107 protein-coding genes, 2 tRNA genes and 4 pseudogenes (2 of these 113 running past the window's edge) are annotated in these 110606 nt (G+C 62.8%); 63 read left to right on the top strand and 50 right to left on the bottom strand.

Annotated elements, in window-relative coordinates; translation table 11 throughout:
* A protein-coding gene (locus tag LHFGNBLO_RS29000) for an ATP-dependent helicase (RefSeq protein ID WP_258602695.1) crosses the window boundary here: on the bottom strand, positions 1-1249 show its 5' portion. It extends 830 nt beyond the left edge of the window; 1249 of the gene's 2079 nt are visible here — the first part of the coding sequence; its start codon is at positions 1247-1249; the stop codon falls past the left edge of the window.
* Positions 1250-1469: 220 nt separating this feature from the next.
* Entirely contained in the window at positions 1470-1640 is a 171-nt protein-coding gene (locus tag LHFGNBLO_RS28995) for a hypothetical protein (protein ID WP_258602694.1), read from the bottom strand.
* A gap of 115 nt (positions 1641-1755) precedes the next feature.
* Between LHFGNBLO_RS28995 and LHFGNBLO_RS28990 the strand changes: the two genes are divergently transcribed.
* From LHFGNBLO_RS28990 to LHFGNBLO_RS28980, 3 genes are all read left to right on the top strand, one after another.
* Positions 1756-1917 carry a hypothetical protein gene (locus LHFGNBLO_RS28990; RefSeq protein ID WP_258602693.1) on the top strand — a complete coding sequence of 54 codons (162 nt, stop codon included), beginning with the start codon at positions 1756-1758 and terminating at the stop codon, positions 1915-1917.
* 463 nt (positions 1918-2380) lie between these two features.
* Positions 2381-4141, top strand: a complete 1761-nt coding sequence (locus LHFGNBLO_RS28985; RefSeq protein WP_258602692.1) for a type I secretion system permease/ATPase — start codon at positions 2381-2383, stop codon at positions 4139-4141.
* 2 nt (positions 4142-4143) lie between these two features.
* Positions 4144-5460 carry an HlyD family type I secretion periplasmic adaptor subunit gene (locus tag LHFGNBLO_RS28980; RefSeq protein WP_258602691.1) on the top strand — a complete coding sequence of 439 codons (1317 nt, stop codon included), beginning with the start codon at positions 4144-4146 and terminating at the stop codon, positions 5458-5460.
* A 32-nt stretch (positions 5461-5492) separates the two neighbouring features.
* Here LHFGNBLO_RS28980 and LHFGNBLO_RS28975 read toward each other — a convergent pair whose 3' ends face one another.
* On the bottom strand, positions 5493-6521 hold the full coding sequence (locus LHFGNBLO_RS28975; protein ID WP_258602690.1) for a LysR substrate-binding domain-containing protein: 1029 nt from the start codon (positions 6519-6521) through the stop codon (positions 5493-5495).
* Positions 6522-6632: 111 nt separating this feature from the next.
* On the opposite strand from LHFGNBLO_RS28975, the gene LHFGNBLO_RS28970 reads away from it, so the two are divergent.
* The 4 genes from LHFGNBLO_RS28970 (at position 6633) to LHFGNBLO_RS28955 (ending at position 9187) form a co-directional block, all read left to right on the top strand.
* Entirely contained in the window at positions 6633-7466 is an 834-nt protein-coding gene (locus LHFGNBLO_RS28970; RefSeq protein ID WP_258602689.1) for a hypothetical protein, read from the top strand.
* Entirely contained in the window at positions 7460-8365 is a 906-nt protein-coding gene (locus LHFGNBLO_RS28965) for a DMT family transporter (RefSeq protein ID WP_258602688.1), read from the top strand. Before LHFGNBLO_RS28970 ends, LHFGNBLO_RS28965 begins: the two co-directional genes overlap by 7 nt.
* Entirely contained in the window at positions 8358-8576 is a 219-nt protein-coding gene (locus LHFGNBLO_RS28960) for a hypothetical protein (protein WP_258602687.1), read from the top strand. Before LHFGNBLO_RS28965 ends, LHFGNBLO_RS28960 begins: the two co-directional genes overlap by 8 nt.
* A 164-nt stretch (positions 8577-8740) precedes the next feature.
* Complete coding sequence (locus LHFGNBLO_RS28955) at positions 8741-9187, top strand: MucR family transcriptional regulator (RefSeq protein ID WP_319944185.1); 447 nt, start codon at positions 8741-8743, stop codon at positions 9185-9187.
* A 184-nt stretch (positions 9188-9371) separates the two neighbouring features.
* Here LHFGNBLO_RS28955 and LHFGNBLO_RS28950 read toward each other — a convergent pair whose 3' ends face one another.
* Together LHFGNBLO_RS28950 and LHFGNBLO_RS28945 are read right to left on the bottom strand one after the other, a co-directional pair.
* Positions 9372-10043, bottom strand: a complete 672-nt coding sequence (locus tag LHFGNBLO_RS28950) for a Crp/Fnr family transcriptional regulator (RefSeq protein ID WP_258602686.1) — start codon at positions 10041-10043, stop codon at positions 9372-9374.
* A gap of 295 nt (positions 10044-10338) precedes the next feature.
* Entirely contained in the window at positions 10339-10566 is a 228-nt protein-coding gene (locus tag LHFGNBLO_RS28945; protein WP_258602685.1) for a hypothetical protein, read from the bottom strand.
* Between the two features lie 636 nt (positions 10567-11202).
* On the opposite strand from LHFGNBLO_RS28945, the gene LHFGNBLO_RS28940 reads away from it, so the two are divergent.
* From LHFGNBLO_RS28940 to dapB, 4 genes and pseudogenes are all read left to right on the top strand, one after another.
* The gene (locus LHFGNBLO_RS28940; RefSeq protein ID WP_258602684.1) at positions 11203-13080 is read left to right on the top strand and encodes an ABC-F family ATP-binding cassette domain-containing protein; all 1878 of its coding nucleotides are present in this window, start codon (positions 11203-11205) and stop codon (positions 13078-13080) included.
* Between the two features lie 205 nt (positions 13081-13285).
* Positions 13286-14279: pseudogene (locus LHFGNBLO_RS28935) on the top strand (IS5 family transposase); the annotation flags it as partial.
* 187 nt (positions 14280-14466) lie between these two features.
* A complete protein-coding gene (locus LHFGNBLO_RS28930) occupies positions 14467-16572 on the top strand; it encodes a molybdopterin-dependent oxidoreductase (protein WP_258602683.1) in 2106 nt (701 codons plus the stop codon).
* 14 nt (positions 16573-16586) lie between these two features.
* Positions 16587-17363, top strand: a complete 777-nt coding sequence (gene dapB, locus LHFGNBLO_RS28925; RefSeq protein WP_258602682.1) for a 4-hydroxy-tetrahydrodipicolinate reductase — start codon at positions 16587-16589, stop codon at positions 17361-17363.
* Here dapB and LHFGNBLO_RS28920 read toward each other — a convergent pair whose 3' ends face one another.
* On the bottom strand, positions 17364-17537 hold the full coding sequence (locus tag LHFGNBLO_RS28920) for a hypothetical protein (RefSeq protein ID WP_258602681.1): 174 nt from the start codon (positions 17535-17537) through the stop codon (positions 17364-17366).
* Between the two features lie 430 nt (positions 17538-17967).
* Here LHFGNBLO_RS28920 and LHFGNBLO_RS28915 point away from each other — a divergent pair, with 430 nt between their 5' ends.
* A complete protein-coding gene (locus LHFGNBLO_RS28915; RefSeq protein WP_258602680.1) occupies positions 17968-18225 on the top strand; it encodes a hypothetical protein in 258 nt (85 codons plus the stop codon).
* 124 nt (positions 18226-18349) lie between these two features.
* On the opposite strand, the gene LHFGNBLO_RS28910 is transcribed toward LHFGNBLO_RS28915, so the two are convergent.
* Positions 18350-18493, bottom strand: a complete 144-nt coding sequence (locus LHFGNBLO_RS28910) for a hypothetical protein (RefSeq protein WP_258602679.1) — start codon at positions 18491-18493, stop codon at positions 18350-18352.
* A gap of 196 nt (positions 18494-18689) precedes the next feature.
* Between LHFGNBLO_RS28910 and LHFGNBLO_RS28905 the strand changes: the two genes are divergently transcribed.
* From LHFGNBLO_RS28905 to LHFGNBLO_RS28870, 8 genes are all read left to right on the top strand, one after another.
* Positions 18690-18881 carry a hypothetical protein gene (locus LHFGNBLO_RS28905; protein WP_258602678.1) on the top strand — a complete coding sequence of 64 codons (192 nt, stop codon included), beginning with the start codon at positions 18690-18692 and terminating at the stop codon, positions 18879-18881.
* A complete protein-coding gene (locus tag LHFGNBLO_RS28900; protein WP_258602677.1) occupies positions 18874-19119 on the top strand; it encodes a DUF982 domain-containing protein in 246 nt (81 codons plus the stop codon). The genes LHFGNBLO_RS28905 and LHFGNBLO_RS28900 overlap by 8 nt, the downstream gene beginning before the upstream one ends.
* A gap of 121 nt (positions 19120-19240) precedes the next feature.
* Positions 19241-21496, top strand: a complete 2256-nt coding sequence (locus LHFGNBLO_RS28895) for a PAS domain S-box protein (protein ID WP_258602676.1) — start codon at positions 19241-19243, stop codon at positions 21494-21496.
* Positions 21497-21503: 7 nt separating this feature from the next.
* A complete protein-coding gene (locus LHFGNBLO_RS28890) occupies positions 21504-21881 on the top strand; it encodes a response regulator (RefSeq protein WP_258602675.1) in 378 nt (125 codons plus the stop codon).
* A gap of 385 nt (positions 21882-22266) precedes the next feature.
* Positions 22267-22473, top strand: a complete 207-nt coding sequence (locus LHFGNBLO_RS28885) for a DUF680 domain-containing protein (protein ID WP_258602674.1) — start codon at positions 22267-22269, stop codon at positions 22471-22473.
* A 54-nt stretch (positions 22474-22527) separates the two neighbouring features.
* The gene (locus LHFGNBLO_RS28880; RefSeq protein WP_258602673.1) at positions 22528-22758 is read left to right on the top strand and encodes a DUF680 domain-containing protein; all 231 of its coding nucleotides are present in this window, start codon (positions 22528-22530) and stop codon (positions 22756-22758) included.
* A 55-nt stretch (positions 22759-22813) separates the two neighbouring features.
* Positions 22814-23020: a DUF680 domain-containing protein gene (locus tag LHFGNBLO_RS28875; protein WP_258602672.1), complete on the top strand. Its 207-nt coding sequence runs from the start codon at positions 22814-22816 to the stop codon at positions 23018-23020.
* A 230-nt stretch (positions 23021-23250) separates the two neighbouring features.
* On the top strand, positions 23251-23460 hold the full coding sequence (locus tag LHFGNBLO_RS28870) for a DUF680 domain-containing protein (RefSeq protein WP_258602671.1): 210 nt from the start codon (positions 23251-23253) through the stop codon (positions 23458-23460).
* Between the two features lie 146 nt (positions 23461-23606).
* Here the strand turns inward: LHFGNBLO_RS28870 and LHFGNBLO_RS28865 are convergent, their stop codons facing one another.
* The 5 genes from LHFGNBLO_RS28865 to purM form a co-directional block, all read right to left on the bottom strand.
* Positions 23607-24122 (bottom strand): SixA phosphatase family protein, encoded by a 516-nt coding sequence (locus LHFGNBLO_RS28865; RefSeq protein ID WP_258602670.1) that lies wholly within the window; start codon positions 24120-24122, stop codon positions 23607-23609.
* Between the two features lie 16 nt (positions 24123-24138).
* Complete coding sequence (locus tag LHFGNBLO_RS28860; protein WP_258602669.1) at positions 24139-24432, bottom strand: type II toxin-antitoxin system RelE/ParE family toxin; 294 nt, start codon at positions 24430-24432, stop codon at positions 24139-24141.
* Positions 24425-24712, bottom strand: a complete 288-nt coding sequence (locus LHFGNBLO_RS28855) for a type II toxin-antitoxin system ParD family antitoxin (RefSeq protein ID WP_258602668.1) — start codon at positions 24710-24712, stop codon at positions 24425-24427. Before LHFGNBLO_RS28855 ends, LHFGNBLO_RS28860 begins: the two co-directional genes overlap by 8 nt.
* Before the next feature lie 65 nt (positions 24713-24777).
* Complete coding sequence (purN, locus tag LHFGNBLO_RS28850; RefSeq protein ID WP_258602667.1) at positions 24778-25485, bottom strand: phosphoribosylglycinamide formyltransferase; 708 nt, start codon at positions 25483-25485, stop codon at positions 24778-24780.
* Positions 25482-26564, bottom strand: coding sequence for a phosphoribosylformylglycinamidine cyclo-ligase (purM, locus tag LHFGNBLO_RS28845; RefSeq protein WP_258602666.1), 1083 nt, complete (start codon positions 26562-26564; stop codon positions 25482-25484). The genes purN and purM overlap by 4 nt, the downstream gene beginning before the upstream one ends.
* Before the next feature lie 198 nt (positions 26565-26762).
* Between purM and LHFGNBLO_RS28840 the strand changes: the two genes are divergently transcribed.
* From LHFGNBLO_RS28840 to LHFGNBLO_RS28820, 5 genes are all read left to right on the top strand, one after another.
* Complete coding sequence (locus LHFGNBLO_RS28840; protein WP_258602665.1) at positions 26763-27320, top strand: CDP-alcohol phosphatidyltransferase family protein; 558 nt, start codon at positions 26763-26765, stop codon at positions 27318-27320.
* Positions 27292-28470, top strand: a complete 1179-nt coding sequence (locus LHFGNBLO_RS28835) for an AI-2E family transporter (protein WP_258602664.1) — start codon at positions 27292-27294, stop codon at positions 28468-28470. The genes LHFGNBLO_RS28840 and LHFGNBLO_RS28835 overlap by 29 nt, the downstream gene beginning before the upstream one ends.
* A gap of 5 nt (positions 28471-28475) precedes the next feature.
* Positions 28476-29177, top strand: coding sequence for a DnaA regulatory inactivator HdaA (gene hdaA / locus LHFGNBLO_RS28830; RefSeq protein WP_258602663.1), 702 nt, complete (start codon positions 28476-28478; stop codon positions 29175-29177).
* Positions 29178-29275: 98 nt separating this feature from the next.
* The gene (locus tag LHFGNBLO_RS28825; RefSeq protein WP_258602662.1) at positions 29276-29533 is read left to right on the top strand and encodes a type II toxin-antitoxin system Phd/YefM family antitoxin; all 258 of its coding nucleotides are present in this window, start codon (positions 29276-29278) and stop codon (positions 29531-29533) included.
* Positions 29530-29913: a type II toxin-antitoxin system VapC family toxin gene (locus tag LHFGNBLO_RS28820; RefSeq protein ID WP_258602661.1), complete on the top strand. Its 384-nt coding sequence runs from the start codon at positions 29530-29532 to the stop codon at positions 29911-29913. The genes LHFGNBLO_RS28825 and LHFGNBLO_RS28820 overlap by 4 nt, the downstream gene beginning before the upstream one ends.
* Positions 29914-30241: 328 nt before the next feature.
* On the opposite strand, the gene LHFGNBLO_RS28815 is transcribed toward LHFGNBLO_RS28820, so the two are convergent.
* The 5 genes from LHFGNBLO_RS28815 to LHFGNBLO_RS28795 all read right to left on the bottom strand — a co-directional run bounded on the left by LHFGNBLO_RS28815 (position 30242) and on the right by LHFGNBLO_RS28795 (position 37145).
* A tRNA-Pro gene (locus LHFGNBLO_RS28815) sits at positions 30242-30318 on the bottom strand.
* Between the two features lie 168 nt (positions 30319-30486).
* Entirely contained in the window at positions 30487-33159 is a 2673-nt protein-coding gene (locus tag LHFGNBLO_RS28810) for an EAL domain-containing protein (RefSeq protein ID WP_258602660.1), read from the bottom strand.
* Between the two features lie 314 nt (positions 33160-33473).
* The gene (locus LHFGNBLO_RS28805) at positions 33474-34661 is read right to left on the bottom strand and encodes a ZIP family metal transporter (RefSeq protein WP_258602659.1); all 1188 of its coding nucleotides are present in this window, start codon (positions 34659-34661) and stop codon (positions 33474-33476) included.
* Complete coding sequence (locus LHFGNBLO_RS28800) at positions 34658-35791, bottom strand: multicopper oxidase domain-containing protein (RefSeq protein ID WP_258602658.1); 1134 nt, start codon at positions 35789-35791, stop codon at positions 34658-34660. Before LHFGNBLO_RS28800 ends, LHFGNBLO_RS28805 begins: the two co-directional genes overlap by 4 nt.
* Positions 35792-35981: 190 nt before the next feature.
* The gene (locus LHFGNBLO_RS28795; protein WP_258602657.1) at positions 35982-37145 is read right to left on the bottom strand and encodes a flavin-containing monooxygenase; all 1164 of its coding nucleotides are present in this window, start codon (positions 37143-37145) and stop codon (positions 35982-35984) included.
* Positions 37146-37344: 199 nt separating this feature from the next.
* Between LHFGNBLO_RS28795 and LHFGNBLO_RS28790 the strand changes: the two genes are divergently transcribed.
* The 3 genes from LHFGNBLO_RS28790 (at position 37345) to LHFGNBLO_RS28780 (ending at position 39425) form a co-directional block, all read left to right on the top strand.
* Positions 37345-37650 carry an ETC complex I subunit gene (locus LHFGNBLO_RS28790; protein WP_015318428.1) on the top strand — a complete coding sequence of 102 codons (306 nt, stop codon included), beginning with the start codon at positions 37345-37347 and terminating at the stop codon, positions 37648-37650.
* A gap of 61 nt (positions 37651-37711) precedes the next feature.
* Positions 37712-37788, top strand: a tRNA-Arg gene (locus tag LHFGNBLO_RS28785).
* A 197-nt stretch (positions 37789-37985) separates the two neighbouring features.
* Positions 37986-39425, top strand: coding sequence for an FAD-binding oxidoreductase (locus LHFGNBLO_RS28780; protein ID WP_258602656.1), 1440 nt, complete (start codon positions 37986-37988; stop codon positions 39423-39425).
* 106 nt (positions 39426-39531) lie between these two features.
* Here the strand turns inward: LHFGNBLO_RS28780 and LHFGNBLO_RS28775 are convergent, their stop codons facing one another.
* The 6 genes from LHFGNBLO_RS28775 to LHFGNBLO_RS28750 all read right to left on the bottom strand — a co-directional run bounded on the left by LHFGNBLO_RS28775 (position 39532) and on the right by LHFGNBLO_RS28750 (position 45407).
* Positions 39532-40149, bottom strand: coding sequence for a LysE family translocator (locus tag LHFGNBLO_RS28775; protein ID WP_258602655.1), 618 nt, complete (start codon positions 40147-40149; stop codon positions 39532-39534).
* A gap of 127 nt (positions 40150-40276) precedes the next feature.
* Positions 40277-41083, bottom strand: coding sequence for an ABC transporter permease (locus tag LHFGNBLO_RS28770; RefSeq protein WP_258602654.1), 807 nt, complete (start codon positions 41081-41083; stop codon positions 40277-40279).
* Positions 41083-41916 carry an ABC transporter permease gene (locus tag LHFGNBLO_RS28765; protein WP_258602653.1) on the bottom strand — a complete coding sequence of 278 codons (834 nt, stop codon included), beginning with the start codon at positions 41914-41916 and terminating at the stop codon, positions 41083-41085. Before LHFGNBLO_RS28765 ends, LHFGNBLO_RS28770 begins: the two co-directional genes overlap by 1 nt.
* Positions 41917-41940: 24 nt before the next feature.
* Complete coding sequence (locus tag LHFGNBLO_RS28760) at positions 41941-43056, bottom strand: ABC transporter substrate-binding protein (RefSeq protein WP_258602652.1); 1116 nt, start codon at positions 43054-43056, stop codon at positions 41941-41943.
* 82 nt (positions 43057-43138) lie between these two features.
* Positions 43139-44233: an ABC transporter ATP-binding protein gene (locus tag LHFGNBLO_RS28755; protein ID WP_258602651.1), complete on the bottom strand. Its 1095-nt coding sequence runs from the start codon at positions 44231-44233 to the stop codon at positions 43139-43141.
* Between the two features lie 277 nt (positions 44234-44510).
* A complete protein-coding gene (locus LHFGNBLO_RS28750; protein WP_258602650.1) occupies positions 44511-45407 on the bottom strand; it encodes a LysR substrate-binding domain-containing protein in 897 nt (298 codons plus the stop codon).
* Positions 45408-45482: 75 nt separating this feature from the next.
* On the opposite strand from LHFGNBLO_RS28750, the gene LHFGNBLO_RS28745 reads away from it, so the two are divergent.
* The 3 genes from LHFGNBLO_RS28745 to LHFGNBLO_RS28735 all read left to right on the top strand — a co-directional run bounded on the left by LHFGNBLO_RS28745 (position 45483) and on the right by LHFGNBLO_RS28735 (position 48645).
* The gene (locus tag LHFGNBLO_RS28745) at positions 45483-47072 is read left to right on the top strand and encodes an amidohydrolase (protein WP_258602649.1); all 1590 of its coding nucleotides are present in this window, start codon (positions 45483-45485) and stop codon (positions 47070-47072) included.
* A 31-nt stretch (positions 47073-47103) separates the two neighbouring features.
* On the top strand, positions 47104-48036 hold the full coding sequence (locus LHFGNBLO_RS28740) for a dimethylarginine dimethylaminohydrolase family protein (protein WP_258602648.1): 933 nt from the start codon (positions 47104-47106) through the stop codon (positions 48034-48036).
* Between the two features lie 264 nt (positions 48037-48300).
* A complete protein-coding gene (locus tag LHFGNBLO_RS28735) occupies positions 48301-48645 on the top strand; it encodes a YqaA family protein (protein WP_413774654.1) in 345 nt (114 codons plus the stop codon).
* 226 nt (positions 48646-48871) lie between these two features.
* Here LHFGNBLO_RS28735 and LHFGNBLO_RS28730 read toward each other — a convergent pair whose 3' ends face one another.
* Complete coding sequence (locus LHFGNBLO_RS28730; RefSeq protein WP_258602647.1) at positions 48872-49111, bottom strand: hypothetical protein; 240 nt, start codon at positions 49109-49111, stop codon at positions 48872-48874.
* Between the two features lie 138 nt (positions 49112-49249).
* Positions 49250-49672 (bottom strand): MerR family transcriptional regulator, encoded by a 423-nt coding sequence (locus LHFGNBLO_RS28725; protein WP_258609938.1) that lies wholly within the window; start codon positions 49670-49672, stop codon positions 49250-49252.
* 70 nt (positions 49673-49742) lie between these two features.
* On the opposite strand from LHFGNBLO_RS28725, the gene LHFGNBLO_RS28720 reads away from it, so the two are divergent.
* Both LHFGNBLO_RS28720 and LHFGNBLO_RS28715 read left to right on the top strand, forming a co-directional pair.
* Positions 49743-51989 carry a heavy metal translocating P-type ATPase gene (locus LHFGNBLO_RS28720; RefSeq protein ID WP_258602646.1) on the top strand — a complete coding sequence of 749 codons (2247 nt, stop codon included), beginning with the start codon at positions 49743-49745 and terminating at the stop codon, positions 51987-51989.
* Between the two features lie 387 nt (positions 51990-52376).
* Positions 52377-53921 carry a tlde1 domain-containing protein gene (locus tag LHFGNBLO_RS28715; RefSeq protein WP_258602645.1) on the top strand — a complete coding sequence of 515 codons (1545 nt, stop codon included), beginning with the start codon at positions 52377-52379 and terminating at the stop codon, positions 53919-53921.
* Positions 53922-54001: 80 nt separating this feature from the next.
* On the opposite strand, the gene LHFGNBLO_RS28710 is transcribed toward LHFGNBLO_RS28715, so the two are convergent.
* On the bottom strand, positions 54002-54739 hold the full coding sequence (locus LHFGNBLO_RS28710; RefSeq protein WP_258602644.1) for a DUF4239 domain-containing protein: 738 nt from the start codon (positions 54737-54739) through the stop codon (positions 54002-54004).
* 274 nt (positions 54740-55013) lie between these two features.
* On the opposite strand from LHFGNBLO_RS28710, the gene LHFGNBLO_RS28705 reads away from it, so the two are divergent.
* From LHFGNBLO_RS28705 to LHFGNBLO_RS28695, 3 genes are all read left to right on the top strand, one after another.
* Positions 55014-55799 (top strand): ThuA domain-containing protein, encoded by a 786-nt coding sequence (locus tag LHFGNBLO_RS28705; RefSeq protein WP_258602643.1) that lies wholly within the window; start codon positions 55014-55016, stop codon positions 55797-55799.
* Between the two features lie 72 nt (positions 55800-55871).
* Entirely contained in the window at positions 55872-56930 is a 1059-nt protein-coding gene (locus LHFGNBLO_RS28700) for a Gfo/Idh/MocA family protein (RefSeq protein WP_258602642.1), read from the top strand.
* Between the two features lie 25 nt (positions 56931-56955).
* On the top strand, positions 56956-57357 hold the full coding sequence (locus tag LHFGNBLO_RS28695) for a GFA family protein (protein WP_258602641.1): 402 nt from the start codon (positions 56956-56958) through the stop codon (positions 57355-57357).
* Between the two features lie 19 nt (positions 57358-57376).
* On the opposite strand, the gene LHFGNBLO_RS28690 is transcribed toward LHFGNBLO_RS28695, so the two are convergent.
* A complete protein-coding gene (locus LHFGNBLO_RS28690) occupies positions 57377-58312 on the bottom strand; it encodes a hypothetical protein (protein WP_258602640.1) in 936 nt (311 codons plus the stop codon).
* Positions 58313-58649: 337 nt separating this feature from the next.
* Between LHFGNBLO_RS28690 and LHFGNBLO_RS28685 the strand changes: the two are divergent.
* The 5 genes and pseudogenes from LHFGNBLO_RS28685 (at position 58650) to LHFGNBLO_RS28665 (ending at position 64813) form a co-directional block, all read left to right on the top strand.
* Positions 58650-59389, top strand: a pseudogene (locus LHFGNBLO_RS28685) (IS5 family transposase).
* 148 nt (positions 59390-59537) lie between these two features.
* Positions 59538-60353: an N-formylglutamate amidohydrolase gene (locus LHFGNBLO_RS28680; protein WP_258602639.1), complete on the top strand. Its 816-nt coding sequence runs from the start codon at positions 59538-59540 to the stop codon at positions 60351-60353.
* Entirely contained in the window at positions 60350-62218 is a 1869-nt protein-coding gene (locus tag LHFGNBLO_RS28675) for a flavohemoglobin expression-modulating QEGLA motif protein (protein WP_258602638.1), read from the top strand. The genes LHFGNBLO_RS28680 and LHFGNBLO_RS28675 overlap by 4 nt, the downstream gene beginning before the upstream one ends.
* A 14-nt stretch (positions 62219-62232) precedes the next feature.
* Positions 62233-63279, top strand: coding sequence for a glutathione synthetase (locus tag LHFGNBLO_RS28670; protein ID WP_258602637.1), 1047 nt, complete (start codon positions 62233-62235; stop codon positions 63277-63279).
* Between the two features lie 286 nt (positions 63280-63565).
* Entirely contained in the window at positions 63566-64813 is a 1248-nt protein-coding gene (locus tag LHFGNBLO_RS28665; RefSeq protein ID WP_258602636.1) for a GGDEF domain-containing protein, read from the top strand.
* Positions 64814-65233: 420 nt separating this feature from the next.
* On the opposite strand, the gene LHFGNBLO_RS28660 is transcribed toward LHFGNBLO_RS28665, so the two are convergent.
* Positions 65234-65812: a CGNR zinc finger domain-containing protein gene (locus tag LHFGNBLO_RS28660; protein WP_258602635.1), complete on the bottom strand. Its 579-nt coding sequence runs from the start codon at positions 65810-65812 to the stop codon at positions 65234-65236.
* 357 nt (positions 65813-66169) lie between these two features.
* Between LHFGNBLO_RS28660 and LHFGNBLO_RS28655 the strand changes: the two genes are divergently transcribed.
* The 7 genes from LHFGNBLO_RS28655 to LHFGNBLO_RS28625 all read left to right on the top strand — a co-directional run bounded on the left by LHFGNBLO_RS28655 (position 66170) and on the right by LHFGNBLO_RS28625 (position 73028).
* The gene (locus LHFGNBLO_RS28655) at positions 66170-67366 is read left to right on the top strand and encodes an ABC transporter substrate-binding protein (protein ID WP_258602634.1); all 1197 of its coding nucleotides are present in this window, start codon (positions 66170-66172) and stop codon (positions 67364-67366) included.
* Between the two features lie 124 nt (positions 67367-67490).
* Complete coding sequence (locus LHFGNBLO_RS28650) at positions 67491-68363, top strand: branched-chain amino acid ABC transporter permease (RefSeq protein ID WP_258602633.1); 873 nt, start codon at positions 67491-67493, stop codon at positions 68361-68363.
* Between the two features lie 13 nt (positions 68364-68376).
* A complete protein-coding gene (locus LHFGNBLO_RS28645; RefSeq protein WP_258602632.1) occupies positions 68377-69387 on the top strand; it encodes a branched-chain amino acid ABC transporter permease in 1011 nt (336 codons plus the stop codon).
* An 8-nt stretch (positions 69388-69395) separates the two neighbouring features.
* Positions 69396-70181 (top strand): ABC transporter ATP-binding protein, encoded by a 786-nt coding sequence (locus LHFGNBLO_RS28640; protein ID WP_258602631.1) that lies wholly within the window; start codon positions 69396-69398, stop codon positions 70179-70181.
* The gene (locus tag LHFGNBLO_RS28635) at positions 70174-70938 is read left to right on the top strand and encodes an ABC transporter ATP-binding protein (RefSeq protein WP_258602630.1); all 765 of its coding nucleotides are present in this window, start codon (positions 70174-70176) and stop codon (positions 70936-70938) included. Before LHFGNBLO_RS28640 ends, LHFGNBLO_RS28635 begins: the two co-directional genes overlap by 8 nt.
* Before the next feature lie 5 nt (positions 70939-70943).
* Positions 70944-71690 (top strand): SDR family NAD(P)-dependent oxidoreductase, encoded by a 747-nt coding sequence (locus LHFGNBLO_RS28630; protein WP_258602629.1) that lies wholly within the window; start codon positions 70944-70946, stop codon positions 71688-71690.
* 69 nt (positions 71691-71759) lie between these two features.
* Positions 71760-73028 carry a flavin-containing monooxygenase gene (locus tag LHFGNBLO_RS28625; RefSeq protein WP_258602628.1) on the top strand — a complete coding sequence of 423 codons (1269 nt, stop codon included), beginning with the start codon at positions 71760-71762 and terminating at the stop codon, positions 73026-73028.
* A 100-nt stretch (positions 73029-73128) separates the two neighbouring features.
* On the opposite strand, the gene LHFGNBLO_RS28620 is transcribed toward LHFGNBLO_RS28625, so the two are convergent.
* The 11 genes and pseudogenes from LHFGNBLO_RS28620 to LHFGNBLO_RS28570 form a co-directional block, all read right to left on the bottom strand.
* A complete protein-coding gene (locus LHFGNBLO_RS28620; protein ID WP_258602627.1) occupies positions 73129-73887 on the bottom strand; it encodes a DUF4239 domain-containing protein in 759 nt (252 codons plus the stop codon).
* Between the two features lie 236 nt (positions 73888-74123).
* Positions 74124-74348 (bottom strand): annotated as a pseudogene (locus tag LHFGNBLO_RS28615) (polar amino acid ABC transporter ATP-binding protein); the annotation flags it as partial.
* Positions 74349-74465: 117 nt separating this feature from the next.
* On the bottom strand, positions 74466-75818 hold the full coding sequence (locus LHFGNBLO_RS28610; RefSeq protein ID WP_258602626.1) for a phosphatase PAP2 family protein: 1353 nt from the start codon (positions 75816-75818) through the stop codon (positions 74466-74468).
* A 244-nt stretch (positions 75819-76062) separates the two neighbouring features.
* A complete protein-coding gene (locus tag LHFGNBLO_RS28605; protein WP_319944184.1) occupies positions 76063-76821 on the bottom strand; it encodes an amino acid ABC transporter ATP-binding protein in 759 nt (252 codons plus the stop codon).
* 26 nt (positions 76822-76847) lie between these two features.
* On the bottom strand, positions 76848-77522 hold the full coding sequence (locus LHFGNBLO_RS28600) for an amino acid ABC transporter permease (RefSeq protein ID WP_258602625.1): 675 nt from the start codon (positions 77520-77522) through the stop codon (positions 76848-76850).
* Positions 77519-78196 (bottom strand): amino acid ABC transporter permease, encoded by a 678-nt coding sequence (locus LHFGNBLO_RS28595; RefSeq protein WP_258602624.1) that lies wholly within the window; start codon positions 78194-78196, stop codon positions 77519-77521. Before LHFGNBLO_RS28595 ends, LHFGNBLO_RS28600 begins: the two co-directional genes overlap by 4 nt.
* 131 nt (positions 78197-78327) lie before the next feature.
* Positions 78328-79116, bottom strand: coding sequence for an ABC transporter substrate-binding protein (locus LHFGNBLO_RS28590; RefSeq protein WP_258602623.1), 789 nt, complete (start codon positions 79114-79116; stop codon positions 78328-78330).
* A 98-nt stretch (positions 79117-79214) separates the two neighbouring features.
* Positions 79215-80378 carry a saccharopine dehydrogenase family protein gene (locus LHFGNBLO_RS28585; protein ID WP_258602622.1) on the bottom strand — a complete coding sequence of 388 codons (1164 nt, stop codon included), beginning with the start codon at positions 80376-80378 and terminating at the stop codon, positions 79215-79217.
* Positions 80375-80881 carry an Lrp/AsnC family transcriptional regulator gene (locus tag LHFGNBLO_RS28580; RefSeq protein WP_258602621.1) on the bottom strand — a complete coding sequence of 169 codons (507 nt, stop codon included), beginning with the start codon at positions 80879-80881 and terminating at the stop codon, positions 80375-80377. Before LHFGNBLO_RS28580 ends, LHFGNBLO_RS28585 begins: the two co-directional genes overlap by 4 nt.
* A gap of 578 nt (positions 80882-81459) precedes the next feature.
* On the bottom strand, positions 81460-82185 hold the full coding sequence (locus LHFGNBLO_RS28575; RefSeq protein ID WP_258602620.1) for a 3-keto-5-aminohexanoate cleavage protein: 726 nt from the start codon (positions 82183-82185) through the stop codon (positions 81460-81462).
* A gap of 234 nt (positions 82186-82419) precedes the next feature.
* On the bottom strand, positions 82420-83082 hold the full coding sequence (locus tag LHFGNBLO_RS28570) for a phytochelatin synthase family protein (protein WP_258602619.1): 663 nt from the start codon (positions 83080-83082) through the stop codon (positions 82420-82422).
* A gap of 146 nt (positions 83083-83228) precedes the next feature.
* On the opposite strand from LHFGNBLO_RS28570, the gene LHFGNBLO_RS28565 reads away from it, so the two are divergent.
* The gene (locus tag LHFGNBLO_RS28565; RefSeq protein WP_258602618.1) at positions 83229-83654 is read left to right on the top strand and encodes an OsmC family protein; all 426 of its coding nucleotides are present in this window, start codon (positions 83229-83231) and stop codon (positions 83652-83654) included.
* A gap of 52 nt (positions 83655-83706) precedes the next feature.
* Complete coding sequence (locus LHFGNBLO_RS28560; RefSeq protein ID WP_258602617.1) at positions 83707-84234, top strand: hypothetical protein; 528 nt, start codon at positions 83707-83709, stop codon at positions 84232-84234.
* A 38-nt stretch (positions 84235-84272) separates the two neighbouring features.
* On the opposite strand, the gene LHFGNBLO_RS28555 is transcribed toward LHFGNBLO_RS28560, so the two are convergent.
* Positions 84273-85526 (bottom strand): diguanylate cyclase, encoded by a 1254-nt coding sequence (locus LHFGNBLO_RS28555; RefSeq protein ID WP_413774653.1) that lies wholly within the window; start codon positions 85524-85526, stop codon positions 84273-84275.
* 304 nt (positions 85527-85830) lie between these two features.
* Here LHFGNBLO_RS28555 and LHFGNBLO_RS28550 point away from each other — a divergent pair, with 304 nt between their 5' ends.
* The 4 genes from LHFGNBLO_RS28550 to LHFGNBLO_RS28535 all read left to right on the top strand — a co-directional run bounded on the left by LHFGNBLO_RS28550 (position 85831) and on the right by LHFGNBLO_RS28535 (position 90352).
* The gene (locus tag LHFGNBLO_RS28550; protein ID WP_258602616.1) at positions 85831-86574 is read left to right on the top strand and encodes a 2OG-Fe(II) oxygenase; all 744 of its coding nucleotides are present in this window, start codon (positions 85831-85833) and stop codon (positions 86572-86574) included.
* Between the two features lie 120 nt (positions 86575-86694).
* The gene (locus LHFGNBLO_RS28545) at positions 86695-87840 is read left to right on the top strand and encodes an alpha/beta hydrolase family esterase (protein WP_258602615.1); all 1146 of its coding nucleotides are present in this window, start codon (positions 86695-86697) and stop codon (positions 87838-87840) included.
* Between the two features lie 166 nt (positions 87841-88006).
* Positions 88007-88504: a ferritin-like domain-containing protein gene (locus LHFGNBLO_RS28540; RefSeq protein ID WP_258602614.1), complete on the top strand. Its 498-nt coding sequence runs from the start codon at positions 88007-88009 to the stop codon at positions 88502-88504.
* Positions 88505-88729: 225 nt separating this feature from the next.
* Entirely contained in the window at positions 88730-90352 is a 1623-nt protein-coding gene (locus LHFGNBLO_RS28535; RefSeq protein ID WP_258602613.1) for an ABC-F family ATP-binding cassette domain-containing protein, read from the top strand.
* A gap of 93 nt (positions 90353-90445) precedes the next feature.
* On the opposite strand, the gene LHFGNBLO_RS28530 is transcribed toward LHFGNBLO_RS28535, so the two are convergent.
* Entirely contained in the window at positions 90446-91681 is a 1236-nt protein-coding gene (locus LHFGNBLO_RS28530) for an NAD(P)/FAD-dependent oxidoreductase (RefSeq protein ID WP_258602612.1), read from the bottom strand.
* A gap of 201 nt (positions 91682-91882) precedes the next feature.
* Here LHFGNBLO_RS28530 and LHFGNBLO_RS28525 point away from each other — a divergent pair, with 201 nt between their 5' ends.
* Positions 91883-92881, top strand: coding sequence for an AraC family transcriptional regulator (locus LHFGNBLO_RS28525; protein WP_258602611.1), 999 nt, complete (start codon positions 91883-91885; stop codon positions 92879-92881).
* Between the two features lie 212 nt (positions 92882-93093).
* Here the strand turns inward: LHFGNBLO_RS28525 and LHFGNBLO_RS28520 are convergent, their stop codons facing one another.
* On the bottom strand, positions 93094-94014 hold the full coding sequence (locus LHFGNBLO_RS28520; protein WP_258602610.1) for a hypothetical protein: 921 nt from the start codon (positions 94012-94014) through the stop codon (positions 93094-93096).
* 319 nt (positions 94015-94333) lie between these two features.
* On the opposite strand from LHFGNBLO_RS28520, the pseudogene LHFGNBLO_RS28515 reads away from it, so the two are divergent.
* Positions 94334-95889, top strand: a pseudogene (locus LHFGNBLO_RS28515) (serine hydrolase).
* A gap of 147 nt (positions 95890-96036) precedes the next feature.
* On the opposite strand, the gene LHFGNBLO_RS28510 reads toward LHFGNBLO_RS28515, so the two are convergent.
* Together LHFGNBLO_RS28510 and LHFGNBLO_RS28505 are read right to left on the bottom strand one after the other, a co-directional pair.
* Positions 96037-96468: a DUF5990 family protein gene (locus LHFGNBLO_RS28510; RefSeq protein ID WP_258602609.1), complete on the bottom strand. Its 432-nt coding sequence runs from the start codon at positions 96466-96468 to the stop codon at positions 96037-96039.
* A 278-nt stretch (positions 96469-96746) separates the two neighbouring features.
* A complete protein-coding gene (locus tag LHFGNBLO_RS28505) occupies positions 96747-97187 on the bottom strand; it encodes a cupin domain-containing protein (protein ID WP_258602608.1) in 441 nt (146 codons plus the stop codon).
* Positions 97188-97267: 80 nt separating this feature from the next.
* Here LHFGNBLO_RS28505 and LHFGNBLO_RS28500 point away from each other — a divergent pair, with 80 nt between their 5' ends.
* The gene (locus LHFGNBLO_RS28500; RefSeq protein ID WP_258602607.1) at positions 97268-98260 is read left to right on the top strand and encodes a LysR family transcriptional regulator; all 993 of its coding nucleotides are present in this window, start codon (positions 97268-97270) and stop codon (positions 98258-98260) included.
* Between the two features lie 129 nt (positions 98261-98389).
* Here LHFGNBLO_RS28500 and LHFGNBLO_RS28495 read toward each other — a convergent pair whose 3' ends face one another.
* Positions 98390-98665 (bottom strand): hypothetical protein, encoded by a 276-nt coding sequence (locus LHFGNBLO_RS28495; RefSeq protein ID WP_258602606.1) that lies wholly within the window; start codon positions 98663-98665, stop codon positions 98390-98392.
* Positions 98666-98754: 89 nt separating this feature from the next.
* Here LHFGNBLO_RS28495 and LHFGNBLO_RS28490 point away from each other — a divergent pair, with 89 nt between their 5' ends.
* Positions 98755-100428: a winged helix-turn-helix domain-containing tetratricopeptide repeat protein gene (locus LHFGNBLO_RS28490; RefSeq protein WP_258602605.1), complete on the top strand. Its 1674-nt coding sequence runs from the start codon at positions 98755-98757 to the stop codon at positions 100426-100428.
* A gap of 63 nt (positions 100429-100491) precedes the next feature.
* On the opposite strand, the gene LHFGNBLO_RS28485 is transcribed toward LHFGNBLO_RS28490, so the two are convergent.
* Positions 100492-100779 carry a hypothetical protein gene (locus LHFGNBLO_RS28485; protein ID WP_006201471.1) on the bottom strand — a complete coding sequence of 96 codons (288 nt, stop codon included), beginning with the start codon at positions 100777-100779 and terminating at the stop codon, positions 100492-100494.
* Between the two features lie 210 nt (positions 100780-100989).
* Positions 100990-101925 (bottom strand): hypothetical protein, encoded by a 936-nt coding sequence (locus LHFGNBLO_RS28480; protein ID WP_258602604.1) that lies wholly within the window; start codon positions 101923-101925, stop codon positions 100990-100992.
* Between the two features lie 265 nt (positions 101926-102190).
* On the opposite strand from LHFGNBLO_RS28480, the gene LHFGNBLO_RS28475 reads away from it, so the two are divergent.
* The 5 genes from LHFGNBLO_RS28475 (at position 102191) to LHFGNBLO_RS28455 (ending at position 105362) form a co-directional block, all read left to right on the top strand.
* The gene (locus tag LHFGNBLO_RS28475; protein WP_258602603.1) at positions 102191-102760 is read left to right on the top strand and encodes a nuclear transport factor 2 family protein; all 570 of its coding nucleotides are present in this window, start codon (positions 102191-102193) and stop codon (positions 102758-102760) included.
* Between the two features lie 47 nt (positions 102761-102807).
* Positions 102808-103047 carry a YgjV family protein gene (locus tag LHFGNBLO_RS28470; protein WP_258602602.1) on the top strand — a complete coding sequence of 80 codons (240 nt, stop codon included), beginning with the start codon at positions 102808-102810 and terminating at the stop codon, positions 103045-103047.
* Positions 103048-103070: 23 nt separating this feature from the next.
* Positions 103071-103601: a GNAT family N-acetyltransferase gene (locus LHFGNBLO_RS28465; protein WP_258602601.1), complete on the top strand. Its 531-nt coding sequence runs from the start codon at positions 103071-103073 to the stop codon at positions 103599-103601.
* A gap of 32 nt (positions 103602-103633) precedes the next feature.
* Positions 103634-104032, top strand: a complete 399-nt coding sequence (locus LHFGNBLO_RS28460; RefSeq protein WP_258602600.1) for a hypothetical protein — start codon at positions 103634-103636, stop codon at positions 104030-104032.
* 160 nt (positions 104033-104192) lie between these two features.
* Complete coding sequence (locus LHFGNBLO_RS28455) at positions 104193-105362, top strand: KamA family radical SAM protein (protein ID WP_258602599.1); 1170 nt, start codon at positions 104193-104195, stop codon at positions 105360-105362.
* Positions 105363-106534: 1172 nt separating this feature from the next.
* On the opposite strand, the gene LHFGNBLO_RS28445 is transcribed toward LHFGNBLO_RS28455, so the two are convergent.
* From LHFGNBLO_RS28445 to LHFGNBLO_RS28435, 3 genes are all read right to left on the bottom strand, one after another.
* Positions 106535-107989: a polysaccharide biosynthesis/export family protein gene (locus LHFGNBLO_RS28445; protein WP_258602597.1), complete on the bottom strand. Its 1455-nt coding sequence runs from the start codon at positions 107987-107989 to the stop codon at positions 106535-106537.
* A gap of 433 nt (positions 107990-108422) precedes the next feature.
* Complete coding sequence (locus LHFGNBLO_RS28440; RefSeq protein ID WP_258602596.1) at positions 108423-110318, bottom strand: CHASE2 domain-containing protein; 1896 nt, start codon at positions 110316-110318, stop codon at positions 108423-108425.
* Positions 110319-110324: 6 nt separating this feature from the next.
* On the bottom strand, positions 110325-110606 hold the 3' portion of the coding sequence (locus LHFGNBLO_RS28435) for a FecR family protein (RefSeq protein ID WP_258602595.1). Its footprint extends 249 nt past the window's final position; the window shows 282 of its 531 coding nt (coding positions 250-531); its start codon lies off the right edge, out of view; it ends in the stop codon at positions 110325-110327.

The following is a 110606-nucleotide window of genomic DNA, read 5'->3' as shown; positions in this document are numbered from 1 at the left end:
CCTTGACATGGGCGGCATCGAGGAACTTCAGCCCGCCGAATTTGACGAACGGGATATTGCGGCGCGTCAGCTCGATCTCCAGCGGCCCGCTGTGGTGCGAGGTGCGGAACAGCACGGCTTGCGCTGTCAGCGCCGTGCCGGCCTCGCGTTCGGAAAGGATAGCCTGGCAGACATAGTTCGCCTGCTCGGCCTCATCGCGGACGCTGACCAGCTTCGGCTTTTGCGAGGATTTGCGTTCCGACCACAGGTTCTTGGTGAAGCGCTCCGAGGCCTCGGAGATGACCGCGTTGGCGGCGGCCAGGATGGTCTCGGTCGAGCGGTAGTTGCGCTCCAGCATGACCACATCGGCGGCCTTGGCGAACTGCTTGGGGAAATCGAGGATGTTGCGGACCTCGGCGGCGCGAAACGAATAGATCGACTGCGCGTCGTCGCCGACCACCGTCAGCCCGGCCCCGTCCGGCTTCAGCGCCAAAAGGATCGAGGCCTGCAGCCGGTTGGTATCCTGGTATTCGTCGACCAGCACATGGTCGAAGCGCTGACCCAGATGCGCGGCAATTTCCGGTTCGGCGGCCATCTGCGCCCAGTAGAGCAGCAGGTCGTCGTAATCGAGCACGTTCTGCGCCTGCTTGGCTTCAACATAGGCGGCGAACAATTGCTTGAGCTGTTCGGCCCAGCCGGCGCACCAGGGAAACACCGAACCCAACACCTCGCCGAGCGGCGCCTGCGCGTTGACCGCGCGCGAATAGATCGCAAGGCAGGTGCCCTTGGTCGGGAAGCGGCTTTCCGTCTTCGAAAACCCCAGCTCGTGTCGGGCGAGGTTCATCAGGTCGGCGGAATCCTCGCGGTCGTGGATGGTGAAGGCCGGATCGAGGCCGATCTCCAGCGCATAGTCGCGCAGCAGCCGGGCCCCGATGCCATGGAAGGTGCCGGCCCAGGTCAGCGCGTCGGTGATGACAGAGGCATCGCGGCCCAACACCTCGCCGGCGATGCGCTGCACCCGCTTGGCCATTTCAGAGGCGGCGCGGCGGGAGAACGTCATCAAAAGGATGCGGCGCGGGTCGGCGCCTCTGACGATCAGATGCGCGACGCGGTGCGCCAGCGTGTTGGTCTTGCCGGAGCCCGCACCGGCGATCACCAGCAGCGGCCCGGCGACCGCGCCGTCGCCATGCTCGACGGCCAGGCGCTGCTGGTCGTTCAGCTTGGCGAGGTAGGCCGGCTGCAGGCTCGAATCACTGACGGCAAGGTTCATTGCCCATCAAGCATCGTTTCTGCTTTGTTCGCAACGGGTGAGGAGTGGTCCGCGTTAGCGGACGAAAAGCCAATTGCTTGGCTTTTCGAACGACGAACGGTGAAAGTTCGGTCCGCCTTCGGGCGGATTGAAACGTCCAGTGGACGTTTCAAAGGACTTGACGCCCGAAAGGGCTGATAGCGGCAGCGAAGGGCAGGACGAAGGCGGTGCTGCACTCGGATTAACGCTGCGGCTCAACGCCCATCGCCGCCGATTGCCGTCTCAGCGCCTCGCGATCGCCCTGCGACGGCACCAACAGCGGGTCGACCGTGTCCGGCACCTCGTCGATCACCTTTTTGGTGACTCGATAGGCTACGTAGACGAATGCACCGGCTAAAAGCAGACGGATCATGGTCGCAATTCTCCATTGATGGGACCAACCGGCAAGGCGGCGTTTGGTTCCCGCCTAAGCGAGGCCGCGCAACCAAATCGACAGCGTCTCGTTTCTCCAACGAGAGGAGGTTGCGATGAAAAAGCTCCCGATCTTGCTGGTAGTGGCGGCGGGGTTGGCTGTCGCGGCTTGCGACAACAACATTCCACCGACCAAAGCTCCAGTCGACCAAAACCCGCAGGCTGAGCCTGTACCGACGACTGGCAGCGACCAGCCCGGCACGCCACCGGCGCAGTGACGATCTCAGGCGGGGAAACGAAACCGGGCGAGGGAAGAAGGCCGGCGCCGCTTGGGAGGTTGCCTGATAGCGCCGGCCAGGCGGATATCAGGTCCGCCGCACAACAGACATAGCTGAGTCTTTCCCCTGCGTCATGCCACGATTGCGGGCGGTCGTCGGCTGTTCACAAATCGATCGCGTGAAGAGAGTATGAGTTTCCAGTTTCCAAGCCTGACGAATGCAGCCTGAACAACGTCAGGGAATTGAACTAAAATTTATCGAACGGTCAGTAAGATATTTTACCGCATCAAGCAAAGTTACCATCACGCATTGCGTGAAAGAATGCTTATTGTCCGAAGTATGCCGGAGTTACTTAAGGCAGGTCTAATATATGGCGATATTGTCTGTTCATTTCGGGCCTATGGTGGGAATGTTGCGGGATCGAGCCAAAAGAAAGGGACGGCCCTGAATGACGAGAACCGGCATGGCCGCTCTGTTTTCGAAGAGCATTTTCGACATCGGCTTGTTCTCGATGATCATCAATGTCCTGCTGCTGGTAATGCCGCTGTACCTGCTGCAGGTCTATGACCGGGTCCTGCCTGCCGCCAGTGTCGACACGCTCATCTACCTGTCTGTCATCGGCATTCTTGCGTTGGCATTCCTCGGTCTGTTCGAGATCGTCCGCTCGATCTATTCGCAGCGCGTGGCGGCTTCGATCGACAAGCAGCTGGCATCGCGAGCCTTCAGGGCCTCGCTATCGGGTCCGCGCGCCGATACGGGCGATATCCAGCCGCTGCGCGATCTTGCCACGGTGCGGGCCTTTGTCGGGTCGCGTGGCCTGATGACCTTGTTCGACCTGCCTTTCGCGCCGTTCTTCGTCGTGCTGCTTGGCTTCATTCACCCGGCTCTGTTCTGGCTGACGCTTGGCGGAGCGGTGATCATGATCATTCTGGTGCTGCTCAACCAGCTGATCAACGGCAAGAACGCGGCCGCGGCCTCGGAGCAGTCGGTGCGGGCCAATCTTGCCGCGCAGGCTTTTGCCCGCAACGCCGACACGTTGAAGGCGATGGGCATGAGCCGCAACGCCACCGAGGTCTGGGGCAGGTCCTTTGGCAGCGCGCTCAACGTCCAGGACCGCTCGGCCGCCGTCAATGCGGTGTTCAGCGGCATTTCCCGGTCAACCCGCATGCTGTTGCAGCTTGCCATCCTGGGTGTTGGCGCGTCGCTGGTTCTGGCCAGCGAGATGACGGCCGGCATGATCTTTGCCACCTCGATCATTTCGGGCCGGGCGCTGCAGCCGCTCGACCAGTTGATCGGCGGCTGGCGCCAGACCGTCGATGCGCGACGGGCCTGGCAGCGCTTGCAAAGGTCGTTGCCGGAAGGCGGCCACGAAGCGCAGAAGCTTCAGCTCCCAACGCCGACGGGAAAGCTCGCGGCGCGCGACCTGATCTTTGTGCCGCCGGGCTCGCCGCCGGGAACCGAGCCGATCATCAAGCGCCTGAATTTCGAAATTGGCGCCGGCGAGGAAATTGCCATAGTCGGCCCGAGCCGGGCCGGTAAGTCGACGCTGGCGCGGCTGCTGGTCGGTGCCATCCAGCCCAGCAGCGGCTTAGTGCAGGTCGATGGCGCCGATCTCAGGACCTGGGACCAGGATCAGCTTGGCCGCAGCGTCGGCTATCTCGCACAGGACGTGCAACTGCTGCCCGGAACGATTGCGGAAAACATCTCCCGTTTCGATCCGGCAGCTACCGACGAGGCCATTGTCGCGGCGGCACGGCATGCCCAGGTGCACGAGCTCATCCTGTCGCAGCGCGACGGCTACCAGACGCAGATCGGCTCCGCGAACGCTGCCCTGTCCGGCGGCGAACGCCAGCGGATCGGGCTGGCGCGGGCGTTTTACGGAAACCCCAGGATACTCGTTCTGGACGAACCCAACGCCAATCTCGACCGGGACGGTGAGACGGCACTCGAACATGCGCTGGAGCAGGCGCATGGCGATGGCACGACAGTGGTGATCATCACCCATCGCATGTCGATCGCCGCAGCCTGCAATCGCGTCCTGCGGCTTCGCAACGGTGCCATCGAGGCGTTTGGCCCCAGCGCCGATATTCTCGGCCAGAACGGTGAGGCCAGGGACAGGCCGAAAGCCGCTGACCCGGCGCCCCAGATTCAACTGGGCGCATTCAGCACCGGCAGTCAGGGCACCGGCCGCTGGACCCGGTCGCTCAAAGCCGAGCGGACCTGACCATGACCGCTATCGGCACCTGGGAAAAGTCTGTTCGCTCGGATACGCGATGGATCGCGCTCGGCGGCTACGGCGCAATCGCGCTGCTGGTCGGATGTTTCGGCTATTGGGCGGCGACCGCGCCGCTTTCGGGGGCAGCTGTCGCTCACGGCACCATCGCGGCCGCCGGCCGCAACATTCTCATCCAGCATCTCGAGGGCGGCATCATTAGGGATATCCGCATTGCCGAAGGCGATCGCGTGCTGGCCGGACAGGAATTGATCGTTCTCGACAGCACGGCGGCGAGGACGCAGGTCAACCGGCTGAAGAAGCAGTTTGTATCCCTGTCGGCAGCTGCCGAGCGGCTTGCCGCCGAAAGGGACGGTATGGATATGGTTCGCTTCGACCAACGCACCGAGGCCAGTGCGGCCGACGCCGAACTCGCTAAACTGATCGAAGAACAGAAGAAGGAATTCGATGCCCGTCTGGCCCGGTTCCGCTCGGAACAGGGCATTCTCCAACAGCGTGTTGCCACGCTCAACGAGTCTCTCGTCGGCCTCGGTGCGCAAAAGCAGGCGATCGAAAACCAGCTCGTGATCGTCGAAGATGAACTCAAGCGCAAGAAGACGCTGGTCGACAAGGGGCTGACCAACCATTTCGAATACACCCTGATCCAGCGCAATCAGGCTGACCTGATCGGGCAGGTCGGTTCGATTACGTCCGACCTCGCCTCGACGCGAAGCCAGATCGTCGAGGCGAAAGAGCAGATCGAGCGGGGCAAGACGCAGCGGGTCGAACAGGCGGTCAGCCAGCTTTCGGAAACGCGCACCTCCCTGGCCGACGTCGAAGAGCAATCCTTTGCCGCCGAGGCCATTCTGCGCCGCACGATCGTGAAATCGCCCAGCGACGGCATCGTCGTCTCCGCCGTCTACAATTCGCCCGGCAGCGTCATTTCGCCCGGCGAAAAGCTGATGGAAATCCTGCCGACCAGTTCGCAGGTGATCGTCGAGGCGCGGCTGAGCCCGCGTGATATCGATTCCGTCCATGTCGGCCAGAGCGCCCGGCTGCGGCTATCCGCGCTGAATACGCGGCTGACGCCGGAGGTCGCGGCGACGGTGACCAACGTGTCGGCCGACAGGTTGATGGATGAGAGCACCCACGAGCCCTACTATCGGGCGCGATTGCATATCGCCGAGAACCTTCCCGCCAACGTCGCCGTCGGCCAGCTCTATCCGGGCATGCCCGTCGAAGCGTTCATCAGCACCGGCGACCGCACCTTTGCCGAATATCTGGTGCGGCCGGTTCTGGACTCGTTTCAGCGGGCGTTCGTCGAGGAGTGATCTCAGGCAGTTCTTGCCGAAGAGGGCTGGGTTCAGCGGTCTTCCCGACCAAGGTGGGCTGCATGGATGGCACGAAGGTGTCCATTGCCTGACGGCTTTCGGTTTGAGACTCCCCGCCTTTCAGCGCCGATCTCGATATCCAGCTGGCTTTGCGTCAGCGCCGCCTCGGCCATCACCCAATGCTTGAACACCGCCACCTTGCGCGCGGCAAGGGTCTTGTCCGGGCAGACGAAATACCACCCGGCGGTGTTCGGGTGGTGCACCGCGAACGGAGCCACCAGGCTTTCGGCACGGATGTCGCTGGCCACGTAGGCGCGGTTGGCCACCGCAAAACCCATCCCGGCATTGGCCGCCTCGTAGGACATCATGCACGAATCGAAGTAGATGCTTTTGGCCTCGCTGAGCACGAAACTGGCACCGGCGAAGCCGAGCCAGGATTGCCAATTCTGCGTGCAGGTGTCGGAATGCAGCAGCGTGAAGTGCCTGAGGTCGTCCGGCGTCGTTTTCGACAGCGGTCTGTCGCCCAGAACCTGACGGAAGAGTTTGCGGCTGCATACCGGCGTCAAATCTTCGCTGAACAAGAGGTCGGCCTGCAGCTCGGGAAAGCTGCCGTCGCCATAGCGAATTTCGACATCGAACTCGGACGTCGCGAATTCATGCGTCGCATAGGAAGTCGCAACGCGCATCTCGATCTCGGGATACTGCTCCTGGAACATAGGCAGGCGCGGAAACAGCCAGCGCGCTGCGAATGTCGGCAGCACCGATATTTTGAGCACATGTTCCTGCGACTGTCCGGTCGCTTCCATGCTCGCCGCGACGATGCGCTCCAGCGCTTCGCGAACGCGCGAGACATAGGTTTCGCCCTCCGGCGTCAACGAAACGGCATTGCCGCCGCGCAGGAAAATCTTGAAGCGCAACTGGTCCTCAAGACTTTTGACGCGCTGGCTGACCGCAGAAGCAGTTATGAATTGCTCTTCCCCGGCGCGCGTAAAGTTCTTGTGCCGCGCAGCACTCTCCACGATCTTCAATGAGTTGAGGTTGACCTGACTGAGCAGACGCACGGGTTTCGACCTTAAGCTTGGCTTACGGTAGCACCAGCATTCCTAATTTTACAGGGGGGGTTGATTTATTCAACTGTCATTTAAGTCTCGCCCCCATCCTGGAGAAGTAAAATGAACGCACACAGCATCCCTGACCTGCGCTATGCGATGAGCCGTGAAGCCATCATCGGTCATGAGACGTCCTGGAAAATCTCGAGTTTCGGCGTCGCGCAATACCTTCACGGCTACGACCCGGCGCTGCTCGCGGCAATAGAGGATGCCGCATTGAAGCTCAAGGACAGCCACGCTGTGCACAAGCACCTCGATCTGACCTTCATCACCGGCGCCGACCGCTTCATCCCGGAGATCAAGGAACTGATCAACGACAAGCTCAGGCTGGAGCGGCTGTCCGACATGATGGGCACAAGGCTGGAGCCTTATCCGCTGTCGATCGTCGGCTCGACCGTGACCTTCATGAATCCCAGGGATGGCGCCGTCGACTGGCATTGCGACGGCGTTCCGGTCACAGAACTCATCCCGCTGTCGATCAGCGACCCGCTGGTCGGCGGCCATCTCGAAATCTACTGCGACGATTCCGAAACCGGCCGTGCGATCCTCGAATCCGGCCGTGAAATCCCGCGCAACCGCGTCATGCGCATCGACCACAAGATGAACTATGCCACGCTTGGCCAGTTTCTCGGCGTCCTGCACCGCACAGCACCCATCCAGCTCGGCTCGCGCGTCACGCTTGTGCTCAACCAGCGCTCGGTGGCCAAACCCTATGTCGACGACAACCGCATGTTCTATCTCGCCGCCGACAACGATCTCGATCGCGAGTGGGTCAACGAACTGGCCGAGGACGTCTGGACCAACCAGCTGCCGGCCTATCGCCGCCACGAGGAGGAACGTCCCGTGCCGGCAGCGACCGACACGCCGGTTTCGGGTGGGGCAAGGGATTCATGGTAGCCCAATCCGCGCTGGTCTTCGCCGCCGGCGCGGTTGCCCTTTGGTCGACCAACGCACTGGTCGGCAAATCCCTGCTGGCAAGCCACGAGGTATCGCAGGTGCAGTTCCTGCAATTTGTCGGCGCGGCGCTGGTCTTCGTCGCCATCCGGTTGATGAGCAGGGAAAACGTCCGGCGGGAAAATGCCCCGCCGGAAAGTGCCGTGGCTGCGGCCAGGACCATGCTGGTGCCGGTCGCGGTCGGCTTCATCGGCTTGGTCGGCACGATGGTGCTGCAATACATCGCTTTCGCCTCGATGCCGGTGATCGAAGCCAACCTCGTCGCCTACACCTGGCCGTTGATGGTCGCGGCGGCGGTGATTGCGCTCGAAAAACCGCAGCGCCCGATGCTGCTGGGGGTGACCGCGGCCCTGGGCTTCGTCGGCGTGGCGCTGGTGATTTCGGGTGGCCGCGACCAGTCCTTTCTCCAGGGCAATCTCGTCGGTTACCTCGCCGCATTCGGCTCGGCGCTGTGCATGGCCTTCTATTCGATCGCCGTGGCCCGCCTTGCCGTTGCGCCGGACCGCCTGCTTCTGCCATCGGCCCTGATCGGTGTGATTCTGACATTGCTGTGGTGCCTGCACGACGGCATCGTCTGGCGCGCCGATGCCGACCTCCTTCTCGGGCTTTATCTCGGGGCCGGCCCGATGGGGCTCGGCTATTATTTCTGGTCGCGTGCCCTGAAGCTCGAAGGCGGCGGCAAGGTTGCGGTCGTCGCCTATCTCACGCCGATCGCCTCGACACTTCTGCTGACCCTGTCCGGCGAAAGGCTGACCATGACGGCGATTGCCGGCGCCATCCTCGTCATCGGCAGCTGCATTGCGGTCGGCGTCGAGCGTTCGGAGGCTGAAAACCATGCTTGACAACGATGAACGTCTCGCCAGGCAGGAAGCGCACTGGCTGATCAGGGAGTTCGGCGCCGAGGCTCCACTTTATGCCGCGATGAGAGCGGAAAAGGCGATCGAGCAGAAAGATTTCGGGCGTTGTGCTCGCTGGAAGCGTATTCTGGAGATACTGGCCGACTCCAGCCCTGCCAAGTCTGCTGGCTCGAAGTCTACCGTTTCCAAGTATTAGATTTTCTAATTTGCGCCGCTGCAATCTTCCATGGAAATATCCGCTGGCAACGATTCTTGATGGTTTACTTAAGGTTTAGCGATCCGTTGGGGATGCAACCAAATCGATACATCGAGAAAAATCCAAAAAAAAGCGGCGAATAACCGCCGACAGGAGAAAAAGAATTGTCCAGTATCGACAACAAGACAGCTATGGAACTGACCGCCGACATCGTCTCGGCCTATGTTGGCAACAATCCGCTTCCGGCATCCGGCCTGCCGGATCTGATTGCCAGCGTCAGCGCATCGGTTCGCAAGCTGGGCAGCATGGATGCGGTGGAAAGCCCCAGTCTCATTCCGGCGGTTAACCCGAAACGGTCGGTGTTTCCCGACCACATCGTCTGCCTGGAGGATGGAAAGAAGTTCAAGTCGCTGAAGCGCCACCTTAGCTCGGACCATGGCCTCACTCCGGACGAGTATCGAGCCAAATGGAGCCTGCCGCCGGACTATCCGATGGTGGCGCCAAGCTACTCCGCGACCCGCTCGGCGCTGGCAAAATCCTCGGGGCTTGGCCGCAAGCCGGCTGTGCCGCTCGCTGCAGCCAAGGCGACGAAGCGCAAGGCAAAGGCCTGATCGCGGAGCGACGGGGGTATACCTGAAGGAATACCCGCCTCTTCGCGCCGACAGACAGCACTGGCAGGCAGCGCATCGAGTTCAGGTGCGCTGCCTTTCCATTAGGCTGCGGGATTTGAAAGTGCGGACGCCGCCATCGAAGCATGGCGCCCACTGAACTTGAGGCTTCTCCGCCCCTCCGGTTTCATCGCCTTATCTGCGGCTGATCATGCAGAACAACGCTCAGCAACGAGCTGTGCACCACAAGCTTTCCATTGTACTCGATGAATCCAAGATCGCGGAACTTGTTCATGAAATAGCTTACCCTCGGCCGCGTTGTGCCGATCATTTCGGCGAGCGTCTCCTGGCTGACCTTGCCGAGAATGGGTTCAGGCCTGCCTTCCTTGCCGAAATTTGCCAGCATGAGAAGTGCCCGTGCCAGGCGCTTTTCGCTCGAATTGAAAAGCTGATCGACCAGATCCTCTTCGACGCGGATGGTTCGTGCCAGAAGGTGGGCGATGAACATTTCCGAAAAGGCCGGCTCGTCGTGAAGGACGCGCATGATCGCCTTCTTGTCGAGCCGCATGATTTCGCAATCCGTCATCGTATTTGCCGTGGCCATGCGTCGGGTCTGTCCCGCCAGGCAGCCTTCACCGAAGAAATCGTCGGTCCCCATTATGGCGACGACGGCTTCCTTTCCCTGTTCGGACAGGACACTGACTTTGACCTGGCCCTCGTTGATGTAGAAGACCGAATCCGCGACATCGCCTTGCGAGAATATCTTCTGGTTGGGTCCATAGTGTGTAATCGTGCGCCCAAGATCGGCTTTCGCCAGAAAAATCTTCGGATCGAACGGCTGATCTGATTTGCCTTCCATCAATGCCCCCATCGACTGACAAGACTGATTTCCTGACTGATAATATCATGATCCCGGCAAGGCATCAGCTTCGATGAAGCAAATCCAGGTCCTGCGGTCCGGTCAGTATTGACCAGACGCGGCTCGCTGCGAGGGCTATTCCAGCTCCAGTCGGCGTCATTCGGGTCACCCTCCCTCCCGATCTCCTGGCGTCTTGATGAGTTCCCGGCCGGGGCTTTTCGCCAGGCAAGGCATGCCAAACGGTTTGACGTCGATGACTTGAGGGTGAGCGGGAAGCAGAACGCCAGGCGCAACACTACCGTGACATTGCCAAAGTTCCCTGGGCCAAAGTTCCCCGGGCCAAGGCTCCCTGGGATGCAATTTCCTCTCGCAACGTGTCGGCAATCTCCGCCAGACTGTGTCCGGCCTCGGGATGAGCGTCGAGCAGCAGGATGGCAACGGCTGCTATGTCCAGTCTGCGTTGATGCCGCCCGGCGTCGGAAACGGCATCTGCGATCTTGAGCGCCAACGGAAGCGTGGTCATCCGCGAACCTCCAATGCGCGCTGGTTCGTTCGGGTCCGGCTGCAACTCGTAGCGCGCCTCCCGATCCAAGCCAAGCTGTTGCCACTGTCGTGCAGAAATCCCCGGCCGGGGGTTCTGCTGTCGCAATCCAATCATGGGGGGGACGATTGCATTCCGCCAGCCCTACAAGGTGTAGGACACACGCCGGGCGCCCGTCTGTTCAATATTGACCACCCGGGCGCGGACAGCATGGCGATAGACTTAACCCCAAGCCTCCGCCTTCAGCAAGACGATAGTAATTGTTGTAACTGTCAGCATCGGCTCAATCGGAAGTGGAATGTCTGCAAGAAAAAATCGAACGTTCTAGCCCGTCGACGGTCGTCGACTCTTGGCACGAGCCGGACAAAGCGCATGATCAACTATCCATTTGATTCAATTGAATGCAACATCGTCCAGGATCGCGCGGCGATGGGCGCTGGCGCGTTTCAGGAGTAGGCCTGGTGCGGTCTGCTTCGGCGGGTCGCTGAGAGCTGACACAAGGTTCGCAGACAAGGCCCCCAATCCGGCCCCACTGCTTCTGACCGTTTTCATGCCTTATGCGGTCAACCGGCCCGCAAGGTCTTGCGAAGCGCTGACGTCCCGTGCAAAAGCGCGGCCATGCTTGTTATTTCAGACCTTTCGCTCCGCATGGCCGGACGCCTGCTTCTCGACCATGCCTCGCTGACCTTGCCGGCCGGCACCAAGGCCGGGCTTGTCGGCCGCAACGGTACCGGCAAGACGACGCTGTTCAGGGCGATCACCGGCGACCTCGCCTCCGAGACCGGCTCGATCGGTCTGCCCAGGAACACCCGCATCGGCCAGGTGGCGCAGGAAGCGCCCGGCACCGAAGAGCCGCTGATCGAGATCGTGTTGAAGGCCGACCTCGAACGCTCCGCTCTGCTCGAAGAGGAAAAGACGGCGACCGATCCGCACCGCATCGCCGACATCCACATGCGGCTGGCGGACATCGACGCGCACTCAGCCGAGTCACGCGCGGCCACCATCCTTGCCGGTCTCGGCTTCGATGACGACGCCCAGCGCCGCCCAGCCTCGTCCTTCTCCGGCGGCTGGCGCATGCGCGTGGCACTCGCCGCAGTGCTGTTTGCCGAACCCGACCTGCTGCTGCTCGACGAGCCGACCAACTATCTCGACCTCGAAGGCACGCTGTGGCTGGAAAATTACGTGTCGAAATATCCGCACACGGTGCTGCTGATCTCGCATGATCGCGACCTGCTCAACCGTGCCGTTAACTCCATCGTCCATCTCGACCAGAAGAAACTGACCTTCTGGCGCGGCGGCTACGACCAGTTCGAGCGCCAATACACCGAGCAGCGCGAATTGCAGGAGAAGGGCCGCGTCAAGCAGGAAGCCGCGCGCAAGCACATGGAGTCCTTCGTCGAGCGCTTCCGCGCCAAGGCTTCCAAGGCCAGGCAAGCGCAGTCGCGCATCAAGGCGCTGGAGAAGATGAAGCCGATCGCCGCCATCGTCAACGACACGGTGCGGCCGTTCTCCTTCCCGGAGCCGGTGAAGACGGTGGCCTCGCCGATCGTGGCGCTGAACAACGTCAATGTCGGCTATACCGAGGGCCAGCCGATCCTGAAGAAGATGACGCTGCGCATCGATGCCGACGACCGCATCGCGCTGCTCGGCGCCAATGGCAACGGCAAGTCGACCTTCGCCAAGCTTCTGTCCGGCCGTCTCAAGCAGGAGACCGGCACCATGACGGTGGCGCCCGGGCTGAAGGTGGCGATCTTCGCGCAGCACCAGCTTGACGATCTGAGGCCGGACGAAAACGCCTATGAGCATGTCCGCCGGCTCATGCCGGAAGCGCCGGAATCGAAGGTGCGCGGCCGCGTTGCTCAGTTAGGCCTGACCACCGAAAAGATGAACACCGCCGCCAAGGACCTGTCCGGCGGCGAGAAGGCGCGGCTGCTGATGGGCCTGTCGGCCTTCGAGGGGCCGAACCTGTTCATCCTCGACGAGCCGACCAACCATCTCGACATCGACAGCCGTGAATCGCTGATCCATGCGCTGAACGAGTTTCCTGGCGCCGTCATCCTGATCTCGCACGACCGCCATCTGCTGGAAGCGACGGCCGACCGGCTGTGGCTGGTCAAGGACGGCGCAGTCAACCCGTTTGACGGCGACCTCGAGGACTACAAGACGTTGGTCACCGGCGTGTCGGGCGACCGCCGCGGCAAGCGCGAGGCGGAAAAGGCGTCAAAGGCCGACCGCCGCCGCGATGCGGCAGCGCGCCGCGCCGCCTTCGAGCCACTGGCCAAGGAAATCCGCGCCACCGAGGCGCTGATGGACCGCATCCGCAAGCGCATCGACGGCATCGAGGACGAGCTCTCCAACCCGGCGGTCTACGAAAGGGATCCGTCGACCGCGACGCGGCTGGCCAAGGAACGCTCGCAGTTGGCCCAGACACTGGCCGGCCATGAGGAAAAATGGCTGTCGATGTCGGCCGAGTATGAGGAAGGCACGGCGGAGTAGGGGCGGGTTCTTCCCTTCTCCCCTTGTGGGAGAAGGTGTCGCCGAAGGCGACGGATGAGGGGTGCTCCAGAGGACACCGGCGCTTCATTCCGTCCAGCACCCCTCATCCGTCTCGGCGCTGCGCGCCGATCCACCTTCTCCCACAAGGGGCCTGTTGCAAAATTGGCTGGTTGTGATTCCCTGTTTTTGACAGGAGGATCGTTCGATGACGACGAAGCCGAGCGGGCAGTTCAGTTTTGTGGAGGCTCTGCTTCCGCAGGGTCTTGGTCGGAGCGGGCGGCTGGACCGGCTGTCGTCGCTTGTGAAGTGGTATCGCTTCGAGAAGATCCTGGCGCGGCTGCGCTCGCCCGGCGGCCCGGGCCGTCCTGCCTACAGTTCGCTGGTGATGTTCAAGGCACTGCTTCTGCAGTCCTTGTACGGGCTGTCGGACAGCGAGTTGGAGGAGGCGCTCGCCGATCGGCTGTCGTTTCGGCGCTTCGTCGGCCTGACGCTCGAGGAGACGGTGCCCGACCACACCACGCTCAACCGCTTTCGCAATCTTCTCGTCGAGGCCGGGCTTCTGGAGAAGCTGTTCGGCGAACTGGACCATCAGCTGGACAAGGCGGGGCTGATCCTGCGGCGCGGCACGATGCTCGACGCCACCGTTATCGAGACGGCAGCGGCACGGCCGCCCAGTGGAGCGGCGCAAGAGGCCGGCGAGGCTGGCGATCCCGATGCCGGCTTCACGCGCCGGCAGGGCAAGCCTGGCTCCTCCTATGGCTACAAGGCGCATGTCGGCGTCGACCAGGGGTCCGGCCTGATCCGCCGGGTGAGGACGACGGCGGCCAACGTCAACGACACGGTGGAAGCAGACCATCTCATCTGTGGCGACGAAGGCGCGGTGTTGGCGGATGCGGCCTATCATACCAAGGCGCGCGAGTTGTCGCTGAAGGAGCGTGGGATCAAGCCGCGGCTGATGCGGCGGGCCAACAAGCATCATCCGCAATTGCCGGCGCGCCTGCAGCGCTTCAACCGGCTGATCGCGCGGCAGCGTTTCGCTGTCGAGACCACCTTTGCCACATGGAAGAACCGCATGCGGCTTCGCGCCATCCGCTATCGCGGCTTGGCCAAGGCGGCTGGGCAGGTTCTCATCGCCGTCATGGCCTTCAACATGCGCCGCTGGGTGACGCTGGCGACCTGATCCAGGGCCGCACTGCGCCCGAAATCCGCCCAACACGCCAAACCCTAACCCATCCGGCGACAGGCCCGCGCCGAAGGGCACTCCGAATTGGCCCTTACTTCTCCTCTTGCCCTCCCACCCTAGTAACGCAACAGGCCCACAAGGGGAGAAGGGAAGGTCTCATCTGGCCCTACACGCCACATTCGGAACCGGCTAACGTCGCCCCCATGAACCAGCACGCCAAGCTCCGCATCGGCCATTCGGCCTGTCCGCATGATTGCCCGTCGACCTGCGCACTCGAGGTCGAACTGCTCGACAGCAAGCGCATCGGCCGCGTTCATGGCGCCAAGGCCAACAGCTACACGTCAGGCGTCATCTGCGCCAAGGTCGCCCGCTATGCCGACCGCGTCCATCACCCCGACCGGTTGCTGAAGCCGCTGATCCGTGCCGGCGCCAAGGGCGAGGGCGCCTGGAAGGAAGCGAGTTGGGAGGCGGCGCTCGACCTCGTCGCCGAGAAGTTCATCGCGGCCGAAGAGAAGCACGGCTCCGAGACGGTGTGGCCCTATTACTATGCCGGCACGATGGGGCTGGTACAGCGCGACGGCATCCAGCGACTGCGGCATGCAAAAAAGTACTCCGGCTTCTTCGGCTCGATCTGCACCAATCTGGCCTGGACCGGCTGGATGATGGGTGCAGGGGCCTTGCGCGGTCCCGACCCGCGCGAGATGGCCAAATCCGACTGCGTGGTGATCTGGGGCACCAATGCCGTGGTCACCCAGGTCAATGTCATGACCCACGCCATCAAGGCGCGCAAGGAACGCGGCGCGAAGATCGTTGTCATCGATGTCTACGAGAATGCGACGATGAAGCAGGCCGATCTCGGCCTGGTGCTGAAGCCCGGCACCGATGGCGCGCTGGCTTGCGCGGTCATGCATGTCTTGTTTCGCGACGGCATGGCCGACCGCGCCTATCTCGAAAAGTTCACCGACGACCCGAAAGGGCTGGAAGCGCATCTCAGGACAAAAACGCCGGAGTGGGCCGCTGACATCACCGGGCTTTCGGTCGCCGAGATCGTGGCCTTCGCCCGCCTCGTCGGCACGACCAGGAAAACCTATTTCCGTCTCGGCTACGGCTTCTCGCGCCAGCGCAACGGCTCGGTCAACATGCATGCGGCGGCGTCCATCGCCGCAGTCACCGGCTGCTGGCAGTATGAGGGCGGCGGCGCCTTCCATTCCAATTCCGGCATCTTCAAGCTCAACCAGGATGTGCTTGAATGGGCTGACATGCGCGATCCCAACGTCCGCCATCTCGACCATTCGCGCATCGGCCCGGTGCTGACCGGCGCGGAAGATGCGCTCTATGGCGGGCCGCCGGTGACGGCACTGCTGATCCAGAACACCAATCCGGTCAATGTCGCGCCCGAGCAGCGGCTGGTGAAGCAAGGCTTCCTGCGCGACGATCTTTTCACCTGCGTGCACGAACAGTTCATGACCGATACGGCCAAGCTGGCCGATGTCGTGCTGCCGGCGACGATGTTTCTGGAGCATGACGACGTTTACAAGGGCGGCGGCAACCAGCACATCACGCTCGGCCCCAAGCTGATCGACCCGCCGGAAGGACCGCGCACCAACCATTTCGTCATCGAGGAGCTCGGCAAAAGGCTTGGCGTTGCCGACCGGCCGGGCTTCGGCCTGACCGAGCAGCAGCATATCGACATCATCCTCGGCAAGCGCGGGCTGGGCAGCTTCGCCAGCCTCGAGGAGCAAAAATGGGTCGACCTGCAGCCGGACTTTGAGGCTGCGCATTTCATCGACGGCTTCGGCCATGCCGACAAGAAGTTCCATTTCCGCGCCGACTGGACCGGGCAGGCGGCACCCAATCGGCCGCCGAAAAGCATGGGCCTGTTCGGGCCGGTGGCCAGCCTGCCGGAATTCCCTGATCACGTCGACCTGATCGAGGTGGCGGACGCAGCACACCCGTTCCGCCTGACGACCTCGCCGGCGCGCAATTTCCTCAACTCGACCTTTTCCGAAACACCGGTCTCGAAAGCCAAGGAGGGTCGGCCGGAACTGCTTTTGCATCCCGACGATGCGGCGGCACTCGGGCTGGCTGATGGCGGCCGCGTCGAGGTCGGCAACACGCGCGGCGAAGTGGTGCTGCACGCAAAATTCTTCAACGGCATCAAGCGCGGCGTCGTGATCGCCGAAGGTATCTGGCCCAACAGCGCCCATGAGCGCGGCGAGGGCATCAACGTGCTGACCGGTTCCGATGCCCCGGCGCCCTATGGCGGTGCGGCACTCCACGACAACAAGGTCTGGCTGCGCGCGCTTTGAGGGGTTCGCCAGCCTTGCCCCAGCCGCTCCTCAGGATCGCCATATCAGGCGCGCTCGGCCGCATGGGCCGGCAGATGGCGGAAGCCGTCGAGGCCGACACGCGGCTGGCGCTCGCCGCTCGCTTCCATAGGCCCGGCGCCAGCGGCGCGGGGCTGGTCAGCCGCGAAGAGGCGCTCGTATCGGCCGATGTGGTCATCGACTTCACCACGCCCGCTGCCTCGGCGGCACTGGCCGAGTTGTGCGCCGCCCGTGGCGGGCCGGCGCTTGTCATCGGCTCGACCGGCTTCGACGCCACCGAGCTTGCCGCCATCACTGCCGCGTCGAAAAAGATCGCCGTCGTGCGCTCCGGCAATTTCTCGCTCGGGCTCAACATGTTGCTGAGGCTGGTCGAACAAGCGGCGCGGGCGCTCGATCCCGACTGGGATGTCGAAATCTCGGAGGCCCACCACCGCCACAAACTCGATGCGCCTTCCGGCACGGCGCTGATGCTGGGCGAGGCCACCGCCAAGGGGCGCGGTGGCGAGTTGGACGCCATCGCCAGGCGGTCTCGCGACGGCATCACCGGCCCGCGCGCGCAAGGCGAGATCGGTTTTGCGGTGATGCGCGGCGGCGGCATCGTCGGCGAGCACAGCGTCAGCTTCCTGGCCGAGGGCGAGATCGTCACCCTGTCGCATTCGGCCAGCGACCGCGTCATGTTCGCTCACGGCGCCATCGCCGCCGCGCTTTGGCTGGCAGGACGCCCACCCGGCGCTTACGGCATGCGCGACGTGCTGGGGTTTGGTGGAGATTGATCAGCTTTCGAGAGCTGTCAGCTGTCGTTCGGCTTCGATCTGGGCGAGATGCAAAAGCGTGTCGATGTCTTGCATGGCGTGGATCTGACCTGCGTCCGACACAGTTTTTCGCAGTCTCCTCAGTCCGGCAATAGTGACCTTCAAAGTGTCTTCGAGATTTCTGATCCCAGACAAAGCCGCCCTCCCCAAACCGTTGAGGAGAACAACCCAAGCGAACAATCGTTCCAACCAAAAGTTGCGACCCGAGGCGGTTCGAATGGATCAAAATCAACCACTCCACAGACGCTGTTCTGGCCCCGGAAGTCGAGGCACATATCAATCCGTCCGCCACTTCCTGGGTCCGTGGATAAAAGCGCGTCGATCACCCCATCGTTTTGCCAAGTGGCGTCGATGTTGTCGCCGAGATAGCAACCCGGTGCATGGCGGATGCGGAGCTGAGGGAATAGCGCCGGAGGAGATAGAGGAAGAGGTCGGCGACCTCGAAGAATGTATCGCCCGGCACGATTGCTGAAGAAGACCTCTGACGGGGCGTCCAGGCTCGCGCAGGAACAATAACCGGCGATGTCCGTTCAGAAATGCGGATATAGTAAATTGGGAAGCTGCCATGGCCAGGAAACTGTCGGATGTTCGTGACGCATTGAATAGCGACATGGAGACTGATCAGCAGGCTCGGAAGCTGGCCAGGGTCGCTGCGGCCCACGTCGCTCCCAAGGCGATGGAGATGGAAAAGAAGCTCGAGGACGCCTTCCGGCGAATACCGCAAGCAGATCGGTTGCGTGGTGAGAGCAAGGCCGCCCGGAAGTCCGCACGCGATCTCCTGGACGCGGTCGAGCAGGAATTCACCAATGGCAAGAAGCAGTAGTCACCTGGAAATAGCAGCGCCTATCATGCTGCGTCACGACCCATCAAGTCACTGCCTGGGAATTCTTCGGACGCGCGACGCGCTTTGTGACGTGGTCGAGTGACGGCGGTATCTCAATACCTGATCACGGCAGGCTGACCTCTGAAGCGTCGGAGTTGACGATTGGATCCGGCGCCGAAAGCTGAAACCCCTTGGGTGCCATGAAGAGCAGCGCGATGGCCACGGCTATCGAGACGATGACGGTGGCGGTGCCGATTGACTCTCTCATGATTTGCACTCGCTTGCTGGGATAGGAACGTGTTGGAACAACGCGCACAAGAGCCGCCTGTTCCACCAGGGTTGATGGCTGGAGCGCGTGGCACCGACGTGCCGCCATTTTTCAACCGCCGAAATGATCCCGCCCCTGTCGTGGAACCGATAAACCGCTTGTGAGTTATCGCGGCGGGTTAACGGGGGAGAAAAGCATGAAGAGTGTCAAGAGCCTTCTCGCCGAGCTTTCGGCAGCCTTGTTGTGGCGACGGGCACATGGCACCGGCATTGCGGGTCAACCATCGACCTCCTGCACCGCCGGTCAAGATAAGGCAGCTGGCCGCGCATCGACCCAAGGCGCCAAGTCGCGACGCGAGCAATATGTAAAGGAGCGCTGCGATGGTTGATGTTCCGCTTTCGACGCCGTTGCGAATCCAGTCGGTAAACACGATTCGCGAGGTGACGACGCTGCAAGGCGCCTGCGAAACGCTTATCGATTGGCCTTACGTCCGCCGTGGCCGCTTTTACCAAGCGGCCAGAGGACGGGTCGAAGCGGCTCTGGAAGGCAAAGCCACAGCTGCGGAGGCGCAGGAAGCCTTCGCTGCGCTGTGCGCCCACGCAGGCATCCTTGTGCCAAGGTCATGATGGATCATGGTGCGAAGATAAAAATTTCAACAAATTTAGCACCCGCTAAGGAAGAGCCGATTCATCGATCATGGTTCGGTAAGTGTGCCGGTCACCTTCCATGCACTCCATTTGAGCCAGCATGCTAGCATCCGACGCCGCTCCTCCCGACAATCATGATCTTGCGTTTCTTGCCGGTGGTGGCGAACTCGGCTGTCTTGTAGCCGGGTTCGATTGGGCATCCACATCGCTCGGACCGATCGCAACCTGGCCGCAAAGCTTGAAGACGTCGATTTCGCTGATCCTGCGGTCGCAGGTGCCCATCGTCACGCTATGGGGTGCCGATGGCGTCATGATCTACAACGACGCCTATGCCGTCTTTGCCGGTGGACGCCATCCGCAGTTGCTTGGCTCGAAGGTGAGGGAAGGTTGGCCGGAGGTGGCCGACTTCAACGACCATGTCATGAAGGTTTGCCTCGCTGGCGGCACGCTTGCCTACCGCGACCAGCTGACGCTGAACCGCTCGGGAACGCCGGAACAGGTCTGGATGGACCTCGACTACTCTCCGGTCCTCGACGAACGCGGAAAACCCGCCGGCGTCATCGCCATCGTGGTCGAGACAACGGCAAAGGTGGCCGCCGAGCGCTGGCAGAAGAGCGAACGCGACCGCCAGCGCCAGATGTTCGAGCAGGCGCCGGGCTTCATGGCGATGATGTCGGGACCAGCCCACATCTTCGAACTCACCAACGCTGCTTACAGGCAACTTGTCGGCCACCGCGATGTGATCGGCAAGCCGGTGCGCGAGGCCTTGCCAGACATTGCCGGCCAGGGCTTCTACGAACTCCTTGATCAGGTCTTCAACAGTGGCGAAGCCTTTGTCGGCTATGCCTTGAAAGCCGAATTGCAGCGCTCCCCGGATGAACCCAGGGAAGATCGCTTCATCGACCTCGTCTACCAGCCAGTGCGCAGCCCAACAGGGGACACCATCGGTATCTTCGTCCAGGGCGTCGACGTCACCGATCGTCTGATCGCCGAGCAGGCGCTGCGCCAGAGCGAAGCGCAGTTCCGTACCTTCGCCGAGGCGATGCCGAACCATGTTTGGACAGCGTCGCCCGATGGAATGCTCGATTGGTTCAACCCGCGTGTCTACGATTATTCCGGCGCCGCGCCAGGCGAGCTCGACGGGCAGGGGTGGGCGCGGCTGGTGCACCCCGATGACATTGCCAATGCCGCCCGAAAGTGGAGCGATGCCCTGTCGACCGGCGTCTTCTACGAGACGGAATTCCGGCTGCGGAGGCTGGATGGTGCCTATCGCTGGTACATCGCCCGCGCGGTTCCGATCCGCGACGCCAACGGCACGATCCTGCAGTGGATCGGCACCAACACCGATATCGACGACCAGAAGCAGGCGGCGCAGGCCCTCCGCGAAAGCGAGCGGCGATTGCAGCTGTCGCAGAATGCGGCCGGCATCGCGGCGCTCGAGCTCGATATTGAAACCGGCAATGTGTACGGCTCCGAAGGTTTTTGGGACCTATGGGGCCTCAGCCCGCGCGACAGCGTCCACATCAGCGTGCTGGAAAGCATCGTCGTCCCCGAGGACAAGGACATCCGCTCCAACGAGGACACTCGCAAGCAAGGCTCGGCGGTACCGAACGTCGAATACCGGATACGCCGAGTCGACACCGGAGAGCTGCGCTGGCTTTCCCGTCATATAGACTTCGTGCGCGACGAAACCGGCAAGCCGGTCAAGATGTTCGGCGTCATGCAGGACATTACCGATCGCCGGCAGGCGCAGGCGCGGCAGGAACTCCTGACCCACGAACTTGAACACCGGATCAAGAACATTCTCGCCATGGTGGCTGCGATAGCGTCGCAGACCTTGCGCAACACCGACATCCAAACGGCAAGTGCCGCTTTCAACGAACGGCTGCGGGCATTGGCCAACGCGCATGACATCCTGAACAAGACCCGCTGGACCAGCGCCTCGATTCGCGAGGTGATCGACAACACCATGACCGCATTCCCGATCGAGCAGATATCGATTTCCGGTCCGGCCATGCCGATCAATCCAAAGATGGCGCTAACTCTGGCTCTTGCCGTCAACGAGCTGGGTACAAATGCGCTGAAATACGGTGCGCTCTCGACACCCGAGGGCAAGGTGACCGTCGAATGGGCGCTGCAGCCGGTTGTCGCGGGCGAAAGACAGTTGGTCTGGCGTTGGCGTGAGACAGGCGGGCCGACCGTCACGCCACCGACCCGCAAGGGTTTCGGACGCTTCCTGATCGAGCGTGTGTTTGGCACCGACTTCGGAGGGTCGGTGCGGCTGGACTACCATCCGGACGGCGTCGAATGTGTGCTGACCGCTCCACAACCGCAGTTGCCAACGTCGCAGTGCTGACTAGATAATGACCGTGTCCAGGACCCAGACTCGCGCAACTGTGTTGGTCGTCGAAGACGAGGCCTTCCTTTTGTACGCCATCGCCGACGACCTGCGTGAGGCAGGCTTCACCGTCTTTGAAGCCAGCAATGCCGACCAGGCCATCCATCTGCTTGAGACCCAGCCGGACATCTCGCTCCTGTTTACCGACATTGACATGCCTGGCTCGATGGACGGCCTGAAGCTCTCTGCCGCCGTTCGGGACCGCTGGCCACCAGTCAAGATCATCGTCACATCGGGCAAGCAGCAGCCTGTGCGCGACGCGCTCCCTGAAGGCGGCATTTTCCTGCCGAAGCCTTATGCGCCGGAAAAGGTCGCAACCACCATTCGCCAACTGCTGTCCTAGGTCGACCGGAACCGTCCTCTGCGCCGCAGGCACAATAGACGTCTCACGCGTCGAAAAAGTGAATGATCCGCCCTTGGTCAAATAAATCGAACCGAACGGTTCGTTTCTGTTGACAGACCGTGCAGGATGGGGTGAACGCCGGTTCGGGAACAGCAGGGATGCCGAGACAGGTGCATTCCAATAACTGACTGATATCACAAGAAAAATTCCTACCGCCCGCGCCTTATGTCGGATTTCAAGTCCCGGATTCACGGTGCTGGTGGAACATCTTCGTGATTGGAAACCGCAGAACTGCCAACCCATTTCGGGGTGGTCCGAGCGACGCGAATTCCTCCCAAGGCACGCCACTTGACGGACAGAACAAGGAACTACTGGAGTACTTACAATGACCAAGATCGCTCTTACCGCCGCCGCCATCCTCGTCGCCACGGGCACCGCTTTTGCCGGCAGCGACAACTATGGCTCAGCAAACACCAACCAGCCGACCGCGACTGTCGACAGCTCGTTCACCGCTTCGATCAAGAAGTCGAACGAGACCGTCCAGAAGCCCGTCACGCAGGGCAGCGACCGGAACCTGTTCGGCAACCGCTAATCGCGTTCCCCGAACCCGTCCCGTCACGCAAATTCCAAATCAGGAGTAGTTAAAATGACCAAGATCGCACTCACAGCCGCCGCTGTCCTCATCGCCACCGGCACCGCTTTTGCCCACGGCAGCGACCACTATGGCGACAACGATGCCAACCAGCCGGTTGTCAGCCAGTCGTCTTCCGGCATCGACACCTCGCACACCGGCTCGATCCTGAAGTCTGAAAAGGCACAGGGTGACGCCAATGCCAAGGTGCCGGCTCAGTCTGGCCAGGGCATCTGGGGCCGCTAAGCGCGGACCACCCAACCCCTCGAAACATCAATCCTTGAAATCAGGAGTATTTGACATGACCAAGATCGCTCTTACCGCCGCCGCTATCCTCGTCGCCACGGGCACCGCATTTGCCGGCAGCGACCACTATGGCTCAAAAAACGCCAACCAGCCGGTTGCCAACGTCGACAACTCGTACACCGCTTCGATCAAGAAGTCGGACGCGCCTGTCCAGAAGCCGGTTACCCAGGGCAGCGACCGCGACCTGTTCGGCAACCGCTGAACGATCAGGTTCATCAAGACCTCAAAGCGGCGGGCTTGTCCCGCCGCTTTGCTTTTGTGGGGTCGGCTATTTTGTCGAGCTTGGCTTATGGCCAAAGGCTGAATCAACTGCCTATCACGAAGCGGTGAGCCCTGTAACGAGGTGCCGAGTGGAGGCGAAAGGGGAGACAAGGGCCGATGGCCGGTAATCGAGCCTGATCACCCCACAACTCGAAACCAGGAGTATTTGACATGAAAAAGATCGCTCTTACCGCTGCCGCCATCCTCGTCGCCACGGGTACCGCTTTTGCCGCTGGCAGCGACCACTATGGCAACAACAATGCCAACCAGCCGAGTGCCGCGGTCGACACCACCATGACGGCTTCGACCAAGACGTCGGACGCGTCCGTCCAGAAGCCGCTGATCCAGGGCGCCGACCGCAACCTGTTCGGCAATCACTGATTGTTTTCGTTTCCGAAAGACCTCAAGGCGGCGGGCTTGTCCCGCCGCTCTTTTTTTGTCCAGCCGAAAGCGATCCCCGCAACTTGAATCATTTCAGCAGGGTTCCGCCCTAGACATGGTCTTTCGCGCAGACCAGTGATCGCGACCTAGCCCAGATCCTTCGGCCTGAGGCAATGCGTCAGCCGAGCCCTGCCGAAGCCAAGGTTTGCCCATTCGCCATCGACAACAAAGCGGGCAAGGGCGCCAGTCGGGAATTTTTCTCCAAGCCTTTTCAGCGCTTTCGTATCCGATCCGTCGCCGGCAAGCCGGGGCGCGAACGCTTCCAGTCCGGGATTGTGGCCGAGCACGAGCAAGGTGTCGGCCGATGCGCCTGCATGCTGCACCTGGCCGAGAATATCGGCCGCACTGGCTTGGTAGAGTGCCTCGGCAAACTCCGTCGGCACGCTCGCCGGCCATTGCGCCGCCACCAGCCGCCATGTGTCGCGGGTGCGCAGCGCCGGCGACACCAGCGCCAGATCGGGCAGCCAGCCGCGCCGGGCCAGTTCGCGTCCGATCAAAGGCGCTGCCTTCAACCCGCGCCCCGAAAGCGGCCGGTCGAAATCGCCGAGATCGGGATCGTCCCAGCTCGACTTGGCGTGACGCAGCAGCAGCAACTGTTTCATCGTTTTCAGCAGCCCTTCAAAACAGCGCCGAGACATCGCGTGCGCCATGTACGACGCGGACGATCTCGACGCGCTGCTCGGCCAGGCGATAGAGCACGAGATAATTGCCGATCGTCAACGCCCGCACTTCGGCGCCGATGTCTGGTCTTCGCGGGCCGGATTCGGGGAAGGTCGCCAGTTGCAGGATGCGCTCGGCAATCGCGTCCAGAAAGCGGTCCGCGGCAGGCGGACTGTCCCCGGCAATACCAAACCAGATGTCGATCAGATCGTTTTCGGCCGCTGGGCTGCGGACGATGCGGATGTCAGCCATTTCGCTGTTTTTTGGCGACGTCGCTGAACCGGCTGCGGGCTTTCTGCTTGATGTCCTCGATGTCGAAAGGCGCAAACGGACCGCTCTCCAGACCTTCCGTCCACGCTTTCCGCAGTCGCTCGGCTTCGGCCTCGCGCAAGGGCTGGCGCAGCCGCCATTCGCGCAAGGCTTCGCGGATCACTTCGCTTGCCGACCCGTATTGCCCGCTGGCCACGGCGCCCTTGACCATGCCCAGAAGTTCCGGGGAAAGCGCCACGCTGACTTTTTCGACCGTCGCCATCAACTTGTCTCCTTGCCGACATGGTAGCAATATTTGCTACCATGTTCAAGAAGGCGACCAGGCTTTCACGGCGTGATGCGCGCCAGATGTTCGAAGTCGGTCTCTTCGCGCAGCGGGTCGGGCGCCATGACCACCGAGGTGCCGTTGTCGGCATCGTCGGCGAAGTGGGCAAGCACGGTGCGCCCGCCTTCCATGCGCGCCTTGCCTTCGGCAACCAGCCCCAGCGCCAGCGGATAGAGCCGGTGCTCGGCCTTCAGCACCCGCGCGGCCAGCGTATCCTCATTGTCGCCGACCATCACCGGCACCGCCGCCTGGGCGATGATCGGGCCGTCATCCATGTCCAGCGTGACGAAATGCACCGTGCAGCCATGGATGCGGATGCCCGCACGCAAGGCGCGGGCATGGGTGTCGAGGCCCTTGAAGGCCGGTAAGAGGGCAGGGTGGATGTTGACCATCCGGCCCAGCCATTTCTCGACGAAGCGGGCGCCGAGGATGCGCATGTAGCCGGCCAGCGCCACAATCTCGGCGCCGAACGAAACCAGGGCCGCATCGATCGCCCCGTCATGGGCTTCCTTGCTGGCATAGTCGGAGCGCTGGATGACCTTGGTGGCGATGCCGCGCGCCGCCGCGATGCCGAGGCCGGCGGCGTTGGCCCGGTCGGAAATGACGCCGACGATCTCCGAGGGATAGGCCGGGTCACCGGCGGCGGCGATCAGCGCCGTCATGTTGGAGCCGCGTCCCGAGATCAGCACCACGGTGCGTTTCTTGTTCATAGGCCGATCGAGCCCCGATAGATGACGCCGGCGTCGCGGCGCGGCACGATGCGGCCGATCGGCGTCACCGTCTCGCCGGCCTCCTGCAGCACGGCCGCGACCTGCGCCGCCTGGCCGGAGGTGACGACGAGGATCATTCCGACGCCGCAGTTGAAGGTGCGCATCATCTCTTCTGGCGCCACGCCGCCGGTTTTCGCCAGCCAGGAAAAGACAGGTGGCACATCGATGGCGTTGAGGTCGAGCTCGGCGGAAAAATCCTTGGGCAGCACGCGCGGAATGTTTTCGGGAAAGCCGCCGCCGGTAATGTGAGCCAGCGCCTTGATGCCGTGCGTGTTGCGGATCGCCTTCAGGATCGACTTGACATAGATGCGCGTCGGCTCGAGCAGCGCCTCGGCCAATGTCGCCTCGTCGTTGAAAGGCGCCGGATCGCTCCAGGCGAGGCCGCTGACGGCGACGACGCGGCGGACCAGCGAAAAGCCGTTCGAATGCAGGCCTGAGGAGGCGAGGCCAAGCAGCACGTCGCCCTCGACGATGTCGTCGGTTGGTAACAGCTGGCCGCGTTCGGCCGCGCCGACGGCAAAGCCGGCAAGGTCGTAGTCGTTGCCGTGATACATGCCGGGCATTTCCGCCGTTTCGCCGCCGATCAGCGCGCAGCCGGCCTGCCGGCAGCCTTCGGCTATGCCGCCGACGATCGAAGCCCCCTGGTCGGGGTCGAGCTTGCCGGTGGCGAAATAATCGAGGAAGAACAGCGGCTCGGCACCTTGCACGACGATGTCGTTGACGCACATGGCGACCAGGTCGATGCCGATCGTGTCGTGCTTGCCGGCATCGATGGCGATCTTCAGCTTGGTGCCGACGCCGTCATTGGCGGCGACCAGCACCGGGTCGGTGAAGCCGGCGGCCTTGAGGTCGAACAGGCCGCCAAAACCGCCGATCTCGCCATCGGCGCCCGGCCGGCGCGTCGCGCGCACCAGCGGCTTGATCTTCTCGACCATGAGATTACCGGCATCGATGTCGACGCCCGCTTCGGCATAAGTGAGCCCATTCTTGCGCTTGCTCATGTCTGGCGCTTTGCTCATCTGTTGCGCTTGCCTGTCGCTGTTTTCACTCGCTTGCGGGCTCTTCGCATGAACGGCCGCGCCTCGCAAGGATGACGGCCGAGTGGCGGGCTTTTGCCCCCGATAAAAGCGTGGACAGCCGGCCTTTCGCCGTTGGTCCTTGTACGCACCCCCAGTCTCCATCATGTATCGACAAAACAAAAGCGACAGGACACACGTTTGACCATCCCCAACATGATCACGATCATGCGTTTCGTGCTGATGCCGGCCGTGGTGCTGGCGATGCTGCAGGCGCGCTGGGACTGGGCTTTTGCCGGCTTCCTCGTTGCCGGCATTTCCGATGGCGTCGACGGCTTCATTGCCCGCCATTTCAACCAGCATTCTCAGCTCGGCGCCTATCTCGATCCGATGGCCGACAAATTGCTGCTGGTCTCGGTGTTCGTGGTCATGGGCTTTATCGGGCAATTGCCGCTGTGGCTGGTCGTCACCATGGTGTCGCGCGATGCGTTGATCGTCTGCGCCGTCGTTTTGTCCACTGTTATGGCCCATCCGGTCGAGATGAAGCCGCTGTTCGTGTCGAAGGCCAACACCGCCATCCAGATCGTGCTGGCGGCGGTGGTGCTGGGCGAACTCGCCTTTGCCATTCACCTCGATCCGCTGCGGCCGGCGCTCATATTGCTGTCCGGGGTCTTGACCGTGGCTTCGGCCGCAGCCTATCTCGTGGCTTGGCTGAGGCATATGAGCGGCTATGGCGAAGGCTCCACTCCGGGCACCTGACGATGAAGCGGCAGCGGCAGCTGAGGCCGCCGCGTCCGGCGTGTTTCGCCGCCAGATCCGCTTCTGGCTGATCACCACCGTCCTGCTGGCGCTATTCCTCTATGTCTTCTCCAGCATCCTGTTGCCTTTCGTCGCCGGCATGGTGCTGGCCTATTTCCTCGATCCGGTCGCCGACCGGCTGGAGCGGCTCGGCCTGTCGCGGCTGATGGCAACGGTGGTCATCTTGATTGCCTTCATCGTCGTCCTGGTGCTGGCCTTCGTCATCCTCATTCCGGTGCTGGCCACGCAGATGGCCGATTTCGCCGGCAAGCTGCCGGAATATCTGACCCGGCTGCAGAGCCTGATCACCAGCTACGATCCGAAATGGCTGGAACAGAAATTCGGCGTCGACGCCAATGGCCTGCGCGACGGGCTGAACTCGCTGCTGACCTCCGGCTTCGGCCTGTTGACCACGGTGTTCACCTCGATCTGGAGCTCCGGTGTGGCACTTGTGTCGGTGGTCAGCCTGTTCGTGGTCACGCCGGTCGTCGCTTTCTACATGCTGCTCGACTGGGACCGCATGGTGGCGATCGTCGATAGCTGGGTGCCGCGCGACTATGTCCATACCGTCAGGGGCATCGCCAAGGACATCAACACGGCAACCGCCGGCTTCGTGCGCGGCCAGGGCACGCTCTGCCTGGTGCTGGGCGCCATGTATGCCACCGGCCTGACGCTGACCGGCTTGAATTTCGCGATCCTCATCGGCCTCTTCGCCGGGCTGATCTCGTTCATCCCCTATGTCGGTTCGCTGACCGGGCTGGTGCTGGCCGTCGGCGTCGCCTTCGTCCAGTTCTGGCCCGACTGGACCATGGTGGCGGCGGTGGCCGGCGTGTTCTTCGTCGGCCAGTTCATCGAGGGCAACATTTTGCAGCCCAGGCTGGTGGGAAAGAGCGTCGGCCTGCATCCGGTGTGGCTGATGTTTGCGCTGTTTGCCTTCGGCGTGCTGTTCGGCTTCGTCGGCCTGTTGATCGCAGTGCCGGCCTCGGCCGCGGTTGCCGTGCTGGTGCGCTTTGCCATCGCGCGCTATCTCGAATCGCCACTCTACAAGGGCCACTCCGAGGAGCCGGTTCCGCCGCTGCCGGCGCGCCGCCGCCGGGGGCCGCAGGCCTGAGTCTGATGGCAGACCAGCCCGATCCGCCACGTCAGCTGCCGCTCGATCTCGGCCACGGCACCGGCTATTCGCGCGACGATCTCGTCGTCTCCGGCACCAATGCCCAAGCGGTGGCGCTGGTCGACCGCTGGCCGGACTGGCCCTCGCCGGTGGTCGTGCTGGCCGGCCCGGCCGGCTCGGGCAAAACCCATCTCGCCTCGATCTGGCGCACCCGCGCCGATGCCGTGAGGGTCGACGCCAGGCGCATCGGCGATTGCATGGCAAATCTCGGTGCACACCCGGCCCTGATCGACGATGTCGATGCCGCCCCGGTCGACGAAGCGGGATTGTTCCACCTGATCAATGCGGTGCTCGGGGCTGGCTCGACATTGCTGTTGACGGCGCGGCGCTTTCCCGCCGCCTGGGGCGTCGGCCTGCCCGACCTGGCGTCGCGGCTGAAGGCGGCGGCGACGGTCGAGATCCACGAGCCCGACGACCTGCTGCTGGCCGGCGTCATCACCAAACTGTTCGCCGACCGTCAGGTCGAGGTCGAGCCGCATGTCGTGCAGTATCTGGTGCGCCGCATCGAGCGCTCGCTGGCGACCGCCATGCGGGTTGTCGAACGGCTCGACCGCACCGCGCTGGAACGCAAGACGCCGATCACAAGGGCGCTCGCCGCCGAGACCGTCAGCGCCATGGACGAGGGGCAGGGCGAATTCGAGATTTAGGCGGTCTTGCCTTGAGAGTCTTGGTTGTAATGGACCATTGAATGGTCTATTTATTGCCTAAATGTGGACCATGCTCTGGTCCATTTGAGGAGCGACCAATGCAGGTATCCGTCACCGATGCCAAAGGCCAACTGACCGAACTGGTGCGTCGTGCCGAGGCCGGCGACGAAGTGATCCTGACCCGCCACGGCCATGCCGCCGTGCGGCTGGTTCCGGTCAAGGCGATGCCGGACAGAAAAGGCCGCCGTGCGCTGCTGGAGGCGGCGCGGGCAGCGGGTGCTGCCAAGGCGAAGGCTGGACCATCCGCAGCGCGCAGCCAGGATTTCCTCTATGGCGACGATGGTTTGCCCGGATGATCGCGGTCGATACCTCAGCGCTGATAGCGATCATACTTGACGAACCCCAGGCCGGCGCTTGCATCGCCGCGCTCGAAACCGAGAACGACCTCCTGATTTCCTCCGGCACCGTCGCCGAGGCGCTGATCGTTGCGGCGCGGCGCGAGATTGCCGCCGAGCTGTCGAGCCTGATCGACGGGCTCGGTTTCGAGGTGGTGGCTGTGACGCCGGCCTCGGCCCGGCGCATTGCCGAGGCGTATGCGCAATGGGGCAAGGGCATCCACCCGGCCGCGCTCAATTTCGGCGACTGTTTTGCCTATGAGGTGGCGAAGGCACATGCCTGCCGCCTGCTCTATGTCGGCGACGATTTTTCGAAGACCGACATAGAAAGCGTGCTGTGACAAGAGGAAAGATCCGTCCGCTGGCGGAGCTGCTTGTCGTACCGCAAATGCCAAATACAGAGGCAATGCGGATGCTACACTGTCCCATTTTGGGAAAGATCTTCTGGCATCTGTCTTGCAACACCAGTTCTGCCGGCTAACCCCGGTCCTGATTGCGTTCCAAATCAGGTTGTAGGCTCGTCGGGAGTGAGGCGGTTGGGGTTCTCGCCCGGCGAGCTTGCCTTTCAGAAGTGGCGCCCAGCGCGAAAACCTCCACAACGATGGGTTTGACCTGAGCGGCTCTCATTGCCCGCTGCCGGCAAGATCGGTGGAAGGGAAAATGAGAGGATGGTCGGAGTGGAGAGATTCGAACTCCCGACCCTCTGGTCCCAAACCAGATGCGCTACCAGGCTGCGCTACACTCCGAGGCCTTGCGGCGTATAAGGTTCCGGGCGCAGCCGCGCAACCCCTAAACGACGAAACCGCAACAAACGGCTGGATGTTGCAAAAGGCGACACGCAAAGACAGCCAAAACCGTGGTTGATCATCTCGCAAACTGGGCAGAGCCTATCCCGATCCCATCGGGACGGGGCTCTATCCCGTCGCGCGCCATCGCCGTGACCGGACAAACGCCTTGAGCGTGTCGGAATCCATGGCGTGGCCGAAGGCATAGCCTTGCAGCATGTCGCAGCCAAGCGTCTGCAGGATGCGGACATGCTCCATGGTTTCGACGCCTTCCGCGATGACCTCGATGCCCAGCGACCTGCCGATCTCGATGATCGATGCGACAAGCTGCCTTTGCTGCTCGGACGCGACAATCGGACTGATCAGCTGGCGGTCGATCTTCAGGCGCCGCGGCCGCAGCTTGAGCAGGCTGACGATGGAGGCGTAGCCGGTGCCGAAATCGTCGATCTCGATGTCGATGCCGAGCTGCTTGATCTGCTCGATGTTCCAGCTCACCAGATCGTCGTTGTCGTCGAGGAAGATCGACTCGACGAGTTCGAAGGAGACCGTTCCTGCCTTGATGTCCAGCTCGCACAGGCCCTTGATCAGCTCCTCGTCATGAAGCCGTCGCGCCGACACATTGACTGACACGCGGGGGATTTTGAGGCCTTCGGCCGACCACTCGTCGAAGCAGGTCAGCGCCTGCTCGAGGACTGTCCTGTCGATCGTCGAAACGACGTTCAGCTCTTCCGCGATGCTCAGGAAGTGTTCCGGAGGAAGAATTCCCCGCGTCGGGTGCTTCCACCGCGCCAGCGCCTCGACGCCCGCAATATCGAGCGTCCTTGCGTCGAACTGCAGCTGGTAATGGGCGACGAATTCCTGGCGCTCGAGGCCGCCCAGGATTTCGTCGGCGACCCGTTTTGTGCTGACGATCTTCTTTTGCAGGTCAGCGGAGAAGAATTCATAGCGGTTGCGGCCATTGCTCTTGGCCCGGTACAGCGCGATGTCGGCATTGACCAGTATGTCCTTGCCGACGAGCTCGCGTCCGTTGTCGGTGGCAATGCCGACGCTGACGCCGAAGCGGCACTGCTGACCCTTATAGTAAACCGGCAAGCGCATTTCGGCGATGATCCGCTCGGCAAGCTGGGCGAGGTTCTGGTCGTCGCAATTCCGACTGACCACCACGAACTCGTCGCCACCGATGCGGGCGACAAAATCTTGCTCGCGGACGTTGGACTTCAGCACCGTCGCGGCATGAACCAGCATCGCGTCGCCCGCGGCGTGGCCGAGCGTGTCGTTGATCTGCTTGAAGCGGTCGAGGTCGATGTGCAGAAGCGCGATTTGGTCGCCGCTTGGTTCGCGGCCGAACCCTTCCAGTATCTCGTCCAGGAAGCGCCGGTTCGGCAGGCCAGTCAGCGAATCGTGCATCGCATTGTGCTCGATGCGCGACTTGGCGAGTTCGAGCTCCGAATTCCGCGATTCCGAAAGCTGCCGTGCCCGCTCCAGATCCTTGTTGAGAAGCACGTCGGCGGTCACGTCCCACTCCGCGCCGATCAACTTTGGTGTGTCGTTGCCGTCCTGGTAGTAGCTCGCCCGGGCGCGCAGGTAGCGGATCTCGCCGTCCGGACGAACGATGCGATACTCCGACGAGTAAGGTCCCTTGGTGGCGGCCGCGGCGTCAAAATCCTGCAATGCCCGGGGCAGATCGAGCGGATGGATGACTCCGGCCCAGTCCTCATAGCCGCGCGGCTTGCCGTCTAGTTCCTTGCCATAGATCTCGTTGACCCGGTCGTCCCACACCAGCGAGCCGCTGGCGAGGTCGTGCTCCCAGACTCCGATCGCCGACGCTTCGAGCGCCATTTCCAGGCGTCGCGACAGGCGACGCAGCTCGGAATAGTTGCGCTGCCGCTCCCCCACCAGGCGGCTGGCCACCAGGATCGGCACCACCATTGCCAGGGCCGCGGCTGCCATGATTGCCCGCAACAGCCAGGGGTCGCCATACACCGCCGCCCAGCCACCCTTTGGAACGGCGGCGATCTGCCATGAACCGGACGGCAACAGGACGTCCGCCGTCACCGGATTGTCCCGCGCCACGTCGTCGCTGCCGAAGAAGCGGGCTCCAGCGACGCCTTTCGCGTCCTTGCCGGTGATCGCGATGTCGAGGCCGAGATCCGGGTCGAGCAGGCCGCTGGCCTTGTAGAGACGGTTGACATCGATGACCGCCGAGACGATGCCCCAGAAGCGGTCGGTGTTGGCGGCACCTTTGACGAAGACCGGAAAGCGGCCGACGAAGCCCTGGCCGCCCTGTCTGAGATCGACTGGTCCCGCAAGGACCGGCTTGCCTTGATCGCGCGCCCTCAGCGCCGCTTCCCGCTGCCACGCGTCCTTGCGGTAGTCGAGGCCTATGGCCCTTTCGTTGCCGGCCATGGGATACATCAGCGATATGACGAGGTCCGGCGCGCCGGCAATGTTGCGCAACAGCGAATCCTTGCTGACCACGTTCGCTGCCAGTGACGAAAAACGCTGCTGACCCATATAGGGCTCGGTCATGATCGTGGCGACCAGCCCCCTGACGAGATACAGGCTGCCGTTGATATTGCCCTCCAGCTTGGCCCGTACGAGATTGACCCTGTCGCGCACATCGGCGCGCGCGGCCTGCTGGGAGACAAGTTGGTTTTGGTGGTCGACAAAGACCGCGCAGATCGCGATGACGACAACAGCAATCGCGGCCGGAATATTGGCCGGCGAAAGCACGGCCTGCCGGATGCGGCCGTAGCTGATGTCGAAAACTGCCAAGAGCGCGTTGACCTGTTTTGCCTCCATGCCCGAACCGGGGCCGCAGTTACGTTAGCCTGAACTACTTAACTTTGACTTGCAATCGCGCCAGGGGATTTTCGCGATCTGTCGCGCAGACATCCAATTGTCGATGTTTTGCATGTGCCGGCAGGAGTTTTGCCCAGATCACCGGTGCGTTGACTTCAAGGATCGGATCGGCCGGCTTGCCGGCTGCAGAGCGTCCGACCCGGCAGCGCGGCGGCGAGATGGGCGGTCAATTGTGCGGCAGCACGTCGACCTTCAGAGCCGCCCATGGTGGCGCCGGTGGCCCGTAGGGCGGAGGTTTTGGGAACCCTGTCAGCTCAGACCTTCACCAAGGCGGCCGTCGCGTACATGAAGGCGACGCCGGCCGCCAGGCCACCCATGACCGGTGGTGTGAACCAGGCATCGAGGCCTTTCTGGTTGCTGCGCATCAGATAGGCGCCGACTTCGACGATGACCTGCAGGATGGCGCCGGCGCCGATGGCCAGCGCAAGAGCCGACCATTGCGGCGCATAGGCAAGGCTACCGAGCCACATGCCCACCACGGCAGGCCCGCCGGCGAGCAAGGTCAGGCCGACGAACGTCCACAGCGGCGGTCGCTGCTTCAGGATCGGTGCGGCAATGCCGATGCCTTCGGTGACGTTGTGCAAGGTGAAGCCGAGCACCAGGAAGGTTCCGAGGCTAGCCGAGCCGGCCGCGAAGGCGGCGCCGATGGCAAGACCTTCGCCGAGATTGTGAAGGCCGATGCCGAGCGCGATATAAGTGGCCAGCGCCAGCCCTGTCGGCGTGCCGCTTCGCCGTCCGATCGCCATCAGCACAAGGAAGCTGGCCAGACCCGCCAGCACCACCATCACCGGCCCCTGGAAGACGGCGGCGGCGGTCCCGACAAGGTCGAAGGATTCCTCGATCGTGTCGATCAGCAGGAAGGCCAGCAGTCCGATGGTCAGCGCCAGCAGGAAGTTCATGCCGCTTTGCCCGACACCGCGCAGCGCCGGATAGAACATGAGGCCGATGGCGACAGGCAGCACGCCGACGATGATGCCGACCAATCCCTGCAGCTTGAGCTGCCCGGCGGTGACGGTCGGCGTCGGAACGGCAACCTCGATCATATGCTCGAAGGTCACGCCCGTATTGGTGACGAGGTTGACCGTGTGGGTTTCGCCCAGAACCCAGGGGAAGGGCAGGTTGATCCACGCCGTGGAGGCGCGCGCGATGACGCCAGGCGGGTCCTGGGTGAATTGCCAGTAGGCGCCGTCGACCTGGACCTGGGCGATCGTCATCGGCTCGGAGCCGCCGCCTCGCACAAGCAGGTGAAGGCCGGACGTGTCGATCACGGTGCGCTCGAACGTCAGCTTCTCGACAGCGGGCGCGCCATTTGAAAATCCCTGCAGCGGATTGACGGCGAGGATCCACGCCACAGCGATGGCGAGCGCTGCCAGGGGCAGGCCGATCCACAGCCAATGGCTGCGCGGCCTTGCCGGCGAACCGGCTGCGACGACCTTGCTCATGCCAGCGCCTCCACCACGTCGAACATGCCCATCCAGCCGAGTTCGGTGAACTCGCTTTGATGCGCGTGGAACATGTAGAGCCCCGGTTCGTGCTCGGCGAAGGTGAATTCCAGGATGCCGCGCTGGGCCTGGCACTGGATGATCAGATCGACCGTTTTCAAGGTCGGCGTCAGCGTCGTGCCCTGATCGAAATAGTCGAAGAAGTTTCCGTGCAGGTGAAACGAGTTGATGAGATCGAATTCCAGCACATTGATGAGATAAATGCGCACCGGCTTGCCGCGCACGATGCGGATCGGCGTCTTGGCATAGGCGTGGGCAATGGTGTTGGCGGCGTAGAATTCGTTCTCTTCGTCGAAATTGGTGTCGAACCCGTTCATCACCATCACCAGCTCCTGCCAGCCGGCATTCTCGGGCGTGTCGAGCAGCCGCGACCGGGCGACATCCGCCTGGTCGGGATGGCGATCCGGGTCCGGGTCGATGACGAAGGCGCCGTACATGCCTTTGTGGATGTGCCTTTTCAGCGGCAAGGCATGGCAATGATAGAGATGGCAGCCAAACGGCCTGGCGTCGAATTCGTAGACGAACTCGCCACCCGGATCGACCAGCCCGGCGCCGGGAATTCCATCCATGCGGGCGGAATGAATGCCGTGGAAATGCATCGAGTGCGGATGCGAGCCATTGTTCTTGAAGACGACGCGAATGCGCTCGCCTTCCTTGGCGCGCAGCGCCGGACCGGGAACGCGGCCGTTATAGGTCCATGCCGGGAAGAACACGCCGGGCGCGATCTCGATCGTCTTGTCCTCGGCCGTGACCTCGAATGTCCTGAGCGAGCGTCCGTCGGGCAGCGACGAGACTGTCCCTCGCTCCCAGTCGGTCAATATCAGGCTCGGGTCAAAACCGTTGGCGGCGTTGTCGACCTCGCCGACGGTGACCATCGCGCCATGCGCATTCATGTGTTGAGCCGCAGCGTCGGCGGGAGCCGTCGCCGCCATGTCGTGACCGGCATGCGGAGCGGACTGAGCGCGCGCGCTGCGGGCCGCGATCGCCGTGCCGCCCACGGCGGCCAGACTTCCGGTCAAGATGGAACGTCGGCTTATCCTGTCACGCACCCACATCCCGACATCGACCATTCCAGATTGCCTCGCAAATTCCCACTTTGAACTGCGAGAATAGCGTTAGCTGTTAAATATAGCAACGGCTTAATTCCAGATCGCCGCCTCCCTGCTGACGCTGCTGCGTCTGAAGGCGGGAACTTGCTATCTCAGCTTGGCTGATTGGGCCAAGGACGAGAGCTGTTCGATCGTCCGAGCGGGGGAAGCCTTATCGCCGCGTGATTTCCCGGGCGATCGCGGCGGCCTGGATCCGGGCGTTGGCGAAACAGCCCTGAACGCTCGGCCGCATGCCGGTGAACCACAGGCCGGGCAGTTTCGGGTCCGATGTTCTGCCATTGAAAAGCGGAACCCCTTTTTCATCGAGGACCCCGAGCTTGCCGACCATTTGTTCGAGCCCGGTGCGATAGCCGGTCGCCGCGATGACGACATCGGGAAAGATCAGATTTCCGTTGCCCAGGATGACGCCGTCGCGGGTGAATTCCCGTATCGTCGGCACCACGACGATTCTGCCGGCCTTGATGGCGTTCACGGCGCCGTCGTCGGTTGCGATCGCCGTATAGTCGGCGGTCAGGCGGCTCGCCCCGCCCGAAGGCGCCGCCGGCAGGCCGAATTTCCTGAGGTCGCCGAAAACCAGCCGCTGCGTCGCCGCCATCACCGCATCGGCGAGCCTGAGCGGCAGGCGCGCCAGCAACGGCGACACCCTGTGGACGGCGATATGGCCGATGCGCTTGGGCAACAGCACGGGGCCATTGCGGGCCGACAGCCAGATCTGTGCGGCGTTCGCGTCTGCCAGGTGATTGAGCGTGTCGAAGCCCGAATTGCCGGCGCCGACAACCAGCACCCTTTTCCCCGCATAGTCCTGCACCGCGCCGAAATCCGCCGAATGGATGATCCGTCCGGCAAAGGCCTTCACGCCTTTCCATTCGGGGATGAAAGGCAGCCGGTCGCGCCCGGTGGCGACCACGACTTGGCGCGCCAGGCGCGGCCCGGCGCCGGTCCGCACCACCCAATGGCCGCCGTCGAATGCGATCTCCTCGACCGTGACGCCGAACTCGACCGGCAGCCGGTGCGTCTCGCTGAACTCGTTCAGATGGCGGATGACGGTGATTTTGTGCGGGAACGCGGGCGTACCGGCGGGAAAGGAAACACCAGGCAGCTCCGATAGATCGCGGTGCGAGTTAAGGTGCAACTGTTCGTGCCGCCGATACCAGGGCTCGGCCAGCCGGCTTTCCTTTTCCAGGATTATGGCCGGTACGCCGGCCTTGATCAGCGCCTGGGCGGCGGTCAGCCCGGCCGCGCCGGCGCCGATCACGATCGCGCCGGGAAAAATCGCTTCCTGGCCGGTTTGATCGGGCAATTCTCTCACGTTCATGCTTGTACCTGTCGCAGCCTGTACCTGTCGCCGACGGTCATAGCCGCGTTTGACGCGATAGTGTATCCGGCAGCTGGACGCTTGCGAAGTAACGCCACGGCGCCACTGTTGAAAGCCCATCGGCCTTGCCGCCGGCGCCATTGCACAGTAATGACTGGTCAAGGTGGCGCCGCCGCCTTGACGCAGCAATGAGGTGTTCATGTCCGCGCGCATTTTCAGCCCAGCCAAAACCGCGATGCAGTCCGGCAAGGCCAAGACCGGCCACTGGGTGCTGGAATTCGATCCCGAGATGCGCAAGAAGATCGACCCGCTGATGGGCTACACCACGTCGGGCGACATGAGAAGCCAGATCAGGCTGACCTTCGACACCAGGGAAGAAGCCGTGGCCTATGCCGAGAAGGAAGGGCTCGCCTTCCGCGTCGAGGAGCCGAAGGAAACCAAGCGCCGCCAGATTTCCTATGCGGAGAATTTCCGCTATGACCGCAGGACGCCCTGGACGCATTGACCGGCATCGCCGGCAGCCGCCCTGGCGCCAGAAAATCAGCCGGCACACGCGGCCGGCCAGCGGTCCCGTAGCTCAGCTGGATAGAGCACCGGCCTTCTAAGCCGATGGTCACAGGTTCGAATCCTGTCGGGATCGCCAGCATTTCCAAGATCCATTCCGGGCACAACATGCGTCCTCCAACTCATGGGCGACGGGCCTTTTTGCGCTCTGCAGTTGCGAGACCGGAACCACCGCAGCACGGCCGAAGCCAAACTTGCGTGATGTCTAATATGAGCGCAGAGTTCGAAGCGTTGACGGGGGAGAACGGCTCACAAAGAAAATTTGGAGGAAACACCATGAACAGCATGAGCCTCACCACGCTTGAACGCGGCAAGACCACGGTCGACGCCGCAGCCCTGGAGGCGCTTTCGGCGCAATTGCGCGGCACAATGCTTCAGCAGGGCGACGCCGCCTACGACCAAGCCCGTACCGTCTGGAATGCCACGGTCGACCGGCGACCAGGGCTGATTGTGTGTTGCGTCGGCGCTTCCGACGTCATCACCGCTGTGAATTTTGCCAGGGAAAACAGGCTTCTCGTATCCGCGCGCGGCGGCGGTCACAACATTGCCGGCAGCGCCGTCTGCGATGGCGGCCTGATGATCGATCTGTCGGCGATGAAGTCGGTGCGGGTCGATGTTGCGGCGCGGCGGGCATGGGTCGGGCCTGGTGCGACACTTGTCGATGTCGACAAGGAAACGCAGGCTTTCGGCCTCGCGGTGCCGACCGGCATCAACTCGACCACCGGCATAGCAGGCCTGACGCTGGGCGGCGGCTTCGGCTGGATCACCCGCAAATTCGGCCTGACCATCGACAATCTCGTTTCAGCCGATGTGGTCACCGCCGACGGCAAATTGCTGCGCGCCAGTTCGACCGAAAATCCGGATCTGTTCTGGGCGCTGCGCGGCGGCGGCGGCAATTTCGGCATTGTCACGGCGTTCGAATTCCAGCTTCACCAGCTCGGTCCGCAGGTCCTTTCGGGGCTTGTCGTCCATCCCTTCGCCGATGCCGAGAAGGTCCTGCGGGAGTATCGCAAGGTGGTCGAAACCGCGCCCGACGAACTGACCTGCTGGGTGGTGATGCGGCAGGCGCCGCCACTGCCGTTCCTGCCGGAAAAGTGGCATGGCAAGGAGGTGCTGGTGCTGGCCATGTGCTATTGCGGCGACATCCAGGCGGGCGAAAAGGCGACGCAGAAGCTTCGCGCCATCGGCAAGCCGATTGCTGACGTCGTCGGGCCCAACCCGTTCACCGGCTGGCAGCAGGCGTTCGATCCGCTGCTTGCGCCCGGCGCCCGCAACTATTGGAAGAGCCATGACTTCACCGAGCTTTCCGACGGCGCGATCGAGGTCACCACGGCGGCGATACCCGGGCTTCCGGGCCCCGAATGCGAGGTATTCTTCGCCCATATCGGCGGCGCGGCGGGCCGCGTCAAAGCGGACGCAACGGCGTTTCCGCAGCGCAGCTCGCATTTCGTCATGAATGTCCACGCCCGCTGGCGCGAACCGGAAATGGACAAGGCGTGCATCGACTGGGCTCGTGGTGTCTACGAGGCGACAAGGCCCTATGCCGCCGGCACGGCTTACGTGAACTTCATGCCCGAAGACGAAGTCGACCGTGTCGAGGCGGCCTATGGCGGCAACTATCGCCGGCTTCTGGAAATCAAGCAGCGCTATGACCCGCAGAACCTGTTCCGCATGAACCAGAACCTGCGGCCGAAACAAAGCCAGCGCGCCGCTTGAGGCGGGCAGCGCATGGATCCCGAACCGGAGATCCGCGCCAGCGAATATCGGAATCGATTTTGCTGCATTGACCTTCGGTTCGGGACGGGCCTGACCGCCATGTGCCTCAGAGATGCCCGAGCGATTGCAGGAGCAGAACGATTGAGAGAACAAGCAGGGCCAGGCCGTACAGCCGGTCGATCCACACTGCGTTCGGGCCGGCCAGCAGCTTTGCTGCCCGCGATCCGAGCATGGCGTAAAGCATCAGCACGAAGACATCGGCCGCTGCGATGATGATCGCCAGAACCGCGTATTGCATTGCGATCGGCTCGTCAGTGTCGACAAAGGGCGGCAGGACGGCGGGAAAAAACAGCCATGCTGCCGGGTTTGTGACCGCCACCACGAAGCAGCGAGCCATGAGTGCCGTTGTCGAATGAGCGTTGTCGGGAAAGCCTCGATCTATTGCATGTCGTGACGCGGTGGACGTGCGGAGCGCACCAATAGCGATGAAAAACAGATAGAAGGCACCCACTAACCTGACAGCTGAAAGGTAGAATTCCGAAGCCGCCAGAAGCACTCCGAAGCCGAGCGCCACCATGCAGATCAGGATGATGTCGGAGAGCACCACACCGGCCACGCCAAAGAAGGCGTGCCTGATCCCGTAGCGGGACCCGTTGGTGATGGCGAGCACGACATCCGGTCCTGGAACCGCCATCCCGAGCACCGATATGAACGCGAGCGTCACCAGCGGCAGGTTTTCCATGGCGCTGGATAAAGTGCCGGGCGCAACCCTTCCATGACACCCTTCACACAACGGTTGGGGTCGCGGGTCTCCGTATGAATCGAACGCGCTACGGCCGGATGGCTTCGTCTTAGTGCCCGGCGCGTTGCCTGGACACAACGCTGCGGATCGCCAGCACCAGCACGGTGATGATGATCAGGATCACCGAGAGGGCCGCGATGGCCGGGTCGATGTTGTCGCGCAGGCCCATCCACATCAGCCTGGGCAGGGTGATGGCGTTGACCGAGGTGATGAACAGGGTGACGCCGATCTCTTCCCAGGACAGCACGAAGGAGAGCAGGGCGGCAGTGACGATGCCGAACTTGATGTTGGGCATGATGATGCGGGTGGCGCGCTCCCACACCGTTGCCCCTAAGCCGCGCGCGGCGAGGTCGATGCGCCGGTCGAGTTGGCTGAGCGAGACCAGAATCAGCACCGTGGCGAAGGGCACCGTCATCACCGCATGCGCCATGGCGACGCCGAGCCATGTGTCGTAGCCGAAGAACGAGCTGGCGCCCGAAATCGAGGTCAACAGGAAGTAGAGCGTGATCGCCGAGACCACCGGCGGCACCACCATCGGCAACAGCACGAAACCGACCAGTGCCGCGGTGAAGCGCGGCTGGAACATCCACACGCCAAGGCTGAAGCACAGCGCCAGCACGGTGGAAAAGACGCTGCTGACGACACCGATCCTGACGCTGAGCAGGATCGCGTCGATCCAGCGCGGATCCTCGATCAGCGCCCGGTAGTGGCGCAGCGACAACTCGCCGGATGGCATCGCCAGCATCCGGCTCGGCGTCAGCGACACCGGGATGACGGCGAGCAGCGGCATCAGCAAAAACAGCGCGACGAGGGCGGCGATGATCAGCGAGGCGGGACCGGGGCGATAGGTCGGCATCAGATCAATTGCTTCGGTCTGACATAGCGGAACAGCAGCGCCATCAGCGCGCCGACGAACAGCACCAGCACGACGCTGATCGCCGCACCCAGGCCCCAGTCCGGGCTCTGGAAGATGCGGAGGTAGATCAGCTCGGCGACCATGACGCTGCGGCCGCCGCCGAGGATGGCCGGGGTGACGAAGAAGCCCAGCGAAAACACGAAGACGATGAGCGCCGAGCCGATGATGCCGGAGCGCGTCATCGGCACGAACACCGACCAGAAGGTGCGCATGCGGCTGGAGCCGAGTCCGCGCGCCGCCAGAAGCACGCGGTCGTCGAGGCTGCGCATGGCCGAAGCCAGCGGAAACACCGCGAAGGGAATGAGGAAATGCGTCATGCCGACGATGACGCCGAATTCGTTGCGCACCAGCGTCAGCGGTTCGGAGATGAAGCCGGTCGCCTGCAGCCAGGTGTTGATCAGGCCACGGTTGGAAAGCAGCGCCACCCAGCCGAAGGCGCGCGTCAGCACCGAGATCCAGAACGGCACCAGGATGCAGAACTCGGCGACCACGCGCTGCACCGGCGTGCCGCGCACCCAGACCACGGTAATGGCATAGGCACAGGTGACCGAAACCAGAGTGACGATTGCCGCGATGCGCAGCGTGCGGATGAACACCGAGTGCACCAGGTCGTCGGTGGCGAGCGCCTCATACTGGCCGAACCCAGGCGTCGGCAGCGTGAAGCTCCATTTGACGACGCCGAGGAACGGCCAGGCGTAGGCCAAGGCAAGAAACAGGAGCAGCGGCGCCATCAATAGCGCCGCGCCCATTCTGTCGGAGAGATATGCTCTCATTTCGCCCCTGATATCCCCGCCTTGTCAGGCGGAGATGATCTTCGTGTATTCGTCGAGCGCCGGCCCGTAGTTCTTGGCGTACCAGTCCATGTCGAGCGCGATCTGCTTCTTCATGTTCTCGGGATCGACCGGGTTGATGCGCTTCTTGTCGGCGGGGATCAGCGCGTCGGCGGCCGGATTGGCCGGGCCCTGGCCGAGCTTGTCGAACATGACCAGCTGCTTTTCCGGGTCCTGGGCGCTGGCGATGAACTTCATCGCCGCGTCCTTGCCGCCCGGATTGCCCTTGAGCACAGCGAGCGCGCCGGGCGAGATCAGGCCCTGGTCCCAGATGAACTTGATCTTGCCGCCGGAATCCTGCTCGATCAGCGAGGCGCGTGTCGACCAGACGATCGCCATCGAGGCCTCGCCATTGAGCAGCACGCTCTGGCTTTCGGCGCCGCCGCCCCAATAAGCGACGACATTTTCCTTGAAGGCGGCAATCTTGTCATGCGCGCGCTTGAGGTCGAGCGGGTAGAGCGAGGCCGGCGCGATGCCGTCGGCGAGCAGGGCCGCTTCCCAGCTCGACACGCCCCATTTGTAGAGCGAGCGCTTGCCTGGGAATTTCTTCACGTCGAAGAAATCGGCCATGCCGGTCGGCGCGTCCTTGCCATATTTCTCGGAATCATAGGCGATGACATAGGAGAAGAAATAGGTCGAGGCGGCATATTCCCAGCCAAAGCCCTCGCGCATCTTCTTCTTGTCGACGATGGCATAGTCGATCGGCTCCAGCGCGCCCTGGGCGCCGAGCGTGATCGCCGAAAACGGATCGACGTCGACCAGGTCCCAGGTCGGGGCGCCGCTCTTGAACTGCGCGGCGATCGCGCCTTCGGTCGGACCCGAGCCGTCCATCTTGACGGTGATGCCGGTGTCCTTGGTGAAGGCCTGGCCGTAGGCCGCATCATAAGCGGTGATGGCGTCGCCACCCCAGTTGACCAGCACCAGTTCCTTGGCCTGTGCAAACGCGCCGGTCGAGCGCAGCAGCATCGGCGTGCCAGCCAGCACCAGTGCCGCCAGCTGCGTGAACTGCCGGCGCGAGATCTCGCCGCGCACTGCCCTGGCGGACAGCGTCTCGATGGAGTGTTTCTTGGTTTCATTTGTCATGTCAGTTCCCCTTTTTCATTTGTCGTTCCGGTGGTTGGTGAGAATCCCGGAATCATTGCTCGAAGTTTCGTCACTCAGATCGTCATTGTCCTCCGTCCGGGAGGAGGAAACCCTTTTCAGCCGGCCAGGTCAGCCAGACGGAATTGCCCTTGCTGAGTGCGGCGGCGGCGACTTCGTTGGGCACCGAAACCGTCACCCTGGCGCCTTGACGCGTCGTCAGGTCGAGCCGCGTGGCGGCGCCGAGATAGGTCGAGGCGATTGCCGTTGCAGCGATGCCGTTCTCGCCCACCGCCGCTTCGCGCGCGATCGACATATATTCCGGCCGGATCGCCAGGATGGCATTGCTGCCGACGGCGTCGGCGCTGCCGCGCAGGCTGACGGCACGGTCTTCGCACAGCCCGATGGCGCCATTGTCGGCGTTACGCACGCCCTTCAGCGGCAGCATGTTGATCTCGCCCAGGAACTCGGCAACGAACCGATTGGCCGGCCGGTCATAGACCTCGTCCGGCGCACCGACCTGCAGCAATTTGCCGTGGTTGAAGATGGCGACGCGCGACGACAGCGCCAGCGCCTCGCTCTGGTCATGGGTGACGAAGACGAAAGTGGTGCCGGTTTCCTGGTGCAGCCGCTTCATCTCGGCCTGCATCTGGCCGCGCAGGCCCTTGTCCAGCGCCGAGAACGGCTCATCGAGCAACAGCACGCCCGGCTCGAACACCAGAGCACGGGCCAGCGCCACGCGCTGCTGCTGGCCGCCGGAAAGCTGCGCCGGCACTTTCTTCTCATGGCCGTTCAGCCCGACGCGTTCGATCATCTCGCCGACGCGACGCTTGATCTCGCCCGCCGATTTCTTGCGCACCTTGAGCGGGAAGGCGATGTTGGCCTCGACGCTCATATGCGGGAACAGCGCATAACCCTGGAACACCATGCCGGCGGCGCGCTGCTCGGCCGGCCGGTCGGTGATGTCGACGCCGTCGCTGTAGAGGCGGCCATCGCTCGGCTGCACGAAGCCGGCAAGGATCATCAGGAAGGTGGTTTTGCCCGAACCGGACGGCCCGAGCAGGGTCAGGAACTCGCCGCGGCCGATATCGAGCGTCAGATTGTCCAGCGCACGGAACGAGCCGAAGCTCTTGCCGATCCCGATTGCCTTGATCTCTGCGGCCCGGCCGGGTTGCTGCATCCTGCCTCTGTCCTCACTCGGTTTTGAAATCGTAGGGCAGGGCGTAGGCTCACCGCAACCGAATAGTTTTCGCCGGATCGGCAAATTTGATTCATCTATGGTGGTGGAGCGGGCCAATCTCCCCCCTCGAGGGGGAGATGTCGCCGCAGGCGACAGAGGGGGTCGTCTCGCGTGGAGCGGCGCCTCCTCCTTCTTCGAAGGATAGGTCGCGCCAGCCGAAGCGACCCCCCTCTGGCCTGCCGGCCATCTCCCCCGCAAGGGGGGAGATTAGCGCTCCTCAATACGGCCTGACCGGGTTCTCCGAAAGCTTCGACCGCAACCACCTGCCAAACGCCTCCAGCACCGGATGGCTCGTCTTGGCGTGCTCGGAGACCAAGAAATACGACCGCGGCGATTTGATCGCGATGTCGAACGGGCGCACCAGGCGGCCTTCGCTCAGCGCCCGGCGGCTGGTCAATTCGTCGCCCATGGCGATGCCCTGGCCGGCGATCGCCGCCGAAAACACCAGGTTCATGTCGGAGAAGAAGATACCGCCCTCGGTGTCGGGGTTCTCCACCTTGGACAGCGCCAGCCAGCGCGCCCAGTCCTCGGTGTCGCCGAGATGCAGCAGGTTGGCCCGCAGCACGTCGGCCGGCTTGGAAAAGCCGCCGATTTTGTTGAGCAGCGTCGGGCTGCACAGCGGCGTGAAGGAAATCTCGCACAGCAGTTCAACCGAGCGGTTCGGCCAGTTGCCGACGCCAAAGGCGATGAAGGCGTCGGCGTCGGCGTTGCTGACATCGTCGAGGCGTCGCGGCGTGAGGATGCGCAGCGCGACGTCCGGATACATCTGCCGGAACTCGCCGATATGGGTGCACAGGAACAGCGAGGCGAAGCCCGGCGTGCAGGAGACGCTGAATGAGCCACCGACACCGGTGCCGGCATGGCGCGTCACCGCATCGCCCAGCACCGTCAGCGCCTTGCGCACGTCGCTGGCGTAGCGCTGGCCGCGCGGCGTCAACGCCACGCCCTTGCCGATGCGCTCTAGCAGGTCGAAGCCGAGGTCGCGCTCGAGCAGGCGAAGCTGGTGGCTGACGGCGCTGCGGGTCAGATGCAGTTCGTCGGCGGCGCGCCAGACGCTACCGTGGCGGGCAAAACTGTCGAGGGCGCGCAGCGCTTGTGTCGAGGGAATTCTCAAGAGGTGAACCGAATTTGCACGAGCCGGGAAAACATATCACTTTTTGGCGAGCCGCTTCACTGCTTTCTTTTACGGATGGAGAACCCGGTGACGACCTCGGCGCAAGCGAGCGCGCTTGCCTGCATCGACGGCATCCAGCCGCTGCTGTCGGTGTGGACACGCACCATCTTCGACTTCGGCGAGACTGCCTGGCGCGAATACCAGTCCGCCGCCTGGTATGTCGAGCGGCTGAAGCTCGAAGGCTTTTCGGTCGAGGAAGGCTCCGGCGGCATGCCGACCGCCTTCTGCGCCCACTGGACCAACGGCCCCGGCCCGACCATCGGCATGTATGCCGAATATGACGCCGTGCCGGGTAACTGCCAGGATGCGGCGACGGTGGAGCGTCCGCGCACCGGCCTCGGCGTCCACGCCGGCGGCCACACCGATCCGCATTCCGGCCTTGGCATCGCCAGCCTCGGCGGGCTGCTCGCCACCAAGGAGGCGATGCAACAGCACGGCGTTGAGGGCACGCTGCGCTTCACCGGCGAGCCGGCGGAGAAGGTGCGGGGCTCGAAGCCGATCCATGCTGCCAAGGGCTACTACGATGGCCTCGCCGGAATGATCTCGTTCCACCCGTTCTACATGCTGCCGCTCTGCAACACGGCGCGCTGGGACACGCATTGCGGTGCCGCCTACGCGATGATCTATCGCTTCATCTGCGACCAGCCGGAGCGCTGGACGCGGACGGCGGGCGGCGCAGCACCCATTCCGCAGGCGCATTCGGCCGTGCGCGCGCCCGGCGCCAACGACGCGCTGATGATGATGTACATGGCCTCGAAAGTGCTGCGCGATTCCATGCTGCCGCATCAGGGCGGCTGGTCGATCAGCGAGGCGATCCTGACGGCCGGGCAGGCGACCGCCGACAATCTGCCGGCGGGGCTGGCCGAGATCCAGTATATGATCCGCGTGCCGACGCTTGCCATGGCCGAGCAGGTCACCGCCGTGCTCGACCGCAATGCGGAAGCCGCCGCCACGATGAGCGGTTGCCGCCATGAGCGGCACTGGGTGTCGAAGTCACGGCCGGGGCTCGCCAACCACGCCATGGCAGGCATTGCCTATGAGGCGCTGAAGACGGTCGGTCCGCCGCGCTGGGACGAGGACGCCAAGGAGGTCGCGCGCGAGATCCAGGTCAATGCCGGCCGTATGGCGAGCGACGAGCCGTTCATCGACGAGCTCGAGCGGTTGATCGAGCCGCAGGCGGCGGAAGCGATCCTGCGCCGCGACCTGCCGCCTTCGCAGCTCAATTCGACCTCCGACGACTACACGGACATGTCGTGGCATGCGCCGACGGCCCGCTTCTATGTCGCCCGCCCGGCGCTGCGCTCGGAGACTGGCTACCCCTATCCGTCCTGGGTGATGAATGCGCTGGGCGGCATCCCCGCCACCATCGACCCGATGGTCATCTGTGCGGCGAAGACGATTGCGCTGGCAGCCCTTCGCCTGTTGCAAGACAAGCCCGTCCGCGACGCCGCGATGGATGAATTCGTCAGCCGTACCGGCGGCGGTATCGGCGGCACGAACTGGCTTGCGCCGCTCTGCGACTACGAACCGCCGATTGGATTTCGCTGGCCGGAATATGTCACCACCCCGCGCGGACGCGACTGGTGGATACCGAGCAACCCATGACCCACAAACTGCCCTTCACGAGGAGAATCCCATGACCGTTCATGACCGCATCGTCGCCGAGCCATTTTCACTGCAGCGCCGCAACCCGGCCGGCGGCACCAAGCCGCTGACCGCCTGGGGCTTTGCCAACGAGACCGACGTGCTGACCGACGTGCTGCTCGGCTCGCCCAACTTCCTGCGCCACCTCTCGACCAGCTCGCTGTCGCGCAAGCATCTGCGCGAGGCGCCCTGCAACGTCCAGATCGCGCAGGCGCAGCATAAGGACCTGGTCGCCGCCTACGAGCATTTCGGCGTCAACATCCACTGGCACGAGCCGACGCCGGAGCTGCCGATGCAGGTCTACTCCCGCGATTCCAGCGTCATGACGCCGTATGGCGCCGTCATCACCGCCATGGCCAACTGGTGGCGGCGCGGCGAGAACTATGCCGCGATCCGCACTTACGAAAAACTCGGCATTCCGATCTACGACATGGTCACCGCCGGTACTTTTGAAGGCGGCGACTTCAACGTCATCGAGGACGGCGTCGTGCTGATCGGTTGCGGCGGCGCCCGCACGCAAGAAGAGGGCGCCCGCCAGGTGCAGGCCTGGTTCGATAGGGAAGGCTGGGAGACCCGCATCGCCTTCATCGACGAGTACTATGTCCATATCGACCTGATGGTGGTGCCGATCGCCGAAAAACTGACCGCCGTCTGCCTCGCCTGCACGGAGCCGGGCATCGTCGACTGGCTGAAAGGCAAGGGCCACGAGATCATCGACGTGCCGTTCCAGGACACGATGGCGCTCGGCTGCAACTTCATGTCGCTCGGCAAGGACAGGGTGATCGCGCCGACCTCCAGCCAGACGCTGATCGGCCAGCTCAAGGCGCGTGGCTTCGAGGTGGCGGCGGTCGACATGAGCGAGATCTCCAAGACCGGCGGCGGCATCCACTGCATGGCGCAGGCGCTGAAGCGCGAGCCGGCGTAAGGGGTTTTGGTGCGAGGCGTCGACCCATTGACATATGGGCTCGGCAGGCCAAACATGGCGGCATATTCGAGGAGAGACTCTGTGAAAAGAACCTACGAAAAGCCGACGCTGCTCAAGGCGGGCAAGCTCGGATCTCTTGCCGCCGCTGTGCCGTCAAAGGCGACTTGAGCGTCGGGTGATCTTCTCGCCTATGGCGGCCTGTTCCTGAGCGCACTGGTTGCCGCAACCATTCTACCGGCCCAGTCCGAAGGTGTCTTCGCGGCCTTGCTGCTGCGCGGCACCTACCAGCCATGGGCGCTCCTGGCCGCAGCCTCTGTCGGCAACGTCCTCGGGTCGGTTGTCAATTGGGGCCTTGGCCGCGGGCTTCTGCGATTTCAGTCTTACCGCTGGTTTCCTGTCACGCCCGCCCGGCTCGGTGAGGCGGCCGACTGGTATCGACGCTTTGGACGATGGTCATTGCTGGCCAGCTGGATGCCGGTGATCGGTGATCCGCTGACGCTGGCTGCCGGAGTGCTGAGAGAGCCGTTCTGGAGTTTTGTGGCCATTGTCACGGTCGCGAAAGTCGGCCGCTATCTCGTTTTGATGATGATCGTTTCGAAGTGGCTGTGAATCTGTTGCCGGTCTTGCGGTGCCTGACCACGGCTCAGGGTTCTCCTGATGAGCGGTCGCTGCATTGCTTGAACGGCACAGGCAAGCCAAAACCGCTGCGACAACAACCGCAGGGAGCAAACCAGAATCTGTCCACATGACCACGACGTCTTGACGCCGTGCCGCGTGGAAGTCGAGACAGACGGACAAGCCTCCGCACGCGGCCACGAAAGCCGCGTTCGTCGGCCTATATGCCAAGCATCTTCTTGGCTTCGTTGAGTGCGGCCTCCGATCCCGCATGATCGCCGGCGGCATGCAATTTCTCGCCTTGGGCACGTAGTTCTTTGACCTTGGTCATGTCGGCCTCCGCAAGGGTCGCGGACGGCAACGCCGCATCGATCGCGGCCATGGTGGTCGGGCATGAATTCGCAAAAGCGGCTGCTGGGATGACCGACAAGAAAAGCGCAAGTGAAATTGAACGCAACATGGCTGTTCCTCCCTGCCGGCACTCGAAATGCAAGCATCGACGGCCGGCACGTCAATAATACATCGCAGCGTCCGCTACGGCAATCATGCTGGAACTTCCATCTGGCCCGTGGCCGCAAAGTTAGAGCTGGTTCTGATGTCAGTGCCGGGCGTGTTCGCACTGGCTGTGGTCCGCCAGCACCTCGATGACGCGGCATTCGCCGACCTTTCCGTGCCGGCAGCCTTCGACCATGAGTTCCAGCTCGGCCTTCAATGCCGTGAGGCTGCGTATCCGTTGAACCACGTCGGCCAGCCGCGCCTGTGCAATCGTGTCGGCAGTTGCGCAGGGCTGGCTGGGATTGTCCTGCAACGTCAGCAGGGTGCGGATGGCTTCGATGTCGAACCCCAACTCGCGTGAATGGCGAATAAACGCCAGCCGGCGCAAATCGCTCGCCTCGTAGTGCCGGCGATTGCCGTCGCTGCGGTTCGGCGCAGGCAGCAAACCGATCTGCTCATAGTAGCGGATGGTCGGCACTTTCACCCCGCTCTGTCGGGCCGCTTCGCCAATCGGGACGCCGCTCATCATTTTTTGCTTGCTCCTCTAGTCGCTAGAGAATGTAGCGTGGCGCCAAAATGGTTCAAGGAGCAAGACGATGGCCGCAACTGCCGCGCAAACCCGTTACCGCGTCGAAGGCATGGATTGTGCCGGCTGCGCGACGAAAATCGATAGCGCCGTGCGGCGGATGCATGGCGTCGAGGATGTGAACGTCTCGGTCACGGCTGGTACCATGACCGTCAGGCACAGGGCGGAAAGTGACCTCGCCGCGATCGAAAAAAAGGTAATCGGCCTCGGCTATTCCGTGGCTCAGCTCAAGGGCGAGGCCGGACCAAATGCCAAGCCGGCCGGGCACGGCGCCAACGACGGTCATGACCACGCTGGCCACGACCATTCTGGCCATGACCACGCCGGCGCAGTCGAGGATGACCATGACGACGACATGGCGGGCCTGCACGGCCACGATCATGCGCCGGCCTCGGGTCCCTGGTGGAACAGCGCCAAGGGCCGCCTGACCATCGCCAGCGGTGTTGCGCTGGCCGCAGCATTTGCCTTGCACACCATCTGGCCAGCCACCGGCGTATGGGTTTTCATTGCCGCCATCCTGATCGGCCTGGTGCCGATTGCACGGCGGGCGGTGATGGCTGCGCTCGCCGGCATCCCCTTCACCATCGAAATGCTGATGACCATCGCGGCGGTCGGCGCCGTCATCATCGGCGCCGGTGAGGAAGCCGCCACCGTGGTCTTCCTGTTCCTGGTCGGCGAATTGCTGGAAGGAGTGGCCGCCGGCAAGGCGCGCTCCAGCATCCAGGCGCTGACCACGCTGGTGCCCAAGACGGCCTTGCTGGAGGAGAATGGCGCCACGCGCGAGGTTCCGGCTGAATCCCTTGGGGTAGGCGCCGTCATTCTGGTGCGGCCGGGCGATCGCATTCCAGCCGATGGCAGGATCATCGAGGGCGAAAGCGCCATCGATGAATCGCCGGTGTCGGGCGAAAGCGTGCCGGTGCGCAAGGGCGTCGACGCCGAATTGTTCGCCGGCACCATCAATGGCGACGGCGTGTTGCGCATCACCGTGACGGCGGCGGCGTCCGACAACACCATCGCCCGCATCGTCAAGCTGGTCGAGGAGGCGCAGGAGAGCAAGGCGCCGACGGAACGCTTCATCGACCGTTTCTCGCGCTGGTATACGCCCGCCGTCGTCGCCGTTGGGGCTCTGGTGGCCATCGTTCCGCCGCTGGCCTTCGGTGGCGACTGGAACGAATGGATCTACAAGGGCCTGGCGCTGCTGCTCATCGGCTGTCCCTGCGCTTTGGTCATCTCGGTGCCGGCGGCCATCGCGGCTTCGCTTTCGGCCGGCGCCAGGCGCGGTCTGCTGATGAAAGGGGGCGCGGTGCTGGAAGGCCTCGGCAAGGTCACCGCCGTGGCCCTCGACAAGACCGGAACGCTGACCGAAGGCAAGCCCGTGGTGACGGACGTCGTGGCGATCGGGATCAGCGAAAAGGAGGTTCTGTCGCTGGCCGCCGCGCTCGAAACCGGGTCGAGCCATCCGCTGGCGCTGGCCATTCTGCGAAAGGCCAAGGCTGACCGTGTGCCGGTGCCGCCGGCGGCGGAAGCCAAGGCGCTCGGCGGCAAAGGTGTCGTCGGCCGCGTCGGCGGCAAGAACGTGTTCCTGGGCTCGCCGATCGCTGCCGGCGAAAAGGCTGCGCTACCGGCCGATCAGGCAGCCCGCATCGCCGAACTCAACGATGAAGGCAAGTCGGTATCGGTGTTGCTGATCAGCGATGTGCTGGCCGGTTTCATCGCCATGCGCGACGAGCCTCGGCCGGATGCGCAGGCCGGGCTCAAGGCGCTGACCGATGCCGGCATCAGGACTGTCATGCTGACCGGCGACAACCAGCGCACGGCGGCGGCCATCGGCAAGCAGCTCGGCATCGAGGTGCGCGCGGAGCTGCTGCCTGAGGACAAGCAGCGCATTGTCGGCGAGTTGAAAGGGCAGGGGCTGACGGTCGCCAAGGTCGGCGACGGCATCAACGACGCGCCGGCGCTCGCCGCCGCCGACATCGGCATCGCCATGGGCGGCGGCACCGATGTCGCCCTGGAGACGGCAGATGCGGCGGTGCTGCATGGCCGCGTCGGAGACGTTGCTGCGATGATAAACCTGTCTCAGGCGACCATGGCTAACATCAAGCAGAACATCACCATGGCGCTGGGGCTGAAGGCGGTGTTCCTGGTGACGACCATCGTCGGCATTACCGGCCTGTGGCCCGCCATTCTGGCCGATACCGGGGCAACGGTGCTGGTGACGGCCAACGCCATGCGGCTGTTGCGCTGGAAGGGGACGTAAGGCCTGGCTCGGGCTGGCATACATATGCAATTTTGCTAATGAAATCAGCGGAACGTGCCTTGGCACCTGCCTCGGCCGCTTGACTCGGCCAGCAAAACCGGGCAGCAAAGTCGGAAATGGACAGCAATTTTGTGCGGTTCACGACCTTGGAGGGAGCTTTTTCGACATGACCGTCGCCCAATCGGCGGCCGGTAGAGGGATTGGTTAACCAACTTTGTCCATCTTTTGATTCAATCGGCAACAGACGCAAAGCGTGCAGGGGGCACCAGCGAACTGTATTCGTAACGGATGCGAGGACCGCAAGCCGGCAAGCCGATTGAGAGTGTTTGTATGGCGTTTGAGAGTGCGAAACCCCGGGGTGATAATCCTCAATCTGGATTGACTTCGATGAGACCCCGCCTGCGCTGGGTCGCTTTTCCTGCTGTTGGCATGACGATCGCCCTGTGGTCGGTGGCCACCTTGGCCGGTCTCTATTCAGTGGGAACCTCGCTGACCGCTGCTTCCAACGGCCTTCCGCCAAGCCTGATGGCGCCGCGCAGCATAGCGCTCGCCGATCCCCGCCGCACGCTTGCCAATTCGTGGGCGCCGCAACTGGTCGCCAGCCGGCAGCGTCAGGCGTCGCTGCTTCATCGATGCGATGCCGGCTGCGTGAACTCAGCCGCGAGCTTCGTGAATGAGGGCAAGATGGCGCGCCTCAATCCGGCGGTGGCCAGTGTTGCGCCAAATGCCGTTGCGCCAAATGCCGTTGCCCCCAATGCGGTTGCCCTTGTCACTGCCCACGACGCGCGTTTCGATAGCGTGGTGGCGAAAGCGAAACTGTCACCGCAAAAACTGGCCGCCGCCTTTGCCCGCGCCTCTTCCCATCCCGCTGGCGCACCTTTGATGCTTGCCAGTCTGCCGTCGGATGCTCGCTTCGCCGAGCCGGTGCTCATGCCGGACCAGCAGGGTCCGGCATCGGCGCGCTTCGGCCCGGAAGTCGCGGAAATCGAACGCTCTTCCCGCCTGGCATTGGCGCTGGCCAACGCCTTGCCGCTCCCATCATCACCGGAAGTGACCGCCGAAGGTGAGGTCCAGGTGGCGTCTCTGCCGCCGCAAGACGACATGGCCGACAGCATCCCGTTGCCGGGCCGGCGTCCGCAGGCGGAAATCGACCAGCCGCCCGAGGCGCCCAAAGCCCAGGCGCCCAAGGCCCAGTCGCCCAAAGTCCAGGCGTCCAAGGCACCCAAGGCCCAGGCCGCTAAGACCAAGGCGAGCAAGGCCCAGACGGCCGAGGCTCCGCCGGTCGAGCAATCGCGCACACTGTCGCCGCGGAGCTCGTCGCATGCGCCCTTGCCAGGCGTGCAAGTCGGTCAGGGCATACAAGCCAGCCAGGGCAAGCCGGCCAAGCCGGCCAAACCTGCCAAGCGGTCGAAGGCTCCAGATGCGGAGATGCTGGCCTATGCCAAGCCCGATATGCCTGAGCGTGGTTCAGGTGGGGCCTTCGGCAACCTGTTCACCAAGCCCAGCATGGGCGGCGGCGTCGCTGTCTACGACATCTCGGCCAAGACCGTCTATATGCCGGACGGCTCGCGGCTCGAAGCGCATTCGGGAATTGGCTCGATGGTCGACCAGCCGCGCTACGCCAACCGCAAGAATGTCGGCCCGACACCGCCCGGCACCTATGACTTGAAGCTGCGCGAATCGCGCTTCCACGGCGTCGAGGCGATCCGTCTCACCCCAACCAGCGGCAACAACAAATATGGCCGCGACGGCCTGCTCGCCCACTCCTACCTGCTGCGCGGCGGCCGTGCGGAATCCCATGGCTGCGTGGCCTTCAAGGACTATGCGCGCTTCCTAGCCGCCTACAAGAAGGGCAAGATCAAGCGCCTCGTCGTGGTGCCGCGCATGTCGAAAACGCTGACTCGCGTCGCCCAGGAGGGGCGAGGGGCCTAATGCATGTCGCCAAAAAGTGGCCCCGGTTTTGGGGCAACGACATGCATGACGCGCTTTAGAGCCACCTTGTCGGCCGGTCCTTACGGTTGCTTCAACTCTGCCAGCGCCCGCTCCAACGGCGCCGGCGAGATCTGGATCGGCCCCGTAAAAGGCACGTCCATATCCATGATCAGGTAGAGAGCCCCGGCAATCAGCGCCGCCGACAGCACGAAAGTGCCGACAATGACGGCGTTGCGCGGCGCCCGGTAGCCGAAGCTGGCGAAGATCAGCACCAGCCACGTAACCAGCATCAGGATCAGCGGCCCGGGGATCGTGCCCTCCGACTGCTCGATCAGAACCCAGCGCAGTTCGATCACTTTCCGGAAATGCTGGCGGGCGTCCTGCAGCAGGGCGGTGTGTTCGGCGTCCGGCGGCGTCAGCGCCGTCAGCCTGTTGCCGATTTCATTGAGCAGGAGTTCGGACAGCCTGTTGGCGACAACAGGCGTTTGCTGGCTGGGCGAGGTGGCGTCGACGACCCGTTGCACATAGGCAATCAGCGGCTGGCGTGCGCCGTCTGTCTCGGGGCCGTATTGCCTGAGGCTCCTGTCGAAAAGGATCAGCTCCGTCGCATAGGCGTGGATGTTGTGGTCGATGGATTCGAAAGTGTTCTTGGCCGAATTGATCATCAGGCCGAGCACCAGCGAGGTCATCACCACGAACAGATTGGCGACAAGCCGCACGACGGTGTTGGTATCGTCCTGGCGATGGTGGGACGGCAATCTGTCATAGATCGCCAGGCTGGCCAGTGATGCCGCGGCCAGGCAGACAAAAATCGCCATTCCAAGAACAGCCTCGCGCATGGCCGCCATTGTGCACGAGAAACAGGAATTGCCAACGGCGGCTCGTCGAGGTGCGGCGTCCGCCGAAGTCGCGGACGCGCGTGGCCTCCGAAGGACGGGGCGCCTGATTCATTCCGACAGGATGAGCCTCTATCTTCTTGTTTAGGCAGGATCTTTTCCCAACGCGCTTGAAAGCGCTTTCAATGCGGGCTGGTTGGAATTATGAGTGACCGGGATCGGGGCGGCTCCAGCTTCAAACAATCAAGAGGATGTTATGACAATACGCGCTGTCGTCTGGGGCGAGAACATCCACGAGCGGACCAACGAGGTGGTCGCCGGCATCTATCCCGAGGGTATGCACGCGACGATCGCCAACGCGCTGAAGGCCGACCCCGGCATTTCCGCGTCCTGGGCAACGCTGGAACAACCCGAACACGGCTTGCCGGAAAGCCGTCTGGCGGAGACCGATGTGCTGTTGTGGTGGGGCCACAAGGACCATGGCGCCGTCGCCGATGAGGTCGTCGAGCGCGTGGCGCGCCGGGTCTGGGAAGGCATGGGGCTGATCGTCCTCCATTCCGGCCATTTCTCAAAAATCTTCAAGAAGCTGATGGGCACGCCGTGTTCGCTGAAATGGCGCGAGGCCGGCGAGCGCGAGCGGCTCTGGGTGACCAGCCCGAGCCACCCGATCGCTGCCGGGGTCGGCGAATATTTCGAGCTCGAAAACGAGGAGATGTATGGCGAGCAATTCGCCGTGCCGGAGCCGCTGGAGACGGTTTTCATCTCGTGGTTCCAGGGTGGCGAGGTGTTCCGGTCCGGGCTGACCTATCGCCGCGGCGCCGGCAACATCTTCTATTTCAGGCCCGGCCACGAGACCTATCCGACCTATCACGACGCCACCGTGCAGAAGGTGCTGCGCAACGCCGTGAGCTGGGCGCACAACCCGCAGGGCTCGAATCCAGCCATCCTCGACGCCCCGAACGTGCCGGTGGAAAAAGCGCTCGAGCCGATCGTCGAGCGCGGCGGAAAACTTCATGCCGAAGGCGAAGCCGGTTATCGCTAGATGATCCCGAAGCTTCGGTTTTGGAAAAGGTCGAACAACAAGACAGAGCTCATCCCGCCAGAGGGTAAAAACATGCGACTTTTGATACTTGGCACTGGCTGGATGGCGCAGGAACATGCCAGGCAGTTCGGCAAGATACAGGGCGTCGAGATCGTTGCCGCCGTCGACGTCGACAAGAAGCGCGTCGATGAATTTGCCGACGGTTTCAACATTCCCAACCGCTTCACCTCGCTTGAGGATGCGCTCAAATGGGGTGAGTTCGACGCGGCGGCCAACGTGACGCCGGATCGCATCCACCATCCGACCACCATGGCGCTGATTGCCGCGGGCAAGCCGGTGCTGTGCGAAAAGCCGCTGGCCGAAAACTTCGAGAAAGCCAAGGAGATGGCCGACGCCGCCGAGCGCGCCGGCATCATCAACATGGTCAACCTGACCTATCGCAGCGTCGCCGCGCTGCAGAAGGCGCGCGCCATGGTGCTGGCCGGCGAGATCGGCCAGGTCAGGCATGTCGAGGCGTCCTATCTGCAGAGCTGGCTGGTTTCCAAATTCTGGGGCGACTGGCGCACCGATCCGAAATGGCTGTGGCGCCTGTCGCGCGGCCACGGCTCCAATGGCGTGCTGGGCGATGTCGGCATCCACATCCTCGACTTCGCCAGCTATGGCGCGGCGCTCAACATCGACTCGGTGTTCTGCCGACTGAAAGCCTTCGACAAGGCGCCCGGCAACCGGATCGGCGAGTACGATCTCGACGCCAATGACAGCTTCACCATGGCGCTGGATTTTTCGAATGGCGCCTTCGGTGTCGTCCACGCCACCCGCTGGGCGACCGGCCATCACAACGAGTTGGGCTTGCGCATCTATGGCGACAAGGGTGGCATCGAAGTCGTGCACAATCTGGAGGGTTCCGAGCTGAAGGCGTGCATCGGCGAAAACATCGAGACTGCCAAATGGCAGGTGCTCGATCCCGGCTCGGTGCCGACCAACTACCAGCGCTTTGCCGATGCGGTGCGCAGCGGCGTCCAGGCGGAGCCGTCGTTCCACCATGCCGCCGAACTGCAGAAGGTTCTCGACCTAGCCGTCGTCTCCGACGCGAAGAGGACCGAGCTCAGGGCCAGCGCCGACACGCAGTGAGGTCTTTCGAGGGGAGGAGCCAGCCATGGTCACGCGCCGCGCCGAATGTTCTTGCGGCCAGCTCTCAGCCGTCTGCTCGGGCGAGCCGGTACGCATCTCCGTGTGCCATTGCCTGGACTGCAAGCGGCGCACCGGTAGCGCCTTCAGCTACAATGTCCGGTTTGCGCAGGATGGCGTATCCGTCCACGGACGATCGGCGGAGTTCACGCGCATTGGCGAGCAGGGCGGCCGCGTCACCTATAGCTTCTGTCCGGATTGCGGCACCACCGTTCACTACCGGATCGACACGCAGCCCGGCGTGATCGCGATTCCCGTGGGCGCCTTCGCCGACCCGTCGTTCCCGCCGCCCTTCCAGTCCTTCTATCACGAAAGCCGGCGCTGCCAGTGGGTCGAGATCCGCACGGAGCCTCTGGCGACGTTGGGTTGAAGCCTATTCTCTGCTCTAGCTAACGCGGATCGGCATCATCAACGTAGTCCTTGACGCTGACTTTTATCATGTAGTGATCTGACAGGAATCGATCGTGCGACGTCAAATCGGACGATCTCATGACATACTGTCGCGTGTAGCGGAATTCCGGCCGGTTTGCCGCAACGAAGGCACGATCGAAGGGCGCCTCCTTATACTGGAGACTCCAGTAGGTAGCGCTGTCGTTGTTATTTAGATCAATAAATCCGCCGCTAACGAATGTCTCTATTGCAGGCTCAGCGTTGTCCAAAATGTTGGTGTCACCTATCAACACAAGCGTTGGATCAATTTCCTGTCTGATGTTGTTAATGGCAGCACAGAGAGTTACTGCTTCCTTACCGCGGACACGCCTGTTTTGAGTAACGCCACCGTAGTTTGACTTCATATGCAAGGGAACAAGGCCGAGCCTTCGCTGTTGCTCAAGCTGCTTCCATTCCCCATCAGCTGAACGTCTCCAGACCAAGATATCGGACGTGAAACTCAATAAATGTGGTCTACGATCCCAGAGCTTATCACCGTCGTCGGCATGGGATACTTCCAACGCTCTCACAGTGTCCAACGTGAGGCGTTTTGTATTCCACATCACAGCGCAAAGCTGTGATGTGTCTCCGTCCTGACGGTTCGGCACGATGTAATAGGCCCAAGGATCATCGAGATGCTCCTCAAGCAAGTAGCAAACAATGTCCAGGTCTGAATTCCTGCGGCTCGTTTGTGAGCGGCTGCCAATCACGGGTTGGTTTGGCGCCAATCGGACCTCCTCACCCTCAGGCGTCAGGTAAATCTCTTGTAGTGCGATTACGTCAATCCCGGACATTTCGATGTGATCCGCTAGCGCAAAAGCACTTTGCTTGCGGTCGGCGCGCGGCGATCCACCCAGATGTTCGATGTTCCAGCTAGCGATTTGCAGATAGCTCACGTTCCGTCCCCTCCAACTTATCTAGTACAGAATTTGAACCTTTTTCATTTCTCAGGCAAGTATTTTTATGAACTTATATTCATTGCTTTCTCGGGATTGCTGTTGTGGGGACGAGACCTGCCATAGGAAATTTGCGTCGATGTCGCACCGCTCGCAGATCTAGGGGGACATTTCGTCAGCGCTAGTTTGTCGAATTCCGATCTGGTTTATAACGCACGTACGCCTGTTTTTCTGCGCAATAGTACGAACGAAGTACTAGGACCAATCGACATTCAGGATTCAAATTTGCGCCGGTACGTGATTCATGGGTTTCCAGATTCGGTCTGGAGACGGATGGATGGTCAGACGATATGAACTCACGGTCGATCAATGGCGACGCATCGAGAGCCTTTTGCCTGGCAAGTCGGGGGATCCTGGTCGTAGCGGCCAAGATAATCGTCGTTCTGTGGGTTCTGCGCTCCGGGGCGCATTGGCATGACGTTCCCGAACGCTACGGCAAATGGAAGACGCTGCATCAGCGCTTCAGGCGATGGTCCAAGGCTGGGGTATGGGAGCGCGTGTTTGCCGATCTAATAGACGATCCGGACAACGATTATGTGATGCTGGACAGTACATTGGTTCGCGCCCACCAGCAGGCAGCGACCGGAAAAGGGGGGACCAGAACCAGGCTTTGGGGCGCTCCCGAGGCGGACTGACCACCAAGATCCATATGGCAGTGGATGGCCGAGGGCGCCCACTGCGATTGATCCTGACGCCCGGCCAACGCGGCGATGTCACCCAAGCGCCCGCCTTGCTCGAAGGGCTCAGGGCCAAACGTGTCCTTGCTGACAAAGCCTATGACAGCAACGCTTGCGCCAGATCATCACCGAAATTGGGGCCGAGGTTGTCATCCCCTGCAATCCGACCCGCAAGAAGCTAATCCCTTACGACTTCGAAGCGTACAAAGTGCGCAACCTCATCGAACGTTGCTTCAACAAACTCAAGCACTTCAGGCGGATCGCAACACGCTACGACCGACGCGCCGCGCACTTCCTCAGCTTCATTCAAATCGCTTGCGCCATGTTATGGATGCGATGAATGTCGATTCAGCCTAGTCCAATGCCGCAGAATCTTGCTGAGAAAAGCGCGCCTGCGGTCGGTCTTCGGCTGCGCGAAAAATCATCTGGCGTGCCGCTTTCGACGATGAATCGGAACCGTCGGCGCCCTCCGCGCATTTCGATGGAGCATGGACAAGACGATTGCCAACAACGATCCGGGCGGGGCAGGTTGGACGATCAAGCTCGGAGAGTCTCCCATAGTCGGTACGGCTATCCACAGCGGCACCGACGTGGGCGAGGCTTGTCGGTCGCTCATGTGTCTGCCTGATCCTGACCGGCGTCGGGAAGAGGACCCGTTCACCGAGCGCTTCATCGCCGATTTTCCCACCCAGATCATCGTTCATCGATCGCGCTTCCAGGTCGACCTGAACCGCGCGCGCGACGCCGCGGTCTACCGCTCGCCGGATCAGTCCTGGGGGCTGAAAGTCTGGCATGAGCCGCCGGCCGAGGGCCTCGTAGAGGACTCTCTCGCCTTTCACGACGCCTTCTACAGTGGGCTGAACCGTGTTCTCACCGGTATCGAGAAGCGCTACGGCAGGTTCGTTCTCATCGACGTCCACAGCTACAATCACCGGCGCGACGGGCCGGACGCTTCGCCTACGTCTCGCGACGCCGCGCCCGACATCAACATCGGTACGTCTTCCATGGACCGCGCGCGCTGGGCGCCGGTCGTCGACGCTTTCATCGAGACGCTTCGCGGCCACCATTTCAATGGCGAGCCGATCGACGTGCGCGAGAATGTGTCTTTCCAGGGCAAGGGCGAGCAGACTCGTTTCGTCCACGCCAATTTTCGGGAAAACGGGTGTGCCATCGCGGTGGAGTTCAAGAAGATTTTCATGGACGAATGGAGCGGCGACCCTGACTGGGCAGCAATCGACCGGCTGCGCGCCATTCTGGCGTCTACGGTGCCTGTCCTGGAGTCGGCGCTGCGAGCCATGCGATGAAGCCCAAGCTCGTTGAACCCGCACCTCCCTTGGCGCAAATCGAAGCGGACCTGGATGCGCTCTTGCGGGACGGCAAGTCGATCCGCCGCGAGTTCGGCAACGGCAACCGTTTGCACATGGATCGGCCGCTGCCCTTTCTGTGTGTCCATGTCGGGTCGCATCAGGATGCGGCATTCCATGCCGTCTCGGCCAACGCGTCCTATCTGATCGCGGCCGACATTGGCCTCGCCGGCGAGGTAGCGCGGCTGGTGGCGCGAAGGATACGCGATCACTGCGGCGCATTCCTCATGCTGGACATCGGCGAGTTGGCCGAAGACCGGTTCCTGACGGAGGATGTTCCGTTCCTGCCGCCTTTCGAGATTGCGCTGGCCTGCGGCGACACGGCAGCGGAGAAGGCGGCACTCAAGCGCTTCACCACCGCTGCGTCCGCACGCGAAGCAAAATACCGCACGCCCCGCGTCGACGAACTCAACCCCACGACACGCGCCGAAGCACGGCTCTGGGATGATCCGGGTGACGCGGCGTGCCTGACGGTACGCTTCGCACCGATCTACCGGGTGCCGGGCACCGAGCGAATCTACCCTGAACTCCACGACCTCGTCGTCGCCAACATGGTCGATTCCGCGCTTCAGGCCGTCAGCGCCTTCCTGAAGGCATCGAAGCTGGAGCCGCCGGCAACCCATCGTTCTCTGGGCCGCCGCGCCTATATCGACGCTGTCGTGCGCGCTGACCGCGCGCTCGATAATGTCGCGTCGACGTTCGATTTTCTGCTTGCCGTCACACCGATCAATGCCGAACCCGCCTGGCGGGAATTCCAGGCGGGCGATTTCGAGCGTGTGCCCGCACTGCTTTACCGGCCGCTCGAGCTTGAGGTCGCCGACCAGAAGCGGAAGCTCTATTCGATCTCGCTCGATCATCTGGAAGATACACTGCTGACCAGGCTGCTCTCCGAAAAGCAGCAGGAGCTCGATCTCCAGCTGTCGATGCTCGCGGCACGCGAAACGCCGCGCTTCGTCGAACTCGGACGAGCCCTCTATGGCAGCGTCGAGCCGAGCCTGGCGGCGAGGGCGCGCGCTATTCTCGAAAGGCTCCCGCGCGTTGCCTCGGCCGCCCGGCAGAAGGGGCTCGATGCCGACGCCGTCGCCGCTGCCGCGCGCGACATGATTGCCGGATACCGGGCCGCCTATCCCGATTTCAACGCTTCCGTGGAGATCCGCGGCGACCTGCCGGCCGGCCTCCTGGTCTCGCGAAACCGATTGCTGGTGTCGCGCGACACCAACCTTCCACCGGAACGTCTGACGGCGCTGCTGAGCCACGAGATCGGCGTTCATCTGCTGACCTATTTCAATGGTGCCGCGCAGGGGCTCGCCATCTTCTGTAGCGGGCTGGCCGGCTATGAAGGCATGCAGGAGGGACTGGCGGTGCTGGCGGAGTATCTGGTCGGCGGCATGACCGCGGCGCGTTTAAGGCTGATCGCGGCCCGGGTCATCGCCTGTCAGGCGATGCTCGGCGGCGCAACCTTTGAGGAGGCCTTCCGCCTTCTCCACAAGGATTTCGGTTTCGATGAGCACGACGCCTTCAACGTCGTTCTGCGTGTCTATCGAGGCGGTGGCCTTGCAAAAGACGCCATCTATCTGCGCGGCCTGGTGCAGATCCTCGATCACTTGAGGCACGGCGGCAGCCTCACTCCCTTCTGGATCGGCAAGATTTCCGCCGCGCATTTCGGCGCGATCCAGGAGCTCAACGCACGCGGCCTGCTGCGGGCGCCGCGACTCGAACCTGCGTTTCTCTCTTCCGACGCGGCCCGTCCGCGCCTCAAGAAAGCGATGGCGGGAATCGATCCGATCGATATGGTTGAAACCTGAGCGGAGGCTCCTCAATGCGCATTGCGTTCTTTGTCAATTCCATTGAGAGCGAGACGCCCGGCTATACGACGACAGCGTTGGCTCTGGCTGCAGTCCAGCGCGGCCATTCTGTCGTCTATGTTGAACCAGGCGACTTCATACTGCGTGCCGATGACAGTCTGGCTGTCAGCGCCGCGGTTGTGCCCGATGCCCCCTACAAGACGTCAGACAGGCTGCATGCTGCCCTGAAGGACGCCGCCAAGCAGAAGAAGACCCTGGCGATCAGCGATGTCGACATTGTGTTTCTGCGCAACGACCCGTCGCTGGACGTCACCGATCGACCATGGGCCGCCAACGCAGGCATTATGTTCGGGCGGCTCGCAGCCGAACGCGGCGCGATCGTCGTCAACGATCCGGACGGTCTGGGGCAGGCACAGAGCAAGCTCTATCTTCAGTCTTTTCCCGAGGCGGTGAGGCCGGGGACCCTGATATCGCGCAGCATTACCGAGATCCGCGCATTCATCGACAAACATCCCAAGGGCTGCATCGTCAAACCGCTCCAGGGGTCGGGCGGCAAGAACGTCTTCCATATTGCGACGCCTGCGGATTCCAACCTCAACCAGATCTTCGAGGCGGCCAGCGGTGACGGCTATCTCATCGCGCAGGTCTACCTTCCGGAGGCCAAGGCTGGCGACGTGCGTCTTTTCCTGATGAACGGCCTGCCGCTGGTGCGCGACGGCAAGTACGCAGCCTTTCGCCGCGTTCCAGCCAAGGGCGACGTCCGGTCCAACATCCATGCCGCCGGAACCGCCCGCAAGGTCAAGGTAACCGGCACGATGCTAGGCATTGCCGAGATGGTGCGCCCCAAATTGATCAGCGACGGCATGTTTCTCGTTGGGCTCGACATCGTCGGCGACAAGCTTCTGGAGATCAACGTCTTCACGCCAGGCGGGCTGACCCGGCTTGCCGACATGTACGCGACGGATTTTGCCACAAGTGTCATCGTTGCGCTGGAGGAGAAGCGGACGCTGCGGCAAGCCTATGGAACGGCCATGACAAATTCGCGGCTGGCGACGCTCTGAGCAACGCAGGCAAGACGCGATCTGACCCGAAGCCGAAGGACGTTTTCCGCGACGCGAACGGCCACTTTGCGCCTCATCTCAGCCGTAGATCAGCTTTGCCGCTTCCTGACAGAAGACATTGCCGGCGCCCCCGGTTGGAAGCCCGAGGGACTTTGCGAGCAATTTAGGCGTGATAAATCAAATCTTCAGGATAACCTGACACGCTTGCCCATTGCCGACGACCGGATGGCTCGGATGAATGTCCAGGTGAAACCAGTATATAGGTCCGTCGATTGTGTCAGATCGGATGCATCTCGACGTGCAGGATGATCCTGCCATAATTGCGGAAGTCGAGCGACAGCTGGCGCGCCGCACGCGTGATATCCGCCTCAAAGGCGAGATCAAACGTCTATTTCGAGCCCGCGTCTGGTCACAAACGGCGAAGATCATCCGCGCCTGGATGATCTGGGTGGCATTTTTGGATGTGTTGACCTTGGCGCTCAACATGTTGATGCTTCCAAAGGCGATCGCGCTCTCCATGCTCCTGCCTGGCGCCATCATTCCACCTGTCGTCATGATTGTCGTCCTTCTCTGGCGAAAACCGCAGGCGCACTGGCTCCAGGGGGCTTCGCTGATTGCAGGCATGTTCCTCATCTTGTTGTCAGTTGCACTGGTCGGCGTAAGCGCTGGTGGCGAGTTCTACGAACGGCACCTGAACATCATGCTGTTCGTGGCCATTACAGCCATCATCATCTTCGGCATCCCGCTGGCCTGGACTATGTCTATTGCCGCCTCGGCGCTCGGTCTCTATCTCGTTTTTCAGCTGCAGAACCCGGGCATCGAATTTGGAAGCGCCGCGGCTGCGACGCTGTTTTTCACCAGCGGGATTATCGCAACGATCGCCGCGCGGCGCATCATGACGATTCTCGCTCAGAAGACTTTCCTGTTTGAGCTTCGCGACCGGCACAGAGTCGCCGAACTGGCGGAAGCGAACGATCGGCTTCAGCTCCTGGCGAGCACCGATCCGCTCACGGGCATTGCCAACCGGCGCTGGATGACAGAGCTGCTCGACCTCCTTTGGGCCGATGGCGGAACATGCCCCGGCGGGGCCGCCATGCTGATGTGCGACATCGATGACTTCAAGAAGCTGAACGATCACCTCGGCCATGCCGAGGGCGATCGCTGTCTGGTCGAGGTCGCCCGCATTATCAAGGAAAACGTCAGGCGCGATCACGATCTTGTGGCCCGATACGGCGGCGAGGAATTCCTGGTGCTCCTGCCTGGCGTAGACAATGAAGAGGCCATCTCTGTGGCCGAGAGAATTCGCCAGAGCGTTGAGGCCGCCGCTTTTCCCAATCCTGCATCCCGCGTGTCGCGCCGCGTCACCCTCAGCATTGGAGTTGCGGTTCAGAGGGCTGACGAGGTCATCTCACCGGAGCAGTTACAGCGTCAGGCGGATGCGGCGCTCTATCTCGCCAAGCAAACCGGGCGCAACCGAGTGCTGCTCCACAGACCGGAGCCGTCCGGGCGCAACCATATTCAGTTGACACGGTGATGCCGGCCCGTGACGCGATAGTAGAATAGTCGCTTCGCTACGCCGTCTTCCACGGTCAAGGAATGCGAAGGTACGACCCGAAGCTGACTGACGTACGGCGCGATGTGAACGGCCGCCACAAGTGTCATCGTTGCGCTGGAGGAGAAGCGGACGCTGCGGCAAGCCTATGGAACGGCCATGACAAATTCGCGGTTGGCGACGCTCTGAGGAACGCGGGCAAGACGCGATCTGACCCGAAGCCGAGTGCGTTTCCCACGACGCGAACGGCCACTTTGCGCCTCATGTTCGCCATGGAGGCGTGGAGGGGCGATGATTGTCAAGAACTGTGACCAGTCGTCGAACATCCGAAAAAGACGTCATCCTTGGAGCGCTCTCAGTTCTCCCGCGCGCCAGCCATCGCGCAGCTGGCGCCCTCGAATGTCAGTTCTCCGATAGTGACCGCTCCGCCGTACGGATGCGATAGCGAGCCGCATGGACGCGATTGCCGCAGGTGCGACTATCGCAATACAGCCGCTTGCCATTGCGGGTGGTGTCAAAGAAGAGGCGGTTGCAGGCTGTCCCGGAGCAGGTACGCAGCCGTTGCCACTCACCGATGATGATTACGCGCGACAGCGCATAGGCGGTAACGCCCTTGAGGTGGTCGACATACGAGGCGTCTTCCAGAGTATAGTGGAAATGCGGCCGGGGATCCTCGGCATGCGTGACGATCTGCGGGATCGCGGACGCCGAGTAGAAAAGCTCGTTGAGCATGGCAAACCGCCGTCGGTTGTCGGGCGCCTTCACGATCTCGTCGAGCCGGTCGCGCAGCTTCCGCATGGCGAGAATTTCGGCCTTCGAGCCGTCGGGCCGGTAATAGACCCTGGCTTCGCCTCCCATTGCGCGAAGTGTGTCGGTGTCGTTGAGCCCTTCTTCGCCGCCGCGAGCGGGCGAGGTGTTGATCAGCGCGACCGTCATTTCTGCGGAGGGCCGAACGTCGGGACCGAAAAGAAAATCATTCATTGTCAGGTTGCTCCCAGCCGGCTGGCGGCATGTTGGCAAGACATCAGCTAAATAGGTTTTGCTCAAGCCAAGCCATCTGCCCGACCCGTGTCACGATGTGCGCCGCGGGTGGTGCTACCCCCGGCCGCGCGCTGTAATCGCGGTTTGCCCAAAAAAATGCGTTTACGCAAGATGTCAGTATCAAAACTATTGACACTCCTTTTTTCAGAGGTATCAATTTCACCACAGATTGGTGCTAGTCGCCAGATGGCGGGCAAGCATCCAATCTGATCGAAAGTGAGGGGGTAGGAGCAAATCTGCTTTTACTCATTATCGTATTTCTCTGACGTTCAACTCCAACTGATAGAGAAGGCGTAAATGATGTCCATAGTTTCCAAGGCCGCGCTTCGGCGCGCCATGCCTGCCATTGCGTCCTTCGCGGTCGCGAGCATCGTCCTACCGGGTCTTTCCGGGACCACAGCCTTTGCGACCGAAACCGATGCGGTTCACATCGCTTCCACCGCACCCTTGACCGGATCGGCCGCCGCCTACGGAATTGAAACGATGAACGGCGTCCATCTCGCCGTTGAGGAGATCAACGCAGCGGGCGGCGTCGGCGGTAAGCCTATCAAGCTCAGCGAATATGACGACCAGTGCGATCCGACGCCGGCGGCGACGGCGGCCAACCAGATCATCAGCGACAAGGCCATCGTCGCGGTTGTGGGCAACGTCTGCAGTTCGGCGACGCTCGCGCAGATGCCGATCTTCGGGCGGGTGGGCATGCCGGTCCTCGCAGCGACGACGAGCTCGCCAGCGCTTTCGGCCAAGGGTTTCGAGAATTTCGCGCGCATCATCCCGAATGACGATATCCAGGGCGTGGCGAGCCTGGATCTCGGTACCAAGGTGCTGGGCTACAAGCGCATCGCCGTGCTTTATCCGAGCGATGACTATGGCCAGGCTCTTCTGGCGATCGCAAAGAGGGCCGCAGCGGCTTCGGGCGCCGAACTCGTCGCCGCCGAGACCTATATCACTGGCTCGACCAATGATTTCTCGTCGGTCCTGGCCAACATCGCAGCGGCAAATCCCGATGCGCTTTTCCTCGCGGGTTACTATGCCGACATGGGCGCCGCTGTGAGCCAGTCGGTCCGCGCCTTTGGCGACAAGCCTATCCCGCTTCTCGCCAACGCCCAGACCCAGGTCCCCGAATATGTCTCTCTCGCGGGGGCGGCGGCCGAAGGCACCTGGGTCACCAATGTCTATGACATCAACAACCCGAGTGAGCAGAACAAGGCGTTCGTCGCGGCTTACACCAAGAAGTTCAACACCGAGCCGGGTGTCCAGGCAGCAGCCGGCTACGACAACATCTATGTCCTGAAGCAGGCGATTGAAGAAAACAAAGGCTCGACCGAAAACCTCATGCCGATCATTCGCGCGACCAAGCATGAGGGCGCGATGGGCACCATCAGCTTTGACAAGAACGGCGACAATATCGGCGGCTCGCTTGTCGTGCTGCGGCTGACCGGAGGCAAGTGGGTGTTCGACGACGAGAGCACCAAGAAGTTGAACGCTCACTGACGGGCGGAGCCGCGCGGCGTTCGGCTCGACCCACCGACCCGCAGTCACCGTTTCCAACTCGCGTGTCGGCGACGGTCCCTCTTCGCCGGCGACGATCAGTCGTCGAAACAGAAGGTCAAGACGGATGCAGTTCTTCGCGACGCAGTTGCTGAACGGGCTTACCGCGGGCGTCGTCTACGCGATGCTCGCGGTTGGTTACAGCTTGGTCTACGGGATCCTTCAGCAGATCAACTTCGCCCATGGCTATGTCTATATGTTCGGGACCTTCGTCACGGCCTCGCTGATTACAAACGGCAGTCCGCTGTGGCTGGCGATCGCTGCGGGTCTGGCGGCGGGCGCGGTGATCGCGATCGTCATCGAGCGGTTTGCCTATCGCCCGGTGCGAGGCAACCGGTTGGCGCCTACGGTGACGGCCGTGGGCGTCGGCCTGATCATCGAGAATGTCGCGCAGCTGATTTGGACCTCGAGGATCCGGCCGATGCCGTTCCCGTTCCAGGCCGACATCATCCGGCTCGGGCCGGTGGTGCTGAGCCCCCTACAGATCCTGGTCGCTGTGGTCGGGCTCGCCATGGCGGCCTTGCTTTGGGTCATCAGCACAAAGACCGATCTCGGCCGCGCCATGCGTGCGGTGAAGGACGACCTGCCGACGGCCGAACTGATGGGCGTTCCGGTCGACCGGGTGGTGGTGACGGTCTATGTGCTCGGTGCCCTGTTCGGCGTCGTGGGAGGCATCCTCTATGGCGCCTACTACAACACGCTCTCGGTCACGATGGGGTTTTCAGGCACGCTCAACGCCTTTACCGCGACAGTGATAGGCGGGATCGGCAGCGTCTGGGGGGCCTTCGCGGGCGGCCTTCTTCTGGGCGTGCTCCAGGCTATGGTCACCGGCTATGTGAGCTCGGCGCTCCTCAACACCGTGACCTTCACGCTTCTAATCGCCTTCCTTCTGTTCCGGCCGACCGGCATCGCCGGCGTCCATGTCGCCTCGCGGCCGTAAGATGGGGCTGGATGTGGTTTCCGAACCGGGCACCGTGAAGGCGCGTTCCGACGCGTCGGCCTGGGCGCGCCTCAAGCCCTCGGGCCGCGCCCAGATGATGATGGTCTTGGGATGGGTCCTGGGGCTTGGCATCGTGATCGCGATCCCGCTGCTCGACCTGCCGCCGATCTGGTCAGCGGCCGCGCTCCTGACCGTGATCTATGTGCCAGCCGCGGTTGGGCAAAACCTGATCATCGGCAATGCCGGCCTCCTGGCGATGGGGCAGGCCGCGTTCGTCGGCGTGGGCGCCTACACCTCGGCCGTGCTGGCCGTCCGCTACAATTTGGACGCGGCCGTGACGATTCCGGCGGCGATGCTCTTGTCGGGGTTCGTCGGAGCGCTCGTCGGCTTTCCGGCACTGCGTATCAATGGCGATTATCTCTTCATCGTGTCGCTTGGCTTTAACCTCATCGTGATCGACATCATCCTGCAATGGGGCGACGTCACCGGCGGCGCGACCGGCCTGACGGGCGTTCCGACCATGCATCTTTTCGGCATCGATCTGGGCGTCGGCGCGCCCTTCTATCTGGCGGTCGTCAGCTTCGTGCTTCTGAGCCTTGTCATTACCCAGGCCGTCGCCTCGAGCCGGTTCGGGTTGACGATGGAAGCGATCCGCGATGACGAGGTTGCCGCTCGTTCCATCGGTATCGCGACCGCCGCGCCGAAGGTCTATTTCTTCGCGATCGGCTCGGCGCTTGCCGGCCTGTCGGGCGCGCTGCTTGGCTATTACCTCGGCTATGTCGGCTTTCGCAGTTTCGATGTGACCGCAAGCCTTCTCATCTTCCAGATGGCTGTCATCGGCGGACTTGGTCGGATCAGCGGCTCGATCGTTGGCGCTTGCATCATCATCCTGCTGCCAGAACTCCTCAGGCCGCTTCAGGACTACCGCCTGCTCCTCGCCGGTCTTCTGATCGTGACCCTCATGGCGACGCGACCCCAGGGGATCTTCGGCAAGACCAAGATCACAAACCTGATCAAGAAATGACGACGGGCATGACAGAAACGCCGACACTGGCAGAGGCTTTGTCCGTATCGAACTTGACGCTCCGCTACGGGGGCGTGACGGCGCTTGCCGGTGTCAGCCTCGTCGTGCCGCAGGGCGAGATCGTCGGGCTCATCGGGCCGAACGGGTCAGGGAAATCCTCCTTCATCAATGTCGTCTCGGGCGCCTATCGCGGGCCATATCAGGGCGAGGTGCGCATCAACGGGATGGATGTTCGCAACATGCCGGCCCATCGTCGCGCGGCGGCGGGCATGTCGCGCATCTTTCAGGGCGTCCGGCTGTTCGACACGCTGACGGTTGAACAGAACATCCTGCTTGGCGGCCACATCCATTATGCCACTGGCTACGCGGCCGGCATCCTGCGCACGCCGCGCGCGCGGCGGGAAATGGCCGCGCAGCGCGAGCGAGCCCGGGGGATCATGGCGCTTTTCGGCGACCGGCTTCTGCCGCGCGCCGATCAGCAGGTCCTGTCGCTGTCCTACGCAAACCGGCGCAGGGTCGAGATTTCGCGGGCATTGATGACGGCGCCCAAGCTCTTGCTGCTCGACGAGCCCATGGCCGGCATGAACCCGCACGAGACCGAGGAACTGACCGACCAATTGCGCGCGCTCAACCGAGCGCAGGGAATGTCGATGCTTCTGGTCGAGCACAAGATGTCGGTGATCGGCGACCTTTGCGCGAACGTCTACGTGCTGAACAGCGGCACCGTCATCACCCAGGGCCCGGTCGGCATGATCCAGCAGGACGAGAAAGTCGTGGAGGCGTTTCTTGGCTGAACCCCCTGAACACGCGCATCAGGTGGCCGGTCAGAGCGGCGCGCCGCTTTTGCAGCTGGACAATGTCAGCGTCAACTACGGCAAGTTCCGCGCGCTGACCGATGTCAGCTACAAGATCTACCCGGGGCAGATCGTGGCGCTCCTTGGCGGCAATGCGTCAGGCAAGTCCACGTCGATGAAGACGATCAGCGGCACCACGACCGTGACCGCAGGTGAGCTCTTCTGGAAGGGCGAGGTGATTACCCATGAGCCGACGCCCAGGCGCATGGCGCGCGGCATCGGCGTCGTCCCCGAGGGGCGGCGCATGTTCGCCTCGCTCACGGTGCTTGAAAATCTGCAGCTGGGCGCCTGGGCCGGCAGCCAAAGGCGCGCCACCAGCGATGACATTGCCGAGATGCTCGACCTTTTCCCGCCGTTGAAGAACCTGGTGCATCGCCCGTCAGGCGTCTTGTCAGGCGGCGAGCAGCAGATGGTTGCCTTCGCGCGCGCACTTATCCGCCATCCCGAGCTCGTCATCATGGACGAACCGTCGATGGGCCTTGCGCCCGCGCTGGTGAAACGCGTCTTCGAAATCATCGAAGAGATCAGGAGCCGGAAGATCGCGGTCTTTATCGTCGAGCAGAATGCGCGCGCCGCCCTGCGGATTGCCGACTACGCCTATGTGCTTGCCGCCGGGCAGGTTGTTCTTGAGGGCACGCCCGACATGGTCGCGACCGCGCCGATGATGACCGAGGCATATTTGGGAAAGAGGAGCTGATTTTAATGTCAACAACACAGGGCCGGAAATGGGCCATCGTCACCGGCGCGGGTAGCGGAATGGGCCGTGCCTTCGCCGAGAAATTCCTGGCCGAAGGGTGGGGCGTTTTGGCGATGGACCTTTCAGGTGAGGCTCTCGGCCGACTTCAGGAGGCACTTGCCGGCAAAGAGGCTGCGCTCATCGTTGCAGCGCTCGATGTGACCGACCGGGCTGCGGTCGCTGAAGCGATCGATGCAAGCGGTGTCGGCGAGCGGCTTTCGGCAGCAGTCACCGCGGCGGGCATTTTCCCCCCGACAAACCTTCTGACCTTCACGGCGGAGCATTTCGACCGCATCATGAGCGTGAACGTCCTTGGCACGCTCAACGTCGCCGCGGAGGCGATCCGCCATATGCGGGCTGCCGGCACCAAGGGCGCCATCGTTACCATCAGTTCGGCCGACGCCTTCACCGCTTCGACCGAGCAACTCATCTATAGCGCCTCAAAGGCGGCGGTCGTGTCACTGACACGGGTGCTGGCTGCTTCGGTCGCGGGCGACGACATCATCGTCAATGGTATCGCACCCGGATGGGTGAATACGCCGGGCAATGCAGCTACGGGACGGATGGTCGGCGCCGAGAAGCACATCCCGCTTGGTCGTGTCGCACAACCCGAAGAAATTGCCGGATGGGTGTGGGTCCTCGCAAGCCGCGAGACCGTCAGTTTCGTCACCGGCGAGACGATCAAAGTCACCGGCGGCGAGTTGATGAGCTGAGATATCCAGCCTCGCCGTGAGCGCTTCTGGCGGTCTGCCGCCCCAAACTGCAAACAAAGGTAGAAAGTCATGGTGAAGAAAGCGGCCCGTGTCTGTGTGGTTGGCGCGGGAGTGTCCGGGCTCGTTGCGATCCGCGAATTGGTCGCCGAGGGTCACGAGGTGCAAGCCTATGAGAAGACAGACGACGTCATCGGGAATTGGCGCGACGTTTATGAGTCGGTGCAATTGCTGACGTCAAAGCGGGCAACGGCCTTCAAGGGTTATCCGATGCCCGACGCGACGCCCCATTTCCCGACCGGGCAGCAGTATCGCGATTACATACGATGGTTTGCCAAGCAGTCGGGTCTTCTTCGCTACATCCGCTTCAACACCGCCGTCGTCGCGGCGGTGCCGGTCGACGGGGGCACACATGGGTGGGACGTCACGCTCTCGGACGGGACGACCCAGCGTTTCGATGCGCTCGTCGCCGCGCATGGCCATCTGTGGGCACCAAAGATCCCGAAGGTCGAAGGCAAGTTCGATGGCCCGATGCTCCACACCTCGCAATATAGAAATCCGGGCGACATGGTTGGGGAAACGGTACTCGTCGTCGGCTCAGGAAACTCGGCCTGTGACATGGTCACGGACGCCATTGCATCAGGTCGCCAGGCGCTCATGTCGCTGCGCCACCCGACTTGGTTCGTACCGCAGTCCTTTTTCGGCACACCTCGCGCCGACCTGACCTACCAGGCCTATTTCCCGGGCTCATCGGGCGACGAACTCAATCATCTGATGGTGAAGATGTCCGTCGGCGAACCGAGTTCATACGGCTTTCCCCAGCCAAGCGACGAGAACTGGACGGCAAAGCCGCCGACTTTCTCGACGCTGGTGCCTTACTGGGCCCAGCGGGGGCGCGTGAAGGCCGTGCCTCAGATTGCGCGCTTCGATGGGCGCAAGGTTGTGTTCGTTGACGACACCTCGGCCGAGGTGGGCACTGTGATCTGGGCGACCGGCTACAAGGCCCCGGTTCCGTTCCTGTCCGAAGGGAGCCTGACCTACATCGGCGATTTCCCGGCGCGGAAGGTTGGCGGTCTCCTGTCAGCCGATTTCGACAATTTCTATTTCTCCGGCATGTGCAGCCCGCGCGGCGGCGCCCCGCACAATTACGGGCGTGGCGCCGAGACGCTGGCAAAACTGGTCACGGCCCGGTTCCGGCTGGGCAAATCGCTGTCGACAACAGTGTTCGCCGACGACGCTGCGTCGGGTCGCATGGACTGGTTGCTCGCACACTGGGTCGTGGAACTCGAGGCGGCCGAAGCAAAGCTGCGAGAGCGTGTCAGCAATCTGGTCGCGTGTTAAAGCGACCTAAGGGCGGCTCTGGCGTAGAATAGCGTGCACAAAGGCGGGGCTGGATGGTAGGGCGCGCAGGATTGTTCCGGTGAAGAGCGTTGCTCACAGTCTACCTCCGTCCCATGCGTTCAAGGGCATCGCGCAACGGAGCATCCGAAACGTGGATGAATCCAAGATATGGATGGGACATATCGACGATCAGGAAGACAGCGCTCGCGACCGACAGCGCGCAAACAAGCAATGTGCAGATGACCGTCACGTTGACGGGCGCCCAAAGTCCGAAGGTGAAGAAGATCAAGCCCAACCAGAACACCAGAATCGCAAGGAACGCCCACGGCAACCCTTCGCCGCGTGCTTCGATTAATAACCAATGGGCCTCCGCGATTTGCCCGCTGACCTGAAGGGCGCGGGCCTGGATCGAACGCTGAGCATCGGTCTGCGGAGACAGCGCCCGTAGTGTGTCCTGAACGGGTTCTATGCCCAGGTCTTCAGCCGCAGTGTCGTCCGTCGCCTCGTTCGCGTTGCCCCAGGCCTGATACAACCGCTCCTCAACAAGCTTTCGCAGCAGCCCCCGTGCCTGCTGAGTCTCTGGACCGTAGTGCGCCATGACACGGTCGAGCAGCAGCAGACGTGCAACCGAAGTCCTCAGCTCCGTCTCAGCGTCATTGAAATTGGTTTTGGCCGAGGCAATCAAAAGTCCGAGCGCAAGCGCCGACAACGTCCCGACCACCGCTGTGGCTAGCTTGATCGCATCTTTCGAATCGGCGCTCACATGGTGGTCAGGTAGATAGGCACGAAGCAGCATTCCGATCGAAGCGGCACCGGACAGGCAGAGTAATACGACCCCTCCGGTCAAGAAAGCGCTCATGGGTTTCGCCTTAGCGTTCGGCAGCAAACTAAGGCTATCTCATCGACAGCCAGTAGGCCACGCCCAGGTTCTGGTTGCGCTAACGCTTAGTCGCAGAACGGGAGCAGGCCAAGGGTCAGGGCACGCGCTCGTGGCCATAAGGCGGCCGACTTCGTCGTTCGTGTTGACTGAACTTGCCGCGCGCTGGCGACACCTCGACATCGGCGTCTTGTCGGCCAACTCTTTGGGTCTAGGTCCTAGTGCCGCAGGATCTTGCCGAGGAAAGCGCGGCTGCGGTCGGTCTTGGGATTGGAGAAGAACTCCTCCGGCGTGCCGCTTTCGACGATGGCGCCGGCATCCATGAACACCACGCGCTGCGCGACCTTGCGGGCAAAGCCCATCTCGTGCGTCACCACCATCATGGTCATGCCGGCCATGACGTCGAGCACTTTCGAGATCATCTCGGGGTCGAGCGCCGACGAAAGCGTGTGGGGTCCGCAACCTTCTGACACGTGGCGAACAAGTTCCGTTTCCTTGACCTCAACCGGCGATCGGCAAGAAGGTCCTGAACGGGTCGATCAGGTGTCTTGTCCTTTCCGCTAGTCTGCTCCGTCCTTTCTCGCCCGCTCGATGAATTTTCCGGCGACCGCTTTGCCGAGTGCGACACCGGCCTGGTTGTCCATCTCATAGTGGATGCCGGCCCAGATACGGGAATCTCCGGCCTCTTTGCCCACCTCGCGGATGAAGTCCGCATGGCTGGGAAACAAGTAGGCAAGCACCTCGGATCGGGCAGTTGAAAGAGTGGAATGGTTGGACGGATAGCTGGGAAAAGGCGGCACCGCGAACAGGGGAGTGATGCTCGGGTCAAGCATGTTCGGGCGCAAGTACCAATATGCGAACTTACCGTCGTTGCTTGCAATGAACGCATCGAAATGGATTGCTGCGAGCATCGCGTAAGCCCGCGCGGCGCGGGGCGGGTTCGAATCCGTCTTGTCCTCGAACATCCATTTGCTGGCATAGCCATACCAGTCGGTGAACAGGCCGGATGGGCTCTGCCAATAGAACGCTTTGTAGTTGTTAGGGAATTTTCGCTCAAATTGTCGTACAGCGTCCGTCTCGGCCTTTACGGCCGCGGACTCACAGTCGGGTGGGGCCGGTGGCCTGAATTCATCGGGTGATGCCAGCACGATCGGTTTCCAGTTGGGCATCGTTGCATTGCCTGGTTTGTCCCCGACCCACTTGCATGGCCCGGTCGGGACCTTGCCGGTCCAGACAGCGTCGGAGCCATCGGCTTTTGCCCGCGCAATCACCTGCTCCGCCACTCGTCGGCCCAGTTCAAGCCCGGCGGAAGAGTCACTCGGGAACTGGACACCGGCAAAGACACGCGACTGCGCCGCTTCTTCGGCCATTGCCTTGAACGACGACGTCTCGTCCGGAAAGAAATAGGACAGAACGGTCGCGGCGGCTCCGGCGGCTGCGGCGTGCTCCGATGGATAGGAGGGACTCCGCGGCGTAGGCAGCACAACCGGCAGCGTCGTATCCGCCTCACTCGGGCGCGGGCGATTGTAGAAGTACTTCGATTCCCACGCGGCAATGGTGGCGTCGTGGATCGCCATCGTCAAATAGGTGTAGACGCGGTGTGCGTTGGGAATCGGCTGGCCTTCGAGAAGGCGGTCGTTGACCAGGTCGATCCATCGATAGCCGGGCGACCCGGCATCCCAGAACACGATCTTCGCGGCGACCTGCGCGTCGTTCTTTGCGATAATAGCTCGGAGCTGCTCCAGCTCGGCTGTGGAAGTATTCGGTGGGGGTGGGACTCGGAAGTCCTTACCCGACGTGATCACCCACGTCTTCCACATTCCAGCCTTTGGCTCTATCAGATCCGATTGGGCGAAAGCGCAGTTCACTGACAAAAGGATCACTGCGCAGGCCTTGCATAAAGCGCTGAGCATGTCTGGCCTCCATGGGTTGGTCCCCGGCCCAAAGACGGACGCTTTTCTGCCTTTACAGCTGCTCCGTCCTAATTTTAGCGATCGATGATTATAGCGCCGGAAACCGCCGCGCAAAAGGATCAAATATGCGGATGGGGCAGCGTTGGTGGTGCCTAGCGAGCAGCGGCCTTTCGGACGGCCGGATTCGAATCCGTTTCCCACCCGTCTCGGCCACCCGCAGCAGCCAGCTGTTTGGGTCTGGGTCCTAGTGCCGCAGGATCTTGCTGAGGAAGGCGCGGCTGCGGTCGGTCTTCGGGTCGGAGAAAAACTCCTCCGGCGTGCCGCTTTCGACGATGGCGCCGGCATCCATGAAAACCACGCGCTGCGCCACCTTGCGGGCAAAGCCCATCTCGTGCGTCACCACCATCATGGTCATGCCTTCCTCGGCAACCGCGACCATGACGTCGAGCACTTCCGAGATCATCTCGGGATCGAGCGCCGAAGTCGGCTCGTCGAACAGCATGATCTTGGGCCGCATGCCGAGGCAGCGCGCGATCGCCACGCGCTGCTGCTGGCCGCCCGACAGCTGTGACGGATAGGCATTCACCTTGTCGGCGAGGCCGACCTTGGCGAGCAGTTCGCGCCCGGCCTGCTCGGCTTCAGTGCGCGCGATCTTGCGGACATGTATCGGCGCCAGCGTCACGTTCTCCAGTGCCGTCTTGTGCGGATAGAGGTTGAACGACTGGAAGACGAAGCCGATCTCGGTACGCAGCCGCGTCATGTTGGTGGCGGGGTCGCCGAGGCGCTGGCCGTCGACCACCAGATCGCCGTCGCGGATCGTCTCCAGCCCGTTGATGCAGCGGATCAGGGTGCTCTTGCCCGAGCCGCTCGGACCGCAGACGACCACCACTTCGCGCGGCTCGACGCTCAGCGTGATGTCCTTCAAGACATTGAGCGCGCCGAACCACTTGTTGACGCCGTGAAAGTCGATCATGCCAGTTTTGGCCAGGCTTGGTTTGGTCATAGCTGTAGGCCCTTTGGAGTTCGACGTCACAACTGCACCTCGCCATGCGCCGCACCCATGCGGCGCTCGAGCCGGCGGGCCAGCATGATCAGGGGATAGCAGACGATGAAATAGCCGAGGCCGACGAGGAAAAAGACCAGCAACCCGTTCGGCACACGCTGCACCACCAGCCAGCCGACCCGGGTGAGGTCGGTCAGCCCGATGGCCGAGACGACGGAGGAATCCTTGATCAACAGCACATATTGCCCGACCAGCGGCGGCAGCACGATGCGCATCGCTTGCGGCAGCACCACCTGGCGCATGCGCTGCCAGCGCGACAGGCCGGACGCCAGAGCTGCCTCGACCTGGCCGGTCGGCACCGAGGCGATGCCGGCGGCGACGATCTCGCAGATGAAGCAGGCGGCCAGGTTGGTCAGCGCGATGATGCCGGCGGTGAAGGCGTCAAGCTCGATGCCGAATTCCGGCAGGATGAAGAAGATCAGGAAGATCTGCACCAGGAATGGCGTGCCGCGGATCAGGTCGACCCAGGCGCCGATCACGGTGCTGATCAGGCGGTTGCCGCCGGTTCTGAGGATGCCGAGGCCAAAGCCGAGCAGCGTGCCCAGCACCAGGCTGATCGCCGACAGCATCACGGTCATGCCGAGGCCGCGCAAGGCGAGGGGATAGCTACCGGCGAGGCTTTGCAGCTGCTGCCAGATCATGTGCTGCTCCTTGCCGGCTGCAAGCCGAGCCAGCGACCGGACACCGCCACCAATCCCTTGAGACAGTAGTAGAGCAGCAGGTAGAAGGCGGCGATGGTGATGAAGCCTTCGGCCGGCATGAAGCGGTCGGAGGCGAGCAACTGGCCGGCGCGCGTCAGTTCGGAAACCGAGATCAGCGACAGCAACGCCGAATCCTTGACCAGCACGATCGCCTGGCCGAGCAGCGGCGGGATCGTCACCTTGAACGCCTGCGGCAGGATGACGAGGCGCATGCGCTGGACGTAGGTCATCCCCGAGGCGACGCCGGCTTCCACCTGGCCGCGCGGGATCGACAGGATGCCGGCGCGGATGATCTCGGCGACATAGGCGCCGCTGTTCAGAGAGAGCGCGAGGATGCCGACGACGAGCTCCGGCAGCACGAAGCCGAGGCGGGGCAGGCCGAAATAGAGGAAATAGAGCTGCGCCAGCAACGGCGTAGCGCGCACCGCGTCGATATAGGCCTTGGCCGGGACGCGAAACAGCCAGCCGCGCTGCAGATTCATGGCGGCAAGCAGGATGCCGACGGCCAGCGCGCCGGCAAAGGACAGCGCCGACAGCCACACGGTCGTGACGAGGCCCTGCCCAAAGAGCGGCAGATATTCGACGATGGTTCGGAAGCTGAAATTTTCGAGCATCGTTGGGTGAAGTCCCCGGAGCACGGGAATTGCGAATAGCGAGTAGGGGAGTGGAGAACTTGGGAGCAGCAAATCGTTGCCGGAACGGCCATTCACCATTCCCTATTCGCTACTCCCTATTCGCTAATTCCTCAGTGATCTTTCTTCCAGGCGTCGGAATTGACCCAGTAGTCGAGGTTCTTCTGCAGACGTCCGTCGACGCTGACCTGATCGAGGAACAGGTTCATCCAGACCAGCAGATCCGGCTCGTCATAACGTGTGGCGAAGGCAAGCGGCTCCTTCGACAGCAGATCCGGCATGATGGTGAAGCTGCCGGCCGGATAGGCGGTCGACTGACCCTTCACCGCCGAGACGTCATTGACGCCGCAATCGGCCTGGCCGTTGTTGACGGCGTCGAGCAGCAGCGGGCCGCCGCCCTTGTAGCTTTTGATGTCGGCATCGGGGAAGGCGGTCTTGGCTTCCTTCTCGCCGGTGGCGCCGAGCAGCACGGCGATCTTGGTGCCCTTGGCCTTGCAGTCCTCGGTGGTCTTGAACTTGCTGTCGGCCTTGGTGAAAACGGTGCTGCCGGTGAACATGTAGGGCTTGGTGAAGGCGACCTTCATGCCGCGCGCCAGCGTCGGTGTCATGTCGGCGACCAGCAGATCGGCCTTGCCCGAGAGCAGCGCCGGGATCAGACCGTCCCAGTCGAAGTCGAGGAAGGTGATCTTGACGCCCATCTCCTTGGCCATCAGTTCGGCGAGTTCGACCGAACTGCCGGTGCGTTCGCCGGCGGCACCGACCAGCGAGAAGGGGGGTCCTTGCGTCTGCACCGCAACGCGCAACTCGCCGCGCTTGGTGATGTCGTCGAGCGTTCCGGCATTGGCGGCAGTGGTGAGGCCGGCAAGCGCAAGTCCGGCGATGAAAAGCTTGGCAATCTTCATTGGGCATTCCTCCTTGTTGTCGTTTGTTATTTTCACCCTTCGGGGTGCTTTTTGAGCGGCAGCGCCGTTGCCGGCGGCGACCACCGTTCGAAAATCCTTCAGTCCCAGTCGACCGTCTCGGTCACCAGGATGCCGCGCCGGGCCAGTTCGTCGAAGAAACGGCCTTCGGGTACGTGCAGCAGCGGGTTGAGCAGGCCGGGCGTGGTGATCTCGCACCGCGCCAGCATCTGCGCCACGATGCTTGCGGGGTAGCCGACGCCGAGGCTCATGCCGAACAGGCCGGAGGCGAGGTCGCGTTCGATGATCAGGTCGGACGTCACCGTCTTGCGGCGGCCGCCTTCGCTGCCGGAAAAGACATTGCGCATTACGCAAAGGTCCTTCTCGTCGGCGCCATACTGCAATTGCGGGCCGAGCAGCCGGCCGAGAAATTCGCGTGGGCTGGCGCTGGTGCCCGGCACCTTGTCCTCGGAAAGGAAGCCGAGTTCCTTCAGCGGCGCCCAGAATGCCGACCATCCCGGCCAGCGCAGCGTATAGCGGCCCGAGCGCTGCAGGCCCTTGGCGGCTTCCAGCATCTCGACATAGTGCAGCGCGTCGCCATTGGGGAAGGCTTCCAGCCGGCCCAGGCCCGCGACCTCGATCTCGTGGATGAAGCGGTTGTCGTGCTGCCGGCCGGCCGGAACGGCAACCCGCTCGCCGCCCTCGATCATCACGCTGTCACGGTTCTGGCTGACCAGAACCATGTCGAAGTTCCAGCTCACCTTGTAGCACAGTGGCTTGGCCATCGCCTTCGGCTCGGGGATGCCGCCGCAATAGGAATCGATCGAGGTGATCGAGTCGAACTGCCTTGCGGCGCGCGCGTAGAGCACAAGGTCGATGCCGGGGTCGAGCCCGCATTCGGTCATGATCGAAACGCCGGCTTTTTCCGCCGCCCGCGCCAGATCGGCGATAGCCCTGGCGTAATTGGTGGTGACCAGCGGCGTACGCGTCGCAATCGCCGCCTGCACCGCCTCGCGCATCAGCGGCTGCGGCAACAAGTCGATGACGGCGTCGACATCCGCCAGCACATTGGCCAGAGACGCGCCGATTTCGCCTTCGGGCATGACGAAACGCACGCGGCCAAGGTCGGTCAGGCCGCCAAGCCGGGCAGGGCCGTCAGAAGCGGTATCGACGCACACGACTTCCTCGACACCGGAACTGGCGACGAGATCGGCGATGGCCGCCCGGCCTTGCAGGCCGAGGCCGCCGAGAACCGCGATCTTCATGCCGGCTCCTTGCGCGCAACGTCTTCCGACCAGCAGCCTTCCGGCAGGCTGACCCATTTGTTGCAGGAGGCCATGACGACGAAGGTTTCGCTGCGCACCACTTCGCCCGGAATGCCGGCACCGGGGATGAGCTCGCTGGTGATGCGGTAGAGATCGGCGACATCGCCGGCAACGGTCACGTCGACGATGATGTCGAAGCGCCCGGTGACCACCGAGGCCGAGTTGACGAACGGCAGTTCCGAAATGCGCTGCGCCAATTCCCTGGCGCGGCCGCGCCCTTGTGCATTGATGCCGACGATGGCCGAGATCAGTTCGGGGCGCTCGGTCAGGTTCAGCAGCCCGACGATCTTGAGCAGGTTGCGGTCAAGCAGATTGCGCAGCCGCGTGCGCACCGTCGGCACAGAGACCGCCATCGTCTCGGCGATCCGGTTGATGCCGGGCTGGGCGTCCTGCGACAGCAGTTTGACCAGTCGCCGGTCGGTCTGATCGAGATGTTCCCGCAAGAGCGCAGACTTTCATAAAAGAGAATAATTTATGGAATTTTCTTTCTGATATGAAAATACCTTATGAGAAATTTTTACTAACAGCAAGAGGGTGTCGCTCTGGGGATTGTGCCGGCTTCCCCCTGCCTACAGGCGCGACAGGATCAAGCGCTTCGGCGAAGCCGCCGATCTCCCCCCTTGCGGGCAGGGCAATCGCATATGGCGTCGCCCAGCCCCCACTCCGGCCGCTGCGCGGCCACCTCTCCCCCATGTCCATCGGGGAGAGGAAACCCAAGCCTTTCAAGGAAGCGACCTCGGCGAGTGGCATTTCCTCGTCCCCCACGAATGTGGGGGAGAGGTGGCTCGGCGAAGCCGAGACGGAGTGGGGAGCGCCATATGCGATAGCCCTGCCCTTGCGGGGGAGATGCCCGGCAGGGCAGAGGGGGAGGATCGCCAACTTTCAAGGCCCAGTTTGTCCAAAGGGAACCCAGCCGAAGGGCATGGCTGCGATTGCTTGACAGGCCGGAGGGACCCCCTCTGTCCTGCCGGACATCTCCCCGCAAAGGGGGAGATTGGCCGTCATCAACGCTTCGTCGTGCCTACCGGCCAGCCCGAAAAATTGCCACCGCCGCCGCCGTCAGCGCCGCATTGCCTGATGCAATCGTTCCATCGGGCAGCTCCTTGCCATCTTCCAGCCCAACGCGCGTCGACCACTTCCGCGCGGCCGCCCGCTCGACGAACGGCCAGACCGTGGCGTCGGCGCCATGCAGCAGGATGGCGCGGCGGATGCCGGCGCGCTCCAGCACCGCTTCGATGCCGTCCGAGACTCCGAAAGCCTCGTCCAGATCCTGCTCGGAGATCTCGATCAGGATGCGCAGCACGCGCCCGCCATGGTCGAGGCCGGCCAGCCTCTCGGCGTCGGCGATCGACGCAAGCCCGGCTTCGACGCCGATGCCACGCTGGCGCAGGCTCTCCATCACCAGTGGCGCCGCCGGCTCGCTGAGATTGACCGAGGCATAGTCAGGCAATTCGCGCCAGCCGGCGATGGCCACCAGCGTGCGCTGGTCGTCATTCTCGATCCAGGCGCCGGTGGAGACGCCGATCAGCGTTCCCGGGCAGGCGCGGCGCAGCGCCAGCACCGTCCGGTCCATTGCCGCTGGCGCCAGGCTTTCCCGCCCGTCGAGCCCGCGCGCGTGGACATGCAATTCGGCTGCGCCGACGGCGATACAGGCCGCGCCATCGCGCGCCATGGCGTCGGCATCGAGCGGCAAATGAGAATGGAAGTCGGCGCCGCGCGCGCCATTGAGGCAGGCCTGGACAATCATGGGAGGGCAGCCCGGTTGCGGTTGCAGCCAGTCTAGCGCATCACCCCGAGAACCGGAATCGGTGCCGGCAAACATCCTGACAAATGGGCAGCCGGGCTGAATCATCGTGGCAGGACGCGCCGCTATCGCCTTGTTCGGCCACGACCTTCCCAGCGGGAAGGCACTTCTATGCGCCAAGCCGCGGCGGCGGCGCGCACAACCAGGTTTGGCTTGAGGGTGCAATGGCGCTCGTAGTCACTCGATCAGCAGCAAGCCGCGCTTTTTGTCGCCGTCGCTATCCACTGTGTCCATCGCCGAGAACAGGCGTTCACGCTCGACCAGCCAAGGCTTGTAGCGCTCGTTGACATCGAGGACGAAGACCATGTCCTCGGCCTCCAGATATCCTCCGACCGGAGAAAAGTGGCCACCGCCGGCGCCGAAAATTGTCTCACGGGTAAAGTTGATGATGTAGCGGCGGCCGGGATCGTTGGCGCGCTTCATGTGCTCGCGGAACTCGTCGGCGCTCAGATTGCGAAGCACGGAGACCTTGCGCCCGGTTTTCGCTTGAGCGACGTCGGCAAGCTCGTCCGGCGTCAGCCCGATGATGCAATATCCGGTCCAGCATTTTCCGGTTCCCTCGAGGACTTCGGCTTCGGTCGTCTCCTCTTCGCCGATCGAGCGGAAGGTGTTTGCGAGACTTGCCGGACCGCAGCGTGATCCGTTCGATTGCCATGCAAGGTCGGCATTGAACGTCGCGGCCACCGGCAGCTTCCAGGCGCTGTCGATCAATGCAGGGGCACGGGTAACCGACGACTGGATTGCGTCTGGCGAGACAGCGGACTGACCGACAATCAAAAGCGCCGCGCCACCCAGCAGGCCAACGCCGGCAATCACACCGAAAGCGAGACTGCGCTTCATTGCTGAACCTCGAAGCCGCCTAGCAACGCGACAATGCGGCGTCGAGTTGCGGCGTCGGCCTCGAATGTACCATATAACCGCAACCAGGGCAGGGCGCGCCGTCAGGGCAATCGCGCCGTGCCCGACCGATTGAATGGATGGTTGCGATGAGTGAGCTCAAGGTCAGGACCCGAACCACCGGCGCGCTGGCCGTGTTGCAGCCGGGCGGCTTGCCTGTCGTCACCACGCCGACCGGCGGCAGCGTCGATGTCGTCACCGGGGTCAGCGCGCCGGGCTTCAATCCGCTCGACCTGCTCTATGCCTCGGTGGCCGCTTGCATGGTGCTGAGTGCGCGCATCGCCGCCTCGCGCCTGGGCGTTGCCGCCAGCCTCGGCGAGGTGCGCGCCGAGGTATCAGGCGAAAAGGCCGAGGGCGAGATCTCCCGCATCGGCCGCTTCACGATCACGCTCGACGTCCAGGGCGATCTCGACGAGGCGACGAAGGAGCGCATCGCAAGGGACGCCGAAACCATCTGCACGGTCAGCAACACGCTGCGCACGTCGCCGGAGCTTCACACCACGCTTGGTGGCTGACTGCATCCCGCGAACCCATCGCCCTCCACACACGCATCGCTCGAGGCCATCCATGGCGCGCATTTCCCTCATCGACTACGACACGGCCTCGCCCGAGATCCGCGCCGCGCATGACGAGGAACTGCGGCTTCGCGGCCGGATGACCAACATGAAGCGGATCCTACTGCATTCGCCCATCGCCCACCGCATCTATGCCGAATGGTTCACCTTGCGCGACCTGCTGCGGCCGGCGCTTGACGATCGCGCGATCTGGCTGTTGTCGCTGGCGATCTCTGAAAGCTGCCATGCCGAGATACCGGTCGCCTTCTTTCGCCGCGCGCTGATCGGTGCCGGGCTCGACCCCGACACCCTCTTGCCGACAGCTGACGAGGCGCTGTTGATCGCTTTTGGCAAGGCCATCGCCACCGATGCCAACGCCGTTTCCGACGAGATCTGGGCCGGGCTGAAAGCCCGCTACGACGAGCCGGTCCTGGTCGATCTGGTCGCCTTCGCCGGCATCATGGTGGCGACGGCGGTGTTCACCAATGCAGTGCGGGTCGACCTCGATCCGGAGCTTGAGCCTTATCGCAGGAAGGTTTGATCGCCGCGCTTTGGCCGGGGGCCACAATCACGACAGCTTCAGCAGAATTCGACTTCTATGTGGCGTTCCGTCTGGGAGATGATGCGGCAGCGCGTCTCGAACCCGTCCGACCTGATCGCCAGGTTGAAGATCTCGGGCACGCCGACGGCGCTGGTCACGTCAAGGCCGGCAGCATCCTCGGCAAGCGTCCTCACGGTGCAGTCGATCGACGACATGCGATTGTTAAACACGATGCGGCCCGCCTTCAGCACGCGGCGGCGCGGGCTTTTGGGGGCGTCGTTTGCCGGGCGCCAGGCGATACATCGGTTACGACCGGCCGCCTTGGCCTCGTAGAGTGCCGCATCGGCGTTGGCCAGCAGCGTGTCGATCTCCGGCGTAAGTGCATCGAGTGCCGCCATGCCGAAGCTGGCGGTGACGCCGACTTTCGATGGGCCTTGGCTGACCACGATATGGCTGACGGCTTGGCGCAGTTTTTCGGCGACGCCGATCATGCTGTGGCGATCGGTGTGCGGCAGCAACAGCGCGAACTCCTCGCCGCCCAAGCGTCCAAACAGGTCGCTGCCACGAAGGTGTTCCCGGCACGCCTGGGTCACAGTTGCCAGCACCTTGTCGCCCATGGCGTGGCCATGCCGGTCGTTGATCGATTTGAAATGATCGAGGTCGAAGGCGATGCACGCCAGATTGTGCTTGTGGCGCTGCGCCAGCGCCAAGGCATGTGCACCCTGTTCCTTGAAGGCGCGGCGCGACAGGACGCCCGTCAGGCTGTCCACGGCGGCAAGCTGGCGCAGTTCAAGCGCGTCCATCGCCAGTTGTGCGAGATCGCAGAGGATCGCGGTTTCCCGCGGGCTGAACTGCCGCGGTTCGTAGCCGATGGCGCACACCGTGCCGATGTTGTGGCCATCGCCGGTGCGCAAGGGCACGCCGGCATAGAATCGGAAATGCGGATCGCCGGCAACACTCGGGTGCCGTGCAAAACGTATATCGTCCCGTGCATCGGGGACAACGACCGGCAGCAGTTCCTGCATGGTGTATTTGCAAAAGGTCTCGCTGCGGGCGACTTCGCGGTTGCCCAGCCCGTCATAGGCTTTGTACCACTGCCTGTGGCCATCGATCATCGAAACGATGGCGATCGGCAGATCGAAGATGTTCCTTATCAGGCGGGTAATGCGGTCGAACGCTTCCTCGCGCGGCGTATCCATCACGTCAAAACGGTCGAGCGCGTCAAGGCGTCCTGCCTCAATGCTGTCTGCATCCATCGCCAAGGGCGGGGCGTCGATAAGGTGTCGATGCATCGGCGTTCTGCCTCTATGTCAGCTTCGCGGCGCGTCAACGCCGCCCGGAGCATGCGAAACCTTGCTGAACATTCGGTAAAGCGGCAAATCGGCGTCCTGGGGCATTTCCGGCCGTTGCCGAACAGGTTGACCGCACCGATCGAGGCCGGCCGCGAGACGGTGCGCAAATTGCCAATCCGCGGCCGTGGGGCTGCGCATGATTGGCCGGTGTTCGTGCGGGCGCCAGCCACCCTGGCAGGAAACGGGTGGCTGGCGCATGCCATCTCCTCCACCTTCATGGCAGGCAAGCGATCGGAGGCTAACCATGACCATCCATTCGATAGGTACGAAAGCGGCGCTGCGTTCGGCCGAGACGCGCGTCGCCGCTTATGATTGGCCGGCGCTGGCCGGCGAACTCAGCGGCCATGGCTGCGCCGTCATCGAAAAGCTGCTGACGCCGCAGGAGTGCCGGCAGATCGCCGGGCTCTACGACCAAGAGGAGCATTTCCGCAGCCATGTGGTGATGGCGCGGCATGGCTTCGGCAAGGGCGAGTACCGCTATTTCCGCTATCCCTTGCCCGATTTGATCGGCGCCTTGCGCAGCGCGCTCTATCCGCAACTCGCCACTGTCGCCAATGACTGGAACGAGCGTATGGGCATTGCTCAGCGCTATCCCTCGGAACACGCCGCGTTCCTCAGCCAATGCCACGACCAGGGCCAGACGCGGCCGACGCCGCTGCTGCTGCAATACGTGTCTGGTGACTTCAACTGCCTGCACCAGGATCTCTATGGCGATCTCGCCTTTCCGTTGCAGGTGGCGATCCTGCTGTCCGAGCCGGGCGAGGATTTCACCGGCGGCGAGTTCGTGCTGACCGAGCAGCGGCCGCGCATGCAGAGCCGCGCCGAAGTGGTGCCGCTGCGCCAGGGCGATGCAGTCGCCTTCGCCGTCCACAACCGCCCGGTACAAGGCACCAAAGGCAATTACCGGGTCAATCTGCGCCACGGCGTCAGCCGCCTGTGCTCCGGCATGCGCCACACCATCGGCATCATTTTCCACGACGCGAAGTAGCCGCCCAGCAAGTCGCGGGGCGCCTCGGTTCGCTATGGCTTGTTATTGTGCAGTGCAGCAACGATATTGCTGCATGTGCGTTGTGCGCAACCTGCCATTCCGGCGAGCAAGGAAACAGATTTGCGAAACATGTCAGATACGATCGCTCGCCTGACGGCAATGCGTGGCCGGCCAGGTGTTTCCGCACAGCGCCATCCCGATCGCTTGTCCGATATGACCGGGTTTGGTTCCAATCCTGGCGCCTTGCGCGCGCGGCTCTACGTTCCCGAAAACCTGCCGGAGGAAGCAGCACTGGTCGTCGTGCTGCATGGCTGTACGCAGAGCGCGGCCGATTACGATCATGGTTCCGGGTGGTCGCAACTCGCGGACCGGCAAGGTTTTGCAATCCTGTTTCCCGAGCAGCAACGCGCCAACAATGCCAATCTTTGCTTCAACTGGTTCGCCCCTGGCGACATCCGCCGCGACAGTGGCGAAGCGCTGTCGATCCGCCAGATGATCGAAGCGGCGGTCGTCGCGCATGGGCTCGACCGCAAGCGTATTTTCATCACCGGTCTTTCCGCCGGCGGCGCCATGGCGACGGCGATGCTGGCGGTCTATCCCGAGGTTTTCGCCGGCGGCGCGATCATTGCAGGACTGGCCTACGGCAGCGCGTCGACGATCCCCGAAGCTTTTGATCGCATGCGTGGCCATGGCGGTCCGTCCAAAGCTGAACTCCAGCGGCTCGTGCGCGAAGCCTCGCCGAACAAAGGTCCCTGGCCGAAGATTTCGATCTGGCAGGGGTCAGCCGACAACACCGTCGTCCCGTCCAATGCCGATGCGATCCTGGCACAATGGCAAGGCGTGCATGGCATGGGCACCAGCCCGACACGCGTGGAAACTGTCGATGGCCAAACACGGCAGGTCTGGTGCGATAGCAATGGCCGGGAACTGCTGGAGAAATACATCATTGCCGGCATGGGCCATGGCACGCCATTGAAGACGACCGGCGACGATGGCCTGGGCGGGGCAGGGCCATTCATGCTGGATGTCGGCATTTCCTCGACTCGCTGTATCGCCCGCTTTTGGGGTTTGGCGAACCCAGCTATGCGCCGCACGGCGACAACAGACACCGCGTCAGCCAAGGCCTTGCAGACCTATAGCCCAGCGGAAAAGCCACGTGCGGCACGCCCTGCCGCAGAACCGCAGCCTGACGCTGCGCGCGGTTCGGCCGCTGGTATCGGCAGGGTCATCGAGGACGCGCTGCGTGCAGCCGGTTTGATGCGTTAGCCACGACATCTTCACGCAAATCTCGCTCGCTCATAGACGCAGCGCGCCCCGCCCTTGTGACCCTGCGGTTGGCGGTCGGCCGCCCCGGCGAGACGCAAATTATGGCGCGGAACAATTCGTTCGACCGCTCATTGTTGCTCCGAGGGCAAACCCCAAGGAGAATACAATGGCCAAACAGAAAATGCTTGAAGACCTCTTTCACGACACGCTGAAAGACATCTATTTTGCCGAGAAGAAAATCCTCGCGACCTTGCCCAAGATGGAGAAGGCTGCACAGAGTGCGGACCTGAAGGCCGCCTTCGCGAAACATCGCACCGAAACCGAAGGCCATGTCGCCCGCCTCGAACAGGTGTTCGCCACCATCGGCAAGAAGCCGCAGGGCAAGACCTGTGCGGCAATCGTCGGCATCACCGATGAGGGCGCGGAAGTCATGGAAGACTACAAGGGGTCGCCGGCGCTCGATGCCGGACTTCTGGCTGCCGCACAGGCAGTCGAGCACTACGAGATTTCACGCTACGGCACGATGCGGACCTGGGCCAATGAGCTTGGCCTGAATGACGCGGTTGCACTTCTGGAAGCAACGCTGAAGGAAGAAAAGGCGACCGACGTGGCCCTGACGGGCATCGCCACAACGGTCGTCAATCAGCAGGCAGAAGCTGCCTGACGAACACCAAGGCCCGCCGGGGTTCTGGCGGGCCGCCCATTTTGAGTTTCTCCAGACGATCAGTACCCCCCAACAGCTCGCTGCGCGCATTGGCGCGGCGGGCTGTTCTGCGTTCAGGGGGCGCGATCCGCAGCGGCTTTTGCGCGCGGGCAGCGTTTGCGCGCTTCCTCTGGCGCGGGTGATCGCGTAAGGGCCGGGGAAAATCCCTCAGCCTCGCGTGGAAGCATGATACGTCTCGAAAGCATCAGCAAGCAGAATGGCCGTCAGCTTGTCTTCATCGAAGCGTCGGCGGCGCTGCAGAAGGGCGAGAAGGTTGGCCTTGTCGGGCCGAACGGCGCCGGCAAGACGACGCTGTTTCGCATGATCACCGGCGAGGAGCAGCTGGACGAAGGCCAGGTGCAGGTCGATCGTGGCGTCACCATCGGCTATTTCAGCCAGGATGTCGGCGACATGGAAGGTCATAGCGCTGTCGCCGAAGTGATGAACGGCGCCGGGCCTGTCTCTGATGTGGCGGCCGAGATGGCGGCACTTGAGGCGGCGATGGCCGATCCCGACCAGGCAGACCGGATGGACGACATCATCGAAAAATATGGCGAGGCGCAGCACCGCTTCGAGGAGCTCGACGGCTACGCGCTGGACGGCCGTGCCCGCGAGGTGCTGGACGGTCTCGGCTTTTCCCAGGAGATGATGGACGGCGACGTCGGCAAGCTGTCCGGCGGCTGGAAGATGCGCGTGGCGCTTGCCCGCATTCTCTTGATGCGGCCCGATGTCATGCTGCTCGACGAACCGAGCAACCATCTCGACCTCGAAAGCCTGATCTGGCTGGAATCCTTCCTCAAGGGCTATGACGGCGCGCTGCTGATGACCTCGCACGACCGTGAGTTCATGAACCGCATCGTCAACAAGGTGGTCGAGATCGACGCCGGTTCGCTGACTGCTTACTCCGGCAATTACGAATTCTACCAGCAACAGCGGGCGATTGCCGACAAGCAGCAGCAGGCGCAGTTCGAGCGCCAGCAGGCGATGCTGGCCAAGGAGATTGCCTTCATCGAGCGCTTCAAGGCACGCGCCTCGCATGCCGCCCAGGTGCAGAGCCGGGTGAAGAAGCTGGACAAGATCGACCGCGTCGAGCCGCCCAAGCGGCGCCAGACCGTGTCGTTCGACTTCCAGCCGGCGCCGCGCTGCGGCGAGGATGTCGTCACGCTGAAGAACGTCCACAAGGGCTATGGCAGCCGCACCATCTATGAGGGGCTGGACTTCCAGGTGCGCCGCCGCGAACGCTGGTGCATCATGGGCGTCAACGGCGCCGGCAAGTCGACGCTGCTGAAGCTGGTGGCCGGTGCCTCCGAGCCCGACAATGGCACGGTCGCCCGTGGCCCGAGCGTCAAGATGGGCTATTTCGCCCAGCACGCCATGGAACTGCTGGAGGGCGAGCGCACCGTGTTCCAGACGCTGGAGGACGCGTTCCCGCAGGCAGGCCAGGCGCCGCTCCGCGCGCTCGCCGGCTGCTTCGGCTTTTCCGGCGACGAGATCGACAAGAAATGCCGCGTGCTCTCAGGTGGCGAGAAGGCGCGGCTGGTGATGGCGCTGATGCTGTTCGATCCGCCCAATCTGTTGGTTCTGGACGAGCCGACCAACCATTTGGACATCGCCACCAAGGAGATGCTGATCACGGCGCTGTCGCAATACGAGGGCACCATGCTGTTCGTCTCGCACGACCGGCATTTCCTGGCAGCGCTTTCGAACCGGGTGCTGGAATTGACGCCAGAGGGCATCCACACCTACGGCGGCGGCTATACCGAATATGTCGAGCGCACCGGGCAGGAAGCGCCGGGGTTGCGGGGGTAGGGGGATTTGGCGGCGCAACGCTGCCTCTAACCGGCGCTACGGCTCATCAAAGCCGGCTTTCGCTGCCCGATAGTCGGACTGAGCCCCTCGGCCTCACCGGCGCAGCACCTTTTTGCGGGAGCTCGAAGCTGCGGCTGCCATGATTGCATCGACGTTTTCCGGCGCGAAGAACTCGGCAGGCGACGTCGTCCCTGCGTTTAGCCGTGCAAATCCGTCCATGGCCTCCTGGTTGCCATGGATTGCGCCGAACAGCTGCTGCATCTCGGGCGACGGCGGTTCCAGTGTCGCCAGCTCGCAGGTGAATTCGTACATCGCCTTTACCTGTGCATCCCGAGCGCGATGATAATCGCCCATAGCATCCTCGAACGACCGAGTTCCAGAGAAGACCTCGGTGAGTGCGCCGGCGCAGAGTTCAGCGTGCCGGAAGGCGTCCATGATTCCTTGCGCCGTGATGAAGTCCTTGTTGTAGCCGGCATCCCCCACGAGCGCCCAGCCGGGCCCGTAGGGTTTTCGGAAGTAGTTCGGCACGGCTTTACCGGCAAAGCGTGCTTCCTGCCTGGCGCCGCGCAGTCGATCGGCAAATACTGGCGCGAGCTCGATCGTCTTGCGGTAACTTCCTTCGATATCCTTCTTGTTTTCGGTGAATTCCGCGTATGGCCAGCCGGCAATGACCAACGTCAGATCGTCATGGGTTGCAACAGCGGCAAAGCCGCGGTGCTCGCGGATATATTGTTCGAACCGGCCTTCCATCGGTAGCCCGCTCCAGTAGGTGTAGTATCCGGCAAGCAAGGGCGGCTTGTCGTCATACTGTTCAGGCCGGACTGCCTCGGCTACGACCGAGTGCCTGCCGTCGGCGCCGACGACCACGTCCGCGCGCTCAACGATGGCGTCGCCTTGCTTGGAATGGCCCTTTATTCCGACCACGCGCCCGTCTTCGATCAAGACCTGGTCGACGGCGAAGCCTTCACGGACCTCGGCGCCGGATTCGACGGCCGCATCGACGAGCAATTTGTCCAGTATCGTTCGCCGCGGGCAATAGGCCAGCGGGGCCTGCCGCGTGCCCGGCGAACCGGCAATCGTGAAAGGGCCGAAGTCGAACGTGTAGGTGTGAATAGGCGGGCATCCCGTCGCCGTCAGCCGGTCGAGAAGGCCCCATCGGGACAGGGCGCTCACGCCAAGCGGATGCAGAATGTGGGTGGACACCGTGTCGCTCGGAAAGGTGGCGCGGTCGACCATCAATACACGATAACCCTGCCGGGCCAGCAACATCGCCGTCGGAGACCCGGCGCAGCGCGCGCCCACGACGATTGCATCGAACTTCTTGTTCACTTCGACCTCCTCGGGTTCGCCTGAGCTGTGGTCAGCCCCTCTTTGCCCGCGGCCTGGCGTATTCGACTGTCGCACCAGATCCGATGCGACCGTGAGGGTTCGAAAGCTACGCGCAGGACGGAATCAAATCTTTGCCGGAATTCCGTGTTTCTTTGCAGCGAGCGCGCCAAAGGCGCTGGGCTTGTTCGAGTGGAGCTGCGGATGGACGCCTTGTCAGAGGCGCTGAATGCGGTGCGCATGACCGGCGCCATCTTCTATCATGCGGAATGTAGTGCCCCTTGGGGATTCCAGGTGCCCGCCGTTCGGGATGTTGCCCATGTGCTCGCCCCCGGAACCGAGCGGCTGGTGAGCTATCACCTGGTGACGGAGGGAAAGGCCGTCGTGTGTTTCCCGGACACCGCCATACCCGTCTCGGCCGGCGACGTGCTGATCATCCCGCACGGAGATGCACATACCGTCTCGAATGGCTCGCCCTCGAAGTTCGTCGACAGCGGGAGCACGCTCGGCAGGTTTCTGGCCGGTGATCTCACGACGATGCGATTGGGCGGCGGCGGCGAAACGACACGATTCGTCTGTGGCTATTTCGGATGCGAGCGACACGCCGACAAGCTCTTTCTCGCCGGCCTGCCGTTGATGATCAGGATCAATATCCGTGGCGATTCCGCCGGCGAGTGGCTGGAAAACTCGATCCGCCATCTGGTTTCAGAGGCCGGATGCGGGCGCCCCGGGCAGTCCATTCTGCTGTCGAAGATGGCGGAAGCGCTCTTCATTGAAACGCTGCGGCGCTACATGGAGCAATTGCCTGCGGAGCAGACCGGTTGGCTGGCGGGTGCACGTGATGCGGTGGTTGGCAGCGCGTTGGCATTGATGCACAGAAGGCCGTTCCACCCATTGACCATAGCCGAATTGGCAACAGAAGCCGGCACTTCGCGCTCGGTCCTTGCGCAGAGGTTCACGCTCTACCTCGGCGAGCCGCCCCTTGCCTATCTAACGCGCTGGCGGCTGCAACTCGCGGCAAGACTGCTCGAAACGACCCAACAGACGGTGCTGCAAGTGGCGGCAGAGGTCGGGTACGATTCAGAGGCGGCTTTCAACCGGGCATTCAAACGTGAGTTTGGTGTTCCACCGGGACAATTCCGAAAGAGGACATTGGGACGAGGCGGACGCCGAGCGCAAGATAATGGCTCACATTCCGCTTGAAGCCACATGAGCGCAAGCCATTGGCGCGGGTCGGCCCCGTATCCATTTGCATCCATCGGCAGATGGCGAAGCGTGGGTTGGCCCGCCCTGCGCCGGCCTGTACTATGACCAGCTAATGCAAGGGGGGCTCGAGCGTGCGGCTGGATGGGCGGTGGCTATACGGAGTAGGTCGAGCGGACCGGGCAGGGGGCGCCGGGGCTGCGGGGGCAGGCTCAAAAATCGTTGACGATCCGCCCTTCAACGCCGCCGAGATGCTTGTTCCAGATATAGGTCGATAGCCGCTTGCCGTAGCCGTCAATGTTTACCGTCGATTTCTTGTCGGCCGCACCCAGGACGTGAAACAGCTTTCCATCGACCAACTGGTGATTTCCCTCTATGCCTTCCGCTTGGACAGTGACGAGCGTTTCATACGCTATTGCGATATCATCCATCTTCAGGTGGGAATAAAGCAGCGGCCAATTCCCGCCCCCGGTGTCCATTCCCCACTCCATGCGAGGGGTGAAATCAAGATCGAGACCTCGTACGGCCGAGAATTTCAAAAAACAGAATCCGGGCCAGAAATACCACCTGGATTCGGTTGGGCCGGCCGTGAACAGATAATTGCTGCTGGCGTCGCGTTTCACGCCGTACCCTATCTTGTCCCCAACCTGGCTTGGTATGTCCAGAGGTGCGACGGGAATGCAGTCATGATCGAGGAAGCCGAACAGTTCAGGCTCGAGGCGGCAAATCAGACGATGGAAAATCCAGTTCAGCGCGACGCCATGGGAACGTGAAGGGTGACGCTCCGGGTTTTTGTGAAGGGCGAAATATTTGATCCCCCTGCTGGCGCAGATGCGGCCGATGGCATCGCGGGCAGCGGCATTCGATGAATTGTCGATGACCACAAGTGTCATGTTGGTCGAGTACATCGACCAGGCCTTTGTCATCGCATCGATGACCCAAGGCGTGTTGAAGGCGACCACAAAGCAGAACTGCTTCGAGCCGGTTTGTTTCAATGTGTCCGCGAAAGCCGCCCCTTCAGCCGACGCTCTTGAACGGAAATAGTTTCTTCTGACGACGTCGCGAACGAGTTTTACGCGCAGGACCAGCCGGTTCCTGTTGAGGGCCTGTACCAAAGGTTTGAACAATCGCATCGTAACAACCCATTGGAACAGCCAGGTTTGTCTCGCCCCGTGGCCTCTGGACATCTGGCACTAGCCGAGTGTCCTTGCATTCCAGCAGATGGCGCGCAACGCACTTATCGAAGGAAGCGCTAATATTGCCGATAATTGGTCCAAAATCGCCTCTATCGGCACGGCCGAGGGGACGATGTCCCTCGGACCCTTTTTCGATCGATCGCAATGCTCTAACGCTTGCTCGGCCGCATCGGCGCTCAAGCCAGCGCGAAGCATTGGCCTGCCCCGCGCCGGCCTGTTACTATGACCAGTTGAATGCAGGCAGGGGGGCTCGAGCGTGCGGCTGGATCGGAATCTCTGGCATTGGCGGATTTGGGCCTGCATCGCCGTCATGGTGCTTTGGCCGCAAGCGGCGCGGGCCGATACCATAGCGCCTGAGCGGCGCGCCGCGGCCCTGTCGAAGCTCGAGACGCTCGCCCAGGGCGCCGTCGCTGACGATGCCGTTCCCGGTCTCGCCATCGGCGTCGTGCATGGCGACGAGGTGATCTTCCTCAAGGGGTTCGGGCATCGCGAGGCCGGCAAGCCGGAGGCCGTCGACGCCGACACGGTGTTCCAGATCGCCTCGCTCTCCAAGCCGGTCTCCGCCACCGTCGTCGCGGCGCTGGTCGGCGAGGGGATTGTTTCCTGGGATTCGAAGATCGCCGACCTCGATCCGGCCTTCCGGCTCGCCGATCCCTATCCGACCAGCGAACTCACGGTCCGCGACCTGTTCTCGCACCGAAGTGGGTTTCCCGGCACCGCCGGCGACGACCTCGAGGACATTGGCTACGACCGCGCCGAGATCCTGCGTCGTCTGCGCTTCGTGTCGCCATCGTCGAGCTTTCGTGCCGGCTATTCCTACAGCAATTTCGGACTGACCGAGGGTGCCGCCGCGGCCGCCAAGCCGACGGGCAAGCCCTGGGAGGAGGTCGCCGAGGAAAAGCTCTATCGGCCGCTTGGCATGGCCTCGACCAGCTCGCGTCATTCGGACTTCGTCAAGCACGCCAATCGCGCCGCGCTGCACGTCAAGGTCGATGGCGCCTGGGCCGCGAAGATCAAGCGCAATCCGGATGCGCAGGCGCCCGCCGGCGGCGTCAGCTCCACCGCACGCGACCTCTCGCAATGGGTGCGCCTCGTGCTCGGCAACGGGGTCTATGCCGGCAAGACACTCATTGCCGCCGATGCGCTGGCCCAGACGCATATTCCCTTGATGGCGCGCGGCAAGAACCCCGTCTCCGGCGGCGAGTCGTTCTACGGTCTCGGCTGGAATGTCGAATTCGGCCGGCACGGTTTGAGCTGGGGTCATGCCGGCGCCTTCAGCGTCGGCGCCCGCACTCTGGTGACGATCTTCCCCGAGGAGAAGCTTGGCATCGTCATCGTCGCCAACGCCTTCCGACAGGGTTGCCGGAGGGGCTGTCCGACAGTTTTGCCGATCTCGTCTTCGACGGAACGGTGGAGAAGGATTGGGTCAAGGCATGGGATGGGATCTATGCCGGCCTGTTCGGACTGGCGGTCGCGGCGGCCAAGGCCACCTATGCCGCGCCGACTTCGTCGATCAGGCCGGCCGGGCCGGCCAGTGTCTATGCCGGGCGCTACGCCAACGATTTCATCGGCGATGCGGTCGTGTCGAGTGCGGGAGACACCCTTGTGCTCAAGGTCGGGCCGAGCGGCGCCCGGTCCTATTCGCTGACGCATTTCGACGGCGACCTGTTCCTGACCTTCCCCGATGCCGAGACACCGGACAGGCCCACGGGCGTGGGCTTTGTCGTCGGCCCAGACGGCAAGGCGTCGGCCATGACCATAGAGTTTCTCGACGACAACAATCTCGGCACGCTGCGGCGCGTCGGCGACTAGAACGGCCGGTGGGAAGTTGATTCGGCCTGCGCCAGCACGGCTAGAGGGGCCGCTAGATACGCTTTCCACCCCAGAGCGGCATCTCCGCAGAAAAATCTGTCGTTGACAGCCGCAGTTCCTTTGTAGACGCCAAAGTGGTTATCAGCATCAGAGCTCGGCGAGGCGACGCGCCGCTGGTCGAGCGGTGGCACAGATTGGAGTGCCGTCTTTGGCGGTGCCGATCACTGTGGTCTCGATAACGCCATCGCTCTTGGCAGCACGCGTGAGAAGGTCCTCATCGATGTCGTGAATGTCGATCTTGATCCGACGAGACCAAGGCGACGAAGGGTCGCCAGCCAATTGGCCAACGCGGACGTAAACAAAACGGCGCGTCGATCCCTCACGGCGAACCTGGTCGCCATAGAATGTCGGACCGGGACCTACACGGACTGAGAAATCAAAGGCCAAGGACTCGCCTTCACGTGAGGATTTTGGATCAAGCGGCAGATCATCCTTTGATTGCAGGCTGTGGACCACGCCGATGACGGGCTGTTCTACAATGATCCGGAAACTGACGACGGTCTGAGCTGCTTTGGCCATAGGCGATGATAGGTGCGATTATGCCTGGAAGGCAAATGTCCGCTTTACACCAGAGTCAGGCCTTCGACCTTGCGGTGGATAAACGACCACTTTCGACCCCATTGCGGACCTCCGCGTCGAGCGAATTGGAGACAAGGACCGCTCCATTGAACGCGTTTTCGAGCCTCAGCTCGCGCGTTGAAGGCGGTTCAGGCTCAGCGTGTGGCGCCCGCCGAAAACAGGCATCCGCGGAGTACAGTTCATGTAGGTGGGCTGCCCAGTCAAATGTCCACAACATCCTAGGCTCCCGAACGTTGGTCGAGCGTCTCGCCAGGTTGCAGTGCGGCTTGTTCGGCGAGCACCGTGTCGAATTCGCCGAGCGTCGAGCGCAAGTCGGAGACCTCCGACCAGTTGAGCAACCTCGCTATAAGGCGATCGATCTTCGGCGTCAGAATGATGAGGTATCGGCTTGGCTCGATGGCGCGATAGGTGTGCGCCAGTCCGGCAGGCACGAACACCGTTGTTCCAGGAGCGGCGTCAACCTCACGATCCGCAAACCTGAAGCGAAGTGTCCCTTCCAGTACGTGCCATGCCTCGTCATCGGACTGATGGACGTGCATGTATTCGGGACCGGACATCGACCACTCCCGGATGACGAGAGATGTTCCGGCAGCGGCGATTGGAGGCGCGCCGGGCTCGGCGATGATCGGGTCGATGCCCTTGGCGATTGCTTGTGACATGAGAATCCCTCGAGCGACATTTAACTGCGGAGAGATTCCCACTTGCCAGGATGTGAATCCAGCGGCATGTATTCAGCAATATGCTGAACCAAATTGATCTTTCGCGTACCGACCTCAATCTCCTGGTCTTGTTCGAGACCGTTATGGAGGAGCGGCACGTCGGTCAGGCGGCGGGAAGGCTCAGCCTCTCGCCGTCGGCGGTCAGTCACGGGCTCGGGCGTCTGCGAAGGCTGTTCAACGATCCGCTGTTCCTACGAACGCCAAAGGGTGTCGTGCCGACCGAACGGGCGCTGGACCTTGCGGGACCCGTCGCTGAAATTCTTGCGCGGGCGCGCGCCGTCATTGGCACTGCCGCACCGTTCGACCCAGCAACCTCCACACGCCGTTTCACGGTCGGTGCGCCCGACGGCGTCTCGGCCGTATTCTTGCTACCGTTGCTGGCAGAACTGCGCCGGCATAGCTCGGGCATCGACATCAGCATCCGGCAGATACTCCCTCCACGCACCGTCACCACAACTGGCAGCGTATGGGAGCCCGTCCTGGCCGACATCGAGGCGCGCCAGATGGACATTGCGGTTGTTCCTGCCGACAACGTCCCGGCACGGTTCACCTCCCGGACCCTCTACGAAGGGGATTTCGTGATCGCGATGCGCGCCGGGCACCCGTTTGGCGAGGACCCGACGCTCGATGCATTCTGCCGGATGCAGCATCTGGTCGTTTCGCTTACCGGCGATGCCCATGGCTTCGTCGACGACGCTCTTGCCCAGCAGGGGCGGACGCGTCGGGTGGTTCTCACAGTTCCCAACTTCATGTTTGCGCTCGCGATTGTCGCGGAAACCGACCTCATCGCCGCCCTTCCCAAGACGCTGGTGGCGATGCATGCGCAGCGCTTCAATGTCGTGAGCACCGAGGCGCCGTTGCCGCTGGTTCACTCCCCCATTCGCGCGATTGCCTCCAAGGCCGCACTCATGGATGCCGGCGTGGCCTGGCTCTTTGAAATGCTGGGAAGGGCAGTGACGTCCCAAATATCTCTAGCTGGAAACCGCCTCATACCAACGCAGCCCGTCGCTTAAGGTTACAAGGTAGCGGCCGGTGCAGCTCGCTCTCTCCAGCGAGGCGACAGGCTGTTCGTGGTCGAGTTCTCTCATTTTGCGGATGAGTGACGTTACGTAGGCTTTCGCGCCACCCCGCGAAACGTCGGCTCAGGATGATGCGAGCGCCGCCTCTGTTTGCTCACAATATACGAAAGAAACAAAAGCAGGCGGATGCGGCGGAAGGAATTCCTTCTGATGTTTCCATGCGAGACAGAGCGCGTATGTATCGAAGGGTTTCTGTTCTCGCCGTTCGTCAATACCGCCATTTACAAATGTAAGGGAAACAACATGCGCGGTTGCATTCATAATATGGGAGTCCGCTTTTGCAGCCGTTTGCGCTGTCAAAAGGAGAGCGAGAGCGATGATGAACCTGGTCCGTTTCATGTCAGCCTCCTGTCCAACCCAGTGCCGCCGGGATCGCTTGGATGCGGCGGCCGGATGGGCTAGGCTAGGGAGCACGCCATGAGGGTGGAATGTCCCGAAAGGCTTCCGAAATTGACCCGAAATCTGCTGAAACGATCACGTTTCGCGGTCTTGTGTTCCTGACGAAAAATAAAGAACTACGAACCGTCGAAGGCAAAGCGGTCAATCTTCGCAGCCAGTCCGCCGAGGTGCTCTCCGTGCTCGCGGCGCGACCCGGCGAAATCGTGTCCAAGGATGCGCTGATGCAGGCGGTCTGGCCCGATACCTTCGTGACCGAAGACAGCCTCACTCAATGCATTGTCGACATTCGCCGCGCGGTGGGGGACGACGCGCACGTGATCGTGGAAACCCTCCCCAAGAGAGGTTACCGGCTGAATGTCGATCCATCGGACACGGCGGACCCAAACGCCGCAGCCGGCGCGGCACGTGCCAAGACACAATTCTCGCAGCGCGGGCTCATTCTTGCTGCAATCGTTCTCGCCGCAATCGCGGTCGGCGCGTATTTCGGTGCGCAGATGTGGCAATCCGCTCCGGTTCGTTCGAGCGACATGCCGAGGATTGCGGTCCTTCCCTTCGAGGACTTCAGTGCTGGTGCGGACAAGGGATATCTCAGCGACGCCGTCGCCGAGGGGATCATCACCGAGCTATCGCGGAGCAAGACGTATGCCGTCATCGCCCGGAACTCGAGCTTCAAGTACCGCGGCCAGCCGATCGACGCCAGGCAGATCGGCGACGACCTCGGCGTCGACTACCTGCTCGAAGGCAGCCAGCAGAAGGTCGGAGACCGGCTGAAAGTGACCGCCCAGTTGCTGAATGCGCATGACGGATCGCATCTCTGGTCCAATACCTACAACCGGGAGATCGGTGATCTTTTCGTCGTCCAGGAAGAGATCATCCGCACGCTTGCGGATCGGGTCGGGCGCAGGATCGAACGACCCTTGCCAAAGAGCGACGCCGCGCAGGTCAGCGCGCTTCACTATGTCATGATGGGGTTTGCCGAGACAGAGAAGGATTTCTCAGCCGCGGGGAACGAGCTGCTACGGCAACTCAGCCTCAAGGCGATCGAAGCGGATCCGAACTCCCAGTACGGCTATATCGGGCTGGCCTTTACCTATCGCAATGACGGGGTATTCTGGCACAAGCAGGAAAATAACCCCGACGAGGCTTTGAAGCGCGCCGCCGAATACGCCGACAAGGCCATTCTGCTCGCTCCGGACGATGCCAACGCGCATTATGCCCGCGCCAAAATTCATACCGAGGCGGGAGAGATCGAGCAGGCCATTGCTCGGTACGATCAGGCGATCGCCCTGAATCCCAGCGCCTCGAATATCCTCGCCGGCAGTGCGGCCCCGCTGATCTTTGCCGGCCGAATCGACGAAGCTATCGATCGGATCAAGCAGGCTATGGGCATCGATCCATTCCACCCTGATTGGTTCCACTGGGACATGGGCTGGGCGCTCTGGGAAAAGAACGATTGCCGGGCTGCGCTGGCGGCGATGCGGAAAATGTCCAGAATCCCGACCGGCGCACACCGAATGCTTGCGGGGATCCACGCTTGTCTGGGAAACCAGCAGGAAGCAAAGGAAGCGCTTGCGGTTTTCCTCAAAGACTCGCCCGGCGACTCCATCAGCAAACAACGCAAGCAGTGGGAGAAGTTTTGGACCGCGTCCGGAAGCCTCGACCGCTGGATCGACCACATGCGGATCGCCGGATTGCCGGAGTGACGGCTGTCCGTGCGCGGCCGGCAGAAGACCGACGCGACGGCGCGCCAAGAGCCGTGTCTGACTCTATGTTCCCTTCACGATTCTCGGTTTAGTGGGTCGGCGGGATTGAGCCGCGCTCTCGAGGGCCAAGGCCAATCGCTTCTCGTCTTCGATGGCGCGATCGACTGCCTCGATTTCCTCCTGGAGCGCCTTCAGCTCGGCTCCGTAGCTGGAGCCGTCGCTGTCCCCGATCTGAAAGCCACTTGCCCGCATTGCGTCGCGAGTATGGTGCACGTTACGGACTCCTTCGCGTCGAGTAGCTACCAGGATTTCCCTGAACTCTCCAAGACGTTCAACGTGATTGCGAGTCATTGCGTTCTCCTATCTCGTCGTCATCGTCGCCGTCGGCGATTCAGCACGGCTTACGGCGCAGAAGGTTTAAGTGACTACAGCAGATACTCTCGACAAAGCATGAGTGCGGAAGCTCAAATTTGAACGTCTTGCAATAATGTGGAGCGCGGCAGCGGGAAATTGGGTTTTGACAAAAGAGCGGTGGGCTTTCGCCGCCGGCTCGTTCCCGGCTCAGTTCGCCTGGCCGAACTGGAGCAGTTTGAAGCAATCGCCGCTTCCTGACTTCGCTTGTGTCAGCAGGGGTTTCGACCGGTCGATCCATTCCTGGTGAGACTTCGCATCGGCTTCGATTTCAGCGACCGGTGCAAGTTTGACAAAGCTGCGCCCGTTGCTGAAAAGCCAGCACGCGCGGCCGAGAAATCTCCTGCTGCGCTGGCGCAGGAGGTCGGCATCGTAGAAGATGTCGAGCACCTCGTGCTTGATCCTGCGCTGCTTTTCCGGATTGGCAAGCGCAACCTCGATCGGCTCGCCGCCGATTGCATCCAGCAGGTCCTTGTAGTCCAGGGCGATCTGCGTGGTGGCATATTTGATGTCGCTCTCGTCGCGCACGATGTTGAACCACAGCGTCGGGTCGAATTCGCTGACGACGAACGAGGATTCGAAATCGCGCGACAGGTTCAGGATCTCGAACGCCTGAACGTCGACGTCGCGCTCGACCAGCAGGATCTCGGCGACCTGCTTGCCGAGCTCTGGTCCTTGCGCGCTGATCGCGGCGTTCTTCCCCCCAAGTTCGGGACCGACATAGGCCCCGCCATCGTCAAGCAGCGCATCGAACTCGCCAAGCGATCCGACGACGGCGCCGCCGCGCGCAATGCGCGCCGCCAGTTTGGCGAGAACCTGCTGCAGCTCCGTCTCGCGTCTGCGCTGGTCCTGATAATTCTGCTGGAAAAAGAAGATGAACAGCGAAACGCCAATCCCGATCATGATCACGCCGAGCTGCGAAAAGATGTTGCGATAATATTCCAGCAGCTTTTCGCGATGGCGGATGTCGTCACGCACGCTGTGCGCCACGCGAAGATTGACGATCAGCGAAAGGATCAGCAGCCCGGCGCCAACCAGGATGAGGCCGCCGATGAGCAGGTAGCCATGGCCTGAGCTGAAATCCATTCGTTTGCCCCGAAGCCCCTGGCTGCGCAGACTAATACCATTTTGCGTCAACACCTACGCTTTCGTAGCGCATCGTACTGACCTTCCGCTGTTCCCGGTTTTTTAGATCCCGGCGCGACCCGCTGCTCCCCGAGACGCGGTTCGGTAAGATCAATTTTATTCAGCATATCACTGAAATCATGTCACTGGATTCAGCAGGAGAAAACACCGAAATGAGCGCCGGTCCGGTGCAGGACCGGTCGATGAACAATTCAAAGGACGTCCGATGTTCAAGCAATTCAACAAGCGCGTGCCCCAAGCGGGCGCTCAAAAAGGCAAGGGCATTTCGCGGCGGATCGCCATGACCGTCGCTCTGGCCGCGCCGATCTGCGCCGGCGCCGCATGTGCTGCGCAAGCCTCCGACGAGGTGGTCGCAGGGCTCATCAAGCGCGCGGAGGAGCAGGCAAAACTGTTCAACGCCGGTGAGATGCAGCGCTGGTACGAGAACGTCCGGCTGGGCGAGAATTTCACGCTGATGCAGCCCTTCGGCGGGCCGGCCAGCCATGGTTTTGACGCCAGCCCCGAGCGGCTTGCCGCGCTGGCGGCCAATTTCAGGAACGGCGATGCCAGGCTGGAGGTCGCTGCAACCTACGCGTCGAACGACATAGTGGTGCTGGCCTATATCGAGCGCCAGCACGGCGAGGTCCATGGCCTGCCCAACCAGGATTGGTCGCTGCGCGTCACGCAGGTCTTCATGCGGGACGGACAGGAGTGGCGGCTGGTGCATCGTCATGCCGATCCGCTCGTCCACCAGCTTTCGCTGGACCAGACGGCCACCCTTGCCCGGGGAAAGTGATCCCTTCGCAAGGCCGCAGCGGCCCACGAACAATAAAGAGATGCGACATGGCCGCGTGGATTGAAGCGATCGGCTTCCTCGGGAGCTTTTTCACCGTGCTCACCTATTCGATGAAGCAGATGTTCTGGCTGCGCGTCGCTGCGCTGATGAGCTGCCTTGCCTTCATGGCCTACGGCACGCTGATCGGCAGTCTGCCGCTCATCCTGATGGAGCTGATGCTGCTGCCGATCAACGCCTGGCGGCTCATGGAACTGAGCAGGCCGAGGCTCCCGTCCACCCAGGACTGAAAACCCGACAAGAGGACAAAGACATGCTTGACAAGGTGGCCCTCACCATCCGCCCGGCAACCGGTGACCAACACCCGGATCTCTCCGACATCATCGCCGCGGCGTTCGAGACCTATCGCGGAGCGATCCCCGACCGGGCGCTCTTCAAATACATCGCCAACTCCACCAATCTCGGCCAGCACAAGGGCCGCGGCGACATCATGGTGCTCGAAAGCGCCGGCAGGATCATCGGCAGCGTCACCTACTACCCGAAGGCTGGCGACGAAGGGCTCGGGCTGCCGGGGGCAGGCATCCGCACACTCGTCGTCCATCCGGCGGCACGCGGCTGCGGCTTCGGCCGCAGCCTGGTCGAGCACTGTGTCGAGCGCGCGCGCCGGCAGGGCGCCGCGACCCTCGGATTGCACACTGCGGACTTCATGAAGCACGCCGTCGCCCTCTATCGCACGATCGGCTTCCAACGCTGCCCGCAATACGACCTGCGGGCCTCGGACATCCTCGGCATCGATCTCGCCGGACGCGACATCCAGGTCACCGCCTACCAGCTCAAGCTCTGAAAATTCACGCGAAACCCCTGGGGCATTCTGCCATGCAACCTGAACTCTACCTGCTGGTCTGGTCGGTGATCTCCTTCTGGGTGCTCGGCCAGATCTGGTTCGTCCAGATCGTCGTCTATCCGCTCTTCGCCAAGGTCGGCGAAGCGGAATACACGCGCTATCACCGCTTCTATACGAGCTGCATTCCGTTGCCGATCATCCTGCCGGGCTTCGCCAGCTTCCTGCTGCCGATCGCACTGGCCTTCCATGGGCCGGCCATGCCGGCGTGGATGACGGCCGCCAACATCGCATTCGGGATCGTCGGGCTGCTGGTCACGGTCCTGCTCGAAATCCCGTGCTCGAAAAGACCGGCAAGAACGACCGGACGATCGCAGAGCTCATCGCCTACAACTGGCCGCGCACGGCATCTATTACGCTCCAGGCGGCCGTGACCATGGCCATGCTGATCCATCTGTTCTCGGAGGCATGAGATGACGTTGAGGCGGGGAGGGCCCTGCGGCGTTTGCGCAGCCTTCCCATGCGGGCATTCGGCGAGGGTTCGCACCTTGGCCCCAATGCTGTATCGAGCGGCTCTGAATTCAGGAGCCTTCGATGACTTTCAGCAATGTCGCGCCGGAGAGCGCAAGCGACGCACGTGCGGAGGCGGGCCGCAGCGCGGCCGATGACGTGAACGCCTCTGCGCCAAGCGGCGACGCCGCGTGGCAGGACGATGTCCGCCAGGGCGTGCGCCATGTGCACGATCTCGTTTCCTTGCCGCTGTCGCCGGCCGAGCACGCGGCGGCTCAAGAGGCGGCCACGCGCCACAAGGTTCGCATCCCAAAAACCTATCTCGACCTGATCGACTGGAACGACCCGGCCGATCCCATCCGGGCGCAGGTCATCCCTTCATCAGAAGAACTGGCGGAGGCTGAAGGCGAGCTCGACGACCCGATCGCCGACCATGCCTTCAGTCCCGTGCCGCGATTGACGCATCGCCATGCCGACCGCGTACTTTTGTTCCCGACCTATCAGTGCGCGGTCTATTGCCGCTTCTGCTTTCGCAAGGAGTCGCTGACCTCGATCGGCCGCGGCTATACGCAGGACGCGCTGGAGCCGGCCTTCGCCTATATCGCGGCCCACCCCGAGATCCGCGAGGTGATCCTGACCGGCGGCGACCCGCTATCCCTGCCGGACAGGGCGCTGGCGGAAATCCGCGCCCGCATCGAGGCCATCCCCCATGTGCGGCTGTTGCGCATCCACACGCGCGTGCCGGTCGCGCTGCCTTCGCGCATCACATCAGGGCTGGTTGCCTCCCTGCAGGGCCGGTTGATGGTCACGGTCGTCACCCATTTCAACCACGCGCGCGAAATCACCGACGCCACCGAAGCGGCCTGCCGCACGCTCAGGCAGGCAGGCTTCGTGCTGCTCAACCAGAGCGTTCTCCTCAAAGGCGTCAACGACACTATCGAGGTGCTGGAGGAGCTTTGCCGCGAGCTGATGTACCGCCTCGGCGTCAAACCTTATTACCTGCACCATGGAGACCTCGCGCGCGGCATGGCGCACCGGCGCACCACCATTGCCCAGGGACAGGCGCTGGCCGGCGCGCTGCGCCAGCGCCTGTCTGGCATCTGCAATCCCGTCTATGTGCTGGACCTGCCGGAAGGCGGCGGCAAGGTGCCGATCGGGCCGTGCTATGTCGAGGGTCGGGACGGGGAGGCGTGGCGGATACGCGGGCAGGATGGGGAGATGAGGGCGTATACGGAGGTTGTTGAGGACCCCTAAGGACTTTGGGTTCCTCGCCCCCCCGATGACGCACTCAACTGCGCCCGCGTCTTCCTTTTTAGGGGGAGACGCGGGCTGATCAGGGGATACCTGATCGGCAGCAGTTGAGGGGACAGCTGCAGAGGAAGAACCGGGTCGATGACGAATTGTTCCGGAGCTCCAGGCGAATTGCTACGGCATTGCAAAAAAAGGCCCGCCGGTGCTCAGCCAGCGGGCTCGGAGTTCTGGAGTAGCCACAGTGAACTGGCAGAAGATCAACGCACGGTGGCGGGCTTTGTTGCACGGCGCCATGCCGGCATGGCAATGGATGGCACGCGGCTGCGCGCCGTTCTCAACCGGCAACAGCCAGTGAGCACCGCCACTCGAGACGTCGGACACTGGCCATAGTCATCAAGCCTATTTCACCGCGACGACCCTGCCCGCCGCGTCGAGGCGACATACGACCCGCGCCTGCCGAACCTCGATGCCGCCTTGTCTTGCATAGTCTATGCGCACCTCAATCGGTGCGGTGAGGGCACCGCGACGATGCCGGCGCACGGGACCTGCGCTGGCTGCGTCCACACGCACGGCACCAAGCGGCGTCGCAGCCGACATGATCGCCTGACGGCAGACGCGAACCACGGCGGGCGGGGTGCCAGGTATCGGCACCGGAGGCAGTAGCATGGGATAACCTTTGGTGCTTGGCCCAGGCGCGTTGCGATCACCTTTGGAGGGCCAGAGGCTGCGTGGCAGGACGATTGCATATCGCACGCCCTTGGTCACGACTATGGCGGCCGTCTTCTTGCCCGCACCAACACTTGTTGGCGCTGCGGTACCTCCAATCGCCGCGCCCGCTACACCACTTGTCGTATCGCCCGGAGTTGCGCCACCGCCGGCTGATTCGTCTCCCGCGTCGAGGCCTGCCGAAACGCCGCCACTTACGTCGCCGAGGTTGGCGCCGGCCCCAACGTTGGCGCCGGGCGATCCTCTGCTCGTGTCGACCGCCCCTCCAACGTCTGCCCCACCGACTCCGTCGACGCTCGTGCCAACCCCCACGGAGGCGCCGTTCGAGTCAACGCCCAGACCGGCGCCGGCCCCGATACCGCCGACTTTGCCTCCAACGCCTACGTCAACAGCCGAAGCAGGTCCGATCGAAACTGCAATTGCCAATGCCGCAGCCAGATACTGACGCATCACCATACTCCTTGTGCTGCGCCCAATGGCGCCCGCGTTGGGAGTAACGCGGCGGGAAGCGTAATCGTTGCTACCCGTGGTGACGTTCGGACCGCCGCTTTGCGGATTTCTCGCCTCTCGGGCTCACGGACTGATCGAGCCAATTTCCTTGCAAGTGCACTGGCACGCGGACCCTTGCGATCAGCGACGCGTGCTTTGGGAGCGGGTTCGACGCGCTGAGCGCGAGGCGCATCGCGGGCTTTCAGGATGTCGATTTCATTGCGCGCCGCAGTGAGATTACGGGCCAGGCCAACGGCCGTTTCGCGCTGTTGTTCCAAAGCGGCAAAGAGCCGGGCCACCTCCTCCTTTGCCGCATCGCGATCCTGGCTAGCAGCATTGACATCGAGCGCGAGAGCATCTGCTCTCTTGCGTTCCAAAGCGAGCGCTTCCTCAGCTCGCTTTGCAGCGGCCTCGGCAACCTGGCGGCCCTGGCTGCCGGCGACTAGTGCAGCCGCAGCCCGTTTTCCGCTTGCCACCAGAGCATCGAGAGATTGGTGCGCCGCGGCAAGATCGCGCTCGAAGCGCTCAACCTTCTGCCGCTCCTCGTCAAGCGCGCGCCTCGCTTCAGCCAGGGAAGCTTGCGCAGCCAGCTGCGCTCCCAACGCGGCTATCTTTTCGCGGATCGCGACAATGGCTTTGGTCTGCAAGCTTTCGACTTCGCGCCGCGCCATCGCCAGATTCAGCGCGAGCCGTTCGGCTCTTTGCTGCTGCGCTTCAAGGGCTCGCCGCCCTTGAAGCGTCGTCGCGTCTGCAGCCGTCTGCGCGCGCCGCATCTGATCAAGTTCCTTTCGCGCCGCTTCCAGCTCGCTGCGAAGAACTCGCTCTACCCCGTCTGCGGACTGACGATCTGCAGGCGCTTCCTGTCGAGCCGCCTCAAGCTCCTTGCGAACGTCCGATAGTTCATCCAGCGACGCATCCAGCTTGGACCGTTCCGGTTCCGGCCCGGTCGCGGCAGCCTCCATCAATGGGTGAGTACCGTTCACGTCTGGTAGCGCCCCAGGCGGGTGCCCTTCGACTTTGGCGCGGCTTGAAGACGCTGCCGATTGCGTACGCCGGACGGTCGCAACTGGACGCACGCCGAAGCCACTTCTGGCCTGCAAGCGATTGGTAATCAGCTTTGCCAATGCACTCTCATACAGACCCCCGGCCGGAACGGGGCCAATGACCGGAAGATCTAGCGTCCCGGCTGTATCGATCGCAAAAGCACCGTTGAGTTCCGCGCCCTCCGTAACGCCGCCGCGCGAGGCACCCCACCCCGAGACATTTACCTCGACAGTGTCTTGAGGGACGAGCCTGTCGTCGGTCTCCGATTGACCTCTTGCCGGGGCACCAAATAACAGGATGAGGCAGAACGGGATGAGGCTTATCGTGGCACCGCGTGACCTCTTGCGGGTCCCATGCAACAACGCTGCCATGGTCGAGACCCGTCGGTTACCACCGGGGAATGCACGGCTGTGGCAATCCGCCTTGGGCCTCTGGACACAATCCATGCCTGGACCTCCATGACTCACTGGCCACGCGCGATCCTTGCTTCAATCGGAGGCACAAAACTCACGCGCACCGCGTTGCCGTATACCGCAACCACGACGCGAGTCTAACAAAGTCGACCAGCAGTGGTAAGTAACCAAATAGAGCTAAGCAGCATCATCCAATCGAGTAGGCGGCACGCGCCCGTACCAAGATTCGACAGCGAACGGCTCTGCGGTTCGATCTTTCATGTCGCGCTCCAGCGGACCGGGCTGGAACGAGTTGGGCATAAGGAAGACCATCGGACGAATCGGGTCGACCACCTGATTGCGAGGACGCCGATCCCCAAACCCAAGAGGAGACTGTCGCGCCCCCTCACGATCAGCGCTCGGCTTGCTTCTCGGAACCCCCGTCGGAGACCTTGGTGACATCACTCTGCCAAAGCCAGATAGCCAGCGCGCCGGATCGTCCACGGATCTGTGTGTCCACGGGTCCTCTCAGCGCGCCGGATTTGAACAACGCGCAGTCGCGACCGGCGACTTCAAGCATTTTGTCGCTCACCGCGACTTCGGCATTCTGGTCGGCTGCGATCTCCATCAGGCGACTGGCAACGTTGACTGTGTCACCCGTGGCCGCGATGTGCTGACGGCCTTCGCCGCCGAGCCGGGAGGCGACGATCGTTCCGTGATGCGCTCCGATCTTGAAGCCGAGCCGGGATGCGGTCGCTGCCGGCAACGCGGCGAGCCAGTCGCTGGTGCGGCCGGCGAGCCCGACACAACAGCGGGCAGCATTGAAGGCGTCATCCGGCGCAGGCTCGGGCAGGCCGAAAAGGATCATGGCGCCGTCACCCATGAAACTAGTGACGACGCCACCGCAGTCTGTCACTTCTTCGTCCACCAGCGCATGGAACGCGTTCAACAGTTCGCGTGTGGCGCTTGCTCCCAATGTCTCACTCAGTCCGGTGAAACCGGACAGGTCGATGAACAGGATGGCGGCGTCTGCCCGCACCGGTTGCACGAGGAAGTCGCCATGCCCGGCGAGCCATTCCCCCAGCCCCGGGGCTTCGACGCGTTGCAGCAACTCACTCTGAGTGGCGAAATATTGCGCCCGGTTCCGGCCCAGCCAGAGTTGTGCGGCCCCGAACAGGAGTGCCGGCGGAACGGCGGCGGCCATCGGCAGCGCGGCGCTCAGCCAGATATGGTGTGAGAAGGCAGCCATGTTGACCACGAACCAGACCAGGACCACGCCGACGATAGCTGCGAGGCCGATGGCGTTTCGCCGCCAGGCCAGCAGCCCGACGAGCACCATCGGCAGCACCACGGCAAAGCCGGCATCGGCAAGGCGAACGGACCGGTCGCGCACGATGCCGTCGCCGGTCATCAGATGGGCGATTGCCGTCGACATCACTTCGACGCCCGGCAGCACGGGATCGAATGGTGTCGGGAACACATCGCCGGCGCCGGTTGCAGTCGCTCCGATCACGACAATCCGATCCCGGATGAGGCTGCTGTCGAGCTGGCCTTCCAGCACCGTCGCGGCGCTGATCGTGCGGATCGTGCCGCGCGGGCCATAGAATGTCAGCGGCAGGATGTGGCCGATGTCCGTCCGGATCCGCCTTCCGCCCAGCGATAGGTGATCGGGCGCGATTGCTGGATCCTCTCCCACTGCCGTGGCGGCAACACGCAGCGAGAAGGACGCTTCCAGCCGGTCAGCGGTCCGAAACAGCAACGGGACGAACCGGGGCGTTCCGGTCCGGTCGGTGACCACGTTGACGACGCCGACAGCGGCGACATCCGAGAACGCCTTCAGCGGCCACAGGAAACGCTCGGCATTCGGCACGCGGGCGAGGGGCCCTTCGGCGACTGCCCATTGCCTGCCTCCGGGGTAGACCGCCGCGGCAGCAATGACGCTTGCACTGCTGCCCAGCGAATGCGCGAGCGCCTCATCCTTGTCTTTTGCCCCGGGATCGACCAGCAGCAGGTCGAGCCCGATGGCCTTCGGCCCAAGGCGCGCTATCGTATCGACCATCCGGGCAAGCGTGGCGCGGCTGAGCGGATAGCTGCCCTCGTGGCGCACCGTTTCGTCGTCTATGGCGACGATGGTGATCAACTCCGGTGGCTTTGCCGGTCCTCGAACAAGTGTTCGAAGATCGGTCATCGTCGCTTCGACGCGATCGAGAAACGACAGATTGCCGCGCCAGTGGGCGAAACCCAGGCCGGCGCCCCAAAGACCCGCCAGAACGAGCGCGATCAGCGTCGAAAGCGCTCGACGGCTCATTGCAGCTCACTGACCCAGACGGGCCATCAATGCGGAAACGCGCTTGGCGGGCCAGCGCTTGATGGTCAATGCGCCTGTCCCTGCTTCGACGTCGACGCCTTCGCCCGGCCTGAGCACCACGCCGGCAGTGGACGCCGGCCTTTGCACGGCGACGCGACCTCTCAGCACGAAGACAGACGTTTTGCCCTGGCCAACGTCGACTGTCCATTTTGTGCCGCGCACCGCGGCGATGGCCTGCGGGGTGACGACCACGAAGCCACCCTTGGCCCCGCTGGCCGGAGCCTCGAG

This window comes from Mesorhizobium sp. AR10 (assembly GCF_024746795.1).
Lineage (GTDB): Bacteria > Pseudomonadota > Alphaproteobacteria > Rhizobiales > Rhizobiaceae > Mesorhizobium.
This window is presented reverse-complemented; position numbering and strand designations above follow the sequence as displayed.

Coding starts and splice junctions, on each gene's coding strand:
- LHFGNBLO_RS28640 (WP_258602631.1), top strand. CDS start 69,396: ATGACAGAAACGCCGACACTGGCAGAGGCTTTGTCCGTATCGAACTTG.
- LHFGNBLO_RS28860 (WP_258602669.1), bottom strand. CDS start 24,432: ATGGCTGACATCCGCATCGTCCGCAGCCCAGCGGCCGAAAACGATCTG.
- LHFGNBLO_RS28560 (WP_258602617.1), top strand. CDS start 83,707: ATGGCGCGCATTTCCCTCATCGACTACGACACGGCCTCGCCCGAGATC.
- LHFGNBLO_RS28695 (WP_258602641.1), top strand. CDS start 56,956: ATGGTCACGCGCCGCGCCGAATGTTCTTGCGGCCAGCTCTCAGCCGTC.
- LHFGNBLO_RS28890 (WP_258602675.1), top strand. CDS start 21,504: ATGACCGTGTCCAGGACCCAGACTCGCGCAACTGTGTTGGTCGTCGAA.
- LHFGNBLO_RS28650 (WP_258602633.1), top strand. CDS start 67,491: ATGCAGTTCTTCGCGACGCAGTTGCTGAACGGGCTTACCGCGGGCGTC.
- LHFGNBLO_RS28585 (WP_258602622.1), bottom strand. CDS start 80,378: ATGAAGATCGCGGTTCTCGGCGGCCTCGGCCTGCAAGGCCGGGCGGCC.
- LHFGNBLO_RS28460 (WP_258602600.1), top strand. CDS start 103,634: ATGCAACCTGAACTCTACCTGCTGGTCTGGTCGGTGATCTCCTTCTGG.
- LHFGNBLO_RS28980 (WP_258602691.1), top strand. CDS start 4,144: ATGACCGCTATCGGCACCTGGGAAAAGTCTGTTCGCTCGGATACGCGA.
- LHFGNBLO_RS28465 (WP_258602601.1), top strand. CDS start 103,071: ATGCTTGACAAGGTGGCCCTCACCATCCGCCCGGCAACCGGTGACCAA.
- LHFGNBLO_RS28600 (WP_258602625.1), bottom strand. CDS start 77,522: ATGATCTGGCAGCAGCTGCAAAGCCTCGCCGGTAGCTATCCCCTCGCC.
- LHFGNBLO_RS28590 (WP_258602623.1), bottom strand. CDS start 79,116: ATGAAGATTGCCAAGCTTTTCATCGCCGGACTTGCGCTTGCCGGCCTC.
- LHFGNBLO_RS28800 (WP_258602658.1), bottom strand. CDS start 35,791: ATGGTCGATGTCGGGATGTGGGTGCGTGACAGGATAAGCCGACGTTCC.
- LHFGNBLO_RS28445 (WP_258602597.1), bottom strand. CDS start 107,989: ATGGCAGCGTTGTTGCATGGGACCCGCAAGAGGTCACGCGGTGCCACG.
- LHFGNBLO_RS28790 (WP_015318428.1), top strand. CDS start 37,345: ATGTCCGCGCGCATTTTCAGCCCAGCCAAAACCGCGATGCAGTCCGGC.
- LHFGNBLO_RS28755 (WP_258602651.1), bottom strand. CDS start 44,233: ATGCAGCAACCCGGCCGGGCCGCAGAGATCAAGGCAATCGGGATCGGC.
- purN (WP_258602667.1), bottom strand. CDS start 25,485: ATGAACAAGAAACGCACCGTGGTGCTGATCTCGGGACGCGGCTCCAAC.
- LHFGNBLO_RS28970 (WP_258602689.1), top strand. CDS start 6,633: ATGAACGCACACAGCATCCCTGACCTGCGCTATGCGATGAGCCGTGAA.
- LHFGNBLO_RS28550 (WP_258602616.1), top strand. CDS start 85,831: ATGACCATCCATTCGATAGGTACGAAAGCGGCGCTGCGTTCGGCCGAG.
- LHFGNBLO_RS28720 (WP_258602646.1), top strand. CDS start 49,743: ATGGCCGCAACTGCCGCGCAAACCCGTTACCGCGTCGAAGGCATGGAT.
- LHFGNBLO_RS28745 (WP_258602649.1), top strand. CDS start 45,483: ATGGAGAACCCGGTGACGACCTCGGCGCAAGCGAGCGCGCTTGCCTGC.
- hdaA (WP_258602663.1), top strand. CDS start 28,476: ATGGCAGACCAGCCCGATCCGCCACGTCAGCTGCCGCTCGATCTCGGC.
- LHFGNBLO_RS28950 (WP_258602686.1), bottom strand. CDS start 10,043: ATGGAAGGCAAATCAGATCAGCCGTTCGATCCGAAGATTTTTCTGGCG.
- LHFGNBLO_RS28505 (WP_258602608.1), bottom strand. CDS start 97,187: ATGTCACAAGCAATCGCCAAGGGCATCGACCCGATCATCGCCGAGCCC.
- LHFGNBLO_RS28880 (WP_258602673.1), top strand. CDS start 22,528: ATGACCAAGATCGCACTCACAGCCGCCGCTGTCCTCATCGCCACCGGC.
- LHFGNBLO_RS28490 (WP_258602605.1), top strand. CDS start 98,755: ATGTCCCGAAAGGCTTCCGAAATTGACCCGAAATCTGCTGAAACGATC.
- LHFGNBLO_RS28480 (WP_258602604.1), bottom strand. CDS start 101,925: ATGGATTTCAGCTCAGGCCATGGCTACCTGCTCATCGGCGGCCTCATC.
- LHFGNBLO_RS28825 (WP_258602662.1), top strand. CDS start 29,276: ATGCAGGTATCCGTCACCGATGCCAAAGGCCAACTGACCGAACTGGTG.
- LHFGNBLO_RS28570 (WP_258602619.1), bottom strand. CDS start 83,082: ATGAAGCGCAGTCTCGCTTTCGGTGTGATTGCCGGCGTTGGCCTGCTG.
- LHFGNBLO_RS28990 (WP_258602693.1), top strand. CDS start 1,756: ATGAAAAAGCTCCCGATCTTGCTGGTAGTGGCGGCGGGGTTGGCTGTC.
- LHFGNBLO_RS28535 (WP_258602613.1), top strand. CDS start 88,730: ATGATACGTCTCGAAAGCATCAGCAAGCAGAATGGCCGTCAGCTTGTC.
- LHFGNBLO_RS28500 (WP_258602607.1), top strand. CDS start 97,268: ATGCTGAACCAAATTGATCTTTCGCGTACCGACCTCAATCTCCTGGTC.
- LHFGNBLO_RS28930 (WP_258602683.1), top strand. CDS start 14,467: ATGAACCAGCACGCCAAGCTCCGCATCGGCCATTCGGCCTGTCCGCAT.
- LHFGNBLO_RS28605 (WP_319944184.1), bottom strand. CDS start 76,821: ATGACCAAACCAAGCCTGGCCAAAACTGGCATGATCGACTTTCACGGC.
- LHFGNBLO_RS28905 (WP_258602678.1), top strand. CDS start 18,690: ATGAAGAGTGTCAAGAGCCTTCTCGCCGAGCTTTCGGCAGCCTTGTTG.
- LHFGNBLO_RS28620 (WP_258602627.1), bottom strand. CDS start 73,887: ATGAGCGCTTTCTTGACCGGAGGGGTCGTATTACTCTGCCTGTCCGGT.
- LHFGNBLO_RS28960 (WP_258602687.1), top strand. CDS start 8,358: ATGCTTGACAACGATGAACGTCTCGCCAGGCAGGAAGCGCACTGGCTG.
- LHFGNBLO_RS28610 (WP_258602626.1), bottom strand. CDS start 75,818: ATGCTCAGCGCTTTATGCAAGGCCTGCGCAGTGATCCTTTTGTCAGTG.
- LHFGNBLO_RS28440 (WP_258602596.1), bottom strand. CDS start 110,318: ATGAGCCGTCGAGCGCTTTCGACGCTGATCGCGCTCGTTCTGGCGGGT.
- LHFGNBLO_RS28870 (WP_258602671.1), top strand. CDS start 23,251: ATGAAAAAGATCGCTCTTACCGCTGCCGCCATCCTCGTCGCCACGGGT.
- LHFGNBLO_RS28875 (WP_258602672.1), top strand. CDS start 22,814: ATGACCAAGATCGCTCTTACCGCCGCCGCTATCCTCGTCGCCACGGGC.
- purM (WP_258602666.1), bottom strand. CDS start 26,564: ATGAGCAAAGCGCCAGACATGAGCAAGCGCAAGAATGGGCTCACTTAT.
- LHFGNBLO_RS28675 (WP_258602638.1), top strand. CDS start 60,350: ATGAAGCCCAAGCTCGTTGAACCCGCACCTCCCTTGGCGCAAATCGAA.
- LHFGNBLO_RS28985 (WP_258602692.1), top strand. CDS start 2,381: ATGGCCGCTCTGTTTTCGAAGAGCATTTTCGACATCGGCTTGTTCTCG.
- LHFGNBLO_RS28475 (WP_258602603.1), top strand. CDS start 102,191: ATGTTCAAGCAATTCAACAAGCGCGTGCCCCAAGCGGGCGCTCAAAAA.
- LHFGNBLO_RS28625 (WP_258602628.1), top strand. CDS start 71,760: ATGGTGAAGAAAGCGGCCCGTGTCTGTGTGGTTGGCGCGGGAGTGTCC.
- LHFGNBLO_RS28805 (WP_258602659.1), bottom strand. CDS start 34,661: ATGAGCAAGGTCGTCGCAGCCGGTTCGCCGGCAAGGCCGCGCAGCCAT.
- LHFGNBLO_RS28770 (WP_258602654.1), bottom strand. CDS start 41,083: ATGCCGACCTATCGCCCCGGTCCCGCCTCGCTGATCATCGCCGCCCTC.
- LHFGNBLO_RS28760 (WP_258602652.1), bottom strand. CDS start 43,056: ATGACAAATGAAACCAAGAAACACTCCATCGAGACGCTGTCCGCCAGG.
- LHFGNBLO_RS28700 (WP_258602642.1), top strand. CDS start 55,872: ATGCGACTTTTGATACTTGGCACTGGCTGGATGGCGCAGGAACATGCC.
- LHFGNBLO_RS28565 (WP_258602618.1), top strand. CDS start 83,229: ATGAGTGAGCTCAAGGTCAGGACCCGAACCACCGGCGCGCTGGCCGTG.
- LHFGNBLO_RS28910 (WP_258602679.1), bottom strand. CDS start 18,493: ATGAGAGAGTCAATCGGCACCGCCACCGTCATCGTCTCGATAGCCGTG.
- LHFGNBLO_RS28885 (WP_258602674.1), top strand. CDS start 22,267: ATGACCAAGATCGCTCTTACCGCCGCCGCCATCCTCGTCGCCACGGGC.
- LHFGNBLO_RS28520 (WP_258602610.1), bottom strand. CDS start 94,014: ATGCGATTGTTCAAACCTTTGGTACAGGCCCTCAACAGGAACCGGCTG.
- LHFGNBLO_RS28855 (WP_258602668.1), bottom strand. CDS start 24,712: ATGGCGACGGTCGAAAAAGTCAGCGTGGCGCTTTCCCCGGAACTTCTG.
- LHFGNBLO_RS28655 (WP_258602634.1), top strand. CDS start 66,170: ATGATGTCCATAGTTTCCAAGGCCGCGCTTCGGCGCGCCATGCCTGCC.
- LHFGNBLO_RS28485 (WP_006201471.1), bottom strand. CDS start 100,779: ATGACTCGCAATCACGTTGAACGTCTTGGAGAGTTCAGGGAAATCCTG.
- LHFGNBLO_RS28455 (WP_258602599.1), top strand. CDS start 104,193: ATGACTTTCAGCAATGTCGCGCCGGAGAGCGCAAGCGACGCACGTGCG.
- LHFGNBLO_RS28710 (WP_258602644.1), bottom strand. CDS start 54,739: ATGGCGATTTTTGTCTGCCTGGCCGCGGCATCACTGGCCAGCCTGGCG.
- LHFGNBLO_RS28965 (WP_258602688.1), top strand. CDS start 7,460: ATGGTAGCCCAATCCGCGCTGGTCTTCGCCGCCGGCGCGGTTGCCCTT.
- LHFGNBLO_RS28575 (WP_258602620.1), bottom strand. CDS start 82,185: ATGATTGTCCAGGCCTGCCTCAATGGCGCGCGCGGCGCCGACTTCCAT.
- LHFGNBLO_RS28780 (WP_258602656.1), top strand. CDS start 37,986: ATGAACAGCATGAGCCTCACCACGCTTGAACGCGGCAAGACCACGGTC.
- LHFGNBLO_RS28705 (WP_258602643.1), top strand. CDS start 55,014: ATGACAATACGCGCTGTCGTCTGGGGCGAGAACATCCACGAGCGGACC.
- LHFGNBLO_RS28940 (WP_258602684.1), top strand. CDS start 11,203: ATGCTTGTTATTTCAGACCTTTCGCTCCGCATGGCCGGACGCCTGCTT.
- LHFGNBLO_RS28810 (WP_258602660.1), bottom strand. CDS start 33,159: ATGGAGGCAAAACAGGTCAACGCGCTCTTGGCAGTTTTCGACATCAGC.
- LHFGNBLO_RS28740 (WP_258602648.1), top strand. CDS start 47,104: ATGACCGTTCATGACCGCATCGTCGCCGAGCCATTTTCACTGCAGCGC.
- LHFGNBLO_RS28510 (WP_258602609.1), bottom strand. CDS start 96,468: ATGGCCAAAGCAGCTCAGACCGTCGTCAGTTTCCGGATCATTGTAGAA.
- LHFGNBLO_RS28730 (WP_258602647.1), bottom strand. CDS start 49,111: ATGTTGCGTTCAATTTCACTTGCGCTTTTCTTGTCGGTCATCCCAGCA.
- LHFGNBLO_RS28715 (WP_258602645.1), top strand. CDS start 52,377: ATGAGACCCCGCCTGCGCTGGGTCGCTTTTCCTGCTGTTGGCATGACG.
- LHFGNBLO_RS28915 (WP_258602680.1), top strand. CDS start 17,968: ATGGCCAGGAAACTGTCGGATGTTCGTGACGCATTGAATAGCGACATG.
- LHFGNBLO_RS28470 (WP_258602602.1), top strand. CDS start 102,808: ATGGCCGCGTGGATTGAAGCGATCGGCTTCCTCGGGAGCTTTTTCACC.
- LHFGNBLO_RS28540 (WP_258602614.1), top strand. CDS start 88,007: ATGGCCAAACAGAAAATGCTTGAAGACCTCTTTCACGACACGCTGAAA.
- LHFGNBLO_RS28865 (WP_258602670.1), bottom strand. CDS start 24,122: ATGAAACAGTTGCTGCTGCTGCGTCACGCCAAGTCGAGCTGGGACGAT.
- LHFGNBLO_RS28900 (WP_258602677.1), top strand. CDS start 18,874: ATGGTTGATGTTCCGCTTTCGACGCCGTTGCGAATCCAGTCGGTAAAC.
- LHFGNBLO_RS28595 (WP_258602624.1), bottom strand. CDS start 78,196: ATGCTCGAAAATTTCAGCTTCCGAACCATCGTCGAATATCTGCCGCTC.
- LHFGNBLO_RS28765 (WP_258602653.1), bottom strand. CDS start 41,916: ATGAGAGCATATCTCTCCGACAGAATGGGCGCGGCGCTATTGATGGCG.
- LHFGNBLO_RS28525 (WP_258602611.1), top strand. CDS start 91,883: ATGGACGCCTTGTCAGAGGCGCTGAATGCGGTGCGCATGACCGGCGCC.
- LHFGNBLO_RS28725 (WP_258609938.1), bottom strand. CDS start 49,672: ATGAGCGGCGTCCCGATTGGCGAAGCGGCCCGACAGAGCGGGGTGAAA.
- LHFGNBLO_RS28895 (WP_258602676.1), top strand. CDS start 19,241: ATGCTAGCATCCGACGCCGCTCCTCCCGACAATCATGATCTTGCGTTT.
- LHFGNBLO_RS28680 (WP_258602639.1), top strand. CDS start 59,538: ATGGACAAGACGATTGCCAACAACGATCCGGGCGGGGCAGGTTGGACG.
- LHFGNBLO_RS28665 (WP_258602636.1), top strand. CDS start 63,566: ATGCATCTCGACGTGCAGGATGATCCTGCCATAATTGCGGAAGTCGAG.
- LHFGNBLO_RS28555 (WP_413774653.1), bottom strand. CDS start 85,526: ATGCATCGACACCTTATCGACGCCCCGCCCTTGGCGATGGATGCAGAC.
- LHFGNBLO_RS28795 (WP_258602657.1), bottom strand. CDS start 37,145: ATGAACGTGAGAGAATTGCCCGATCAAACCGGCCAGGAAGCGATTTTT.
- LHFGNBLO_RS28995 (WP_258602694.1), bottom strand. CDS start 1,640: ATGATCCGTCTGCTTTTAGCCGGTGCATTCGTCTACGTAGCCTATCGA.
- LHFGNBLO_RS28820 (WP_258602661.1), top strand. CDS start 29,530: ATGATCGCGGTCGATACCTCAGCGCTGATAGCGATCATACTTGACGAA.
- LHFGNBLO_RS28630 (WP_258602629.1), top strand. CDS start 70,944: ATGTCAACAACACAGGGCCGGAAATGGGCCATCGTCACCGGCGCGGGT.
- LHFGNBLO_RS28835 (WP_258602664.1), top strand. CDS start 27,292: ATGGCGAAGGCTCCACTCCGGGCACCTGACGATGAAGCGGCAGCGGCA.
- LHFGNBLO_RS28660 (WP_258602635.1), bottom strand. CDS start 65,812: ATGAATGATTTTCTTTTCGGTCCCGACGTTCGGCCCTCCGCAGAAATG.
- LHFGNBLO_RS28670 (WP_258602637.1), top strand. CDS start 62,233: ATGCGCATTGCGTTCTTTGTCAATTCCATTGAGAGCGAGACGCCCGGC.
- LHFGNBLO_RS28495 (WP_258602606.1), bottom strand. CDS start 98,665: ATGAAACGGACCAGGTTCATCATCGCTCTCGCTCTCCTTTTGACAGCG.
- LHFGNBLO_RS28945 (WP_258602685.1), bottom strand. CDS start 10,566: ATGACCACGCTTCCGTTGGCGCTCAAGATCGCAGATGCCGTTTCCGAC.